Consider the following 115343-nt stretch of genomic DNA (forward strand, 5'->3'; position numbering starts at 1 on the left):
CCGTCGGCGGGCTCGCCCGGGCACGCCGCGCCGCGCCGGGGCTGTCGTCGCGCTACGAGGCGCCCGGGCGCGCACCCGCCAGCGACTGGGACCAGCTCACCGCCGGCGAGGACCCGACCGATGTCGGTCCGGGCGGGCGCGAGTGACACAATGACGCTCGAACCACCCACTTCTGACGGAGGCATCCATGGCTGACCACCACGACGACGACCACCACGGCCACAGCCTCGCTGCCTGGGTCATGGTCGGGGTGGTGCTCCTCGGCTCGGCCGTGGTCTCCGTCGGCATCGTCATGTGGAGCCTCGCCGTCAGCATCATCGGGGTCGTCGTCATCGTCGCCGGCCTCGTCGCCGGCAAGGTCCTCGCCCTCGCGGGGCACGGTGTCGACGGCGCGGTCGCCCGCGCCGACGGCAACCTCTCCTGAGCCCGCGCGCATGACCACCGTGCTCGACGCCATCGTCGCCGGTGTGCGCGAGGACCTCGCCGTCCGCACCGAGGCCGTCAGCCAGCCCGACCTCGAGCGCCGCGTCGCCGACGTCCCGGCCGCCATCGACGCCGAAGAGCGCCTGCGCGCGCCCGGCCTCTCGCTCATCGCCGAGGTCAAGCGCGCCAGCCCGAGCAAGGGCGAGCTCGCCGAGATCGCCGACCCGGCGGCCCTCGCCGCGACCTATGCCTCCGCCGGCGCCACAGCGATCAGCGTGCTCACCGAGCAGCGCCGCTTCCGGGGCAGCCTCGACGACCTCGACAGCGTCCGCGCGGCCGTGCAGGTCCCGGTGCTGCGCAAGGACTTCATGGTGACGGACTACCAGCTCTGGGAGGCCCGCGCCCACGGCGCCGACATCATCCTGCTCATCGTCGCCTCGCTCACCGACGCCGAGCTCGTGCGGATGCACGGTCTCGCCCGCGAGCTCGGCATGACCGCGCTCGTCGAGGTCCACGACGAGGGCGAGACCCAGCGAGCCGTCGACGCCGGCGCTTCGGTCATCGGGGTCAACGCCCGCAACCTCAAGACCCTCGAGGTCCACCGCGACACCTTCTCGCGGCTCGCCCCGCTCATCCCGCCGGGCGTCGTCAAGGTCGCCGAGTCCGGGATCTCCGGAGCGGACGACGCGGCGATGTATGCCGCCCAGGGCGCCGACGCGGTCCTCGTCGGCGAGGCGCTCGTCAGCGGTCCCGACCCGGCCGCGGCGGTGCGCGACATCCTCGCGGCGGGTGCGGCGTGAGCGCCGGACGGTTCGGGGCCTTCGGCGGACGCTACGTCCCCGAGGCCCTCGTCCCCGCCCTCGAGCAGCTCGACGAGGAACGCCGCGCCGCGATGGCGGACCCGACCTTCCTCGCCGAGCTCGAGGAGCTCCACCGGACCTACACCGGTCGGCCCAGCATCATCACCGAGGTGCCCCGCTTCGCCGCCCACGCCGGGGGCGCGCGCATCATCCTCAAGCGCGAGGACCTCAACCACACGGGCTCGCACAAGATCAACAACGTCATCGCCCAGGCGCTGCTCACCAAGCGCATGGGCAAGACCCGCGTCATCGCCGAGACCGGCGCCGGCCAACACGGTGTCGCCACGGCCACTGCGGCCGCGCTCATGGGCCTCGAGTGCCGCGTCTACATGGGCAAGGTCGACACCGAGCGCCAGGCCCTCAACGTCGCCCGCATGCGCATGCTCGGCGCCGAGGTCGTCGCCGTCGAGCACGGCAGCGCGACCCTCAAGGACGCGATCAACGAGGCGCTGCGCGACTGGGTGACCAACGTCGAGCACACCCACTACCTCATCGGCACCGTCACCGGGCCGCACCCGTTCCCCGAGATGGTGCGCGACTTCCACCGGATCATCGGCGTCGAGGCCCGCGAGCAGGTGCTCGAGCTCACCGGCCGGCTGCCCGACGCGGTCGTCGCGTGCGTCGGCGGCGGGTCCAACGCCATGGGCATCTTCCACCGCTTCATCGAGGACGAGGGCGTGCGCCTCGTCGGCGTCGAGGCCGGGGGCGAGGGCCTCGAGGGCCGGCACGCGGCGCGGTTCGCGAGCGCGGTGCCCGGCGTCCTGCACGGCGCGATGAGCTACCTCATGCAGGACGAGGACGGCCAGACGATGGAGTCGCACTCGGTCTCGGCCGGGCTCGACTACCCGAGCGTCGGCCCGGAGCACGCCTTCCTGCGCGACTCCGGACGCGCGGACTACGTCTACGCCACCGACGAGCAGGCGATGGAGGCCTTCGCGCTGCTCTGCCGCACCGAGGGCATCATCCCGGCGATCGAGTCGGCCCACGCCCTCGCCGGTGCGCTCGTCCTCGGCCGCGAGCTCGGCCCCGACGGGATCATCCTCGTCAACCTCTCCGGGCGCGGCGACAAGGACATGCACACAGCGGCGGAGTGGTTCGGTCTCGTCGAGCAGGACCCCGACGCCGAGACGGTGCCCGAGGGCACGTCCGACGACCCGGGCGCGACCGGCGACGGACGGACCCAGCTGTGAGCGCCGGGCTCGGGGTCGCCGACGTCCTCGCCCGCTGCCGCGAGGAGGGGCGCGCCGCCCTCATCGGCTACCTCCCCGTCGGCTTCCCCGACGTCGAGGGCTCGATCCGCGCCATGGTCGCGATGGTCGAGTCCGGCGTCGACGTCGTCGAGGTCGGGCTGCCCTACTCCGACCCGCTCATGGACGGTCCCGTCATCCAGCACGCCGTCGAGACGGCGCTGGCGGGCGGCACCCACGTCGTCGACGGCTTCCGCGCGACGCGTGCGGTCCGCGACGCCGGCGCCCCCGCTCTCGTCATGAGCTACTGGAACCTCATCCTGCGTCGCGGCGTCGACCGGTATGCCGCGGAGCTGGCTGCCGCCGGCGGCGCCGGCCTCATCACCCCGGACCTCATCCCGGAGGAGGCCGAGGAGTGGATCGCGGCCAGCGAGCGCGAAGGCCTGGACCGGGTCTTCCTCGTCGCGCCGAGCTCGACGCCGGAGCGGCTCTCGAGGGTCACCGACTCCTGCCGCGGCTTCGTCTACGCCGCCTCCACGATGGGCGTGACGGGGGAGAGGTCGAGCGTCGGCTCGTCGGCCCGCGACCTCGTCGAGCGCACCCGCGCCGTGACCGACCTGCCGGTCTGCGTCGGGCTGGGGGTGTCCAACGGCGACCAGGCCGCCGAGCTCGCCGGCTATGCCGACGGCGTCATCGTCGGCACGGCGTTCGTCCGGGTGCTCTCCGGCGAGGGGGAACTCGGTGCCCGCCTCGACACGTTGCGCGAGCTGACGGCCGACCTGGCCCGGGGAGTGAGGGAAGGAGCGCGGTGAGCACGCGTGTCGCCGATGGTCTCGGGTCGATCGCCCGTCTCGTCCTCGGCGTCGTGTTCCTCGTCGCCGGTGGCCTCAAGGTCACCACTCCCGAGGCGTCCGCCAAGGCCACGCAGGCCTACCAGGTGCTCCCGCACGACCTCGCCGCCTACGTCGGCTACGCGCTGCCGATCGTCGAGGTGATCCTCGGCCTGCTGCTCCTGCTCGGCCTCTTCACCCGCGTCTCGGCCATCGTCAGCTCGCTGCTGCTCGTCGTCTTCATCGCCGGCATCGCACAGGCCTGGGCCCGTGGCCTCACCATCGACTGCGGCTGCTTCGGCGGGGGCGGGACGGTGGCCGCCGACGAGACCTCCTACCTGCCTCGCATCCTCGAGGATGTGGGCATGCTCGCGTGCGGGCTGTGGCTGTCGCGGCGCCCGTCGTCCCACCTGTCCCTCGACCGCGCGCTCTTCCGAGCCCACTGAGCCCGACCGACCCGACCGCCCCACCAGGAGAAGCAGCACCATGGCCCAGAAGTCCACACCGAAGAGCGCGCGCCAGGCGAAGATCGACGCGGTCCGCAAGGACGGGGGCGGCGGGGTCAACCGCATCGTCGTCGGCGCGGTCGTCGCCGTCGTCGCGATCATCGCCGTCGTCGGCGGCGTCGTCGTCGCCGAGCGCAACCAGCAGGACCGGGTCGGCACGAGCACCACCGTGCCCGCCGGCGCGTCCGGCATGGGCCAGGGCTTCGTCGCCAACGCCGACGTCACGCTGCAGCCGAACGCTCCGACGCTCGAGGTCTACGAGGACTTCCAGTGCCCGGCCTGCGCCCTGTTCGAGCAGGTCATGGGCGGCACGGTCGCCGACCTCGCCAAGGAGGGGAAGATCAAGCTCGTCTACCACCTCAAGACCTTCCTCGACGCCAACCTGCGCACCACCCACTCGCTGACGATGGGCAACGCCGCCATGTGCGCGGCCGACGCCGGCAAGTTCCAGGCCTTCCACGACGCGGTCTACGCCAACATGCCCGCCCAGGAGGGCCAGGGCTGGCCGACCGCCCAGGTCAGGGGCTTCGCCGAGGGCGCCGGCATCACCGGCGCGGCCCTCGACGCCTGGCAGACCTGCGTCGACGAGCGGAAGTACGGCACCTACGTCGAGTCCACCGAGGAGTCCTCGAGCAAGGCCGGCATCAACTCGACGCCGACCGTCGTCCTCGACGGCCAGAAGCTCGACTTCAACGCCGTGCCGGACCCCGCCGCCCTCAAGGCCGCCGTCGAAGCAGCCACGAAGTGACCGCACTCGTCCCGGCCGTCATCCCGAGCCCGACGGCCGGGGTCCTCCACCTCGGCCCGCTGCCCATCCGCGGCTACGCCCTGTGCATCCTCCTCGGCATCGTCGTGGCCGTCTGGCTCACCGACCGCAGGATGCGCACGCGCGGAGGTGAGCCGGGTCAGGTCCTCGACGTCGCGGCATACGCGGTCGTGGCCGGCATCCTCGGCGGCCGCCTCTACCACGTCATCACGACGCCCGACCCCTACTGGGGCGAGAACGGCCGCCCGCTCGACGCGCTCAAGATCTGGGAGGGGGGCCTCGGCATCTGGGGCGCCGTCGCGCTCGGCGCCCTCGGCGCCTGGATCGGGTGTCGCAGGGTCGGGGTGCGCTTCCTCGACTTCGCCGACGCCGCCGCGCCCGGTGTCGCCATCGCGCAGGGGATCGGGCGCTGGGGCAACTGGTTCAACAACGAGCTCTACGGCGGGCCCACCGACCTTCCGTGGGGGCTGACGATCCACGAGTGGGACAACGGGGCCGGTCGCGCCGTCCGCGACGCCTCCGGCGACCCCGTCGTCCTCGGCACGTTCCACCCGACGTTCCTCTACGAGTTCTTCTGGGTCATGCTCCTCGCGGCCGTGCTGCTCCTCGTCGACCGGCGGTTCTCGCTCGCGCGCGGCCAGCTCTTCGGCCTCTATGTCGCGGGCTACCCGATCGGCCGCATCATCATCGAGAAGATGCGCACCGACGAGGCCGAGCTCATCCTCGGCCAGCGGCTCAACGTCTGGACGAGCATCCTCGTCTTCCTCATCGGGGTGGCAGTCTTCGTGCACACGGGCCGCCGGGCCCGTTCGGAGGGTCGGGATGAGCCGGTCGACGCGGACCGCTCTGGCGACGTCGACCGGAACGGCCGGGAGAGCGACGCGGACACTTCCACCATGTGAGATTTGCCGCTCGCAGTGCAAGACGGTGTTGGGCTAGCATCCCTGTCACGTGGCCACCGCTGTCCGCGTCCGATGACCTCCCGTGCCCGGACACCTCGTGTCTCCGGACTCCCGACTCCCTGAGGACGGTGACCCGACGTGTCCCCGACGCGCTTCTCCGCCCACCCGGCCGACACCGGTCTCTACCGGCGCGCCCACGAGCACGACGCCTGCGGCGTCGCCATGGTCGCGACGATGCGCGGGACGGCCGGTCACGACATCGTCGAGCACGCGCTCACCGCGCTGCGCAACCTCGACCACCGCGGCGCCACCGGTGCGGACCCGCTCGTCGGCGACGGCGCCGGCATCCTCCTCCAGGTGCCGGACGCCTTCTTCCGGGCCGTCCTGGACACCGAGCTGCCCGAGGCCGGCGCCTACGCCGCCGGCATGGCCTACCTCCCGCTCGACGAGGCCGAGCGCACGCAGGCGGAGGAGCGCATCGCCCAGATCGCGACCGAGGAGGGCCTCGAGGTCCTCGCGTGGCGCGACGTGCCCGCCGCGCCCGAGCTCGTGGGCGAGATGGCGCGAGCCTGTATGCCGTTCTTCCGCCAGCTCTTCGTCGCCACTCCCGACCGGGCCACCACGGGTCTCGAGCTCGACCGGCTCGCGTTCTGCCTGCGCAAGCGCGCCGAGCGCGAGGTCGAGGTCTACTTCCCGTCGCTGTCCTCGCGGACCATCGTCTACAAGGGCATGCTGACCACCGGCCAGCTCGAGCCGTTCTTCCCCGACCTGTCGGACGAGCGGATGGCCTCCGAGCTCGCCCTCGTGCACTCGCGCTTCTCGACCAACACCTTCCCAAGCTGGCCGCTGGCACACCCCTACCGGCTCATGGCCCACAACGGCGAGATCAACACCGTCAAGGGCAACCGCAACTGGATGCGTGCCCGCGAGAGCCAGCTCGTCTCCGACGTCATCCCCGGCGACCTCGAGCGCATCTTCCCGACGTGCACCCCGGACGCGTCCGACTCGGCGAGCTTCGACGAGGTCCTCGAGCTCATCCACCTCGGTGGGCGCTCGCTCCCGCACGCCGTGCTCATGATGATCCCGGAGGCGTGGGAGAACCACGCCGACATGGACCCGGCCCGCCGCGCCTTCTACGAGTTCCACTCGACGTTCATGGAGCCGTGGGACGGCCCCGCGTGCGTCGCCTTCACCGACGGCACCCTCATCGGCGCCGTGCTCGACCGCAACGGCCTGCGCCCGGGCCGCTACTGGGTCACCGAGGACGGGCTCGTGGTCCTCGCCTCCGAGGCCGGTGTCCTCGACCTGCCGGCCGAGAGCGTCGTCAAGCGCGGCCGCCTCCAGCCCGGGCGGATGTTCCTCGTCGACACCGCCGCCGGCCGCATCGTCAGCGACGACGAGGTGAAGTCCGAGCTCGCCGCCGAGCACCCCTACGAGGAGTGGCTGCACGCCGGTCTCCTCACGCTCGACGAGCTCCCGGAGCGGGAGCACATCATCCACACCGCCGCCTCGGTGGCCCGCCGCCAGCGCACCTTCGGCTACACCGAGGAGGAGCTCAAGATCCTCCTCGCGCCGATGGCGCGCACCGGCGGCGAGGCGCTCGGCTCGATGGGCACCGACTCGCCCATCGCGGTCCTGTCCGACAAGCCGCGCCTGCTCTTCGACTACTTCACCCAGCTCTTCGCGCAGGTGACGAACCCGCCGCTCGACGCGATCCGCGAGGAGCTCGTCACCTCGCTCGGCACGGTCATCGGCCCCGAGGGCAACATGCTCGAGGCCTCGCCGGTGCACGCGCGCCAGGTCGTCCTGCCCTTCCCGGTCATCGACAACGACCAGCTCGCCAAGATCGTCCACATCAACGCCGACGGCGACCTGCCCGGCTACGCCACCCACGTCGTCCGGGGCACCTACCTCGTCGACGAGGGCGAGCCCGCCCTGCGCGCCCGCCTCGACGAGATCTGCCGCGAGGTGAGCGAGGCCATCGCGCGTGGAGCGCGCTTCGTCGTCCTCTCCGACCGCGACTCCGACCGCGACCACGCCCCGATCCCGTCGCTGCTGCTCACCTCGGCCGTGCACCACCACCTCATTCGTGAGAAGACCCGCAACATGGTCGGCCTCCTCGTCGAGGCCGGTGACGTCCGCGAGGTGCACCACGTCGCGCTCCTCGTCGGCTACGGCGCCGCGGCGATCAACCCCTACCTCGCGATGGAGACCGTCGAGGACATGGTCCGCACCGGCGCCATCACCGGCGTCACCGCGGAGGAGGCCGTCAAGAACCTCATCAAGGCGCTCGGCAAGGGCATCCTCAAGGTCATGTCCAAGATGGGCATCTCGACCGTCGCGTCCTACCGCGGCGCCCAGGTCTTCGAGGCGCTCGGCCTCTCGCAGGAGCTCGTCGACCAGTACTTCACCGGCACGGTCTCGCAGCTCGGCGGCATCGGCCTCGACGTCATCGCCGCGGAGACGGCGGCCCGGCACGACTCGGCCTACCCGACCGACGGCGTCATCCTGTCGCACCGCAAGCTGCGCGTCGGCGGCGAGTACCAGTGGCGCCGCGAGGGTGAGCCGCACCTCTTCGACCCCGACACCGTCTTCCGGCTCCAGCACGCCACGCGCCAGCGCCGCTACGACATCTTCAAGCAGTACACCGAGCGGATCGACAACCAGGCCGAGCGGCTCATGACCCTGCGCGGGCTCTTCGAGCTCGGGGGCAGCGCCCGTCGCGAGCCGATCCCGGTCGACGAGGTCGAGCCGGTGAGCGAGATCGTCAAGCGCTTCAACACCGGAGCGATGAGCTACGGCTCGATCAGCCAGGAGGCGCACGAGACCCTCGCGGTCGCGATGAACCGCCTCGGCGGGCGCTCCAACACCGGTGAGGGCGGCGAGGACCTCGAGCGGCTGCTCGACCCCGAGCGCCGCTCGGCCATCAAGCAGGTGGCCTCCGGCCGGTTCGGCGTGACGTCGGTCTACCTCACGAACTCCGACGACATCCAGATCAAGATGGCGCAGGGCGCCAAGCCCGGCGAGGGCGGCCAGCTCCCCGGGCCGAAGGTCTACCCGTGGGTGGCGCGCACGCGCCACAGCACCCCGGGCGTCGGCCTCATCAGCCCGCCGCCGCACCACGACATCTACTCGATCGAGGACCTCGCCCAGCTCATCCACGACCTCAAGAACGCGAACCCGTCGGCTCGCATCCACGTCAAGCTCGTCTCCGAGATCGGGGTGGGCACGGTCGCGGCCGGCGTCTCCAAGGCGCACGCCGACGTCGTCCTCATCTCGGGCCACGACGGCGGCACCGGCGCCTCGCCGCTCACGAGCCTCAAGCACGCGGGCGGCCCGTGGGAGCTCGGTCTCGCCGAGACCCAGCAGACACTCGTCCTCAACGGGCTGCGCGACCGGATCGTGGTCCAGGTCGACGGCCAGATCAAGACCGGCCGCGACGTGGTCATCGCCGCCCTCCTCGGCGCCGAGGAGTTCGGCTTCGCCACGGCGCCGCTCGTCGTGAGCGGCTGCATCCTCATGCGTGTCTGCCACCTCGACACCTGTCCGGTCGGCATCGCCACCCAGAACCCGGAGCTCCGCTCGCGCTACACCGGCAAGCCCGAGTTCGTCGAGACGTTCTTCGAGTACATCGCCGAGGAGGTGCGCGAGCACCTCGCCTCGCTCGGCTTCCGCAGCATCGAGGAGGCCATCGGCCAGATCAGCTCGCTCGACACGAGCAAGGCCGTCGCTCACTGGAAGGCCTCGGGCCTCGACCTCGCGCCGATCCTCGCCGAGGTCGAGAGCCCCGACGGCTCGGGCAAGCGCCACCGCATCGCCCAGGACCACGGCCTCGAGAAGGCGCTCGACCACCAGCTCATCGCGGTGGCCCGCGAGGCCATCGACGACGGCACCGCGGTCACCGGCGAGTTCGCCGTCCGCAACGTCAACCGCACCGTCGGCACGATGCTCGGCCACGAGGTCACCCGCGCCCACGCCTCCGGCCTGCCGGACGGCACGATCGACTTCACCCTGCGCGGCTCGGCGGGCCAGTCCTTCGGCGCGTTCGTGCCGAAGGGCATCACCCTGCGGCTCGTCGGCGACGCCAACGACTACGTCGGCAAGGGGCTGTCCGGCGGTCGCATCGTCGTCGCCCCCGACCCGTCGGCGCCGCTGACCGCCGAGGACAACGTCATCGCCGGCAACGTCATCGGCTACGGCGGGACCTCGGGCGAGATCTTCCTGCGCGGCCGGGTCGGCGAACGCTTCTGCGTCCGCAACTCCGGCATCACCGCGGTCGTCGAGGGCGTGGGCGACCACGGCCTCGAGTACATGACCGGCGGCACCGTCGTCATCCTCGGCTCGACCGGGCGCAACGTCGCGGCCGGCATGTCCGGTGGCGTCGCCTACGTCCTCGACCTCGACGAGGCCAAGGTCAACCGCGAGCTCGTCGACGTCTCGGGCCTGCGCGAGGCCGACGTCGACGTCGTCCGTGGGCTGCTCGAGAAGCACCGTGACCTCACCGGGTCGCCGGTGGCCGGGCGGCTCCTCGACGACTGGGCCGCGGCCCGCGACCGCTTCTCGCTCATCCTTCCCCGCGACTACCAGCGTGTCCTCGACGTGCGTGCCGCCGCCGAGGCCGAGGGCCTCGACCTCGACGGCACCGAGGTCTGGGACCGGATCATGGAGGCATCCCGTGGCTGACCCCCAAGGCTTTCTCAAGACCCGCGAGCGCGAGCTCCCGGCCCGCCGCCCCGTGCCCGTGCGGATTAAGGACTGGCGCGAGGTCTACGAGGAGCAGGAGCTCGGGCAGCTCCAGCGCCAGGCCGGCCGCTGCATGGACTGCGGCATCCCCTTCTGCCACAGCGGCTGCCCCCTCGGCAACCTCATCCCCGAGTGGAACGACCTCGCCTGGAAGGGCGACTGGCGCCAGGCGATCGAGCGTCTCCACGCGACGAACAACTTCCCGGAGTTCACCGGCCGGCTGTGCCCGGCACCGTGCGAGACCGCGTGCGTCCTCGGCATCAACCAGCCGGCCGTGACGATCAAGCAGGTCGAGGTGACGACGATCGAGAAGGCGTTCGCCGACGGTGGCGTCGTGCCTCGTCCGCCGGAGCGTCTCTCGGGCAAGACCGTCGCCGTCGTCGGCTCGGGTCCCGCCGGGCTCGCGGCCGCGCAGCAGCTCTCCCGCGCCGGCCACACCGTCGCGGTCTACGAGCGTGCCGACCGCCCCGGCGGCCTGCTCCGCTACGGCATCCCCGAGTTCAAGATGGAGAAGTCGGTCCTCGACCGCCGCCTCCAGCAGATGCAGTCCGAGGGCACCCGTTTCCGCAGCTCGGTCGACGTCGGCACCGACGTCACGTGGGAGCAGCTGCGCGCCCGCTACGACGCGGTCGTCATCGCGATGGGCGCCACCGTCCCGCGAGACCTCGAGGTCCCCGGCCGCGAGGCCGACGGCGTCCTCCAGGCGATGGACTTCCTCCCGCCCGCCAACCGCGTGGCCATCGGCGAGACCGTCGACGGCCAGGTGACCGCCGAGGGCAAGGACGTCATCGTCATCGGTGGTGGCGACACCGGCGCCGACTGCATCGGCACGTCGCATCGCCAGGGCGCCCGCTCGGTGACGAGCCTCGAGATCATGCCGCAGCCGGGGGAGCAGCGCGCCCCGGGCCAGCCGTGGCCGACCTACCCGATGACGTTCCGTGTCGCCTCCGCGCACGAGGAGGGCGGCGACCGCCTGTATGCCGTGAGCACCCAGGAGATTCTCTCGGACGACGAGGGTCGGGTGAGTGGGCTGCGGATCCACGAGGTGCGTCGTGGCGAGACCGGCTTCGAGCCCGTGGAGGGCACCGAGCGGGTCCTCCCGGCCCAGCTCGTCCTCCTCGCCATGGGCTTCCTCGGCCCCCAGACCGAGGCGCTCGTCGGCCAGCTCGGCGTCGAGCTCGACGAGCGGTCCAACGTGCGTCGGGGCTCCGACTACATGTCGAGCGTGCCCGGCGTCTTCGTCGCCGGCGACGCCGGACGAGGCCAGTCGCTCATCGTGTGGGCCATCGCCGAGGGCCGCGCCGCGGCGCACCACGTCGACGCCTGGCTGTCCGGCAAGCCGTCGCGGCTGCCCCGTCCGGTCAACCCCACCGACCGCCCTCTCACGGTGTGACCCGCGTCACCGCGTAAACGTTTGCCTCGATAGGCTTCGGGCCATGCGCCGCGCCAAGATCGTCTGCACCCTGGGTCCGTCCACGTCCAGCCCCGAACAGCTGCGAGAGCTCGTCCGTTCGGGGATGGACGTGGCCCGGTTCAACCTCTCCCACGGGGACCTCGCCGACCACGCCCGCGTCTACCTCGACGTGCGCCGGGCGAGCGACGAGACCGGGCACGCGGTCGGCATCCTCGCCGACCTCCAGGGCCCCAAGATCCGCACCGGCCGCTTCAAGGACGGCTCGGTCATGCTCGAGCAGGGCGCCCGCTTCACGATCACCAACCGTGACGTCGAGGGCACCCAGGAGGTCGTCGGGACGACGTATGCCGGCCTGCCCGCCGACGTGTCCCCGGGCGACACGATCCTCATCGACGACGGCAAGCTCAACCTCGTCGTCGTCGAGTCCGACGAGACCGACATCGTCTGCGAGGTCGTCGAGGGTGGGGTGCTGAGCAACAACAAGGGCATCAACGTCCCCGGCGCCGCGATGAGCGTGCCCGCGCTGTCCGAGAAGGACGAGGTCGACCTGCGCTGGGCGCTCGACCAGCGCGTCGACATGATCGCGCTGTCCTTCGTCCGCAGCGCCGCCGACATCGAGCCGGTGCACAGGATCATGGACGAGAAGGGCGTCCGCCTCCCCGTCATCGCCAAGATCGAGAAGCCGCAGGCCGTCGACAACCTCGACGAGATCGTGCGGGCCTTCGACGGCCTCATGGTCGCCCGCGGCGACCTCGGCGTCGAGATGCCGCTCGAGACGGTCCCGCTCGTCCAGAAGCGCGCCTGCGAGCTCGGCCGCCGCAACGCCAAGCCGGTCATCGTCGCCACCCAGGTGCTCGAGTCGATGATCAGCAACAGCCGTCCCACCCGCGCCGAGGCGTCCGACGCCGCCAACGCGGTCCTCGACGGCGCCGACGCGCTCATGCTCTCGGGCGAGACGAGTGTCGGTGCGCACCCGATGGAGGCCGTGGCGACGATGGCGCGGATCATCGAGAACACCGAGGAGCACGGCCTCGGCCGGATCCTCCCGCTCGACACCAAGCCCCGCACCAAGGGCGGTGCCGTCACCGCGGCGGCCGCCGAGATCGGGGAGCTGCTCGGGTGCCGCTACCTCATCACCTTCACCGTGAGCGGCGACTCCTCGCGCCGGCTCTCGCGCGTCCGCCCGCGGATCCCGATGCTCGCCTTCACGCCGCACCAGTGGACCCGCTCCCAGCTCGCCCTCACGTGGGGCGTCGAGACGTTCCTCACCGCTCCCGCCCGTCACACCGACCAGTTCGCGATGCAGGTCGACGAGGAGCTGCTCGCGTGCGGCAAGGTCTCCGAGGGCGACCTCGTCGTCATCGTCGCGGGCTCGCCGCCCGGCATCCCCGGCTCCACCAACGCCCTTCGCGTGCACCGCATCGGTGACGCGAAGAACCGGGTCGCGCCGGCATACGAGGACGAGCCGGCCGACGCCTGAGCCGGTCGGCGGCCGGGGCACCCCCCGGGGGTCGGTAGACTGCCACCACCCCCGGCCGGGGTGGTGGAATGGCAGACACGGGGCACTCAAAATGCTCTGCCCGCAAGGGCGTGCGGGTTCAAGTCCCGCCCTCGGCACCCCGGGTCCGGCCGTCCCCTAGGCTGCTCCCGTGAGCGACACGACAGCCGAGAGCCCCGCACCCGCCAAGCGCATCCTCGTCGCCGAGGACGAGGCGATCATCCGCCTCGACCTCGCCGAGATGCTCGGGGAGGCGGGCTACGACGTCGTCGGCCAGGCGAGCAACGGCGAGCAGGCCGTCGAGCTCGCGACCTCGCTCCGTCCCGACCTCGTCATCATGGACGTCAAGATGCCCGTCCTCGACGGCATCAGCGCGGCCGAGCAGATCGGCAAGGAGCGCATCTGCCCGGTCGTCATGCTCACGGCCTTCAGCCAGACCGAGCTCGTCGAGCGCGCCCGCGACGCCGGCGTCATGGCCTACATCGTCAAGCCGTTCACGGCGACCGACGTCGTGCCCGCCATCGACATCGCGCTGTCCCGCTGGGGCGAGCTCAAGACGCTCGAGAACGAGGTCGCCGACCTCGGCGAGCGGCTCGAGACGCGCAAGGCCGTCGACCGTGCCAAGGGCGTGCTCATGAGCAAGCTCAAGATCAGCGAGCCCGAAGCGTTCCGGTGGATCCAGAAGACCGCGATGGACCGGCGGATGGGCATGAAGGAGGTCGCGGACGCGGTCGTGGCCGGCATGGAGAAGGCCTGACCCCACGGACCGAGGAAGACCGCGTATGCCGGCCGGCCGGCATACGCACGCCTGTCACCTCAGGGCGACGACCACCTGCGTGAGGAGCGGGGCGACGACGAGTGCGGGGAGCATGTCCGCCACGGGCACGTCCTTGATGCGGAGCAGGCGCAGGCCGATGCCCGCGAGCATGAGCCCGCCCGTCGCGGTGAGGGCGAGGATGTGCGGCTCGGGCAGGACCGAGCCGAGGAGGACCCCGACGACGGTGAGCGTGCCCTGCACCACGGCGACGGACACGGCGGAGAGCAGGACCCCGACGCCGAACGACGACGCGAAGGCGAGGGCGGCGAATCCGTCGAGCACCGACTTGAGGAGCAGCTGGTCGATGCCGCGGCCGAGACCGTCCGAGAGCGAGCCCAGGATCGTCAGGGGCCCGACGCAGAAGAGGAGCGAGGCACTGAGCCAGCCCTCGATGAACTTCTCGCGCGCCGTCGTCACGTGACCCGAGGCGTCGGCGTCGTCGGTGTCGGCGAGCGCGGGGGACCGGCGCGCGAACCACGACTCGATCGTCCCGGCGAGCGACTCGAGACGGTCGCCGATGCGCAGCAGCGACCCGAGGATCGACCCGAGGAGGAGCGACCCGAGGACGATGAGCACGGGGGCGCCGGAGCCGGTGGCGTCCGAGAGGACGGTGTCGGTGACGCTCACCGCCGAGAGCCCGGCCATGAGCAGCGTCGTGAGGCCGAGGCAGTCGGTGACGACCGAGCGGGTGCGGTCGGGGAAGCGGTGGCCGATGGCCATGCCGGCGAGCGCGCCGACGACGACGGTGACGACGTTGACGGCTGTCCCGAGGCCGGGGAAGGAGGGATCCACGACCGGCACTCTACGATTCGTCGGACGAATTCCCGCCAAGGCCTTCCGCGCGGACCTACCGCCCCGTAATGTCGGGATGTCATTGCGCAGGGGGCTGTGCAGTCGAGGAGGCGCCAGTGGCGCGCAACATGGTCGAGGTGTCTGCCGTGCGCAGGGACGACCTCGACGACCTGGTGGGGCTCTGGCTGGCGGCCAAGGTCGACGCCGGTGTGCCCCTGGAGGTGGCGACGCGCTTCGCCAACGACGGTCGCTTCGTCGCCGCCCTCGAGCGCCCCGAGGTGTGTGCCCACGTGGCCCGCCTCGACGGCCGGCCCGTCGGCTACGTCATGACGTCGGAGAACCCCTTCGGCCTCAGCCCCGAGCCCGAGATCGCGGTCGAGCAGCTCTACGTCGACCCGTCGGCCCGCCGCCACGGTGTGGCCCGCTCGCTCCTCTGCGCCGTCGTCGGCCACGCCGAGCGCGCCGGTTCCGAGGTCATCGTGAGCAACGTGCCGACCCAGAGCCGCGAGGCGCACCGCTTCTTCGCCCGGCTGGGGTTCTCGTCGGTCATCGTCCGCCGCGTCGTCGGGACGGGGGCCCTGCGCCGCCGCCTCTCACCCCAGGGCGGGGTGGGTTCGGCGGTCGAGCACCTCATCCGCCGTCGGCGCTCGCTGCGCGCGGAGTCGCGCGCCAGCTGAAGCAGCACGACTTCTTGCCAGTTCCAGCGCTCCGTGGTCCTGACGGACCGGCCCGCTGGAACTGGCAAGAAGAGGTCAGGCGCCGGGAGGGGCCTCGCGGACGAGGCACGTGATCCGCGACGTGCAGACGCGTCGGCCGTCCTCGTCGGTGACGACGACCTCCCACGAGCACAGGGTGTTGCCGAGCGAGATCGGCGTGGCCACGCCGGTGACGAGGCCGCTGCGCGCGGCGCGGTGGTGGGTGGCGTTGATGTCGGTCCCGACGACGATGCGGTCGGGGCCGGCGTGGATGGCCGAGCCGATGGAGCCGAGCGTCTCCGCGAGAACGACCGACGCGCCGCCGTGGAGCAGTCCGTAGGGCTGGGTGTTGCCCTCGACGGGCATCGTCGCGACGAGCCGGTCAGGTGCCGCCTCGGTGACCTCGATGCCCATGCGGTGGAGGAGGGACGTCGGGTTGAGCGCCTTCATCTGCTCGACGAGGGCCATGACGTCCGGGTGCGCGCTGCTCATGAGTGGTCGCCTTCTCTGCTGTCGGGGGCTGGCCATAGGCTGCCACGTGTGAGTCGCCTCCTTCTCCTCGACGGTCATTCCCTTGCCTACCGCGCGTTCTTCGCGTTGCCGGTGGAGAACTTCTCGACGAGCACGGGCCAGCACACCAACGGCGTCTACGGGTTCACCTCGATGCTCATCAACGTCCTGCGTGACGAGGCGCCCACGCACGTGGCGGTCGCGTTCGACGTGTCCCGCCAGACGTTCCGCTCCGAGGAGTACGCCGACTACAAGGCGACCCGGTCGAGCACCCCGAGCGAGTTCCAGGGCCAGGTGGCGCTCGTGCGCGAGGTCCTCGACGCCCTGCGCATCAAGCACGTCGAGGTCGACGGCTTCGAGGCCGACGACGTCATTGCCACCCTCACGACGATGGCCGAGGCCGAGGGCATGGAGGTCGTCATCTGCACGGGCGACCGCGACGCCTTCCAGCTCGTCACCGACAAGGTCTCCCTCATCTACCCCGTCCGCGGCGTCTCGGACGTCTGGCGGATGGACCCCAAGGCCGTCGAGGAGAAGTACCTCGTGCCGCCGGAGCGCTACAGCGACCTCGCCGCCCTCGTCGGCGAGACGAGCGACAACCTCCCCGGCGTGCCGGGGGTCGGCCCCAAGACGGCCGCGAAGTGGCTCGGCCTCTACGGCGACCTCGCCGGAGTCGTCGCCCACGCCGACGAGATCAAGGGCAAGGCGGGGGAGTCGCTGCGTGAGCACCTCAGCGGCGTCCTGCGCAACCGGCGCCTCAACCAGCTCGTGCGAGACCTCACCCTGCCGGTGACGATCGCCGACCTCGAGCGCGCCACGTGGGACCGCGAGGAGGTCCACAAGGTCTTCGACGGCCTCGAGTTCCGCGTGCTGCGAGAGCGGCTCTTCGAGACCTTCGACGCCGCACCCGACGAGGCCGAGGGCGGATTCGACCTCGACGCGTCGGTGCTCACCTCCGCCGACGTCCAGGCCTGGCTCGACGAGCACGCCATCGGGTCCGAGCCGACCGGCGTCCACGTCGTCGGCTCCTGGGGCCGGGGGACCGGCGACGTCATCGCGATCGGTCTCGCCACCGCCGGCAACGCCGCGGCCTACGTCGACGTCGCCGAGCTCGACGAGACCGGCGAGAAGGCGCTCGCCGACTGGCTCGCCGACGCGTCCCGACCCAAGGTCCTCCACGACCTCAAGGGTCAGTCGCACGCGCTGGCCGCGCGCGGTATGCCGGTCCGTGGCGTTGCGATGGACACCGCCCTCGCGGCCTACCTGGTCAAGCCCGACCAGCGCAGCTTCGACCTCGCCGACCTCGTCGTCCGCCACCTCGGCCGCGAGCTCAAGGCGGAGGCCCCGGCCGGCGGTCAGGGGATGCTCGACCTCGGCACCGAGGACGAGGTCGTCGGCCAGGACGCCATGGTCCGCGCCCGCGCCGTGCTCGACCTCTCGGTGCCGCTGGCCGAGCAGCTCGAGTCCACCGGTGGCACCGAGCTCCTCCGCGACCTCGAGCTGCCGCTCGTCGAGATCCTCGCGTCGATGGAGCGCACCGGCATCGCGGTCGACAGCGACGCCCTGAGCGCGCTGGAGGCCGACTTCGCCGCCAAGGTGCGCGAGGCCCAGCTCGACGCCTACGACGCCATCGGCGGCGACGAGATCAACCTCGGCTCACCCAAGCAGCTCCAGACCGTGCTCTTCGAGACGCTCGGCCTGCCCAAGACGCGGCGGACCAAGACCGGCTACACGACCGACGCAGATGCGCTCAACGACCTCTTCGTCAAGACCGAGCACCCCTTCCTCGAGGCGCTGCTGCGCCACCGCGACGCCACGCGTCTGCGGATCACCGTCGAGGGCCTCATCAAGTCGGTGGCCGAGGACCAGCGGATCCACACGACCTACATCCAGACGATCGCCGCGACGGGGCGGCTGAGCTCGACAGACCCGAACCTTCAGAACGTCCCGATCCGCACCGAGGAAGGCCGTCGCATCCGCGACGTCTTCGTCGTCGGCGAGGGCTACGAGTCGCTCATGAGTGCCGACTACAGCCAGATCGAGATGCGGATCATGGCCCACCTCTCCGGCGACGAGGGCCTCATCGAGGCCTTCCGCACCGGCGAGGACCTGCACCGGTTCGTCGGGGCGCGGGTCTTCTCGGTCGCACCGGAGGACGTCACGACCGAGATGCGCGCCAAGGTCAAGGCGATGAGCTACGGCCTCGCCTACGGGCTGTCCGCCTTCGGCCTCTCGAAGCAGCTGACGATCTCGACCGGCGAGGCGCAGGGACTCATGGACGAGTACTTCGCCCGCTTCGGCGGGGTGCGCGACTACCTCCGCGAGGTCGTGGCCGAGGCGCGCGCCACCGGCTACACCGCGACCATGCTCGGCCGTCGCCGCTACCTGCCCGACCTCACGAGCGACAACCGACAGCGCCGTGAGGGTGCCGAGCGGATGGCGCTCAACGCCCCGATCCAGGGCTCGGCGGCCGACATCATCAAGCTCGCGATGATGGGTGTCGACAAGGCACTGCACGAGTCCGGCGCGAAGTCGCGCATGCTGCTCCAGGTCCACGACGAGCTCGTCCTCGAGATCGCCCAGGGCGAGCGAGAGGACGTCGAGGCCCTCGTGCGCCGCGAGATGGGCAACGCCATCGAGATGGACGTCCCGCTCGACGTCAGCGTCGGTCTCGGCCGCAGCTGGCACGACGCCGCGCACTGAGCCCTCGCGCGGCCCGAGCCACCTTCGTCGATCCGCGGTCGTGCCGCGCCGAGCGGTCGTAGTGTGCGCTCATCGGCTCCGGCGACCGCGAAGGGCGTTCGGCGCCATCGACCGGCGACCGGACGGAGCGCGCCATGCCGATCACGAGGGCGGTCAACGCCACCATCGGCGTCATCACGCTGGTCGCGAGCCTTCTCGCGTCGGTGGCGCGCTACGAGAGCGAGCGTGGCATCGTGCCGAGGCTGCTCCTCACGGCGGCGGTCTTCGGGTTCACCGCCGTGACGCTCGCGATGACGTGGCGCCGTCGACCGGACCCGGGCAGCGCGCCCATGAGCGCCGGGTTCGTCTGGCTCGTCCTGCTCGTCCTCACGACGATGGCCGTGTGGGACCTCATCCCCACCGACCGGCGCCCGATGGTCGGCCTCCTCCTCGCCCTCGTCGTCGGCGCCACGGTGGGCACGGCCGTCGCGCCACGTGTCGACCTCGGACCCGACGACGAGCGGTCCGGAGGGCGTGGCGTCAAGCGCTGGTGACCGGGGAGACGTCCGGACGCTCGGCCGTCGCGCGACGCGGCAGGCTCGCGAGGGTGCCGACCACGGCGACGACCACGGAGGCCGTGAGGAAGGTCGTCGCCACCTCACCCACGGTGGCGTTGCGCCAGCCCACCACGGCGACGGTCGCGAGACCGACCGCCGACCACACGAGGTAGCCGACGAGGTGACGCCCTCGGGCGGCGCCCCAGAAGACGAGGACCTGGGACAGCGCCCACGCGCCCCCGAGCGCCGTGAAGACGGGCACGAGCCCGGCGAGGTGCTCGTAGCCGACGCCGCCGACGATCCGCACGAGCGGCCCCGACAGCACGGCCGAGAAGGTCACCCCGACCGCGACGATGGCGCCGGTCCCCGCGAGAGCCAGCAGGAGGGGTCGTGCGCCCCGTGCCCGTGACATGCCCGCGTAGAGGACGGTGACGAGGAAGGCAGGTCCCCAGAAGGCGGCCTTCGCGAAGAGGCTGAGGACGGCATACGCGCCTGAGTCCTCACCGGGCAGGACGTGGCGGGCGACGGGGGTGTCGATGGTCGACGCGACGAGGAGCGCGGACGTGCCGGCCATACCGGCAAGGACGCGGCGCACCTGCGTGGGGACGGCCGGGTCGAGGCTGCGGCGGAGGTGGCCACGCACGAGGACCACCGCCCCGGCGGCGACGACCCATGCCGCCAGCGCGGTGAGGGCCATGACCCCGGTGACGCCCCAGCCGAGCCATGCGGCGACGGCACCGCCGGCGGTGCGCAGGATCGACACGACGGCATACAGCGTCCCGAGGGCGACGAAGCGCTCACCGCCCTGGAGCGTGCCCTGGACGGCCGAGGTGACGCAGGTCGGCACCATCGACGCCGCGACGAGCAGGACCGGGAGTGGGCCGTCGAGGTGGAGCAGGGGGGTGACGACCGGGGTGAGCACGAGGACGGCGCCGGTGACGACGAGGCCGACGACGGCGCCGGTGCGCAGCGCGGTCGCGTGGGCGTCCGGACGGTGGAGCGCGACCCGCCAGGCGCTGACGAGCTGTGTCGAGAGCGCGGCGACACCGGCGATGACGACGAGATTGAGCAGGGACGCGACCGCGCCGAGCTCGTCGGCGCCGAGCTCGCGGTTGAGGACGAGGAAGAGCGCGTAGCCGAAGACGTTGGCGACGAGCGTTCCCGCGCCGACGACACCCGCGCCCACGCCTCGCCGCCTCGGTGCGACGACCGGGGTCGGTGCCCCCGCGGGCTGCGGCGTCGCGTCGCTCACGGCTCCGTGACGGCAGGCTTGCGGACGACGTACATGAAGGACGTGTAGCGGGGTCCGGCCATGAACTCGCGCTCGACGTGGACCACCTCGGCACCCGCGGCGCGCAGAACCGCCTCGACCCTGGACCGCTTGAGCGGGTGGAACTCCATGACCTCGTCGTAGCCGTAGCGACGGCGGCGGTAGACGTTCTGCCACGAGTTCGGCAGGCGGCGCACGATGCCCTCGATGCTCCAGTCGCCGTGGCTGGGGACGGTGAACGCCGCGACGCCGCCGGGCCGCAGGACGCGGACGAACTCCTCGAGGTAGCCGGTCTTGAGCCCATTGGGGATGTGCTGGAGGACGATGATGCTCAGCACGAGGTCGAAGGTGTCGTCGTCGAAGAGCGAGAGGTCGCTCGACTCGTTGAGGTGGTAGGTCACGCGGTCGCCGGCGCGGTTGTGCCGGCGCGCGAGCTCGATCATCGACGCCGCGATGTCGACCCCGTCGACGCGCTCGAGGTGCCCGGCCAAGCCCTGGGTGAGCCGACCGGCGCCGCACCCGAAGTCCATCGCGCGGTCCATCGCCGCCGGCGTGGCTCCGACGCGGTCCAGCATCGCCATGACCTCGTCGACGGCCTCACGGCCCGTGGCGAAGAAGTCGTCCTCGTGACCTTCCCACCCGCCGCGGTGCCGCTCGGGGTAGGCAAGGATGGCCCAGAGGGGGTCGACCCTGCCGAGCCCGTCCCAGTTGCGTCGCAGGTCGTCGAGTTTCATCGGCAGTTACATTAGTACCCGCTGGTAGGCCTGACGATGGAGTGACGTGAAGAGCACACGGTCGCGCGACCCGGGGGCGCGTCTCGCATCGGTGCCCACCGAGACTCGGGTGCTCGCGCTCCTCGCCGTCGTCCTTGCCGTCGTCGTCTTCGCCAGCGACTTCGGCGTCCTCACGCCAGACACCAAGCCCGAGATCTTCCTCCAGCCCTCGCAGACGGCGGCTCGCTTCGCCTCGGCGTGGCTCGACACGCCCAACCTCGGCACGTCGAACTACAACACCGGCGTGGTCCCGGTGGCCGCTCTCTTCTCGCTCTTCGAGCTCGTCGGCGTCCCGGCGTGGGTCATCATGCGGCTCTGGCGGATCGCCCTGCTCGTCACCGCCGCGTGGGGTGCGCGGCTCGTCGTGCGAGAGCTCGTGTCCGGTGGCTCCGGCGGGCGCGCCGGGCGCGGTGGGCGCGGTGGCCGCGGCGTCGGCGGGGTCGCGCTCGGCGACTCCGCCCGCGCGGTGGCGGGGGTCGCAGCCGCCGTGGCCTACGCCGCCAACCCCTACGTCGTCGTCGGCGGCGGCACGACACCGACGCTGCTTCCCTACGCCCTCCTGCCGTGGCTCGTGCTCTGCTGGCTCCGTGGCTTCCGCGCCCCGTCCTGGCGCTGGGCGTGCGCCGCAGCCCTCGTCCTCGCCGGCATGAGCGGCCTCAACGCCGGCGTCGTGCCGCTGCTCCAGCTCGTCGTCCTCGTGCCCGTGCTCGTCCACGCCCTCGTCGTCGAGGGGCACCGGTTCGCCCCGGTCGCCTGGCTCGTCGTGCGCACCGGCCTCGTGTATGCCGTCCTCTCGGCCTACTGGGTCGTCCCCGCCATCTCGGCCCTCGGCGTCGGGACGGCGATCGCCGAGGCGACCGAGTCGACCGAGGCGATCAACACGGTCAACTCGTTCCCGGAGGTGCTGCGAGGCCTCGGGATGTGGACGCTCTACGGCGCCGACGCCGACGGTCCGTTCGACCCCGGCCGCCTCTCCTACGTCCTCGGTCCGGTCGTCATCCTGCTCACGTTCGCCGCACCCGTCCTCGCGGGGCTCGGCGTGCGGCTGTCGCGCTCGCCGGCGCGCCTCTTCGGTGCCACGAGCGTCCTCGTCGGCGCGCTCGTCATGGTCGGGACGTTCCCCAACGACGACAAGAGCGCATGGGGCCGGGCGGTCGGCGCCGCCCTCGAGAGCGTGCCCGGGCTCATCGCCTTCCGCACGACCAACAAGGCCGGCGCGGTGCTGGAGCTCGGGCTCGCCGTCCTCGTCGCTCTTGCCGCGGCAGCGATCGTGCCCTTGCTCTCCCACGTCACGGCCAGGTGGGTCGCCGGGTGGACCGCCGCGGCGCTCGTCGCGGGTGCGGTGGCCCCGGCGATGAGTGGAGACCTCTTCTGGGTGCGCATGGACGTGCCCTCCTACTGGGACGAGGCCGCCGACGCCGTCAACGCCCGTCCCGGGGACAGCCGCGTCCTCATGGTGCCGGGCACCGGTGTGCCGGCCTACTCGTGGGGCTACACCGGACCCGACGAGATCGGCCCCTCCCTCTTCCGTCGCCCCTTTGCCTTCCGCAGCGCGTCCCCGTCGGGTGGCGAGTACGCCGCCAACCTGCTTGCCGAGGTCGACCGCCGTCTCTACCAGGGGACGCTGCCGCAGGGTGCGGTCTCGACGCTCGCGGCCTACATCGGCGCCGGTGACGTCGTCGGCCGTTACGACGTCCGCGGGGTCGGGACGACGGGCGCCCGCGTCGAGCAGCAGCTCGCCGAGGACCCCGGCCTCGCACCCGGCGAGGCGTTCGGTCCGGCCGAGGTGGCGCACGGTGCCCAGGCCCCGGCCGTCGTCCGCCCGGTGGTCGGGGACCTGCCCCGCACGTCGGCGGCGGTGCGACCCGCCTCCGGCTCGCTCGTCGTCGACGGGGCGGGCACCGCGCTGCCCAGCCTGCAGTCCGCGGGGCTGCTCGAGGACCGCCCCGGGCTCCTGCTCGCCGGCGCTCTCACCGACGAGCAGCTCGCCGAGGCCCTGCGCGACGAGTCACGGGTCGTGCTCACGGACAGTAACGGCCGTCGGGAGTGGAGCAACCACGACCCCGCGGTCGCGGGCCCGCTGCTGCCCGGCTCGGTCGACCCGGAGGCGACCCGCGCCCTCTTCTCGACGGCGGACCAGACCGTCGCCGTCGTCCGCGGGAGCGCCCGCGTCGAGACTCGGGGGCAGGGGCTCCTCTTCGGCCCGCACGCCTTCGGCGACGTGACGCAGGCCTTCGACGGCGACCGCACGACCGGGTGGCGGTTCGGCAACTTCGGCACGGGCGTGGGCAACGCGGTGGTCATCACTCCGCGCAGTGCTCTCGCGATGCCCCTCGTCACGCTCGCCCCGATGCAGGGCGGGACCTCGCGCATCACCTCCGTGCGCCTCACCGCGGAGGTCGAGGGGGAGACGGTCACCAAGGACGTGTCCTTCACCGAGTGGAACACCTTCCCGGTGACGACCGAGGTGAGCGAGCGCCCGGTGTCCCGTCTGACCGTCGAGGTGACCGGCGTCGAGGGCGCGGGTGGCAGCCCCGTGGGCTTCTCCGAGATCGTGGTTCCCGGGGTGACGGTCGACCGTGCGGCCTCGCTGCCCACGCGGCTCCCGCGCAGGTTGGCCGCGGCCGCGGACGCCGCCGGGGTCGACCTCGCCGAGGTCCCGATCGACGTCATCCTCCGGCGCAGCACCGGTGACGCAGACGGCCTCACGACCGAGGAGCCCCGTCTCGAGCGCGAGTTCACCCTGCCCGACGAGCGACGCTTCGAGGCGACGGGCACGGTCCGGCTCTCGGGCGGTGTCACCGACGCCGAGATCGACGAGTTCGCCGGGCTGTCCGACGACGTCGTGGCGCAGTCGAGTTCGCGGATCTTCGGGAACCCGAACGCCCGCGCCGCCATGGCCTTCGACGACGACGGCGGCGACCCGGACCTGTCCTCGGCGTGGGTTCCCAACGAGCCGGTCGTGGGGGAGTGGATCTCGCTCGACTTCCCGAAGCGTCGGCTCTCGTCCTTCACCTTCACCCAGGACTCGGCCAGTCATGCCACGAAGGCCCTCGTCTCGGTCGACGACGGCGAGCCGATCGAGGTCTCGCTCGAGAAGGGAACCTCGCGGATCACGCTTCCCGAGACGGTCGAGGCAGGCCGGGTGCGCATCCTGCTCACGGAGCGCACGGGCGTCGGGTTCGTCCGCGTCACCGACATCGGCCTGCCGCGCAAGGACACCGCACCCTCACCTCCCGAGGGCTGCGTCCAGGTCGGCACCGTCGACGGTCGCCCGCTCGAGGCCGACCTGCGCGAGGGCTTCCCCTACCTGTTGGACGGCAAGGCCGTCCCGTTCGAGGCGTGCGGCGCAGGTCTGGCCCTCGGGGAGGGGCGGCACCGGCTGGCGGGCATCCCCGCACTCGCGATCGACGACCTCCGGCTGAGCTCGGCGGGCACGCCACCGGCGCAGGTCGCGGCCCCGACCTTCGAGGTCGTCCGGCACGGCTCCGCGTCGATGGACCTCCGGCTCACCTCGGGGTGCTCCCCCTGCCTCGTCTCTTCGGGCCAGTCGTTCGACGACCGGTGGACCGCCTCGGTCCGGGGCGAGGACCTCGGCGCACCGCTCGTCGTCGACGGCTTCGCCGCCGGGTGGCGGGTCAACGCCGCCCCGGGCGACGTCGTCTCGATCTCGTTCGCACCCTCGCGCGTCGCGCTCGCAGCGTGGCTCGTGAGCGGTGCGGCGCTCCTCGGCTGCCTCGCGGTCCTGCTCCTCGGGTCGCGGCCGAGGTCCGACGGGCCGAGGGCGGGGACCGCGCGGGCCCGTCGACGAAGGAGGGCGACCCGATGACGACGACGACGCCCCGGCCGACCCCGGGACGCTCCGCCGCGAGGCGAGCCTCGCCGTGGGAGGCGCCACTGTGGCTGCTCGCCGGCGCCGCCGTCTGGGCCACCGTCGGCTGGGTCGCCGCCGTGGCGGCCGTCCTGCTGCTCGTCGCAGACCGGCTCGTGTGGCCCGGCCGCCGCATCCTCGCCACGGCAGCGGCCGCGCTGGTCGTGGCGGTGCCGGTCGTGTGGTTCCTCGGGTCCTCGCTGCCGCTCTTCCCGCCGTCCGTGCGTCTCAACGACAACCTGCTCGCCCACCAGCTCGGTGGGCTCGCCGTCTGGACCCTCTTCCTCGCCGCCTGCGTCGAGGTCGTCCCCCGAGAAAGTGACATCGCATGAACCCGTCCGACTCCCCGCAGGTGTGGGTCCTGAGGCTCGTCCGCGTCGCAGCTGCGGCGCTGCTCGGAGCCGCGATCCTCGTCTGGGTCACCCCGGTGAACTCGCTCGGCCGCAACCTCGTGCCCGTGGGCTGCGGGTCGCCGGCCACGCCGACGACCGACGAGCTCGCGGACTTCGTCTGCCGTGACTTCATCGGCGGTGCCAAGGTCGTCGCCGTGTGCCTCGCGGTCGCCGCGGGGGTGCTGCTCCTCCTGAGCGAGCTCGTCCTGCCCCGGCTGCGTGGCGCCGCATGGCTGCCCGGCACGGCGATCGCGGCGCTCGTCGCGGTGCCGGCGATCACCCTCGCGGTGGGTTCGCTCTTCGCGATCATCGCCGGCTCGGGCGCCGACGGCACGCTCATCCGGTGCGGCACTCCGCTGGCGCCGGCGAACGACGTCATCTCGAAGAGCCTCTGCGGCCAGCTCGCCGACCGCGACAAGACGCTCGCGATCGGGGTCATGGCGCTGTCGGTCCTCGCGATGGTCGGCGCCGGCTACGTCTCGGCCGCCATCGGCCCCCGTCGGTCGAGGACCGAGGACGACGTCGAGGCGGTCCCGTCCGCGACCGATGCGACCGCGACCGGTGCGACCGCGAGCGGGGAGCCAGCGCCGGAACGGGACGGGACGGCATACGCTCCGACCGGCGACCCGACGACGCCGGGTGCGCCGGCGGAGCCCCCGCATGGGTCCGGCGGCCCGACCACGATCCACGGCAGGCACGAGAAGGACGGCTCATGAGCTTCGAGGAGTACTACCGGGGCAACGTCACCTACATCTCGCGTGTCGACCCGCGCCTCGCTCGGATCATCGAGCTCGTCACCGGGCTGCGACCGCGCTCGCTGCTCGACATCGGCTGCGGCCGTGGGTTCCTCCTCGACCGGCTGGCCGACGCGGGGCTCACCGGGCTCACGGGGATGGACGTCTACGACGACGTCGAGAGCGACCGGTTCGGCTACGCCCGCGGGGACGTGACGCAGCGCCTGCCCTTCGAGGACGCCTCGTTCGAGTGCGTCGTCGCGGGGGAGATCATCGAGCACGTGCCCGACCCCGACCACTTCCTGCGCGAGATCCGCCGGGTCCTGGTCCCCGGCGGCACCCTCGTCGTCTCGACGCCCAACATGGTCTCGTGGGCCAACCGCGTCCTCGTCCCCTTCGGCGTGCAGCCGCTCGGGACGGAGACGAGCAGCGAGGTCGCCCTCGGCCGCCGGCACCGCGTCCTCGGGCAGGGCAACCAGGTCCAGGGCCACCTCAAGGTCTTCACCTTCCGGGCGCTCACCGAGATCCTCGAGCGCTATGGCTACACGGTGCGCCGGCGCGAGGGGGTCCCCGCCTTCTTCCCGAAGCCGATCGACCGCTTCGACCGGTTCGTGTCGCGCACGGCCCTGCCGCTCGCCTCGGGGTTGCTCTACGTCGCCACCGCACCGGAGGGGGAGTGGCCGACCCCGCCTGCGGGCAGGCGGCACGAGGGCTGCTGAGCTGCCGCCGACGACCGGCGTCCGCCGACGAGCCGCGTCCGTCAGCGCTGGCTGAGCGGGACGCCCTTGCTCCACGCGATGGCCGGCCGCTCGACGAAGTGGTAGGTGAGGGCGCCGAGCGGGATGGCCACGGCGAGGAGGATCCCCAGCCAGATGACGAGCCCGCCCACACCGGGCTGGATCGACAGCTCGTTGGCGATGAGCAGCATCGCGGGCATGTGCCAGAGGTAGATGCCGTAGGACCAGCGACCCGTGGCGACGAGCCAGCGCATCGAGAAGAAGCGGTTGAGGATCGAGTCGTCCTTGCCGACGGCCACCCCGACGAGCAGCACGAGCGCGAGCAGCGTGCAGGCCGCGGTCCGGATCGTCACCTCGGTGAACGTCGCCGGCTGGAAGGTCCACGGTCCGCCCAGCTGCGAGTTGCCGACGAGGCCGAGGACGACAGCGACGACGACGACGAGCCACTGGTGCGAGGCGAACCAGCGCAGCGACCGCATGCTCCCGAGGCCGTGGTGCTCGACGATCATGAGGTGCGCGACGAGGGCGCCGAGCATGAAGCAGATGATGAACGCCGGCAGCCAGAGCGGGAAGGTGATCATCTGTCCGAAGTCCTCGACCCGGAAGAAGATGTGGTACCTCCACGCCGCCGCCACGAGGAAGGCCACGACGACCGCGGCGATCATGGGCCGGACGGGGTGCGACAGCCCGCGCACCCGTGACGCGGTCGCGACGGCGACGGCGATGAGCGGCACTGCGACGTACCACGAGAGCTCGGTCCCGAGGCTCCACGTGTGCTCCATGCCGTGGCGCAGCCCGTCGGAGCTGAACGTGTTCGTCAGGGTGAGGGCGCGGAACCAGCCGTCGGCCTCGAGGGGCCGAGAGCCGGGCAGGACGAGGGCGGTGACGACGAGGACGACGAGGTAGGCCGGGAAGATGCGCCACACGCGCCGCCGCGCGAAGGTCGACACCGACGGCTTGTCGGAGACGCCGACGATCCATCGCGACCACGGCTGGATGAGCAGGAAGCCGGAGAGGACGAAGAGCGCGATCGGGCCGTAGCCGTGGAGGCCGAGCCAGGGGAAGGTCGTGAGCCCGGACCCGTGGACGAGGACGACGATGAGCGCCGCGAACCCGCGGAGCCCGGTGAGTCCGTCGACGTGGCCGGCTGCCCCGGAGCGCCGCCGACCGGCGCGGGTCCCGGAGGATGCGTCGGCGAGGATCTCGGGACTCGTGGCGGCCACGGGCGCCATTCAAACATGCACGACGGTGGCTCGTCCTGCCTCTAGGCTTCGTCGTCATGACCTCGCGCCGGTGGGACGTGCCGTCCCCGCGCGTGGTGGTGCCGGTGGTCGTGGCGGTGGTCCAGGCGCTGCTCGTCCTCGGTCCCGCGCTCGGCGGTGGCGTGGCCGTCACGCACGACATGGCGTGGTCGCCCGACCCGCGCTGGACGCCGTTCGTCCTCGGGCTCGACACCCCCGCCCCGCGCGCCGTGCCCAGCGACGCCGTCGTCGTCCTCCTCGGCAAGGTCGTCGGGGCCTCGCTCGCCCAGCACCTCGTGCTCCTCACGATCCTCGTCGGGCTCGCGCTCGGGACCTGCGCGCTGCTCGACGAGCTCCTGCCGCGCGTGGGTGTCGCAGGGCTCGTCGCCGCCGCCGTCGCCGCCGTCTGGAACCCCTTCGTCTCCGAGCGCCTCGCGGTCGGCCAGTGGGCCGTCGTCCTCGGTCTCGCCGCGCTGCCGTGGGGGATGCGCGCGGCCCTGCGCGTGGTCCGGCACGGCACGAGCCCGTATGCCGTCGCGCCCGCCCTCGTGTGCGCGGCCGTCGGCGGTGGCAACTCCCTTCTCCTCGTCGGCGGAACGGTGCTGGCCGTGCTCGTGTCGGGTGCGGTGGTGGTTCGGTCCCGCAGGGTCCTCGCCGCCGCTGGGGCCGCGGTCGTCATGTGCCTCGGGCTGGCCGCCGCGTGGGCGCTGCCGGCGCTGACGGCGTCGCCGGTGGCGGACACGGCCGGGGTGCGGGCCTTCGCCCCCGTCGCCGACGGTCCGCTCGGTGTCGTCGTGTCGCTCCTCGGTGGCGGCGGGTTCTGGAACACCGGCGCGCACCCCGAACCCCGTGCCCAGGTCCTCATCGCCCTCACCTCCGCGCTGCTCGCCACCGCGGGGGTCGCCGCCGCAGTGGTCGTGGGGTGGCGTGGCCGTGGCCGGCCGGGGGTGCTGCTCGCGGTCCCGGTCGTCGTCTGCTGGGCGCTGCTCCTGCTCAGCCTCGGCGGTCCGGCCGAGGGTGTGTGGGAGGCCGTCGTGACACGGCTGCCCGGCGGCGGCCTGCTCCGCGACAGCCAGAAGCTTCTCGCCGTCTGGGTCGTCCTTGCCGCGACCGGGCTCGGTGTCCTCACCGACCGCGCGGTGCGGCTCGTGCCGGCCGGGCTCGTCGGACCCGTGCTCGGGCTCCTCGTCGGGCTCCCGCTCGTCCTCTCGCCGCAGCTCGTCTGGGGGATCGGGGGTCGCCTCGACGCCGTGACCGTGCCCGACGACTACCGGGCCGGCCTCTCCGAGGTCTCGACCCTGCCGCCCGGAGACGTGGGGCTCCTGCCCTGGAGCCAGTACCGCCGCTACGCGTGGAACGACAGCCGGGTCTCGCTCACCCTCGCCCCCCGGATGGTCGACCGGGTCGTCCTCTTCGACGACTCGCTCCCGCTCCGCTCGGGCACGGTGGCGGGGGAGAGCCCGCGGGCGGCGGCCGTCTCGGAGCGCATCCGTGACGGGGTCGCTCCCGTGCAGGCGCTCGCGGTCGAGGGTGTCCGCTATGTCGCCGCAGAGCTCGGCGGAGCGCAGGACGTCGACACGCAGGCGCTGCGCGCGTCGGGGCGGGTCGTCGTCGACCGGCCGTCGCTCCTCGTCGTCGACACCGGCTCGACGACGGGACCGGGGGTGCCGGAGGCGACGGAGCCCAGCGGCGCCGTCCTCGTGGGCTGGGGCGTGACGCTTCTCACGGCCCTGCTACTCGTGGCACGCCGCGCCGCGCCCGAGATCGCCAGGAAGTTACCGACCGGTCTGCTACGCTCGCGCCCATGACGCCTGCTCTCGCTGCGATCGGATCGGTCATCACCGGCGCGGTCCTCGCCCTCTTCACCATCATCGGTGGAGTCTCGGCCATCTCGCCCGACGCCAACGCGCCCGCCAAGAGCGAGGCTGTCGTCATCTACGACGCCCCGTGACGCGGCTCGGCCTCGCGCCGACATCCTGAAGCCCCGATGCGGACCGCCGCACGGGGCTTCTTCGCGCGCCCGTGCGCCGCGGAGCCGGCGCGTGAGGCCGGCGAGGGCTCGCACGGCTCGGGTCAGGCGCGGTGCTCGTCGACCGTGCGCCGGAGCAGCTGCTCCCACCGGTCGACCGTCTCGTCCCAGTGGAACTGGCGCACCCAGGTCGCGACCTCGGCGCTCATCCGTGCCCGTAGCTCGTCGTCGTCGAGGAGTGAGCGCATCGCCGCGGTGAACTCCTCCTGGCCGCCGTCGACGAGCAGGCCGGTGCGGTCGTGGACGATCGAGTCGGTCGGACCGCCCGCCTCGGCGAACGCGACCGTCGGAGTGCCGTGGACCCCGGCCTCGACGACGACGAGGCCCCAGCCCTCCTTGAGGCTGGGCATGACGTGCACCCACGCCCGGGCGAGCAGGTCGTGCTTCTCCGCCTCGGACACGTGGCCGTGGAAGGTCACGTGCTTCTCGATGCCGAGGTCGCGGGCCTCCTGCTCGAGGTGGGGGAGCGACCAGCCAGACCCGACGACGTCGAGGGTGATGTCGGGGTGCTCGTGGGCGAACTCGGCGACCGCCCGCATGGCGATCTCGACCCGCTTCTGCGGCACGAGGCGGCCGAGGACGACGACTGACGGGTTGAGCGAGCGGGGCGTGTCGTCGAGGGGTACGGCGTCGGTGCCGTTGTGGATGACCTCGATGCGCTCGGCGTCGATGCCGAGGCCCACGAGCTCGCGCCGGGTCGAGTCGCTCACCGCGACATAGGGCGTGCGGCGGTAGACGACCGGGGCGAGCCTCGACTCCAGCCACCAGCCGGCGTGGCTCAGGCGCGGTCCGAAGAGCACCGGCCACTGCTCCTTGTGCACGTGGTGGACGAGGTTGACGACGGGGCGGCGCGAGGTGAGCGGGCTGAGGTAGGGCACGCCGTTCTGCACATCGATGACGACGTCGACGTCGTAGCGCCGGACGAGGTGCGCGACCACCGAGCGCGCATAGATGTCGAAGCGCCCGCCGCGGCGGATGTAGTGGATGCCATCGACGACCTCGTCCGGCAGCCCGCCGGGGTAGCCGGCGGTCCGGAAGATGACGTGGTGACCCTTCGCCGCCAGGCCCCGGGCGACGGTGACGAGGTACTTCTCGGCTCCGCCGGCCTCGGGGTGGTCCATGTCGCGCCAGTTGAGCATGAGGATGCTCAGGGTCACGGGTCTCACCTCGATCTCAGCCGTCCAACGCGGGTCATGGGTCACAGCGGACACCCGACCGGGGATGGTTAGATTCCCGTCATGCGACGCGCGCCGACCAAAAGGTACCGGACAGTAGCCAGGTCGGTGAACCTCTTCCGCTCGTTCCTCGTGGAGCAGACGGACCCAGAACGGTTCTACACCGACGTCGCCGACGACACCATCACCCTCATCACCCGTCACGAGCCGCTCGAGGGCCGGACGGTGCTCGACGTGGGGGCGGGGCAGGAGCAGTTCGGCCGCCGCTTCGTCGAGCGCGGTGCCCGCTACGTCGCGGTCGACCTCGAGCGCGAGTCGCTCAACCCGGGCCCCGGCAACGGCGCCGTCGTCGGGCGCGGCGAGAACCTGCCCTTCCCCGACGGGTTCGCCGACATCGTCATGTCCAACAACGTCATGGAGCACGTGACGCAGCCGGGCATCCTCGCCGACGAGATGCTCCGCGTCACCCGCCCCGGCGGCCTCGTCTTCATCTCCTACACCGCGTGGGCCTCGCCGTGGGGCGGCCACGAGACCTCGCCGTGGCACCTGCTCGGCGGTGACTTCGCGCGGCGTCGCTACGAACGCGTCCACGGACGCCCGCCCAAGAACCGCTTCGGCGAGACGATGCACGCAGCCACCGTCGCAGGGGGCCTCAACTGGGCCCGGCGGCAGACCGGCGCGCACCTCGTCGAGGCCGCACCGCGCTACCACCCCGACTGGGCCGACCCGCTGCTCATGGTCCCCGGGCTGCGTGAGGTGCTCAGCTGGAACCTCATGCTCGTGCTCCGGCGCACGTGAGGTGGCGCCGCCTCCCTGACCCCGCCACCGCAGCGGGCCTGCTCGTCGTCTGGGCCGTGGCGTGGTCGGTGACCCCCGGCCGCATCGCCGAGGACACGAAGAACGACCTCTACGTCGACCCGTGGGGCTTCCTCGCGCGGTCGCTGCACCTCTGGGACCCACAGGTCACGTGGGGTGGCCTGTCGAACCAGGGCTACGGCTACCTCTTCCCCATGGGGCCCTTCTTCGCCCTCGGGTCCGAGGTGGCGCCCGTCTGGGTCGTCCAGCGGCTCTGGTGGACGGTGCTGCTCACCGCCGGCTTCGTCGGCGCGCTCGGGCTGCTCCGCGCCCTCGGTGTCGGGACGCCGCGCACCCGCATCGTCGGTGCGCTGGCCTACGTCCTCGCGCCCCGTGTGGTGTCGTCGGTCGCCGGGCTCAGCGCGGAGATCCAGCCACAGCTGCTCGCGCCCCTCGTGCTCTGGCCGCTCGTCGCCGCGTCCCGGGGCCGCCTGTCGCCGGTGCGGGCCGCGTCGCTGAGTGGGGTGGCCGCCCTGTGCTGCGGCGGCGTCAACGCCACGGCGACGCTGTGCGCGCTCGTGCCCGCCGGCCTCTGGCTCGTCACCCGACGACGGTGGTGGACCTCTCGGCTCACGTGGTCGTGGGCCGTCGCGGTCGTCGCCGCGACGGCGTGGTGGCTCGGGCCGCTGCTCGTCATGTCGCGCTACTCGCCCCCGTTCCTCGACTGGATCGAGGACGCGCGGGCGGTGATGCGCCCGGTCGGGATGCTCGACGTCGTCCGCGGCACGACGCACTGGCTGGGTCATGTCCTCACGCCCGGGGGTGCGTGGTGGCCCGCGGGTCACGAGCTCGTGACGAGCCGGAGCCTCATCGTCCTCACCTCCGCCGTGGCGGCGGTCGGCCTCGCCGGTCTCGCGCTTGCACACGTGCCCGAGCGCAGGTGGCTGTGGACCAGCCTCGTGCTCGGCGGGCTGCTGCTCACGGTGGCGCACTCGGGCCCGCTCGCCTCCCCACTCGTCGGTGCTGCCCAGTCAGCGCTCGACGGCCCGCTCGCGCCGCTGCGCAACATCCACAAGGTCGACCTCCTCGTGCGGCTTCCGCTGGTGGTGGGGCTGACCCACGTCCTCGGCCTCCTCACCGACTGGCGACCCCGCGCCGGCTGGCACCGGCAGCTCGCGCTCGGCGCGGCGGTCGTCACCGTCGTCGGGGCCGCGGCGCCGGCCTTCACCGGCGCCATCGCCGTCCGGGGCACCTTCGAGCGGATGCCGCAGCACTGGGTCGACACGGGTCGCTGGCTCGACGCGCACCGTGGCGAGGGCCAGGCGCTCGTCGTCCCCGCCGCGAACTTCGGCGAGTACCAGTGGGGGCGGACGATCGACGAACCCATCCGTCCGCTCACCGATGCCGCGTATGCCGTCCGCGACGCCGTGCCGCTCGCACCTGCGGGGACGATCCGCCTCCTCGACGAGGTCGAGCGGCGGCTCCAGACCGGTCGGCCGCTCGAGGGCGGCGTCGAGGTCCTGGGACGGGCCGGGGTGAAGCACCTCGTCGTCCGCAACGACCTCGCGACGAACGAGTCCGGCCAGCCGCCGGTCACCTTCGCCCGCTCGTCGGTCCGCACCACGGCCGGGGTGACGCTCGCCAAGGGCTTCGGGCCGACCTTCCTCGACGCCACCGGTGAGCGGGTCTTCCCGGTCGAGGTCTACGACCTGCCGACGCAGGCCTCCGCCCCGCTCGAGCTCTGGGACGCGTCCGACACGGTGGCCGCCTCGGGTGGCAGCGAGGACCTCGTCCGGCTGGCCGATGCCGGGCTTCTCACCGGTCCCGTCCTCTTCGACGGCGACCGCAGCACCGGCGCCCCGGCTCCGGCGAGCCGCGTCGACACCGACGGGCTGCGACTGCGGGAGCGGTGGTTCGGGGCACCCCGCGGCCAGGACCTCACCCCCACGCTGACCGCGGCCCGGGGGCGTGACGTCCCCGACTACCTGCCGTGGACGGACCGGTCGCTGCAGTCGTCGGTGACCTACACCGGCATCGCCGACGTCCGGGCCTCGTCGTCGATCGCCGAGGACCTCGGGTTCGCCGGCCTCCGTCCCGCACGCCGCCCGTTCGCCGCGCTCGACGGGAACCCGGCCACCGGGTGGGCGGCCATGTGGGACGAGCGCCCGACGCTCACCGTCGACCTGCCCGAGCCGGTGTCCTTCGACCACGTCGTGCTCACCGGGCTCGGGCCCGTGAGCAGCCTCGGTGACAGTGTCCGCCGGCCGACGAAGGTGCGCGTCAGCGCCGATGAAGCCCACGTCGTCGCCACCCTGGGCGACGGCCCGCAGCGGGTGGCCCTGCCGGACGGGCCGCACTCCCGTGTCCGCGTCGAGATCCTCGAGACCGAGGAGGACGCACCCGGGCGGGTCGTCACCGGCCTCGCCGAGCTGGCCGTCCCGGGTGTCATGCCGCGCGAGGTCGTGGACCTGCCGGACCCCCCGGAGGGCGCGGGTACGTCGAGCGGCTCGTCGGCCGTCGTCCTCGGGTCGGGCCTGCCGGGACGGGACGGCTGCACGAGCACGGGCCAGGAGTTCGTCTGCCTCTCCGGTCAGTCGGCCGATCCCGAGCAGACAGGCGCCCTCGTCCGCTCCGTCCCCGGGGAGCGCCCGGGGGAGTGGGACGTCTCGGGCACGCTGGCCCCGCGTGGGCCGGACGCGGCGCCGGCCCTCACGTCCTCACCGGGTGTCGTCGTCACGACGAGCAGCGTGCGCACCGACGCGCCGCAGGCACGGCCCGACGCCCTCGTCGACGGCGACGACCGCACCGCCTGGAGCCCCGCCTTCGACGACGAGACCCCCGAGGTGCGACTGGAGTTCGACCGGCCGGTGACCGTGTCGACGGTCCGCCTCCAGGCGCGACGCGACTGGGCCGAGCGGGCCGCCCCCGCCGTCGTGCTCGACATCGGCGGCAAGGAGGTCACCCGTCGCGTCCAGCGCGGGGGCGTCGTCGAGATCCCGCCGACGACGGGCACCTCGCTCCGGCTCACCTTCGTGCGTGTCCCGACCACCGACGAGGACGCGCTGCCCAACGCGGCCCTCGAGCTCGAGGCCGTCGACCTCGCGGGCACGACGTTCCGCGCGCCACGTGACGTCGTCGAGGCCGCCTGCGGGTCCGGTCCCCGCCTCGTCGTCGACGGGACCGAGGTGCCGACCCGCGCCTCGCTCACCCGCGACGAGCTCTTCGGTCTCGGCTCCGGGACGTGGCGCGCGTGCCGGCCCGTGCGGTTCGACGGTGGCGAACGGCACGAGGTCGAGGTGGGGGCCTGGCAGGGGATGACACCTCGGTCGGCGGTCCTCCGGTCGGGCACCTCCGCCGCACCCAGCGCCGCCGTACCGACGTCCGTCCCGACGTCGCCGTCCGGCTCGGGCTGGACCGCGGAGGTCGCTGCCTCCGACGTGGCGCGGCTCCTCGTCCTCGACCAGAACGCGAACGCGGGGTGGGCCGCACGGCTCGGGGGAACCGAGCTGCGACCCCAGGTCGTCGACGGTCGGCGGCAGGGCTTCGTCGTGCCGTCCGGTGCGTCGGGGGAGCTGACGGTCTCCTTCGGACCCGACGGCGCCTACCGGGCGCTGCTGCTGCTCGGGCTCGTGCTGGCGGCTGGGCTCGTCGCCACGGCCCTCGTCGGCCTGCGCCGGACGGGACAGGTCGCCACGATCGCGGTCCCGTCCGACGAGTCGCGTCGCCCGCTGCTGCCCAGCGCACGGCCGAGCGGCTTCGCCGTGGTCGGCGTCGCCGCGGTCCTCGTGGGGGCGGTCGTGGCCGGACCGGCGGGTGCGAGTGCCGCGCTCGCGGGAGCGATGGCGGCGATCGTCCTCGGTCGCCGGGGTCACCGTCGGGCGCAGCGCAGGCGAGCCGCGTCCGTCACCGTCGGAGCCGGGGTCCTCGCCTGCGGCACCGCCCAGGCGGCAGTGTCACCCGGGAGCCTGGGTCCGCCGCTCCTCGAGGGGGCGCTGCGGGTCGTGCTCGTCGCGCTCGTCGCGCTCGCGGCGCTGGCGCCGGTGGGCGAGCAGCCGCGACGTGAGGCGTGAACCGGGCACCTCGACGAGCTGGTGGCTGAGGAACCCGAGCAGGAGGCTGACCGGCAGGCCCACGGCCAGGAGGGGCAGGAGACCGCCGCGGAAGAACTCGGCCCCCGTCACGGCATACACGGCCGTGAGGACCGGGAGGTGCCAGAGGAAGACGCCGTAGCTCACCACGCCGAGCCACCGTGCGGTGGGACGGGAGAGCATCCGCGAGAGGCCGGACGGTGGGCCGAGGGTGAGCGGCACGAGGAGCCCGGCCGCGACGACGGTGGCGAGCCCGGTCCGCAGGAGCAGTGCGACGCCGTGCGCCGGGTCGAGGGTGAGCGATCCGGCCAAGGGCGTCGTCGAGGCGAGGTAGGCGGCGGCCGCGACGGCGAGGCAGCCGACCGGGTCGCGGGCGAGCCGCGTGAGCCCCCTGGCAACGGGGTGTCCCGGCACGCGCAGAGCCTCCGCGCACACCATCCCGAGGAGGAAGTGCGGGGCCCGCCACGGGAGCCAGCGCTCGAGGAGCAGGTCCTCGCCGAACTCGGCGGGGCCGGTGAGGAGCGGGAGCAGCGAGGTGACGACCAGCGCCGCGACGAGGACGGTGAGCGGCTGGGAGGGTCGGCCACGGCGCAGGCGCTCGAGGAGGACGACGGCGAGGGGCAGCACGGCATAGAAGCTGATCTCGGTCGCGATGCTCCACGACTGGCCGAACGACGCGATGACCGCGTCGGGGACGTAGATGTGCAGCCCGAGGGCGTGGAGCACGGTGTCCCCGACGTCCGGCCGGGTGGCGACGACGACGGCGGCGAGGGCGAGCCAGTAGGCGGGGACGACGCGGGCGAAGCGTCGCGCCGCGTAACCGAGCGCGTCCACGCGTCCGGTGTGCTCGAGGTGGTGGGCCAGTCCCCGGTGGAGGAGGAACCCCGAGAGCGCGAAGAAGATCGAGACCCCGAAGTCGCCGCGTGCGAGCAGGTGCCCGACGAGCCCACCCGTGGTGCCGACACCGGTGAGGAAGGACGCGTGCGTGAGCACGACGAGAGCTGCCGCGACCCCGCGCAGGCCGTCGAGTGCGGGCAGCACCTCGAGGCGCGCGGGCACGTGCGCTGAGGCAGGCGCGCCGGTGCTCATGAGAGCGAAGCGTAGGCGAGTGACGCGTCACACCCGACGTGCCGGTGGAAGTGCGTACCGACTGGTAGTGTCCCCCCGAACATGCTCCCCACACTTGAGACAAAGGTGTCCCACTGATGCGCAGAATCATCGGTCTGGTGCTGATGGGCCTTGCCGGCTTCCTCCTCACCACGGCGCTGCTGGCGCTGGTCTACGTGCCCGGCCAGGTGAAGAAGACCCCGCTCGACACGGACTCCTACACGCGTCTCACGGGTCAGGCCTCCGCGCTGCCCTCCGGTGAGGGCGCGCCGGTCAAGGCCCTGAGCCACACGGTCGCCGACGGCGCCAAGTCCGACGGCGACGTCGTCGTCTTCGACACCTTCACCTGCCTCATCACCAACGAGGACGGGAACTCGCCCGACTGCGTCGACGACACCGACCCGGACAAGCGCCTCGTCACCGCCTCGACCGACCGCTTCGCGACGGACCGCAAGACCGGTCTGTCAGTGAACGACGAGAAGTACATCGGCGACGCCACGCCGCACGAAGGCCTCGTCAACAAGTTCCCGTTCGGGGTGGAGAAGAAGACCTACCCGTTCTGGGACGGCCTGCTCAAGCGCGCCGTCGAGGCGAACTTCGAGGGCGAGGAGAAGGTCAACGGCTGGAACACCTACAAGTTCGTCGTCGACGTCGTCGACGAGCCGGCCGAGATCTCCAACGGCATCCAGGGCACCTACTCGTCGCTCAAGACGATGTGGATCGACCCGCGCACCGGCGCCATCCAGAAGCAGACCGAGCAGCAGAAGCGCGTCCTCGAGAGCGGCACGACGGTCCTCGACCTCGACTTCGGCTTCACCGAGGAGACCATCAAGGCCAACATCGAGGACGCCAAGGCCAACGACAGCAAGCTCGGCCTCGTCGAGAAGCTCCCGCTCATCGCGGGCATCCTCGGCCTCATCGCCGCCGCCGTCGGGTTCTTCCTCTGGAACGGCGCCCGCGGCGCCGAAGGTGGCGACCTGCGCACCCGCCGTGACGGCGACGGCGGCACTCCCGCCTACGCCGGTCGCGACGATCTCGATGTCTTCGGCGACCAGGGCGACGACGCCGAGACCCGGCGCCGCGTCGACCTGCGCAAGTAGGCGGACGCCGAGGTCGCAGACCCGGACGACGCACGCTGGAGGCCCCGCGGACCGAGACGGTCCGCGGGGCCTCCCGCACCGTGCGGGGTCAGGCGGGGCGGCGGCAGACGAAGATCGCCGTGCCCGGCAGGACCGCGCCGCGGGTCGGCGACCAGCCGCCCCACGTCTCCGTGTTGTCTGCCGGCCACTCGGGCTCGACGACGTCCTCGAGCACCATCCCCGCGGCGACCACCTCGCGGACCCTGTCGCCCATCGTCCGGTGGTGCTCGACGTAGGTCGCGCGCCCCGACCCGTCGGACTCGACGTAGGGCGTCCGGTCGAAGTAGCTGAGCCGCGCGACGAGCCCCGCCTGCGTGGGGTCGTCGGGGAAGGCCCACCGGACCGGGTGCGTTGTCGAGAAGACGAACCGCCCGCCGGGGCGCAGGACCCGTGCCACCTCGGCCATGACGGCCGCGCTGTCCGCGACGAACGGCACGACCCCGTATGCCGTGAAGACCGTGTCGAAGACCGCGTCACCGAAGGGGAGGGCGAGGGCGTCGCACTGCAGCAGCGGGGGAGCGACGCCGGTGCGGGCGCTCACCTCCGCGCCCACCCGGAGCATGCCGATCGACAGGTCGGTGGCGACGACGGAGACGTCGGACGTGCGCCGCAGCCACCGCGCCCCCTGACCGGCTCCGGCCCCGATCTCGAGGATCCGCTGGCCGGGCCCGGCGCCGAGCAGCCGGAGGTCCTCCTCGGTCCAGCCCTCGGGACCCCAGACGAGGTCGTCGTCGCCGAGGAAGGCGCCGTGCTCGGCGTAGTAGTCGGTCGCCTCGCCGTCCCACCAGGCCCGGTTGGCTGCCTGCGTCTCGCCGGTCCCGGCGGTGCGCCGCCCGACGTCCTCGCTCACCGGCATACCCCGCTTTGACCGTGCACAGACAGGGTCGGTAGGCTGGACGAGCATTCGTGTGCGTTCTCGCATGCCCTCCGGGGCCCGAAGGCGCGACGAATACCCAGTTCCACCCCATCGAATCCACTGTCCACATCGGAGTTCCTACTACATGACTGCCAGCACGGTCGACAAGACCGCCCCTCAGATCGCCATCAACGACATCGGCTCTGAGGAAGACCTTCTCGCCGCCATCGACGCGACGATCAAGCACTTCAACGACGGCGACATCGTCGAAGGCCGCATCGTCAAGGTCGACCGCGACGAGGTTCTGCTCGACATCGGCTACAAGACCGAGGGCGTCATCCCCTCGCGTGAGCTGTCCATCAAGCACGACATCGACCCCAACGAGGTCGTCGCCGTCGGCGACGAGGTCGAGGCCCTCGTCCTCCAGAAGGAGGACAAGGAAGGCCGCCTGATCCTCTCCAAGAAGCGGGCTCAGTACGAGCGCGCCTGGGGCACGATCGAGAAGGTCAAGGAGGAGGACGGCGTCGTCACCGGCACCGTCATCGAGGTCGTCAAGGGTGGTCTCATCCTCGACATCGGCCTGCGTGGCTTCCTTCCCGCGTCCCTCGTCGAGATGCGCCGCGTCCGCGACCTCCAGCCCTACGTCGGCAAGGAGATCGAGGCCAAGATCATCGAGCTCGACAAGAACCGCAACAACGTGGTCCTGTCGCGCCGTGCGTGGCTCGAGCAGACGCAGTCCGAGGTGCGCACGACGTTCCTCAAGGAGCTCCAGAAGGGCCAGGTCCGCTCGGGCGTCGTGTCCTCCATCGTCAACTTCGGTGCGTTCGTGGACCTCGGCGGCGTCGACGGTCTCGTCCACGTCTCGGAGCTGTCCTGGAAGCACATCGACCACCCGTCCGAGGTCGTCGAGGTCGGCGACGAGGTCACCGTCGAGGTGCTCGACGTCGACATGGACCGCGAGCGTGTCTCCCTGTCGCTCAAGGCGACGCAGGAGGACCCGTGGCAGCACTTCGCCCGGACCCACGCCATCGGCCAGGTCGTCCCCGGCAAGGTCACCAAGCTCGTCCCGTTCGGTGCGTTCGTGCGCGTCGAGGACGGCATCGAGGGCCTCGTCCACATCTCCGAGCTGGCCGAGCGCCACGTGGAGCTGCCGGAGCAGGTCGTCACCGTCGGCGCCGACATCTTCGTCAAGGTCATCGACATCGACCTCGAGCGTCGCCGCATCTCGCTCTCGCTCAAGCAGGCCAACGAGGACGGCGCCGGGCTCACCGAGTTCGACCCGACCCTCTACGGCATGGCTGCCGAGTACGACGAGCAGGGCAACTACAAGTACCCCGAGGGCTTCGACGCCGAGACCAACGAGTGGCTCGAGGGCTACGAGAAGCAGCGTGAGACCTGGGAGAAGCAGTACGCCGAGGCCCACGCCCGCTGGGAGGCCCACCGCACGCAGGTCGAGGAGGCCGCCAAGGCCGACGCCGAGGCCGCCGCGGGTGGCGACACCGCCACCTCCTACAGCAGCGACTCCTCCTCGTCGTCCTCCGACGACGAGGGCGACGCCCGCCCGGCCGCTCCGGCCAACGAGGGCACCCTCGCCTCCGACGAGGCCCTCGCCGCGCTGCGCGAGAAGCTCACCGGCAACTGAGCCGACCGGCATACGCGCGTATGCCGTGACGCAACGTTCGAAGGCCCGGTTCCCCCTCGCGGGGAGCCGGGCCTTCGGCCTGTCTGCGGCGCGGCGAAGAGGTTCTCGGCGACACTCAACCGATCCGGGGCCCTTCTCGTAGGGATGGGTGTCAGCGGGACACGACGGAGGGGAAGCACATCATGGGGACAGCAGGAACGCGACTGCGACGGATGACGGTGACGACGGTCCTGGCCGTCGCGGCGCTCTCGACGACGGCATGCAGCGGTGCGGGGTCGACTGACCTCTCGGCCACGCCGGACAGCGGCGCCTCGGCCTCGCCGGCGGCTGCTTCGACCACGTCCACGGCTGCCGGGGGCACGACCGGGCGCACCACCGTGGCGTCCCCCGCCGCGACGGCGGCCCCGACCGCCACGGCGCCACCCGCTCCGTCCGCGGTGAGGCTGCTCCATGACGGGGCTCCGCCCGAGCCGGGGATCGAGGAGAACACCCCGTGGCGGCCGACCGCGGTGAGGGTGACCGTGTGCTGGCAGGACGTGCCACTGACCGGTGCCCAGGAGCACCGGGCGGTGACGGCACTGGTCGACATGGAGCGCTGGTCCGAGGGCCTGGTGGTGTTCGCGACCGCCGAGCAGGCGGTGCGGTTCGTCGAGGTGGCCCGGATCTCGGTGACCGAGTGCGCCGCGGGTGACGGCTCACCGTGGCAGGGGCGCCAGCAGCGCCTCGATGGCGCGTGGGGCGAGGGTGTCGCGATCTCGTACGGCTCCGCACCAGCACCGTCCCAGTCGCCGAGCGCGCCCATGGGGGAGACCACGGTCGTCCTGGCCCGCGTCGGTCGGGCAGTCACCTACGCGCAGCGCGGGAGCCACGGCATTCTCGGCGAGACGGTGAACGCCCGCGGCGTCGCCGAGCTTCGGCCGGCGCTCGACCACGTCGCTCCGCAGCTGTGCCGCTACACCCGGGCCGGTTGCTGATGGCCCGGTCGCTCGATGCGGACGCCGAGTTCACGGCCTTCGTCGAGGGGGCGCAGCCACGGCTGTCGCGAGTGGCGGTGCTGCTCACGGGCAACCGGAGCAGCGCCGAGGACCTCGTGCAGGAGGCGCTCATCAGGACGTACGTCAACTGGGGGAAGGTGAGGCCGGAGGGCGCGTACTCGTACACGCGCCGGATCCTCGTCAACCTCAACACCGACCGGTGGCGCCGACGCCACCTCGAGGCCGTCCCGGGTGACCTGGCCGACGACAGGGCGAGTGCGTCCGCGGCGCGGGCCTACGCCACCGTCGACCACCGTGACGACATCGTCTTCGAGCTCGCCGGTCTGACCGCGAGGGAGCGGTCGATCGTCGTCATGCGCTACTACCTCGACCTGACCGAGCGCCAGGTCGCCGACGAGCTGGACATCTCCGTCGGCACCGTGAAGTCCACGTGTTCCCGGGCGCTCGCGCGCCTCGGGTCGCAGCGCGTGGGAGAAGGAAGGTTGTCATGAGCCCCATCAGCGAGGACGAGCTCCGGGCCCGCCTGCGGAGCGTCGAGCCGTCGCCGGCCGCGCCCGGGCTGGCCGACCACATCATTGGGCAGGGCAGGTCTCGGCAGCTGCGCCGTCGCTGGCTGACCGCGCTCGCCACCGCCGCGGCTGTCGCCGTCATCGGCGTCGGGGTCGTGGCGGTCGGGGACCAGCTCGGTCCGGACGACGCCCTCCCGGCGTCGCCCAGCCCGACGCCGACGAGCGCGCAGCCCACCCCGACGGTGGCCCCGACTGGCACGCCCACTGTGACGACGACGGTGTCACCGGACCCGTCGTCGACAGCCTCATCCACGTCGGGTCCCACCAGTGCGAGCGCCGAGCCCACGTCCACGCCCTCCCGGACGTCTGCGCCGGCTCCCGTGCGGCTGCTCCACGACGGTCGTGCAGGCTGGAGTCCCGGCGAGCTCGAGATCTCGCTGTGCGTCGGCGATGCGAGGGTCTTCCCCGCGCCGCGGGGGACGACCGAGATGAGGGTCATCAGGGCCGACTTCGTGGCGGGCGCCAACATGAGCGAAGGTCTCGTCGTCTTCTCGTCGTCCGCGGAGGCCGTGGCCTACTTGGCAGATGTGCGCCGGATCGCTCGTGGGTGCACCGACGAGTCCTCGGGCGACACCAAGGTTGTCGTCGACCGCGTCGACGGTCCCTGGGGTGAGGGTCTGTCGATCGCTTCGGCCCCACGCCAGTCCTACGACGGCACGCCTCGCTGGACCGGGCTGGGTGTGACGGTGTTCGCCCGGGTCGGCGCGGGCGTGACCTTCGGGCAGTACGCCAGCAAGGCGGAGCTCACGGACGAGGCGGTGGCCTCGGACATCGCACAGCTCCGACCCGCGCTGGAGCACGTCGCCCCCCAGCTCTGCCGCTATACCCAGGCCGGCTGCTGAGGCCCGCACGCGGGTCGGGCAGCGTGCCAGAGTGGACGCATGGCACGCACCATCGCGACGAACGACCGGGTCGACCTCGACGAGCTGCTCGACTTCGTCCGGTCTCGGCACCACATGGTGCTCATGACGACCCGACGGGACGGACGGCCGCAGGCGTCGCCGGTCACCGGGGGAGTCGACGAGCAGGGACGGATCGTCATCTCGACCTACCCCGAGCGCGCCAAGACCGCCAACGCCCGCCGCGACCCGCGGGTGACCGTCCTCGTGCTCTCCGACGACTTCGGTGGCGCCTGGGTGCAGGTCGACGGGGACTGCGAGGTTCTCGACATGCCGGAGGCGGTCGACGCCCTCGTCGACTACTACCGCTGCATCTCCGGGGAGCACCCCGACTGGGACGAGTACAGGCAGGCGATGCGCGAGCAGGGCAAGTCGCTGCTCCGAGTCACTCCGACCCGCTGGGGTCCGGTGGCGACCGGCGGCTTCCCCGCGCGGCTGGCGGACTCCTAGGACGTGCGCGAGGCCGCGGTCCTCGCCGATGCCTGAGCCCGCGTCAACCGCGTGACCGTCGCGGCGAGCGTCGGGTGCTCGACGTCCGAGGCCGTTGCCCAGTAGGCGCGTCGCAGCCACGACGTGCGCGGGTCCTCGTCGACGACTCCGTCGTCGCAGCCGAGGTAGCGACCACCGCCGAGCCGCACCATGAGCGCGCCCGCTGCGACGTCCCACGAGTTGGTGTGGAGGTCGAAGGTCGCGTCGGCGCGGCCGGTGGCGACGTGGGCCAGGCCGAGCGCGCCACTGCCGAGCGTGCGCACGGCGCCGTAGGCGCGAACGAGGCGGCCGCTCTCGACGAGAGCGTCGTCGCCGTTCGCCTCGAGGTCGACGCCGCGGGGGAACGTGCCGATGACGAGGCTGTCGAGCTCCCGGTCGAGTCGTCGGGGACCGGCGGGGGTGCCGTTGACGGTCACCCCGGTGAGGTCCGCGGCATACACCTCCCCGAGGGCGGGGGCGGCGACGACGCCGGCGACGACCTCCCCGTCGACGGCCGCGCCGATCGAGACGCACCAGTGGGCGAGTCCGTGGCTGAAGTTCACCGTGCCGTCGATCGGGTCGACGTGCCACGTGACGCGGCCGGCCCCGCTGCGGCCCCCCTCCTCGCCGACGAACGCGCTGCCCGGCTCGGCGGCGAGCAGCCCATTCCGCAGGATCCGCTCCGACGCGAGGTCGTGCTCGGTGACGAGGTCGTGCGGACCGCCCTTGTGCTCGACCGCCATCGGCTTCCGGAAGGCGGACATGAGGTATGCCGTCGCCTCGGCCGCGACGTGTTCCGCCACCTCGCGGAGGCGGATCGACTCGTCGGTGCCCACCAGGCCGGATGTCACTGCGTCTCGCCACCGACCGGCATGAGCCAGGCGCGCCCCTCCTCGAAGCCGACGTCGAGGAAGTCGCCGGCACCGAAGGTCTCGTGCGCGTGCGGGTCGGCGACCGAGACGACGAGGTTGCCCGCCTCGGTCTCGATGTCGTACTCGATCGACTCGCCGTAGAACATCGACGACAGCACCCGGCCGACGGAGCCGCCGACCGAGCGGGAGTCGGTGGGGGAGAGGCGCACCGACTCCGGACGGACGAGCAGGGTCACCGGCTCGTCGACGTCGACCCCGGGGTGCTTGGGCACGGTCCACCGCTTGCCCAGCACGCCGACCTCTGCGCGGCCGTCCTCGACGGCGTGCACGTCGACATCGAGGAAGTTGGCGCGACCGATGAAGTCGGCGACGAAGACCGTCGCCGGATGCCGGTAGATCTCCTGAGGCGTGTCGACCTGTTCGATGACGCCGACGTTCATGACGACGATGCGGTCCGACATCGTCATCGCCTCGTCCTGGTCGTGGGTGACGAAGACCGCGGTGATCCCCAGGCGGCGCTGCAGCCGGCGGATCTCTCCCCGCATCTGCACCCGCAGCTTGGCATCGAGGTTCGACAGCGGCTCGTCGAAGAGCAGCACCTTGGGCCGCATGACGAGGGCACGGGCGAGGGCCACGCGCTGCTGCTGGCCACCCGACATCTGGTGCGGTGCCCGGTCGCGGTAGGGCCCGAGGTTCATCGACGTCAGGGCGGTCTCGACCTCCTCGGCGACGCGCGCAGACGGCATCTTCTTGAGCTTGAGGCCGTAGGCCACGTTGTCGAAGACGGTGAGGTGCGGGAAGAGGGCGTAGGACTGGAAGACCATCGCCATCGGCCGCTTGTTGGGGGCGACCTTGTTGAGCAGCTCGTCGTCGAGGCGGATCTCGCCCGCAGTGGGCGTCTCGAACCCGGCGATCATCCGTAGGGTTGTCGTCTTGCCGCACCCCGACGGGCCGAGCAGGGTGATGAACTCGCCGGGCTCGATGTCGAGGTCGACGTCGCGCACCGCCGGGGTGGCGTTCTTGTCCTCGCCGTAGACCTTGCGCAGGCCGCGCAGGCTGACGCGTCCGGGGGTGGATGTCGCCAGGCTGTCCGGCGCGGTCCCGAGGCTGTCGTCGGCAAGGGTGGTGTCGTGTGTCATGGCACTCTCCGAGGTGGCGGTCATCGGCGTTGGATGCCGCGGATCGAGGGGTGGAGCATCGCGAGGTTGAGCAGCCCGATGAAGCCGAGCACGATGACGATGAGGATCGCGCAGTAGGCGAACGCGTTGCCGAAGCGACCGGCGTCGACCTCGGCGAGGATCTGGCTCGTCATGATCTTGGTCTGCGGCGTCGTGATGAAGACGATCGGTGAGAGGGTCGTCATCGACCGGGCGAAGGCATAGGTGAGGCCCGACAGGAGAGCGGGCCGGATGAGCGGCAGCGTGACCTTGCGGAACGTCGTGAAGCTGCTCGCGCCCAGGCTGGTCGACGCCTCGTCGATGGCCGGGTTGATCTGCTGGAGCGCGGAGATGCCGGCGCGCTGTCCCGAGGGCAGGGAGCGCGCGACGAAGACCATGACGATCGCCATGGCGCCGCCGAGGATCGCGGACCCGCCGGCCACCGCGGGGAACCACTGCCTTCCGGCGAAGATCGTCGGGGTGTTGAAGGCGATGGCATAGCCGATGCCGATGACGGTGCCCGGAACCGAGAGCCCGAGCATGCCGACGAAGTCCATGAGACCCGACGTGCGCTTGAGCTTGCTCACGACGAGCCAGGCGATGAGCATGCCGAGAAGACCGGCGATGGGGGTCGCGATGAGCGCGAGGATCGTCGTCGTGAACATCGCGTCCGAGCCGATGCCGGCGAGGACGAACCGGTAGTGAGCGAGCGTGAAGTCGTTGTTGACACCGAAGATCTTGACGAACCCACCGAAGATGACCGTCGCATACATGAGGACGACGAGCCCGGCAACGAGCACGGCGAGCGACAGGATCGGCACGCGCAGCGCCGGTGCAGTGATGAGCTCCGGTGTGCCCGAAGGCTTCCCGGTCACCGTGACGACGTTCTTGCGACTCACCCAGTAGCGCTGGACGAGGAAGACGCTGAGCGCCGGGACGAGGAGGACGAGCGAGTATGCCGCGCCGCCGGCGACGTTGTACTCACCCGTCACCGCCAGGTAGGCCCGCGAGGCGAGGACGGTGTAGTCGCCGCCGAGCACGAGCGGGTTGGCGAGGTCGGCGATCGACTCGACGAAGAGCAGGAGGAACGAGCCCGCGATACCGGGCACGAGCATGGGCAGCGTCACCGACGTGAAGATCTTGAGCTTGCTCGCGCCGAGGTTGGCCGCGGCCTCGTCGAGGCTGGGGTCGAGGCTCTCGAGCATCCCCTTGAGGTTCATGTAGGCCACGGGGAAGAACGACAGGGTGAGGACGAAGACGAGGCCCTTGAGCCCGTAGATGTCGATCTCGAGCCCGAAGAGCTTGTTGCTCACGATCCCGTTGCGCCCGAACATGGTGATCGCGGCCGTGGCGACGGCGAACGGCGGCGAGACGATCGGCATGAGCGAGATGAGGTGCAGGACCTTCTTGCCCCGGAACTTCAGCCGCACCTGGGCGTAGGCCATGACGAACCCGACGAACGTGCCGAGGAGGGCCACGACGACGCCGAGCTGGACGGTGTTCCACAGGATCCGTCGGTTGACCGGGTTGGTGAGCATCGAGCTGACGATCTCCCACCCCTCCGGGGAGAACGCCACCGTGAGGATGCGCAGCAGGGGGAGCCCGACGATGACGAAGAGGAGGACCGAGACCACCGTCACGAGGGTGACGAGGGTGAGGTCCCGCCCGGAGCGGCGGCGGCGGGGTCGGGGCGGGCTCGCGCCCACCCCGACCGGGTCCGCGGCCGCGGGCAGCAGCGTGGCGGTCATGGTGAGGCCGTCACTCCTTGGGAGCGGGCGCGACCTCGGCGTCGAACTTCGCGGTGAGGGCCTTCTTCTTCTCACCGGCAGCGACCGAGTCGTACTCGACGAGGGTGATCTCGTCGAGCTTGACCATGTCCTCGGTGATCTTGGCGTCGGGGTTGGTCGGGATCTGGAAGCTGCCGACCGTCGGGCCGATGTCCTGGTGCTCGGCCGTGAGGGTCCAGTCGATGAACTTCTTCGCGTTCTCGGCGTTGGGGCCGCCCTTGACCATCGACACGGCACCGATCTCGTAGCCGGTGCCCTCGCTCGGGAAGGTGACCTCGAGCATGTCGAAGCCCTCCTTCTGGTACTTCACGCAGTCGTGGCTGAAGATCACGCCAACGGCGACCTCGCCGCGGCCGGCCATCTGGCCCGGAGCGGATCCGCTCTTGGAGTACTGCAGGACGTTCTGGTGGAGCTTGCCGAGGTAGTCGAAGGTCTTGGCCTCGTCCATGCCGTTGAGCACCATCTGCGTCCACACGGCGGTGTAGGACGTGCCCGACGTCGACGGGTGGGCGATGGCGACCTGCTTCTTGAGCTTGGGGTCGAGCAGCTCCTGCCACGACTTCGGAGCGCTGGCACCGGTCTTGGCGAGCTGGTCCTTGTTGGAGCAGAAGCCGAGGACGCCGACGTAGGTGCCGGTCCACTTGCCGTCCGCGTCCTTGTACTTCGCCGGGATCTTCTCGGCGTTCGGGCTCTTGTAGGCCTCGATGAGGCCGGCGTTGAAGGCCGCGACGTGTCCGTCGGACGGTCCGCCGTAGAGGACGTCGAACTCGGGCTTGCTCTTCGCGGCGTCGAGTCGGGCGACGCCCTCGCCCGAGCTCATGCGGACGAACGAGGTCTTGATGCCGGACGCCTTGGTGAAGGCCGCGGCCATCGCCTGGCACTGCTCCTCCTGCGGCGTGCACGCGACGACGACCTCGCCGGTGCCCTTGATCGACCCGGAGTCGGAGCTGCTGCTGCTCGACGGGTCGGAGCTCGAGGGCTCCTCGACGGCGCACGCGGCGAGGAGCGCGGTCAGCCCCAGGGGGAGCGCCAGGAAAGCGGCGGAGGTGCGGGAACGGGACATGGCGTTGACTCCTTTGTCAATGGCCGGCCGTGACGCCACGGCCTGCTGCGCGCCGACACTAGGCCGACCGACCTGCGCCGACGGTCACGACACGGGTCCCGAACGGTCACCATCCTGTGACCGAAGACCCGTCAGCCGTCGTCCGACCCCGGTCCGGCGGAGTAGCGGTAGCCGACCCCGCGCACGCTCGTGATGCACCCGCGCGCCGCCGGGTCGACGGCCTCGAGCTTGAGGCGCAGGCGGTAGACCGCCGTCTTGAGCAGCTCTCGACCCCCGAGCGGCTGGGCGTCGCCCCACCCGAGGAGCAGCAGCTGGCGGAAGGGCAGGTCCTCGTCGGGATGGGTGACGAGCGCGGCCAGCAGGCGGTACTCGTGCGGGGTGAGGTCGGCCCGCTTCCCCCTGACGTATGCCGTCGCGCTGCGCAGGTCGAGCGTCACCGGACCGGACTGGGCGACGGCCCCCTCCCGCAGGGGAGACCTCCGCACGAGGCCGGCGGCCCGCAGCGCGAGCTCACGCGGGTGGAACGGCTTGGTGACGTAGTCGGAGGCGCCCGCCTCGAGCCCGGCGATGCGCTGCGACGTCTCGCCGAGGGCGGTGAGGAGAATGACAGGCACCGCCTTCGTCGACGTGATCCGGCGGCACAGCTCGATGCCCGACATGCCGGGCAGCATGACGTCGAGGACGACGAGGTCGACCTGCTGCTCGGAGACGATGCTCCACGCAGTCTCGGCCGTCCCGGCCGTGACCGTCTCGAAGTCCTGGGTCTCGAGGGCGAAGGTGATGATGTCACGCATCGCCGGCTCGTCCTCGACGACGAGGGCCCGCCACACCGGCGCGCTCACGGGCGCCCCTTGTGCTCGCCGGCGGGGAAGGCGACGAGCATCGTCGTCCCGTGCTGGGCGATCGTGTCGACGAGGATCCGGCCCCCGTGGAGCTCCGCGATGTGCGCGGAGATGTAGAGCCCCAGACCCGTCCCCTCACCGATGGGGGCGCTGCTCGAGAACCGGGCGAAGAGCCGCGAGCGCTCCTCCTCGCTCATGCCGCGGCCCTCGTCGCTGATGGCGAGGATGACGTTGCCGTCGGCGGTGTGGCCCCGCACGACGACGGCGTTGTCGACGCGGTCGTCGTGGCGCAGCGCGTTGGCGACGAGGTTGCTCACGAGCTGCTGGATGAGCTGCGGGTCGAGGTGGACCCGGGTCGGGGGGCCGGGGGCGTCGAGGGCGATGGCGCGGTGGCTGTGCACCTGCCGCAGCTCGCGCACGACCGAGCGCAGGTAGGCCCGCAGCTCCACCTGGCGCAGGTGGACCTCGAAGAGCCCGGCCTCGATCCGGGCGTGGGTGAGCATGTCCTCGGCGAGCTCGATGACGTGGTCGGCGCTGCCCGAGATCGTGTCGACGAACTTCGCCTGGGTCGTCGTCAGGGGACCCGGCGTCTGCTCCGCCAAGAGGTCCGCGGACCCCTTGATGAGCGCCAGCGGGGTGCGCACCTCGTGGCTCAGCACCGACACCTGGTCCGCACGCCGCAGGGCCACGCCCTGCAGCCGCGCGATCTCGTGACCGCTGCGCCGCAGCGCCGCCCGCAGCCGCACGACCCACCACGCGAGCGCGAGCGCCACGAGCCCCGTCACGACGAGACCCGCCCCGAGGGCCGAGATCATGAGGGCGACCCTACGACGCCGGGTACGTTGACTCCATGCTGCGCGTGGGCCTCACCGGCGGGATCGGCTCCGGCAAGTCGACGGTCGCCCGGACGCTGGCCGACCTCGGGGCGGTCGTCGTGGACGCCGACGCCGTGGCCCGCGAGGTCGTCGAACCCGGCATGCCGGCCCTCACCGCGATCCGCGAGCGCTTCGGCGACGACGTCTTCGGGAGGGACGGAGCCCTCGACCGACCCGCCCTCGGGCGCGTCGTCTTCGGCGATCCCGCTGCCCTGGCCGACCTCGAGGCGATCACCCACCCGGCCATCTGGAGGCGGACCGCCCAGCTGCTCGAGCAGGCGCCCAACGACGCCGTGCTCGTCCACGACATGCCGCTCATCGTCGAGAAGTCGATGGGCGCCGACTACCACCTCGTCGTCGTCGTGGGCGCCACCGAGGAGGAGCGCCTTGCGCGTCTCGTCCGGGACCGTGGCATGGACGAGCAGGACGCGCGTTCGCGCATCGCCGCACAGGCCGACGACGACGCGCGGCGCGCCGCAGCCGACGTGTGGCTCGACAACCACGGCACGCCGGAGCAGCTCGGCGTGCAGGTGCGGCGGCTCTGGGCCGAGCGGTTCGAGCCGTTCAACGCCAACCTGCTGCACGGCATACGGGCTCGTCGACCTGACGCGCTCACGATCAGCGAGCCGCGCGAGGAGTGGACCGCGCAGGCGGCGCGGCTCGTCGCGCGGGTCGAGAAGGCGCTGGGGGAGCGGGCGGTGACCGTCGAGCACATCGGCTCGACGTCGGTGCCCGGCCTGCCGGCCAAGGACGTCATCGACCTCCAGGTGGGGGTCGCGTCCCTCGACGACGCCGACGAGCAGGCGTTCGTCGACGCCCTCGCGCGGTGCGGCTTCCCGCGGGTCGGCGAGGTTTCTCACGACAACGGCAAGGACGGGCAGGACTGGCCCAAGCGGTTCCACGCCAGCGCTGACCCCGGCCGCATGGCCCACGTCCACGTGCGCGAGGTCGGCAGCCCCGGCTACTCGTGGGCGCGGCGGTTCCGTGACTGGCTGCGAGTCGACGAGGCGGCCCGCTCCGAGTACGCCGCCCTCAAGATGCGCCTGCTGGCCCAGGGGCTCACCCCGTCGGAGTACGCCGACGCCAAGGAGCCGTGGTTCGACTCGGTGCACGAGCGCGTCCGGGGCCACGCGGCTCACTCGCCGGGGTAGCGCACCCCTACCTGCGACCGGACCTCGTCGAGGACCTCCATGATGCGCAGGGTCTCGGCGGCGGGCAGGAGCGGGCTCTCCGTCAATCCGGCGTCGATGCACCGCGCGGCCTCGCAGACCTCGAAGTGGAGGCCGTGCTCGCGGCGCTCGGGTTCCCACGACAGCTCGGTCCCGGCGTCGCGCGACACGAACCTCACGCGCGACGGCGCGTACCAGCGGTTCTGGGGGTCGTCGGGGTCGCCGAGCTCGAGCCGGCCCTCGGTCCCGTTGATGCTCGCGGTGGTGGGCGTGCGCGAGGTCATCGTCGCGTGGAGCAGACCATGCCCGCCGTTGCGGCCGGTCACGAGGATCGTCTCCTCGGCGTCGACGCCCTCATCGGTGAGGCGGCCGCTCGCCGTGACCGACTCGATGCCGCCGAGCGCGAACGACGCGAACGACGTGGGATAGATGCCGAGGTCGAGCAGCGCACCACCCGCGAGGGCCGGGTCGGAGAGCCGCTGCGGGCCGTTGGGGAAGAGCGGCTGGCCGTGGTCGGCGAAGACGTTCTCGACCTCGCCGAGCAGTCCCTGCTCGAGGCACTGGCGGACGACGTCGACGCCCGGGAGGAAGCGGGTCCACATCGCCTCCAGGGCCAGCAGCCCCTTGTCAGCGGCGGCGAAGAGGACCTCGCGGGCCTCGGCAGCGTTGCGGGTGAACGCCTTCTCGACGAGGACCGGCTTCCCCGCCCCGAGGGCGAGCAGCGACTGCGCGTGGTGCTCGGAGTGCGGGGTCGCGACGTAGACCGCGTCCACGGCGGGGTCCGCGACGAGCTCCTCGTAGGACCCGTATGCCGTGTGCACCCCGAAGTCGTCCGCGAACGCCTGCGCACGCGACAGGTCGCGCGAGGCGACGGCCTGCAGGACCTGACCGGTCTCGTCCCGGAGCGCGGCCGCCATCTCACGGGCGATGTAACCGGGTCCGAGGACGCCCCAGCGCAGGCTGGGCGCGGAACGGGGGTCGGGGGTGCGGGGCTCGGGGAGCGCGGTGAGGGTCACCGACTCATCCTCCCGCACCTCGTGCCTGCGTCCGCAAGTGTGGTGGGTATGCCGGCATCTCGCCGGACGCTGCGGGTGAGGCTCTGTCGGTGGCACGGCATACCGTGTGGGTATGCGTCCCACCACCGACCTCAAGCGCACGGTCGCGCCGTTCAAGGTCGTCTCCGAGTTCGAGCCGGCCGGTGACCAGCCGGCCGCGATCAAGGACCTCGCCGAGCGCGTCAACCGCGGCGAGCAGAACGTCGTGCTCCTCGGCGCCACCGGCACCGGCAAGTCGGCGACGACGGCGTGGCTCGTCGAGCAGGTGCAGCGGCCGACGCTCGTCATGGCGCCCAACAAGACCCTCGCGGCGCAGCTCGCCAACGAGTTCCGTGAGCTGCTTCCGCACAACGCCGTCGAGTACTTCGTCAGCTACTACGACTACTACCAGCCCGAGGCCTACGTCCCGCAGACGGACACCTACATCGAGAAGGACTCCTCGATCAACGACGAGGTCGAGCGGCTGCGGCACTCGGCGACCAACTCGCTGCTCACCCGCCGCGACGTCATCGTCGTCGCGTCCGTGTCGTGCATCTACGGCCTCGGCACGCCGCAGGAGTACGTCGACAAGATGGTGCAGCTGCGCATCGGCGACGAGCTCGACCGCGACGAGCTGCTGCGGCGGTTCGTCCAGATGCAGTACACGCGCAACGACCTCGCCTTCACCCGCGGCACCTTCCGCGTGCGCGGGGACACCGTCGAGATCATCCCCATGTACGAGGAGCTCGCGGTCCGCATCGAGTTCTTCGGCGACGAGGTCGACAAGATCTACACGCTGCACCCGCTCACCGGCGAGGTCGTGCGTGAGGAGACGGAGATGTACGTCTTCCCCGCGTCGCACTACGTCGCCGGCACCGAGCGGATGGAGCGTGCCATCGCGGGCATCGAGCACGAGCTCGAGGAGCAGCTCAGGACGTTCGAGAGCCAGGGCAAGATGCTCGAGGCCCAGCGACTGCGCATGCGCACGACCTACGACATCGAGATGATGCGGCAGGTCGGCTCGTGCTCCGGCATCGAGAACTACTCGATGCACCTCGACGGCCGCACCCCCGGCTCGGCGCCCAACTGCCTCCTCGACTACTTCCCCGAGGACTTCCTGCTCGTCCTCGACGAGTCGCACGTCACCGTGCCGCAGATCGGGGCGATGTACGAGGGCGACATGTCGCGCAAGCGCACCCTCGTGGACCACGGGTTCCGTCTGCCGTCGGCGATGGACAACCGCCCGCTCAAGTGGGAGGAGTTCCTCGAGCGCATCGGGCAGACCGTCTACCTCTCCGCGACACCGGGCAACTACGAGCTCGCCCAGGCAGACGGCGTCGTCGAGCAGATCATCCGCCCGACGGGTCTCGTCGACCCCGAGATCGTGCTCAAGCCGACGAAGGGGCAGATCGACGACCTGCTCCACGAGATCAACGAGCGGGCCGCCAGGGACGAGCGCGTCCTCGTCACGACGCTGACGAAGAAGATGGCCGAGGACCTCACCGACTACCTGCTCGACAAGGGGGTGCGGGTCCGCTACCTCCACTCCGACATCGACACCCTCCGCCGCGTCGAGCTGCTCCGCGAGCTGCGGATGGGTGAGTACGACGTCCTCGTCGGCATCAACCTGCTCCGTGAGGGACTGGACCTGCCCGAGGTGTCGCTCGTCTCGATCCTCGACGCCGACAAGGAGGGCTTCCTCCGCTCGGCCCGCTCCCTCATCCAGACGATCGGCCGTGCCGCGCGCAACGTGTCGGGCCAGGTCCACATGTACGCCGACAAGATCACCCCGTCGATGGCCGAGGCCGTCGACGAGACCTCGCGCCGCCGTGAGAAGCAGATCGCCTACAACACCGAGCGGGGGATCGACCCGCAGCCGCTGCGCAAGAAGATCGCCGACATCACCGACATGCTCGAGCGCGAGGACGCCGACACCGAGGCCCTGCTCGGGTCCGGACGGTCGCGGTCGCGCGGGAAGTCCGACGGGGGTCGTGGCGGTCGGGGGGCGCTGGCCGCCGACGCCGTCACGGTCGGCACGGACCGGCTCGCGGGCATGGCGGCGGGCGACCTCGCCAACCTCATCCAGGAGCTGACGACCCAGATGCACCAGGCTGCGGCCGACCTGCACTTCGAGCTCGCTGCCCGACTGCGTGACGAGCTGGGCGACCTCAAGAAGGAGCTCCGGCAGATGAGCGAGGCGACACGATGACATCGAGGAACACGACCGGTGCGCCCGTCCGCGGCCGGGACAGCGGGTGACCCCTGAGGAGCTGGGCGCCTACGCCCTGGCCAAGCCGGGGGCGTGGGCCGACCAGCCGTGGGAGGGCGACGACGTCGCCAAGGTCGGCGACAAGATCTTCGCGTTCCTCGGGTCGGAGGGGGTCGGGGTCAAGCTCGGCACCCGGGCCGAGGCCGACGAGTGGCTGGCCGAGTTCCCCGACGACGCGGCCGTCATGGCCTACATCGGCCGGCACGGCTGGAACACCCTCGCCATCGGGGGGACGATCCCCGACGAGGCCCTGCGCGAGGCGGTCGACACGTCCTACGCCCTCGTCGTCGCGAAGCTGCCGCGCAGTCAGCGACCCGAGAGCTCGTCGAGCAGCTCGAGCTGACGCGTCCACGCCGGGGACTCGACGTCGATGACGACGAAGTGGTCGCCGTCGACGAGCTCGACGGAGGCGTCGGCGCCCGTCGCGGTGGCCGCCTCGACGTACTCACGTGACTGCGTCGGCGGGACGATGTCGTCGCCCCTGCCGTGGACGCACCGCACCGGCACGTCGAGAGGCACCTGTTGCCGTGGGTCGAAGGCCGCGTCCTCCGTGGTGGGGGCGCGACCGAGGAGCGCCTGCACCGCGCCCGACCCGAGGTCGTCGCGGTGGGCGGCGACGAGGTCGAGGACCCCGGCCTGCGACAGTGCCCCCGTGACGCGGACGCGCGCGTCCTGCCACCCGGCATACCGCTGGCGTCCTGCAGCCCACACCGCGAGGTGCCCACCGGCCGAGTGCCCGAGGGTGAGCACGGTCGAGGTGTCGAGGCCCTCGACGCCGGCGAGCCGCTCGATGGCGGCGTGCACGTCGTCGAACGTCGCCGGGGCGCCGCCACCGATGCCGACCCGGCGGTACTCGACGTTCCACGCCGTCCAGCCCTGCTCGGCGAGCGAGCGGGCGAGGGGACGGCCGAGCTCGAGGTCGTACTCCGCCTTCCAGAAGCCGCCGTGGATGACGACGACGACGCCCTTGCTCGCGCCGCTGGGCCGGGTCAGCTCGGCGAACTGCGACGGGTCGTCCCCATAGGTGATGCGCACGGGTCTCGAGTCCTCCTCTGGTGACGGCGGTGACTGCTGCGAGCACGCGACGAGGGGGAGCGAAGCCATCCCGAGCAGGAGGCCGCGACGCGTGAGCACGCTCGCAGCCTAGGTCGAGAGTGCTCGACACGCCGCCGAGCACCCACCACCCCCAGCGTGTTCTGCACTCTCGACCTCGTGCCCACCGTCCGTGGTCGAGTTGCGGCTCGACTCTCGATGCGTGCGAGAATCGTCCGAGCGGAGGGGAGTATCCCCAGCGCGGACTCCTCGTCATCACGGTCTCATCCAGGCCCGGGGATCCGGTCCAGCCCCACGGGCGGGAGAGACCTCCGGGACACGCACCCGACCCCCGGAAGGTTCCGCACTTGCACTCCCTCACCTCACTGGCGGCCGCGACGCCGTCGATGAACGTCGCCACGTGGCAGTGGTTCCTCACCATCGGCATCGCCGCCGCCGTGCTGCTCTTCGACGTCGTCATGATCGCGCGCAACCCGCACCGCCCGTCGACGAAGGAGCTCGTCCTCGCGCTCTCGTTCTACATCGGCGCCGCGGTCCTCTTCGGGATCTGGGTCTGGCTCAGCCACGGGAGCCAGCTGGCGGGCGAGTTCTATGCCGGCTGGCTGACCGAGTACTCCCTGTCGGTCGACAACCTCTTCATCTTCCTGCTCATCATGGCGAAGTTCGCCGTGCCCGAGAAGTTCCAGCAGACGGCCCTCATGTGGGGCATCATCATCGCGATCGTCCTGCGCGGCATCTTCATCTGGCTCGGCGCCGCGGCGATCAACAACTTCTCGTGGGTCTTCTACATCTTCGGCGCGTTCCTCATCTACACCGCGGTCAAGCTCGCGACCGAGGGCGAGAGCGACGACGAGGAGTACGAGGAGAACCGCTTCATGAAGTGGGTGGAGAAGACCCTGCCGTCCACCAAGGAGTGGACGAGCAAGATGGTCGTCAAGGAGAACGCGAAGCGCGTCGTCACGCCGCTCTTCATCGTCGTCCTCGCGCTCGGCACGACCGATCTGCTCTTCGCGCTCGACTCGATCCCGGCGATCTACGGCCTCACCAAGGAGCCCTACCTCGTCCTCACCGCGAACCTCTTCGCGCTCATGGGTCTGCGCCAGCTCTACTTCCTGCTCGGTGGCCTGCTCCAGAAGCTCGTCTACCTCAGCCTGGGCCTGTCGGTGCTGCTCGCCTTCATCGGCGTCAAGCTCATCCTCCACGCCCTGCACGAGAACGAGCTGCCGTTCATCAACGGCGGCGAGCACTTCGACGTGCCGGAGATCCCGATCGCGGTCTCGCTGGGCGCCATCGTCGTCATCCTCGGTGTCACCACGGTCGCCAGCCTCTGGAAGACCAAGCGTGACGAGAAGCAGGAGATCAACGCCTGACCCGTGGCACGGCATACGCCGCGTGCAGTGCGCTAGGACCCCGTCGACTCGGCGGGGTCCTTGCGCGCTCCGAGGCCGAGGACGATCGCGGACGCGAGCACGACGAGAGCCATGCCGGCGAGCTGCCAGCCGTGGAGCACCTGCCCGAGGACGACGAGCCCGGCGAGAGCGGCGACGGCAGGCTCGAGGCTGAGCAGGATCCCGAAGACCTGGGCGGTGAGCCGCCGCAGCGCGACGAGCTCGAGCGAGTAGGGCAGCACCGACGACAGCACGGCGATGCCGAGGCCGCGGGCGAGCACACTCGCGTCCCACTCCGGCACCGAGGCGAGCCCGAAGGGCAGCGTGACGAGGGTCGCGACGACCATCGCGAGCGCGAGGCCCTCGAGCTTGTCGAACTCGGCGCCGGTGCGCCCGCTGAAGATGATGTATGCCGCCCAGCACGCTCCCGCGGTCGCGGCCAGTCCCAGCCCGGTCCAGTCGAGGTCGGCGAACGGCACCGACAGCGCCTCGGAGATGAGGAGGACGCCGGCGCCCGCGGCGAGCACCGCGACGAGGTCGACGACACGACGTGACAGGGAGGCAGCGAGCAGCAGCGGGCCGAGGAACTCGATCGTCACGGCGACACCGATCGGCAGGTGGGCGAGCGACCCGTAGAACGTGAAGTTCATGAGCCCGAGCGCAAGCCCGAAGCCGACGACGGTGAGCCAGGCGCGCCGTGAGTGGCCGCGGAAGCGGGGGCGGGCGATGGCGAGGAGGATGACGGTCGCGAAGAGCAGGCGCATGACGACCGAGCCCCCGGCCCCGATCTCGGGCACGAGCGTCGCGGCGAGCGCGCCACCGAACTGGACCGAGACGACGCCGGCGAGGACGAGCAGGGGTGCGGGAACCGAGCTGAGGCGCGACACCCCGTCAGGCTAGGACCGGCAGCTCGACGGTCCCGCTCACGCCACTCCGTGAGACGGAGGTGCGGGCGGTGCCAGCAGAGCCCGGATCGCCGCGTGGCGTTCGAGGAAGGCGCGCTCGTCGTAGCGCTTGCGACGCAGCCATCCGGTGACCTCGTCGTTGCACTTGCTCGCGTTGCACGGTCCGCAGGCAGGGGCGATGTTGTCCAGGGTGTAGCGGCCGCCCCGCGAAAGGGGCAGGACGCAGTCGCGCTGGAGCGGACGGTCGGTGGCGCCGCAGTAGGCGCAGCCACCCCACGCCTCACGCAGCGCCGCCCACTGGTCGCCGCTGAGGTCGTGCTCGACCGCGTCCAGGCGCCGCTTGCGCCGACGGGCTGCCACGGCTCTCCGACTCCGCCTCATCGCCACGTCGTCAGCGTAGTTCGGGCGTCACCACCGGCGTCCGCGCCACTCCGGGCCCGGGTGCCGGCCCGCGTCGGGGGTGCCTCGGGCTCATTCCGTCACGTGGCCGCGTCGGGCATGCTGGAGCGAGAGGCGACAGGCCTCGCACAAGCCACACACCCGAGAGGAGTTGAGCACGCGATGAACGAGGACGACCGCGACGACGAGGGGCTTGGTGACGTGGAGGCGCACGAGGCGAACGAACGCCTCGACCGTCTCGCCGGCAGCATCGCCGACCGGATCAACCTGCTCGAGGTCCGCGTGGGCGCGCTGGAGCTGCAGGTCCGCACGTCCGACCAACGGATGAGCCTGCTCGAGGAGACCCTCCGCCAGCACGAGATCGAGGTGCCTTAGCGGGACTACCAGCCGCGCTCGCGCCACTCGTCGAGGTGCGGGCGCTCGGCGCCGAGCGTCGTGTCACCGCCGTGCCCGGGGTAGACCCACGTGGAGTCGTCGTAGACGTCGAAGACCCGCGTCGTGACGTCCTCGATGAGGCTGTCGAAGCTCTGCCCCTCGTTCTTCGTGTTGCCGACGCCGCCCGGGAAGAGCGAGTCGCCGGTGAAGAGGTGGGTGTGGCCCTCGGGGTCGGCGTAGGCCAGGGCGACCGAGCCCGGCGTGTGGCCGCGCAGGTGCACGACGCCGAGCCGCACGTCACCGACCGTGACCGTGTCGCCGTGCTGCAGCCGCACGTCCGGACGCACCGGAAGGGCGTCGGCGTCGTCGGCGCCGGCGTAGGTGCGCGGGTGGAAGGCGTCGACGAGGTCGCGCAGCGCGCGCACGTGGTCCCAGTGCTGGTGGGTCGTCACGACGTGGTCGAGGCTCCCGCTGCCCTCGCGGACGAGGGCTCCGAGGCGCGAGGCGTCGTCGGCGGCGTCGACGAGCAGCTGCTCGCCGGTGGTCCGGCAGGTGAGGAGGTAGGCGTTGTTCGACATCTCCGACACGGCGAGCTTGCGGATGACGAGGTGCGCGAGCTCGCGGACCTGTGCGGGTCCGCCGGGGGAGACGTCGCCGTCGTATGCCGTCACGTCACAGTCCCGCGGTCAGCTCGGGGAGCGCCTCGGCGCGCACTCCGCTCGGGTCCTGACGGGCCAGCCAGGTGAGGATGCCGGCGCGCGAGCCGGTCACCGGAGGCACGCCGTCGGTGTCGTCGCCGACCCTCCACGTGTCACCCTCGTCGCTGCGCAGGACGAGGGGCGGGGCGCCCTCGACGCCCTGCTGCCGCTTGAGTTCGTTCTCGAGGAAGAGCACCTGGAGGTCGCCCTCGACGTCGTCGAAGCCGAACCCGAGGTCGAGGTCCACGTGGTGGTAGACGACCTCGCGCAGCCGCATGAAGGGGAGCATGCCGCCCTTAAAGGTCGGGCCGCCCGGCGTCCGCTCGAGCACGACGTCACGGTGCTCCGGCCCGAGCCGGCGCAGCGCCTCGGCGAGCGGGACGGCGCTCTGTTCGACCTCGCCGACGACGACCTCGGGGTCGCGGCCCACCCCGTCGTCGATCTCGCTGTCACGCCGCTCGGGGGACGCGTACATCGTCTCCCCGGTGCCGTCGACGGCAGCACCGACGAGGCGGACGAGGGCCTCGGCGTTGCGGGCGAGGTGGTTGAGGACGTGGTCGCGGGTCCACCCTTCGCACAGGCTGGGCGCGGACAGGTCGTCGCACGCACGGGCGTCGGAGACGAGGCGAGCGGTGTGCTCGTCGATGGCGGCGAGGAGGTCGGTCACGTTCGTCAGGCTACGCGCGCCCGCCACAGGGCGGGAGTGCCACGCCCGGCACCGGTGACGACCCACACCTCGGCACCGTGGACGACGACCGAGGTGGGCGGTCCCGGTGGACCGGTGGCTGTGGTCCACCTCGCGCCGGACCGCCGCAGGAGCGTCGTGCCCTCAGCCGTGGGTGCGGCGACGACGACGTCGTCGCCGAGAGGGACCGGCGACGGGACCGAGGCGTTCTCGGGAACCTCGACCGTCGGTGTCCCGGGCGGCTCCGCGGTCGTGCCGTCGGTGACCTCCCACATCGAGAGGCGCCCGTCCGTCGCCCCGGTGAGGAGGCACCGGTCGCGGGCGCAGACGGCGCCGTGGACCTCGGAGGTGCCCCGGTCGCCGCTGCGGGGCAGCTCGACCCGGGTCCAGGGTCCGCTCGGCCCCGGTGACGTCCACACGGCGGGCACGACCTCCACGGAGCCGGGAGCGAGCCTCGTGACCGAACCGCCAAGGAGCAGGCCGTCACCGCGGGCCGTGATGACGCGCGCGTCCACGAGTTCCCCGGGCGTGCTGCCGAGGGGGGTGCCGGTGGACGGGACCCGGGCCCACCGGTCCCCACTGCGCGTCCACGTGGCGACGTCCATCCCCGTCTGCTCGCTCTGCCAGGCGCCGAGCACGACCGGTGACGAGCCGGCATACGCGATGCCTGCGAGGTCCCCGGCGCCATAGCTGCCGAAGACGCCGAAGGGCTGCTCCTGCTCCGCGACGCCCGCGGCGGTGCCGGACCACGTCGTCCACCGGTAGTTGCCGTGCGCGCCGCCGCGGGCGCCGGCGATGGCGTCGATGCGCCCGCCGCGGGTCGCGACCTCGAGCCAGCGACCCTCGAAGGCGTAGGGCGAGCGCGGCGTCAGCGGCACCTCACGCAGGTCGTCCGGGCCGGGGCCGACGAGGAGGCGCGGGCGGGGCCGGGAGGGGGTGATGGCCCCGACGACGACGTCGTCTGCCGAGGTCGCGAGCGTGACGGGCTCGAGCCCGCCGGGGAGGGGGACCCGCTCCCACCGGAGCGTCGTCGGGGTCGTCGTGGGGGAGGCGGGCGGCTGCGGCGAGCCCGTCGAACCGGTCGTGCAGGCGCCGCACAGCACGGTCGACCCGGCGACGAGTCCGACGAGCACCGCGCGCACGCTCACAGGCGCCACTCTAGGTGCGCTGCGGGGCCGCATCCCGGCGCCGGACGGTGGCTGTCGGTGGGTCCACCTAGCATGGAGGACGTGACTTCTGCCGCGACCACCTCGCCTTCCCGACGCTCCGGGAGCGCCACCCACGACCGCCTCGTCGTGCGTGGCGCGCGTGAGCACAACCTCAAGGACGTGTCCGTCGACCTTCCTCGGGACTCCCTCGTCGTCTTCACGGGGCTGTCCGGCTCGGGCAAGTCCTCGCTGGCGTTCGACACGATCTTCGCCGAGGGCCAGCGCCGCTACGTCGAGTCGCTCTCCGCCTACGCCCGGCAGTTCCTCGGGCAGATGGACAAGCCCGACGTCGACTTCATCGAGGGCCTGTCGCCGGCGGTGTCGATCGACCAGAAGTCGACCAACCGCAACCCGCGCTCGACGGTGGGCACGATCACCGAGGTCTACGACTACCTCCGTCTGCTCTTCGCCCGCGCCGGCCGGCCGCACTGCCCGACCTGCGGCGAGCCGATCACCCGCCAGAGCCCCCAGCAGATCGTCGACCGGCTGCTCGAGCTGCCCGAGCGCACCCGCTTCCAGGTGCTCGCGCCGGTCGTGCGCGCCCGCAAGGGTGAGTACGTCGACCTCTTCGCCGAGCTCCAGTCCAAGGGCTTCGCCCGGGCCCGTGTCGACGGCGAGGTCGTCTCGCTCACGGAGCCGCCCAAGCTCGAGAAGCAGGTCAAGCACAGCATCGACGTCGTCGTCGACCGCCTCGTGTCCAAGGGCGGCGACGCCTCGTCCAAGCGGCGTCTCACCGACTCGGTCGAGACCGCGCTCGGACTCGCCGGCGGCGTCGTCGTCATCGAGTTCGTCGACGTCACGACCGACGACGACCCGAGCGGCCTCCCGCGTGAGCGCCGCTACTCGGAGCGGATGGCCTGCCCCAACGACCACCCTCTGACGATGGACGAGGTCGAGCCCCGCTCCTTCTCGTTCAACTCCCCGTTCGGCGCCTGCCCGGTCTGCACCGGCATCGGCACCGAGCTCGAGGTCGACGCCGACCTCATCGTGCCCAACGACGAGCTGAGCCTGGCCGAGGGCGCCATCGCGCCGTGGGCGTCGGGCAGCGGCGCGTCCGAGTACTTCCAGCGCGTCCTGGGCGCCCTCGCCGAGGAGCTCAAGTTCAGCGTCGACGTGCCGTGGCGCGCCCTGCCGGAGCGGGCCCGCGAAGCCCTGCTCAACGGCCGCAACCATAAGGTGCACGTCAAGTACCGCAACAGGTTCGGCCGCGAGCGGTCCTACACCACCGGCTTCGAGGGGGCCATCCCGTTCGTCAAGCGTCGTCACGCCGAGACCGACTCGGACTGGAGCCGTGAGCGCTACGAGGGCTACATGCGTGAGGTGCCGTGCCCCTCCTGCCGCGGCAGCCGCCTCAAGCCGGAGTCGCTCGCCGTGCTCATCGGCGGTCACAGCATCGCCGACGTCTGCGCCCTGCCGATCTCCGACTCGGCGAAGTTCCTCGAGGACGTGGACTTCACGGTCCGTGAGCGCCAGATCGCCGAGCGGGTCATCAAGGAGATCAACGCCCGCCTCGGCTTCCTCCTCGACGTCGGGCTCGACTACCTCAGCCTCGACCGCCCGGCCGGCACGCTCTCCGGTGGTGAGGCCCAGCGCATCCGTCTCGCCACCCAGATCGGCTCCGGGCTCGTCGGCGTCCTCTATGTTCTCGACGAGCCGAGCATCGGGCTGCACCAGCGCGACAACCACCGCCTCATCGAGACCCTGACGCGGCTGCGCGACCTCGGCAACACGCTCATCGTCGTCGAGCACGACGAGGACACCATCGCGACCGCGGACTGGGTCGTCGACATCGGCCCGGGCGCCGGTGAGCACGGTGGCGAGGTCGTCCACAGCGGCACCGTCGCCGACCTGCTCACCCACGAGACCTCGCTCACCGGCAAGTACCTCTCCGGCCGCGAGGAGATCCCGGTGCCGGCGGAGCGCCGCCCGCAGACCCCGGGCCGCGAGGTCACCGTCGTCGGGGCGCGTGAGCACAACCTCCACGACGTGAGCGCGAGCTTCCCGCTCGGCAACCTCGTCGCCATCACCGGCGTCTCGGGATCGGGCAAGTCGACCCTCGTCAACGACATCCTCTACAACGTCCTCGCCAACAAGCTCAACGGCGCCCGCCACGTTCCGGGTCGCCACCGCACGGTCACCGGGCTCGAGCACCTCGACAAGGTCGTCCATGTCGACCAGGGGCCGATCGGTCGCACGCCACGGTCCAACCCGGCCACCTACACCGGCGTGTTCGACGCGATCCGCAAGCTCTTCGCGACGACGACCGAGGCCAAGATCCGCGGCTACCAGCCCGGAAGGTTCTCGTTCAACGTCAAGGGCGGCCGCTGCGACGCGTGCTCCGGCGACGGCACCATCAAGATCGAGATGAACTTCCTGCCCGACGTCTACGTCCCGTGCGAGGTGTGCCACGGCGCGCGCTACAACCGCGAGACGCTCGAGGTCCACTTCAAGGGCAAGACGATCGCCGACGTCCTCGACATGCCGATCGAGGAGGCCGCCGAGTTCTTCGCCGCGGTGCCCGCGATCGCCCGGCACATGACGACGCTCAACGAGGTGGGGCTCGGCTACGTCCGGCTCGGCCAGCCCGCGCCGACGCTTTCCGGTGGTGAGGCGCAGCGCGTCAAGCTCGCGACGGAGCTGCAGAAGCGCTCGACCGGCCGCACGATCTACGTCCTCGACGAGCCGACGACCGGTCTGCACTTCGAGGACATCCGCAAGCTGCTCGGCGTCCTCCAGGGTCTTGTCGACAAGGGCAACAGCGTCCTCGTCATCGAGCACAACCTCGACGTCATCAAGAGCGCCGACTGGATCGTCGACCTCGGCCCCGAGGGCGGCAACAAGGGCGGCACGATCGTCGCCACCGGCACGCCCGAGGAGGTCGCGGACAACCCCGACAGCCACACGGGCCGGTTCCTCGCGCCGGTCCTTGCCAAGACCTCGCGCACGACGACCCGCGGTTCGTCGTCGGGCACCAAGGGTGCAGGAGCCAGGACGGGGGCCAAGGCGACGTCCAAGACGACGGGCCCCACGACCACGAAGGCCGCTGCAGACAGGGCGCCGGCGAAGAAGCGGACGGCAGCGGCCCGCGCAGCCACAGCGGCCTCGACGACGGCGAGCACGGCGAAGCCCGCACGGTCGACCCGCAAGGCCACGGCTTCCCGATCCTCGCAGGGCGGGTCCGCGAAGCGGACGCCGCGCAAGAGCGCCTAGCCGGGCGGACGGCATACCCCCGTATGCCGGCACCCGTCCCGAAAAGCAGTCGAGAGTAGAAGAAGTCCCGCCCCACACGACGTGGGGCGGGACTTCTTCTACTCTCGACTGCCCGTGACGGGCGAGCCTGACCTCAGTCCTCGCCGAGGTAGGCCTTGCGGACCTCGTCGCTCTCGAGGAGCTCGGAGCCGGTGCCCGAGAGGACGATCTTGCCGACCTCGAGGACGTAGCCCTTCGTCGCCCGCTTGAGCGCGGCCTGGGCGTTCTGCTCGACGAGCAGGATCGTCGTGCCCTGCTCCTGGAGCGTCGTCACCGTTGACATGACCGTCTTCATCATGAGCGGGGACAGACCCATCGACGGCTCGTCGAGCATGAGCAGCTTGGGGCGGCTCATCATCGCGCGACCCATGGCGAGCATCTGCTGCTCACCACCGGAGAACGTGCCCGCCGCCTGCGACTTGCGCTCCCCGAGGATGGGGAAGAGGTCGTAGGCCGCCTGCAGGTCCTTGCGGATGTCACCGTCGCGCCGGGCGAACGCCCCGAGCAGGAGGTTCTGCTCGACCGTGAGCCGCGGGAAGATCCGGCGGCCCTCGGGGGAGTGGGCGAGGCCGAGCGCGACGATGTCGTGCGCCGGGGTCTCGTCGATCCGCTTGCCCTGGAAGCGGATCGAGCCGCCGGCCGGGCGGAGCAGGCCGGAGATGGTCCGCAGCGTCGTCGTCTTGCCCGCACCGTTGGTGCCGATGAGGGTGACGACCTCGCCCTCGTCGACGCTGAAGCTGATGCCCTTGACGGCCTTGATCTTGCCGTAGGCGACGACGAGGTCCTTGACCTCGAGCATGGGGCTCACTGCTGCTCCTCCTTGGTCGGGGCGGCCTCGGAGGCGGGTGCCGGCTCGTCGTCCTCGTCGACGTCCGAGCCACCGATGTAGGCCTCGATGACCCGCGGGTCGGACTGCACCTCACCGGGCGTGCCCTCGACGAGGACCTCACCCCGGACGAGGCAGAGAACCCGGTCGCAGAGGTTGAAGATGAACCGCATGTCGTGCTCGATGACGACGACCGCCAGTCCGCTGTCGCGGATCCGGAAGATGAGGTCGCTCGCCTGCTTGGTCTCCTGCGGGTTCATGCCGGCCGTGGGCTCGTCGAGGAGGATGAGCTTGGGGTCGGTGGCCAGCGCGCGGGCGATCTCGAGCCGCCGCTGGTCGCCGTAGGGCATGTTGCGTGCGAGGTTCTCGGCCGAGTCGCCGAGACCGACGAACTCGAGGAGCTCCTGGGCGCGGGCCCGGGTGGCCTCCTCCTCGCGACGGAACTTCGGTCCGCGCAGGATCGAGGTGAGCGCCATCGAGCTGGTGCGGCAGTAGCGGCCGACCATGACGTTCTCGAGGGCCGTCATGTTGGCGAAGAGCCGGATGTTCTGGAACGTCCGAGCCATGCCGGCCATGACGACCGCACGCGGCTTCGGGGGGATGACCTCGCCGAGGAGCCGCACCTCGCCCTCGGTGGGCTTGTAGAGACCCGTGAGGCAGTTGAAGAACGTCGTCTTGCCGGCGCCGTTGGGTCCGATGAGTCCGACGATCTCGCCGGGGTGGACGACCATGTCGACGTCCTTGACCGCGGTGAGACCACCGAAGCGCATCGTCACGCCGCGGGCCTCGAGGATCGTGCCGGACGCCGGGTCGGTCGTGACGACGGGCGTCGTGTCCGTGACGGTCATGCCTTGGCCTCCGCTTCCTCGAGGTGGACTTCTTCGATGCGTTGCGCGAGCTCCTCGTCGTCCTCGTGGAACTCGAGCTTGCGGCGCTGGCTGGCCACGAGGCCCTCCGGGCGGAACCGCATCATGAGGACGAGGACGAGACCGAAGATGAGCAGACGGTAGTCGGCCACGAAGCGCAGCTTCTCGGGGAGGAGCTTGAGGATCGTCGCACCGACGAGGACGCCGGCCACGGTGCCCATGCCGCCCAGGACGACGGCGGCGAGGAGGAACGCGGACTCGAGGAAGATGTACTGGTCAGGTGTCACCGAGACGTCGTGGTGGGCCTTGACCGTGCCGGCCATGCCGGCGAGGAAGGCACCACCGGCGAATGCGAACAGCTTGAGGCCGAAGACGTTGACGCCCATGGCCTCCGCCGCCTTCTCGTCCTCGCGGATCGCCACCCAGCCACGGCCGATGCGGCTGTTGTTGAGCCGGGTGAAGACGAGGATGATGATCGCCGCGATGACGAGCAGCAGGAAGTAGTAGTTCGCGAACCGGCCGAGCGTGATGCCCGCGATCGTGTGCGGCTGCCCGAAGTCGAACCCGAAGAAGTTGAGGTCGGGGATCGCCGGGATGCCGTTGGGACCGTTGGTGAGGACCGGGCCGTTGTTGCCGTCGAGGTTGCCCATCGTGAGGCGGAAGATCTCACCGAAGGCGAGCGTGACGATGGCGAGGTAGTCGCCGGACACGCGCAGCGTCGGTGAGCCGATGATGAGACCGAGGATCGCCGAGATGCAGGCGCCCAGGATGACGACGACGAGGAACGGCGGCTTCCAGTCGATGGTCGCGAACGCCGACGCCGAGAGGACCGCGCCGACGTAGGCGCCGGCGCCGAGGAAGGCGATGTAGCCGAGGTCGAGCAGGCCGGCGAGGCCGACGACGATGTTGAGGCCCAGCGCCGTGGCGGCGAAGATGAGGACCTGCGTCGCGATCGACATGTTCTCGTCGGAGCCGCCCTGCGTGAACGGGAAGAGGAACGCCACCGCGAACGCGCCGAGCATGAGCACCTGGCGGTTCTTCTGCGCGATGAGCCCGATCCACGTGAAGACGCCCGCCTTCGCGAGGGCGAACGCGATGAACCCGACGAAGACGAGGAAGAGCACGAAGCTCGCGCCGTCCTCGACGTCGAGCGCGTAGGCCGCCCCGAAGAGGACGAGGGCCATCAGCGCGATGATCGTGCAGATCTCGAGCCAGGACGACGTCTTGGCGAAGAGGGGGTCCTTGGACTGGCGCGAGACGAGCATGAGCCCGGACGCGGCGAGCAGGAGCGCGCCGACGAGCGAGATCCAGCCGCCGGGGTTGACGTTGATGAGGCCGCCGGACTGGTAGGCGATGGTGCCGAGGCACCCCACCATGTAGACGACGGCGCCGATGCCCAGGGCGCGGACGGATGCCGCGGTGTCGAGCCACTCGCCGAGCCACGACAACGGGCCGCGGTGGGCGAGGAGGAGGACGATCGCGACGAGGCCGAGGACGATCATGCAGATCTGCACGCCACCGGGCCAGAAGTTCACCGACAGGTCACCGAGGACGTCATCGGTGTAGCTCCACGAGAGGAAGGTGCCGGCGACGAGGACGAGGGCCCCGGCGAGGCCGAGTGGCCAGGCAGCCGAGCTGCCTCGTCCCGGGACGCGCTCGAGCCACGAGACCTTGACGATCTCGTCGTCGTGGTCGGAGTGCGCGGGTGCGACGGAGGTGGCCGGCGTGGGCGGGTTCGAGGGGGTCGAGGTGCTCATGCGCGGTCCACCACCCGAGCGCCGAGGAGGCCCTGGGGCCGGAAGACGAGCACGAGAATGAGGAGCACGAAGGCCCACACGTCCTTCCAGGCGGATCCACCGAACTGGCCGGGGATGAACTGGGTCGCCATCGACTCGGCGATCCCCAGGGTGAGGCCACCGACGATGGCGCCCTGGATGTTGCCGATGCCTCCGAGGACGGCGGCCGTGAAGGCCTTGAGTCCGGCGAGGAAGCCCATGCGGAAGTCGATGTTGGAGTTGAGCAGGCCCTGCGCGACGCCACCGATGGCGGCGAGTGCCGCACCGAGGGCGAAGGCGATGACGATGATCCGGTTGACGTTGATGCCCATGAGCTGGGCGGTGTCGGGATCCTGCGAGACGGCCTGCATGCCCTGCCCGAGCCGGGTGCGGTTGACGAAGAACCACAGCAGGGCTGCCGAGAGCACGAGCGCGCCGACGGTGAAGACCGCGGCCCGCTGGATGTTGAGGCCACCGAACGAGAGACCCGGCCCGGTGACGACCTGGATCTCGGGGAAGCTGAGCTTGCTCTTGGCGCCCGGGTAGAAGAGGCGCACGGCCTCCTGGAGGAACACCGAGATGCCGATGGCGGTGATGAGTGGGGCAAGGCGTGGCGCGCCACGCAGGGGCCGGTAGGCGATCCGCTCCATGACCACGGCGGTGAGCACGGACACGGCCACGGCGCCGAGCACCATGACCGGCAGGACCCAGAGGCCGGTCTGGCCCTTGAAGAGCACCGTCCACGTCGCCAGGGCGCCGAACGCCCCGATCATGAAGACCTCGCCGTGGGCGAAGTTGATGAGCTGCACGATGCCGTAGACGACGGTGTAGCCGACGGCGATCAGGGCGTACAGGGACCCGAGGGTCAACCCGTTCACGATTTGTTGAAGGAAGTCGGTCATCGTCGACCCGTCACCTCTCCTGGTTTGAGGGGGCTGGCACATTCAAGCAGGGGCGGACCTACGTCCGCCCCTGCTCGAATGAACTACGTCAGCTTTCGACCGTTGCCGGGTCAGCTCACGTTCTCGGACTTGACGGAGACGAACTTGCCGCCCTCGACCTTGTAGCCCGTGATGACCTTGACGAGGGTGTCACCGAACTCGTCGAACGACACCTTGCCGGTGACGCCGTCGAACGAGACCTTGCCGACCGCGTCGACCGTGGCCTGGCGGGCGCTCTTGACGTCCTTGGCGTCCTTCAGCGAGGTCTTGAGGGCCTCGATGATGGCGTTGGCGGCGTCGTAGGAGTAGCCACCGTAGGCAGCGGCCGGCTCGGCGTACTTCGCGGCCTCGTAGTCGGCGAGGAACTTCTTGCCGGCCTCGCTGTTCTCGGTCGGCTCACCGACGGAGGTGGCGAGGTCGCCGTTGGAGGTCGAGCCCGCGAGCTCGATGTACTTCGGGTCGAAGATGCCGTCGCCACCCATGAGCGGGACGTTGAGGCCACCGGCCTTCATCTGCTTGGACAGCGGACCGGCCTGCGGGTACTCACCGCCGTAGTAGACGGCGCCCGGCTTGGACGGGGCGACCTTCGAGACGACCGGCGCGTAGTTGGACTCGTCCGGGTTGATGGTCTCCGCCGCGACGACGGTGCCGCCGGCCTTCTTGTAGGCCTCGGTGAAGTACTGGACGAGACCCTGGCCGTAGGTCTTCTTGTCGTGGATCGTCGCGACCGTCTTGATGCCCTGGTCGATGAGGAACTTGGCCGCGAAGCCGCCCTGCGCGATGTCGGTGGTGCAGGTGCGGAAGAACGTCTTGTAGGGACGCGAGTTGCCGTCGGCGCCGCGGGTGAGGGCGGGGCCGGTGTTGGCGGGGGAGATCTGGGTGATGTTGGCGGCGGCGAAGACCGGCTGGGTCTGCTGGCTCACGCTCGAGTTGAGGTTGCCGACGACACCGATGACCTCGTCGTCCGAGGCGAGCTTGGTCGCGCCGTTCTTGCCGACGTCAGCCTTGCCCTCGTCGTCCACGGCCTCGACCTCGAGGGTCCAGCCGGGGATGGCCTTGCTGTCGTTGGCCTGCTTGACGGCCAGCTCGACCGAGTGCTGGATGCCCTTGCCGAGTGCCGACAGGTCGCCCGAGAGAGGCGCGATGACGCCGATCTTGGCGACCTTGGCGCTGCCGCCGGTGTCGCCGCCGGTGTCGTTGCTGTCCTCGCCGCGGGTGCCACACCCTGCGAGGGCGAGTGAAGCCACCAGCATCGAGGCGCCGACGGTCATGACGGAACGCTGAGCCACGTTTCCTCCTGGAAATTCTTCTCCCGCGGCCGATGGCCGAGGAGCTCGCGACGGGTGTGCGAGCACGGCGAACAATAACCACGGGACCCACCGATTCCACCGCACTTGGGCGAGATTGTGCCGAGTCGTTACCAACCTCGAAAGCACACAAATGTGTGCGATCTTCACAGGCGCACAACAGAATCCGTCGGCATACTGGCGCGATGGAGACGAATCTCGAAGGCCAGGACACCGCCCCCCGGACCACGACGACCCTGGGCTGCTGCGGTCGTCGCGACGCGATGAGGGCGGCCGGCATCGTGGCCGTCGCCGGCGTCGGTCTCACCGCCTGCGGCAGCGATGCCGACCAGGCCGTCGGTGACGCCGTGAGCGACGCCGCCTCGAGCGCCGCCGGCGCCGTGAAGGACCTCGCGAAGAAGGCCGACATCCCCGTCGGCGGCGGCAAGGTCTTCGACTCCGCCAAGGTCGTCATCACCCAGCCCACCGAGGGTGACTACAAGGCGTTCTCCGCCGTGTGCACGCACCAGGGCTGCACGGTGAGCGGCGTCGAGGGCGGCACCATCAACTGCGCCTGCCACGGCAGCACGTTCGACATCGCCACCGGCGAGGTCAAGGGCGGCCCCGCGACCAAGGCCCTTCCCGAGAAGAAGGTCACCGTCGGAGCCGACGGCATCAGCGTCACCTGAGCGGACGGCATACGGCCGGGCCCGTATGCCGTGCGCTCCCGTCGGTGGGGCGACTTAGGGTTGGGGCGTGGCCCATCCGTCGACCTACCGTCCCCGGCCGGGGGAGATTCCGACCGACCCGGGGGTCTACCGCTTCCGCGACAAGGACGGCCGCGTCATCTACGTCGGCAAGGCCAAGTCGCTGCGGTCCCGGCTCTCCTCCTACTTCCAGGACATCGGCCAGCTCCACCCGCGCACCGCGTCGATGGTGCTCGCGGGCGCGAGCGTCGAGTGGACCGTCGTCACGACCGAGGTCGAGGCCCTCCAGCTCGAGTACTCGTGGATCAAGGAGTTCGACCCGCGGTTCAACGTCAAGTACCGCGACGACAAGTCCTACCCCTACCTCGCGGTGACGATGGGTGAGGAGTTCCCCCGGGCGCAGGTCATGCGCGGCGCCAAGCGCAAGGGCACCCGCTACTTCGGCCCCTACGCGCACGCCTGGGCGATCCGCGAGACCCTCGACCAGGCGCTGCGCGTCTTCCCGATGCGCACGTGCTCCGCGGGCGTCTTCAAGCGCGCGAGCCAGGTCGGGCGCCCCTGCCTCCTCGGCTACATCGACAAGTGCTCCGCTCCGTGCGTCGGGCGCGTCGACGCCGAGCACCACCGCCGGATCGCGGAGGACTTCTGCGACTTCATGGCCGGCGAGAGCACGAAGTTCGTCAAGCGCCTCGAGCGCCAGATGAAGGCCGCCTCCGACGAGCTCGAGTTCGAGCAGGCCGCGCGGCTGCGCGACGACATCGGCGCCCTGCAGCGGGTGCTCGAGAAGTCGGCGGTCGTCTTCGGCGACGGCACCGACGCCGACGTCTTCGCCCTCGCCGACGACGAGCTCGAGGTCGCGGTCCAGGTCTTCCACGTCCGCGGCGGGCGCGTGCGCGGCCAGCGCGGCTGGGTCGCCGAGAAGGAGTTCGAGACCGTCCCCGAGGTCGTCGGTCACCTCCTCCAGCAGCTCTACGGCGGCGAGGAGGGCGAGGCCGTGCCGCGCGAGGTGCTCGTGCCGGTCCTGCCCGAGGACGACGAGAGCCTGGGGGAGTGGCTCTCGGGCCTGCGGGGCAGCCGGGTCGACCTGCGCGTCCCGCGCCGCGGGGACAAGCGCACGCTCATGGAGACGGTCGAGCGCAACGCCAGCCAGAGCCTCGCGCGCCACAAGGTCGCCCGCGCCGGCGACCTCACCGCGCGGTCGCAGGCCCTCCAGCAGCTCCAGGAGCTGCTCGAGCTGGACGAGTCGCCGCTGCGCATCGAGTGCTTCGACATCAGCCACGTCCAGGGCACCCAGGTCGTCGGGTCGATGGTCGTCTTCGAGGACGGGCTCCCGCGCAAGGGGGAGTACCGCCGGTTCATCGTCCGTGGGCAGGGCGACGGCGAGGACGGGGCGCCGGTGACCATCGACGACACCGCTGCCATGCACGAGGTGCTCACCCGTCGCTTCCGTCGCTACCTCAAGGACCGCAACGAGCCCCAGGGTCGTGACGAGGAGACCGGCCGCCCGACGCGGTTCGCCTACCCGCCGCAGCTCGTCGTCGTCGACGGGGGCCTGCCGCAGGTCAACGCGGCAGCGCGGGCCATCGAGGACCTCGGGATCGTCGACGTCTCGGTAGTCGGCCTCGCCAAGCGCCTCGAGGAGGTCTGGGTCCCGGGTCAGGACTTCCCCGTCGTCCTGCCGCGCACGAGCGAGGGCCTCTACCTCCTGCAGCGGCTGCGCGACGAGGCGCACCGGTTCGCCATCACCTTCCACCGCCAGCGACGCAGCAAGGCGATGACCAACTCCGCGCTCGATGGCATACCCGGCCTCGGCGAGGTCAAGCGCAAGGCGCTGCTCAAGCAGTTCGGCTCGGTGAAGCGGATCCGCGCAGCGAGCGCCGAGGACCTCTTGGAGGTTCCGGGAATCGGCCGTTCGCTGGCGGAGGTCATCCAACGCGAGTTGACTGGGGCACCCGCGGAACCGACCGTGAACCTCATGACCGGCGAGATCGTCGACGAGCACAGGGAGCGCAATGACTGAGGACGCCGCACAGGCCTCCGGAGCAGACTTCGTCATCGTCACGGGCATGAGCGGCGCGGGCCGCACGACGACGGCGAACGTCATGGAGGACCAGGGCTGGTACGTCGTCGACAACCTCCCCCCACAGCTCCTCGTCTCGATGGCCGAGCTCGGCAATGCGACGCGGGCGTCCGGTCATGAGATCAAGATCGCCGCCGTCGTTGACGTGCGCAGCAAGCAGTTCTTCACCGAGTTCGACACCGCCGTGCAGCGGCTGCGCGACATGGGATGGACGCCACAGCTCGTCTTCCTCGACGCGACCGACGAGGCCCTCGTGCGGCGGTTCGAGTCGGTGCGCCGCCCGCACCCGCTCCAGGGCGAGGGGCGGCTGCTCGACGGCATCCAGCAGGAGCGCGAGGTCCTGCGCGACCTGCGCTCGCGCGCCCAGATCGTCATCGACACGTCCGGTCTCAACGTCCACCAGCTCGCCCGCAAGGTCTCACCGCTCTTCGGGCAGAACCGTGGGCCGTCGCTGCGGCTCGCCCTGCTGTCCTTCGGGTTCAAGTACGGCGTCCCGCTCGACGCGGACTTCGTCTTCGACATGCGGTTCCTGCCCAACCCGTTCTGGGTTCCCGAGCTGCGCAACCTCGACGGGCGCGACCGTGCGGTGTCCGACCACGTCCTCGGGCAGACCGGTGCCCAGGAGTTCCTCGACCGTGTCGTCGCCCTCATGGAGCCGGTGACCCGCGGCTACCTCTCCGAGGGCCGGCGCTACGCCACCCTCGCGATCGGCTGCACCGGCGGCAAGCACCGTTCGGTCGCGATGACCGAGGCCCTCGCCGAGCGGCTGCGCACCGAGCGCATCGACACCTTCCTCGTCCACCGAGACCTGGGGCGCGAGTGAGCGGGCCCGTCGTCGCCGCGCTCGGTGGTGGACACGGGCTCGCGGCCTCGCTGGCCGCGCTGCGCTTCGTCACCGACGAGATCACCGCGATCGTCACGGTCGCCGACAACGGCGGATCCTCCGGCCGGTTGCGCGGGGAGTTCGGCGTCCTGCCCCCGGGCGACCTCCGCATGGCCCTCTCCGCACTCTGCGAGGAGACCGAGTGGGGCCACACGTGGCGCGACGTGCTCCAGCACCGCTTCGAGGGGACCGGACCGCTCGGCGGCCATGCCCTCGGCAACCTCCTCATCGTCGCCCTCTGGGAGCTGCACGACGACCCCGTCGCCGGGCTCGAGCTCGTCGGCCGCCTCCTCAACGCCCGCGGTCGAGTGCTGCCCATGGCCGCCGTGCCGCTCGACATCGAGGCCGACGTCCTCGGGGCCCGCAAGGAGTCGCCGGACGAGATGTCGGTCGTGCGCGGCCAGGCCCAGGTGGCCAAGACCCGTGGCGAGGTCCGCGCCGTGCGGCTGCTGCCCCCGGACCCGCCGGCCTACCCCGAGTCGGTGGCGGCGATCCGCTCGGCCGACTGGGTCATCCTCGGGCCGGGCTCGTGGTTCACGTCGGTGATGCCACACCTCCTCGTCCCGGACCTCGCCGAGGCGCTCGCCGTGACCCGGGCCAAGCGGCTGCTCGTCCTCAACCTCGAGATGGTGACGACCGAGACCGCGGGGTTCAGCGCGATCCACCACCTGCAGTCGTTCGCGGCCTACGCGCCGGACATCCAGCTCGACGCCGTCCTCGCCGACCCCTCGGTCGTCGACGACGAATCCGCTCTCGCGCAGGCGTGTCGTGAGCTCGGGGCCGAGCTGCACATCCACCGGGTGGGCATGTCGGAGTCACCGACCCAGCACGACCGTCTGCGGTTGGCGGCCGCCCTGCAGGACGTCCTTGGCTCTGGAAGCCGCCCCCGATGACGCGTGGCAGGATGAACGCCATGGCTATGACGGCGAAGGTGAAGGACGAGCTCAGCCGCCACGAGGTGACCAAGCCGTGCTGCCGCAAGGCCGAGGTCGCCGCCACGCTGAGGTTCGCCGGGGGCCTGCACATCATCGGGGGACGGATCGTCGTCGAGGCCGAGCTCGACACCGCGAACGCCGCGCGCCGGCTGCGGCGCGAGATCCACGAGCTCTACGGCCAGACGCCCGAGGTCCTCGTCCTCGCGGCCGGTGGCCTGCGCAAGGGCAGCCGCTACGTCGTGCGTGTCGTGCAGGATGGCGAGGCGCTGGCGCGGCAGACCGGGCTCATCGACGGTCGTGGCCGACCCGTGCGCGGGCTGCCGCCCAAGGTCGTCTCGGGGTCGGTCTGCGACGCCGAGGCCGCGTGGCGTGGCGCGTTCCTCGCTCACGGATCGCTCACCGAACCGGGTCGCTCGTCGGCTCTCGAGCTCACCTGTCCGGGCCCGGAGGCGGCCCTCGCCCTCGTCGGCGCCGCCCGCCGCCTCGGCATCTCGGCCAAGGCGCGCGAGGTGCGCGGCATCGACCGGGTCGTCATCCGTGATGGCGACGCCATCGGCGCGATGCTCACGCGTCTCGGCGCCCACGACGCCGTGCTCGCCTGGGAGGAGCGCCGGATGCGCCGCGAGGTGCGGGCCACGGCCAACCGCCTCGCCAACTTCGACGACGCCAACCTGCGCCGGTCCGCCCGTGCCGCGGTTGCCGCCGGGTCACGTGTCGGTCGCGCGCTCGAGATCCTCGGCGACGACATCCCCGACCACCTGCGAGAGGCGGGCCAGCTGCGCCTCCAGCACAAGCAGGCCTCTCTCGAGGAGCTCGGTCAGCTCGCTCAGCCCGCGATGACCAAGGACGCGGTCGCGGGCCGGATTCGGCGACTGCTCGCCATGGCCGACAAGCGGGCCGAGGACCTCGGCATCCCGGGCACCGACGCCAACCTCACCCCGGACATGCTCGACAGCTGAGTCCTCGACGTCCACGCCCGCCACGGGAGGCGAGCGGTCCGTCACTGGTGGGCGGACGGCATACGGGCACTGTCCTTCGCGGACGGCGCGGGGCCCACTGTTCCGCACTGCGGACCTCCGCGAAGGTGACCGGGGTCACACGACTAGGGTTGGGGACATCACCGGCGCCGTGGCTCCTCCGTGTGCGCCCCCACCCTCTTCGGAAGGCAGAACGCTCGTGACTGTCCGCGTTGGCATCAATGGCTTTGGCCGCATCGGCCGCAACTTCTACCGCGCCGTGATCGCGTCCGGCGCCGACATCGAGATCGTCGCCGTCAACGACCTCACCGACAACGCCACGCTGGCCCACCTGCTCAAGTACGACTCGATCCTCGGCCGCTTCGACGGTGACGTCACGTCGACCGAGGACGAGATCACCGCGGGTGGCAAGACCTTCAAGGCCTTCGCCGAGCGCGACCCCAAGAACCTCAAGTGGGGCGACCTCGGTGTCGACATCGTCGTCGAGTCGACCGGCTTCTTCACGGACGCAGAGGCGGCCAAGGCGCACCTCGACAACGGCGCCAAGAAGGTCATCATCTCGGCCCCGGCCAAGAACGAGGACGTCACCATCGTCATGGGCGTCAACGACGGCGACTACGACGCCGCGTCGCACCACATCATCTCCAACGCCTCGTGCACGACGAACTGCCTCGGCCCGATGGCCAAGGTCCTCAACGACGAGTTCGGCATCGTCAAGGGCCTCATGACGACGATCCACGCCTACACCCAGGACCAGAACCTCCAGGACGCGCCGCACAAGGACCTGCGCCGCGCCCGGGCCGCCGCGCTCAACATCGTCCCGACCTCGACGGGTGCCGCGAAGGCCATCGGCCTCGTCCTGCCCGAGCTCAAGGGCAAGCTCGACGGCTACGCCCTGCGCGTCCCCACCCCGACCGGCTCGGCGACCGACCTCACCTTCGAGGCCGGCCGCGAGACGACGGTCGAGGAGGTCAACGCCGCGATCAAGGCCGCCGCCGAGGGCCCGCTCAAGGGCGTCCTCGTCTACACCGAGGACCCGATCGTCTCCAAGGACATCGAGACCGACCCCGCGTCGTGCATCTTCGACGCCGGCCTCACCAAGGTCATCGGCAACCAGGTCAAGGTCGTCGGCTGGTACGACAACGAGTGGGGCTACTCCAACCGCCTCGTCGACCTCGTCACCCTCGTCGGCTCCTCGCTCTGAGCGTCTCCGGGGCCTGACAGCATGAAGTCGATCGCCGAGCTGGGCGACCTGCGGGGCAAGCGCGTCCTCGTCCGGTCCGACCTCAACGTCCCTCTCGAGGGCACCTCGATCACCGACGACGGTCGCATCCGTGCCTCCGTCCCGACGATCACGGCCCTCTCCGAGGCGGGCGCACGCGTCGTCGTGTGCGCCCACCTCGGGCGGCCCAAGGGCACCCCAGAGGAGAAGTACTCGCTCGCCCCCGTCGCCGCCCGCCTCGGCGAGCTGCTCGGGCGGGACGTGACCTTCGCGACCGACACCGTCGGCGAGAGCGCCCGTGCGGCGGTCGAGGCTGCCGGTGACGGTGACGTCGTGCTCCTCGAGAACCTCCGCTTCAACGCGGGGGAGACGGCCAAGAGCGCCGACGAACGCGCCGAGTTCGCGAGTCAGCTCGCCGGTCTCGCCGACGCGTTCGTCTCCGACGGGTTCGGCGTCGTCCATCGCGAGCAGGCGTCGGTCTTCGACGTCGCGCGCCTCCTGCCCTCGGCCGTGGGCGGTCTCGTCGAGACGGAGGTCGGCGTCCTCCGTCGCCTCACGACCGACCCCGAACGCCCGTATGCCGTCGTGCTGGGTGGCGCGAAGGTGTCCGACAAGCTCGCGGTCATCGACAACCTCATCCAGACGGCCGACCGGCTCCTCGTCGGGGGCGGCATGGTCTTCACCTTCCTCAAGGCCCAGGGGCACGAGGTCGGCACAAGCCTGCTCGAGGCCGACCAGGTCGACACGGTCAAGGGCTACCTCGACCAGGCGAAGCAGCGCGGCGTCGAGATCGTCCTGCCGGTCGACGTCGTCGCCGCCACCGAGTTCTCGGCCGACGCCGAGCACGAGGTCGTTGCCGTCGACGCCATCCCGGCCGACCGGATGGGCCTCGACATCGGCCCCGAGTCCTCGCGGCTCTTCGCCGAGAAGCTCGCCGACTGCCGCACCGTCTTCTGGAACGGCCCCATGGGTGCGTTCGAGATGGAGCCCTACGCCGCCGGCACGAAGGCGCTCGCCCAGGCCCTCGCCGACATCACCGCCGACGGCGCCCTCACCGTCGTCGGTGGCGGCGACTCGGCCGCGGCCGTGCGGCAGCTCGGGTTCTCCGACGACCAGTTCGGCCACATCTCCACCGGCGGGGGTGCCAGCCTCGAGTACCTCGAGGGCAAGGACCTCCCCGGCCTCACCGTCCTCGACGAAAGCTAGGTCCCCGACCCATGGCTCCTGCCCCCACCTCCCAGCGCGTCCCGCTCATGGCGGGCAACTGGAAGATGAACCTCGACCACCTCCAGGCGACGCACCTCGTGCAGAAGCTCGACTGGACCCTGCGCGACGCGAAGCACGACCACGGCGCGGTCGAGGTGGCGGTCCTCCCGCCGTTCACGGACCTGCGCAGCGTCCAGACGCTCGTCGACGGCGACCGCCTCGCCATCCGCTACGGAGGGCAGGACCTCTCGCAGCACGCGAGCGGCGCCTACACCGGTGAGGTAAGCGGGGCGTTCCTCGCCAAGCTCGGCTGCACCTACGTCGTCGTCGGCCACAGCGAGCGTCGCGAGTACCACGGCGAGTCCGACGAGGTCGTGCGCGCCAAGGTGGCGGCCGCCTACGAGCACGGGCTCACGCCGATCTTCTGCGTCGGCGAGGGCCTCGAGATCCGCCAGGCCGGCACCCACGTCGAGCACGTCCTCGCCCAGGTCCGCGCCGGCCTCGAGGGCCTGCCCGCCGACAGGGCGTCGAGCATCGTCATCGCCTACGAGCCCGTGTGGGCCATCGGCACCGGCGAGGTCGCGACGCCCGAGGACGCACAGGAGGTCTGCAGCGCGATCCGCACCGCGCTGGCCGAGCTCTACTCCGGCGACCTCGCCGACCGGGTCCGCATCCTCTACGGCGGCTCGGTCAAGTCCGGCAACGTCGCTGCGATCATGGCGCAGGAGGACGTCGACGGCGCGCTCGTCGGCGGGGCGTCGATCGACCCCGCCGAGTTCGCCGCGATCTGCCGCTTCCGCGACCATCTCCGGACGAGCTGAGGATCGTAGGTATCCTGTAGCCGCGCCCCACCGGGCGACGTTCTCTCACTACCGAAGGAGCACCGTGGACGCGGTACGCATCGGACTCCAGGTCCTCCTGGTCCTGGGTGGGCTCTTCCTCACCCTTCTCATCCTGCTGCACAAGGGCAAGGGTGGTGGCCTCTCGGACATGTTCGGTGGCGGTATGTCGACCTCGCTCGGCGGCTCCTCCGTCGCGGAGCGCAACCTCGACCGCATCACGATCGCGATCGCGGTCGTCTGGTTCACCTGCGTCGTCGCCCTCGGCGTCCTCGACCGGTTCACCTCCTGAGCTGACCCGGTAGGGTCCGACCCGAAAGTAGGCCTGATGTCGATGTCTGGTGGGAACGCGATTCGCGGCAGCCGAGTCGGCGCCGGCCCCATGGGGGAAGCGGAGCGCGGCGAGGCGGCACCCCGTCTCCACGTGTCGTTCTGGTGCTCCAACGGTCACGAGACCCGGCCGAGCTTCGCGCAGGAGCCCGACCTCGAGATCCCGGAGACGTGGGACTGCCCGCGCTGCGGCTTCCCCGCCGGGCAGGACAAGGACAACCCGCCGGCCCCGAGCAAGGTCGAGCCCTACAAGACGCACCTCGCCTACGTGAAGGAGCGCCGCTCCGACCAGGACGGCGAGGCGATCCTCGACGAGGCCCTCGGCGCCCTGCGCGACCGCGGCCTCATCCAGTAGTCCAGTAGCAGCCGGCCGCAGAACCGCTGCACTCGGTGCTGTTCGGCTCACCTCGCCTACACCCCGGCCCTCTGTCGCCGAGCACCTGACCCCGAGCGAGCCAGAGGTTCGCCAAGGGCTCACCTGTGCGTGGCTCGCTCGCACATCTCTGGCTCGCTCGGGCCTGTCGCCGAGCGGCGCAGAGCGTGGCGACCGGCGCACGCAGGGCTGCGCCGGTGGTCAGCCCGTGCGCCGGTGACGGCCAGCGCAGGGCGGGCCGACCCGCAGAGGCGCGCCGACGGCATACCCGGGGTTGTTCGGTGCCGTGAGGCTCAGAGCCGCTGGGCGGCGTCCGCATCGACGAGCCAGAGCGTGCGCTCCTCGCCGGTGACCTGGGCTGCCGAGCTCACGTCCAGCGTGGCGCCGGTCGTGCCGTTGACGACGGCCTCGGCCTTGTCGGCACCGGCGACGACGAACCACACCTGCCGCGAGCGACGCAACGCCTCGAAGGTGAGGCTGACGCGGTCCGGCGGCGGCTTGGGGGAGTCGTGCACGGCGACGGCGATGGCGTCGGTGGTCTGCTGCGCCGGGTGGCCGGGGAAGAGCGAGGCGACGTGTCCGTCCGGGCCCACCCCGAGGATCATGATGTCGAAGGCGCCTGCACCGCTTGACCGCACGGTCTCCGCGTATGCCGTCGCGCTCGCCTCCGCGCTCTCGGAGGCGTCCGGACCGGGCACCCGGTGGACGTGGGCGGGGTCGAGGGCGAGCGAGGCGAGCCCGGCATCGTCGTTCTGGACGTCGTTGCGGTCCGGGTCGCCGGCCGGGAGGTAGCGCTCGTCGCCCCACCACAGCTCGACCCGGGACCAGTCGACCGCGTGACGGGCAGGAAGGGCGGCCACCGACCGCCAGATGTCCGACCCGAGCGACCCACCCGTGAGCGAGAGGTGGGCGACGCCGCGCGCCGCCTGGGCGTCGACGACTGCGGTGACGAGCCGTGCGGCGATGGCGTCGCTCAGCTCCTGTTTGCCGGGATGGACGACCACCTCGACGTCGGTCGCGGGGTGCGGGCTCGCTGTCGTCATGCTGGATCCTTCGGTCAGGTGCGCTCGGACCGCTTCTTGCGGACCTTCTCGAGCTTGGTCGCGGCGGCCTTCTCGACCTGCTCGGGGTCGTCGGCCTTCTCGGGCATCGGTGCGGCCTCGACCATCGCCGAGCTCGCGCTCGTCGCCGCCTCGCGCTTGAGCCGCGCCGCGTCCTCGCGGGCCTCGGCCACGGAAGGAGTGATCCCCTGGCGCTGGGCCTGGGTCGAGGTGCGCCGCGAGTGGCTCACCTCGGCCAGCCCGTCCCGGAGCGCGTCGGCGTAGGGCTCGTCGGGGTCGAGTCGGCGGAGCTCGTCGGCGAGGCACTCGGCGTCGCTGCGCGGCGGGAGCGCGATGCTGCGTTCCGGGGTGCCGGGCTGGGACAGCGTCGCCGAGGTGCCGTTCTGGGGGCGGACGAGGTCGAGCGGGCCGCTCGAACGGTCGAGGCGGACGCTGATGATCCCGCTGCCCGCCCGGGACGGGACGAGCGTGACCGGACAGCGCAGCCGCTTGGCCAGCCACCCAGCGAGCAGCTCGGCCGACGGGGAGTCGGACCCGCCCGTGACGGTCACCGAGGTCACCGGCTCGAAGGGCGCCTGGTCGAGGGCCGCGGTGAGCAGCGCCCGCCAGAGCGTGATGCGCGACCACGACAGGTCGGTGTCGCCGGGGGAGTAGCACCGCGCGAGGCGGGTGAGCGCCGACCTCGGGGATCCCTTGGTCCGCGACACGTCGGTGACGCGTCGCTGGGCCATCGCGCCGATGGGGTCGGCGCCCGGGTCCTTGGGCGGGTCGGTCGGCCACCAGGCCACGATCGGTGCGTCGGCGAGGAGGAGCGGTGTGACGACGGCCCGGCCGTGGGCCGCCAGCGGGCCGAAGAGCCGCAGCACGACGACCTCGCTCGCCCCGGCGTCGCCGCCGATGCGGATCTGGGCGTCGAGCCTGGCGGATCCGCGGCGGTTGGCCGTGACGACGACGATGATCCGGCAGGGGTGCTGGCGGCTCGCGTCGTTGGCGGTCTCGATCGCGTCATCGGCCTCGCTCTCGTCGACGACGACGACGAGGGTGAGGACACGAGTGAGCGCCATCGACCCGGTGTCGGACCGCAGGCGCACGAGCTTCTTCGACACGTCCTGCGTCGTGGTGCTCGGGAGGTCGACGATCACCGGGGTCCCCAATCAGTATCGGAGAGGGGTCCCACGCTCTGCGTGGGCGGGACGAGTGCGGGTCCCACGCTCCGCGTGGGCGAACTTATTGGGGTGGTGGTCACGGGAGCCTCCATTCGCGGCCGTCGCGGCGCATGAGCTCGTCGGCGCTCTGCGGACCCCACGTGCCCGAGGGGTACTGGTCGATCCGGGTGCTGTGCTTGGCCCAGAACTCCTCGATCGGGTCCAGGATCTCCCAGGAGAGCTCGACCTCCTCGTGGCGTGGGAAGAGTGGCGGCTCACCGAGGAGCACGTCGAGGATGAGGCGCTCATAGGCCTCCGGCGAGCTCTCGGTGAACGCGCGGCCGTAGCCGAAGTCCATCGTCACGTCGCGCACCTCCATCTGCGCGCCCGGGACCTTGGCGCCGAAGCGCATCGTCACGCCCTCGTCGGGCTGGACCCGGATGACGACGGCGTTCTGGCCGAGCTCCTCGGTCGCGGTGTGCGCGAAGGGAAGGTGCGGCGCACGCTTGAACACGACCGCGATCTCGGTGACGCGCTTGCCGAGGCGCTTGCCGGTCCGGAGGTAGAAGGGGACACCCGCCCAGCGACGAGTGTCGACCTCGAGCTTCACCGCGGCATACGTCTCGGTCGTGGAGCGCGAGGTGACACCCTCCTCCTCGAGGTAGCCCCCGACCTCCTCGCCGCCCTGCCAGCCGCGGGCGTACTGGCCGCGGGCGGTGCCCTTGCCGAGGTCCTTCGGCAGACGGACGGCGCTGAGGACCTTCTCCTTCTCGCTGCGCAGGTGCTCGGCGTCGAAGGACACCGGCTCCTCCATCGCGGTGAGGGCGAGCAGCTGGAGCAGGTGGTTCTGGATGACGTCGCGCGCGGCGCCGATGCCGTCGTAGTAGCCCGCCCGGCCGCCGATGCCGATGTCCTCGGCCATGGTGATCTGGACGTGGTCGACGTAGTGGCTGTTCCAGACCGGCTCGAACATCTGGTTGGCGAAGCGGAGCGCGAGGAGGTTCTGGACGGTCTCCTTGCCGAGGTAGTGGTCGATCCTGAACACCGCGTCGGGTGGGAAGACGTCCGCGACGATTTCGTTGAGCTCACGCGCACTCTTGAGGTCGTGACCGAAGGGCTTCTCGATGACGACCCGGCGCCACGACCCCTCGGACGGCTGCGACAGGCCCGAGCGCTTGAGCTGCTCGCAGACCGTGGCGAAGAACCCCGGCGGGATCGAGAGGTAGAACGCGTGGTTGCCGCCGGTGCCGCGCTGCTCGTCGAGGTCCTTGACGGTCTCGGTGAGCAGGTCGAAGGCCTTCGGGTCGTCGAACGTGCCCGGCACGAAGCGGATGCCCTCGCTGAGGCTGCGCCACACGTCCTCGCGGAAGGGCGTGCGGGAGCGCTCCTTGACCGACTCGTAGACGATCTTGCCGAAGTCCTGGTCGGCCCAGTCGCGGCGTGCGAAGCCGATGAGCGAGAAGCCCGGCGGCAGCAGTCCACGGTTGGCGAGGTCGTAGATCGCCGGCATGAGCTTCTTGCGGGCGAGGTCCCCGGTGACGCCGAAGAGCACGAGGCTGCATGGTCCCGCGATGCGGGGGAGTCGCTTGTCGCGCGGGTCGCGCAGGGGGTTGTGCGTCGCTGTCACGCGAGCCGGGCTCATCAGGCTCCTGACGTCGAGAGGGCGGACCGGACCTGGCTCAGGCCGCGGTGGTGGTTGGTGAGGTGGAGCCGCAGGACGGGGCGCCCGTGCTCGGCGAGCACCTGGGCGTCGCCGCCGGCCTGCGCGGCGATGAAGTCACCGAACGTGAACTCGCGGCCCGGCACGGCGAGGTCCTCCTCCGGGTCGGCGGTGACCTGGATGAAGACACCGTTGGCGGGACCGCCCTTGTGGTACTGGCCGGTCGAGTGGAGGAAGCGTGGCCCCCAGCCGAAGGTCACCGGTCGGCCCGTGTGGTCGAAGAGCGTGCGCGCGACCTGCTCGAGGTCGGCGTCCTCCTCGCGGTCGAGGTAGGCCATGACGGCGACGTAGCCGCTCGTGTCGTCGAGCTGCTCCAGGAGCGCGCTCACCGCGCCGGGCAGGGTGTGCGCGTCGCCGAGCCAGTCCCCACCGAGTGCGCGGACCTCGACGGAGCCGTCGACGAACGCCGGCTCCTCGGCGCTCGAGCCGGCCTGGTCGAGGAGACCGCGGGCGGCCTTCTTGGCGCTCTCGACGTCGGGCTGGTCGAACGGGTTGATGCCGAGCAGCCGTCCGGCGACCGCCGTCGCGACCTCCCAGAGCAGCAGCTGGGCGCCGAGCGTGCCCGCGACCGTGATGAGCGAGCCGCTCTCGGCTGCCTTGTCCTCCCGCGTCTCGTCGGCCGGGCCCGGCTGCTCCGCCGCGATCGAGTCGGGGTGGCGTGGGGGCTGGTCGGCGAGTGTCTCGACGTCGTCGTCCTCGGTGGATGCGACGAGACGGACGACGTTGGCGTCCTCGTAGGTGTGGTCCGGGGCCTCGCCGTCGGCGACGACGGGCAGGATGCCGGTGCCGTCCTTGCCGGTCGACTCGGCGATGAGCTGTTCGGCCCATGCGCCGAACCCGACGTTCTCGGTGCCGGCGTCGACGAGGACGAGCTTGTCGCGCAGCGGCTTGGTGCCGCCCATCGCGGCGCCGAGGCGGAGGGCGGGGTTGCCCTCGTCGTCGGCGGCGAGCAGGTCCGCGACGGCCTCGGCGTCGTCGAGCAGGGCGCCGATGTCGGCGCCGGCGAGACCGGAGGGCACGAGCCCGAAGGCGGTGAGGGCGGAGTAGCGACCGCCGACGTCGGGATCGGCGTTGATGACGCGGTAGCCGGCACCACGGGCCTCGGCGTCGAGCGGGCTGCCCGGGTCCGTGACGACGACGATCCGCCGCGTGGCGTCGATGCCCGCGTCGGCGAACGCCGCCTCGAAGGCACGGCGCTGGGAGTCGGTCTCGACCGTGGAGCCGGACTTCGACGAGACGACGACGGCGGTCCGGTCGAGGTGGGTCGTCACCGCGCGCCGCACGACGTCGGGCGACGACGAGTCGAGGACGACGATGTCGACACCCGCCGTGGCGCAGATGACCTCGGGCGCGAGTGACGAGCCGCCCATGCCGCAGAGGACGATGCGCGAGACGCCGTCCTCGCGGAGCTCCTCGCGCAGCGCGGCGATCTCCCCGAGCAACGGGCGCGAGGACCGGGGGAGCCCGACCCACGAGAGCCGCTTGCCTGCCTCCTCCTCGGCCGCCTTGCCCCAGAGAGTGGCGTCCTGGGCGAAGATGCGGCTGGCGACCTCGTCCTGGACGAGGGTGGGGACGTGCGCGGTGATGGCGTCCGCCGCGGCCCCTCGGGCGCTGACCTCGAGGCTGCTCATCGCGCGGCCTTGTCGAGCTCGGTCTGCACTCCTGCGAGCAGCTCCTCCCAGGACTTCTCGAACTTGTCGACGCCCTCGCGCTCGAGCTGTGCGGTGACGTCGGAGTAGGAGATCCCGAGCCGCTCGAGCGCGTCGAGCACCTCGCTGGACTCCTCGTAGGTGCCCTCGATCGTGTTGCCCGTGATCTCGCCGTGGTCCTTGACCGCGTCGAGCGTCTTCTCGGGCATGGTGTTGACCGTGCCGGGGGCGACGAGCTCGGTGACGTACATCGTGTCGGGGTATGCCGGGTCCTTGACTCCCGTGGACGCCCACAGCGGCCGCTGGGGCTTGGCCCCGTCGTCCTCGAGGCTCTTCCAGCGCGGGGTCGAGAAGACCTCCTCGTAGGCCTGGTAGGCCAGCCGGGCGTTGGCGATGGCTGCCTTGCCCTTGAGGCCCTTGGCGGCCTCGGCGTGCTCACCCTCGACGGCATCGAGCCGCTTGTCGACCTCGGTGTCGACGCGGGAGACGAAGAACGAGGCCACCGAGGCGATCGTCGTGATGTCCTTGCCCGCCTCCCGAGCCTGCTCGAGGCCCGTGAGGAAGGCGTTCATCACGGCGCGGTAGCGGTCCAGGCTGAAGATGAGCGTGACGTTGACCGAGATGCCCTCGCCGATGACACGGGTGATGGCGGGGAGTCCCTCGACGGTGGCCGGGATCTTGACGAGGACGTTGGGGCGGTCGACGAGGTCGCGCAGGTGCTTGGCCTGCTCGACGGTGGCCGCGGTGTCGGCGGCCAGCCGCGGGTCGACCTCGATCGAGACACGGCCGTCGAGCCCGTCGGTCGCCTCGAAGACGGGCAGGAGGACGTCGCAGGCGTCCCGGACGTCCTGGGTCGTCATCGCCGTGACGGCATCGTCGAGCGACGAGCCGTCGGCGGCGAGCTGGGCGACCTGCTCGCTGTAGCTCTCGCCGTCGGACAGGGCGACCTGGAAGATCGACGGGTTCGTCGTCACCCCGACGACGCCCTTCGTGTCGATGACCTCCTGGAGGTTGCCCGACGTGAGCCGCTCACGGCTGAGGTCGTCGAGCCAGATGGACACGCCGTTGTCGGCGAGGGCCTTGAGGGGGGTGCTGTCGGACATACGACTCACTTCCCAGCCTTGGCCGCGCTCTTGCGGGCAGGCTTCTTCGTGGTGGGGACGTCGGTACCGGTGTCCTTGCTGCGGCGGGGTGCGGTCTCGAGCGGGTCGGAGACGCCGCCCGAGGCCTTCGCCGCCTTGATCGAGTCCTTGGCCGCCTTGACGACCGCCTCGGGGGTGAAGCCGAACTCGGTGAAGAGGGTCTTGGCGTCGGCCGAGGCACCGAAGTGCTCGATGCTGATCGAGCGGCCGGCGTCGCCGACGACCTCGCGCCAGCCCTGGGCCACGCCGGCCTCGACGCTCACGCGGGCGCGGACGGCCGGGGGGAGCACCTTGTCGCGGTAGCTCTTGGACTGCTCCTCGAACCACTCGCGGCACGGCATGGAGACGACGCGCGTGCGCACCCCGGACTTCTCGAGGGCGAGGCGGGCGTCGAGCGCGACCGAGACCTCGGAGCCGGTGGCGACGAGGATGACCTCGGGCGCCTGCTTGCCGTCGTCTCCGCCGTCGACGAGGACGTAGCCGCCCTTGGCGACGTTGCTCGCCTTGGCGTGCGTCGACCGGTCGATCGTGGGCAGCGGCTGGCGGCTCAGGGCGAGGGCGGCCGGACGGGCGTTGCGCAGGACGGCTCCCCAGGCGGCCGACGTCTCGTTGGCGTCGGCGGGCCGGACGACGTCGAGACCCGGCATGGCGCGCAGTGACGCGAGGTGCTCGATCGGCTGGTGGGTCGGACCGTCCTCGCCGAGGCCGATCGAGTCGTGGGTCCAGACGAAGGTCACGGGCAGCTGCTGGATCGCGGCGAGGCGCACGGCCGGGCGCATGTAGTCGGAGAAGACGAGGAAGGTGCCGCCGTAGGGTCGGGTGAGACCCTCGAGCGCGATCCCGTTGAGGATCATGCCCATCCCGTTCTCGCGGATGCCGAAGTGCAGCGTGCGGCCGTAGGGGCCGCCCTTCCACTCGGAGGTCTGCTTGCCCTTGGGGATGAAGGACGGCTCGCCCGCCATCGTCGTGTTGTTGGACTCGGCGAGGTCGGCGGAGCCACCCCACAGCTCCGGCATGACCGGGGCGAGTGCGGCGAGGACCTTGCCGGAGGCGGCGCGGGACGCGATCCCCTTCTCGTCGGCGGGGAAGATCGGCAGGGCGGCGTCGAGGCCCTCGGGCAGGTCGCCCGCGACGAGCCGGTCGAGCAGCGCGGCGGCGTCCTTGTTGGCACGGCGCCAGGCCGAGTAGCCCTTGTTCCACTCCTTATGGGCGGCTTTGCCGCGCGCCTTGACCTTGCGGGCGTGGGCCAGGACGTCCTTGTCGACCTCGAAGGTCTTCTTCGGGTCGAAGCCGAGGAGCTCCTTGAGGGCCGCGATCTCCTCGTCACCGAGGGCCGAGCCGTGCGACTTGCCGGTGCCCTTCTTCGTGGGGGCGGGCCAGGCGATGACGGTGTGCAGCCGGATGAGCGTCGGGCGCGACGACTTCTTGCTCGCGTTGAGTGCGGTGAGGAGGGAGTCGACGTCCTCGACGTAGTCGGCGGTGCCGGCCGGGTCGTTGCTGCGGCGCCAGTCGATGTCGACGACCTCCCAGCCGTAGGACTCGTAGCGCTTCGCGACGTCCTCGGAGAACGAGATGTCGGTGTCGTCCTCGATCGAGATCTGGTTGGCGTCGTAGACGACGGTGAGGTTGCCGAGCTCCTGGTGGCCGGCGAGCGAGCTCGCCTCCGAGGCCACGCCCTCCATGAGGTCACCGTCGGAGGCCATGACCCACACGTGGTGGTCGAAGGGGCTCTGCCCCGCCTTGGCGTCGGGGTCGAGCAGGCCACGCTGGCGGCGCTGGGCCATCGCCATGCCGACGGCGGAGGCAAGGCCGGACCCGAGCGGTCCGGTCGTGATCTCGACGCCGGGCGTGTGGTGCACCTCGGGGTGCCCCGGGGTGAGCGAGCCCCACGTGCGCAGCGACTTGAGGTCCTTGAGCTCGAGGCCGTAGCCGGAGAGGTAGAGCTGGATGTACTGGGTGAGGCTCGAGTGCCCGCACGAGAGGACGAACCGGTCGCGGCCGAGCCACGTCGGGTCGGACGGGTCGTGCGTCATGACGTTCTGGAAGAGCAGGTATGCCGCGGGGGCCAGGCTCATGGCGGTTCCGGGGTGGCCGTTGCCGACCTTCTGGACCGCGTCGGCCGCGAGGACGCGGACCGTGTCGACCGCACGGACGTCGAGGTCGTTCCACTTCGCCTTGCGCGCGGTCGGGCGCGCCAGGTCACCCGATCGCTGGGCCTTGGCGGTGGTGGCGCGGCGGGTGCGTGACCCGCCTGCCTTCGTCGTGGTGGTGGTCACGTGAAGCCTCTCTGACGTCGCGGCACTGTGATGCAGGTCAAACGGTCGATCCCACCCTAGACCGCGCCCCGGCGCAACGGACGACCGTGTCTCGCCGCATGACCGGCCACCGTTAGACTCGCTGTGACCAGCCGCTCCAGAGCACACCAGAAGGACGCCGTGGGAACCGCCCCGACCACCACCGCCACGTCGGCCCGTCCGACGTCGGGCTGGAAGCGGACGGTCGGCAGCTACGTGTCCCTGACCAAGCCGCGAATCATCGAGCTGCTGCTCGTGACGACGGTTCCGGTGATGTTCCTCGCCGAGCGCGGCGTCCCGGACCTCTGGCTCGTCGTGGCCACCCTCGTCGGCGGGACGCTGAGCGCGGGTGCGGCCAACACGTTCAACTGCGTCTACGACCGCGACATCGACGCGCTCATGGACCGGACCCGCAACCGCCCGATGGTCACCGGCGAGATCTCACCCCGGGCTGGAGTCGCCTTCGGCCTCGTCCTCACGGTCCTGTCGACCGCGTGGTTCCTCGTGTTCGTCAACGTCGCTTCGGCGCTGCTGTCCCTCGCCGCCATCGTCCTCTACGCGTGGCTCTACACGATGGTGCTCAAGCGCCGCACGCCGCAGAACATCGTCTGGGGCGGCGTCGCCGGGTGCATGCCGACGCTCATCGGCTGGTCCGCCGTGACCGGGACCGTCGGCTGGCCGGCGGTCATCCTCTTCCTCGTCATCTTCTTCTGGACCCCGCCGCACTACTGGCCGCTCTCGATGGCGTTCAAGGACGACTACGCCAACGCGCACGTGCCGATGCTGCCGGTCGAGCGCGGAGCCGTCGCCGTCGCGCGCCAGATCGTCGCCTACAGCTGGGTCATGGTCGCTGTGTCCCTCGCGCTCGTCCCGGTCGCCGACATGGGATGGATCTACCTCGCCGCGGCGATCGCGAGCGGTGTCGTCTTCGTGGGCGAGGCGCACCGGCTGCTGCGCCTGGCAAGGCAGGGTGCCGCCACCAAGGTGCTCAAGCCGATGCGCCTCTTCCACTTCTCGATCACCTACGTGACGCTGCTCTTCCTCGCGGTCGCGGTCGACCCGCTGGTCCACCTCTCCATCGGCTGACCGGGCAGCTCCCGGCCGTTGCGGAACGGGCCGACGAAGACCGCCAGCGAGCACACCGCGTGCATGGCCGCCATGAGCAGGATCGTCTCGCGCACCCCGATCCACGTGCCCAGCCCACCGGCGACGAGCCCCGCGAGCGGCATCGTGCCGAAGTTGAGGACGGCCGACGTGGCGGTGGTGCGCCCGAGCAGCTCGGCGGGGACGTAGCGCATCTGGAACGACCGGCGCACGACGTTGGCGCCGACGACGCCCATGCCCACGAGGACCGACCCCACGCCGACGAGTGCGGCACCGAGCCCGGGACGGGCGAGGCCGATGAGGATGGCCGGAGAGCCGCCGAGGACCTGGAGCCAGCGCAGGGCACCGGCGTTGCCGAGCCACGCCGTCGTCCGGGTCGCCACCGTCGCGCCGAGGAGGCCGCCGACGGCTCCCACGGCCATGACGAGACCCACCGACCCGGGTTCGAGCCCGAGGTCCCGGACGAGGAAGAGGACGAGCAGCGCGCCGTAGCCGGTGAGGGCGAAGTTGCTCGCACCGCCGGTGAGCGCGAAGTAGCGCAGGAACCGGTCACCGGCCACGATCGAGACGCCTTCGCGGACGAGCGCCACCATCGGCCGTCGCGGCGGCTGGTCGGGGGACGGTCCGAGCTCCTCGGGACGCATCCTCGCCAGGCACAGGAACGAGGCGAGGTAGCCGACGACGTCGAGGACGACGGCATACGCGGCCGAGAGGACCTGGACGAGGAGCCCGCCGACACCGGGACCGCCGATCTGCATCGCGGACTCGGTCCCGAAGAGGCGCGCGTTCGCGCGCTCGAGGTCGCCGTCCGCGACCACGCGGGGCAGGAATGCGGTGTATGCCGTCCTGAAGAAGACCGCGGTACACCCGACTCCCAGCGCGGCCAGGACGAGGTGGGGGAGGGTGAGCATGCCGATCGCCCAGGCGAGGGGGACGGTGCCGACGGCTGCGGCCGCGGCGAGGTCCGCCGCCATCATGACGCGACGCGGGTCGGAGCGGTCGACCCAGGCGCCGGCGAACAGACCGAGGACAAGCCACGGCAGCCAGATCGCGCCGGCGAGCAGGCCCATCCAGAAGGGGCCGGCGTCGAACTCGGTGACCGCGATGAGCGGGAAGACGACGGTCGTCGTCATCGACCCGAGGACGCTGATGCCCTCGCCGGCCCAGAGGAGACGGAAGTTCCGGTTGTCCCGCAGCGCGGGAGGTGCGGCGATCACGGCTGCGCCGGGAAGCCGCGAGAGAAGACGAAGACGGACTCACGTTCGACGCCGTCGTCGGGGACCTCGCGGCGGCTCCACCGCACGAGCACCTCGATGATCTCCTCCGCCATCTCGCGCATCTCGGCAGGGCTGAGCCGCATCCAGTTCTGCGTCGCGAACGCGGCGTCGTCCCACTCGGGGACGGTGGCGGCGTTGGCGTTCCACTCCTGGACCCGCTCGAACTGGCGCTGGAGCGCGAGCGCCTCGGCGGCGTAGGCAGCGGTGACGGCCGCGGTGTCCGAGGCGAAGTCGGCACGCGACCAGCGGGTGCCGGGGTCGACGAGGCGCCACCAGCGCTCCCGGCGGTCCTTCGCGAGCTCGGGCGCCTCCTCGACGAGACCGGCCTCGGCGAGCACCTTGAGGTGGTGGCTCGCCGAGCCCACGGCCTGCCCCGTCCGCGCCGCGAGGCCGGAGGCGGTCGAGGGCCCGTCGACCTTGAGCGCGTCCATCATGCGGGAACGGAAGGGGTTGGCCATGGCGGAGAGGGCCTTGGCGTCGGTGATCGTGCGGACGCCGTGCGGTGGAGAGGGTTCGGGTCTCTGGGGTCGCTCGTCGGGGGTCATACCGGCGACGATAGACCCACAAGAATCGTTGTGCAACTACTCTTGTGGAATCTCTCGAAGCGCGACGAGGCCGGCCACGAGGGCGACGACGAGGAGCGAGGCGCCGAGCATGTGGGCGAGGACGAGGGCCTCGGGAAGGTCGGTGAGGTACTGCACGTAGCCGACGAGGCCCTGCGCCAGCGTGACGAGGAGGACGGTGCGCCAGGTGGCGGCCACCCGGACCGGGGCGGACGAGAGCCGCGTCGCGAGCCAGACCGCCACGACGAGGCCGACGAAGAGCATGACGGCGTCGGCGTGCAGCCACGAGATGGTCCGCGGGTCGAAGCCGAAGCGGGCCGGCGCGTCGGCGTCGCCGGAGTGGGGTCCGGACCCGGTGACGACCGTGCCGAGGGTGAGGACGACGGCTGCGACGCCGCACGTCACCAGGGCGACCGCGCGGACGAGTTCCGGCACGAGGGGCGTGGGCGTCCCATCGGGTTCGTCGCGGCAGAACCAGAGATAGGCCGCCGCCGCGACGAGGCCGGCCGAGACGAGGAAGTGGGCGGCCACGGTGACGGGGTGGAGCTCGGTGAGGACGGTGACGCCGCCGAGGAGGGCCTGCACCGCCACGCCGACGAGCACGGTGACCGCGGCGACCTTGAGCCGGCGCACGGGCGTCCACTTCCACACGGCCCACACGGCGAGGACCGCCACGATGGCGAGGGCGCCGGTGAGGGTGCGGTTGCCGAACTCGATGACCTTGTGGATGCCCTCCTCCTGCTCGCGCACCGGCACGTAGGAGCCGGGGACGCACTCGGGCCACGTCGGGCACCCGAGCCCGCTGCCGGTGAGGCGGACGAGGCCTCCGGTCAGGATGATCCCCACCTGGGCCACGAGGTTGGCGAGCAGGATGTGACGGTGGACCCGGGGTACGTGCGTGCTCACCCCCGCAGGGTAGGCGAGCCGCCTGCGGACGGCTGCGCCCGGTGGGCCGGATGTGGTTGAGGGATCGGCGGTGTCGCCCGTTGACCGAATCTTGACCGGCACTTGACCGGCGGTGTGCCCCGACCGGACAAAGTCCGGACTTGGCAAAGGATTGGTCAGTTTCGTTGACGGCGAATCGGGTTCGCCGGTTGTGTTCGGACGGCGCCGAAGCCCGTGGCACACCCGCGGCCGCACCGGAGGGGGACGACGCTTTCACCGTGGCAGCACGGCACCACGTGCTGCCCGAACGAGAAGAGGCACGACGTGATTCGACGTACCACCGGAGCCATGGCGGTTACCGCCGCCCTGGCCCTTCCCCTGGCGCTGCCCGTGGCGGGCGCCCTCGGCCTCACGGCCGGTCCGAGCGCGGCACCCGCCGCAGCCGCCAAGGCCGACCCGGCGCGCGACCACGCCGCGCTGGGCCTGTCGAAGGACGAGAAGCTCGTCGTCCGCTCGGTCGTCACCGACCCCGACGGCACGCAGCACGTCCGCTACGACCGCACCTTCAAGGGCCTGCGCGTCATCGGTGGCGACCTCGTCGTCGAGAACTCGTCACGGGGCGCCAAGCAGGGTGCGCACTTCAACGCGTCCGGCCGCGCGGCCGTGGCCTCCACGACGCCGCGCAAGAGCGAGGCCGAGGCCCGCAGTGTGGCCTCGCAGAAGGCCCAGCGCACCGCCAAGAGCACCGTGGAGGACAGCGAGCTCGTCGTCTGGGCCGGCGGCGACACCCCGCGCCTCGCCTGGGAGGTCGTTACCGAGGGCATCAAGGCCGACCAGACCCCGAGCCGCCTGCACACCCTCGTCGACGCCGACAACGGCGCGGTCCTCCACTCGTGGGACGAGGTCAAGAAGGGCACCGGCAACTCGCAGTACTCCGGACAGGTGACGCTCAACTCGATCCAGTCGGGCAGCACGTGGCAGCTCAGGGACTCGATCGGCAACTACACGACCGACCTCAACGGGGGGACGTCCGGGACGGGCACGCAGTTCACCGACGCCGACAACATCTGGGGCAGCGGTTCGACGACCTCGCGCCAGACCGCGGGCGTCGACGCCCAGTACGGCGCGGAGAAGACCTACGCCTACTACAACTCGGTCCTCGGCCGCGCCGGCATCTGGAACAACGGCACCGGCGCCCGCAGCCGCGTCCACTACGGCAACGCCTACGTCAACGCCTTCTGGGACGGCACCCAGATGACGTACGGCGACGGGGCCGGCAACGCCCGGCCGCTCACGTCCATCGACGTCGCCGCGCACGAGATGAGCCACGGCGTCACCGAGAACACCGCCAACCTCAACTACAGCGGCGACGCCGGCGGTCTCAACGAGGCGACCTCCGACATCTTCGGCACGGCGGTCGAGTTCTACGCCAACAACACCACCGACGTCGGCGACTACCTCATCGGCGAAAAGATCAACATCAACGGCAACGGCACCCCGCTGCGCTACATGGACAAGCCGAGCAAGGACGGCCAGAGCCCCGACTGCTGGTCGACGAACACCAAGAACCTCGACCCGCACTACTCCTCGGGCGCGCTCAACCACTGGTTCTACATGGCGGCCGAGGGCTCGGGTGCCAAGACGATCAACGGCGTGAGCTACAACAGCGCCACCTGTGGCGGCGCACCGGCCGTGACCGGCGCGGGCCGCACCAACGTCGAGAAGGTCTGGTACCGCACCCTCTCGACGAAGCTCACCTCGGGCAGCACGTATGCCGTGGCGCGCAACGGCGCCATCGCCTCCGCCAAGGAGCTCTACGGCGCGACCAGCCAGACCTGCAGGAGCGTCGAGGCCGCGTTCAACGCCATCTCGGTCCCGGCCGGCACCGAGAGGTGCGACGGTGGCTCGACGCCCACGCCGACCCCGACGCCGACGACCCCGCCGTCGGGCAACCTGCTCGGCAACCCGGGCTTCGAGTCCGGGGCGACGGTCTGGACCGGCACGGCCGGCCCGATCACGAACAACACCGGTCGCCCGGCGCGCACCGGCACGTGGAAGGCCTGGCTCGGTGGCAACGGCTCGACCTCGACCGAGACGATCACACAGAGCGTGGCCATCCCGTCGACCGTCACGAGCGCGACGCTCTCGTTCTGGCTGCGCACCGACACCGCCGAGAGCGGCAGCACGGCCTACGACTCGATGCGCGTCCAGGTCGTCGACGGCGCGACGACGTCGACGCTGGCGACCTACACGAACGTCGGGACGAACGCGACCTACACCCAGAAGTCGTTCAACGTCACGGCATACAAGGGCAAGACGATCTCGGTGAAGTTCCTCATGAACGAGGACTCCTCGCTGCAGACGTCCTTCGTCGTCGACGACACGGCACTCGCCACCAGCTGACGGCACACGTGGGCCGGCGTCCTCGGACGTCGGCCCACGTCGCTGTCCCGACCCCGAAGGACACCTGATGGCGAAGACCACCCTGCTCGGCGTGCACCTGGCGGCGCTCGCGCTCGGCGTCGCCGTGACCGGAGCCGCGACCGCGGCACCGAGCGCGGCCACGACCACCACGACCAGCACGACCACCACCGCCGCGGCCGCCGGCCCGGACCTCTCGGTGACCAACACCCAGGCCCACCTCACCCAGCTCCAGTCGATCGCCAACGCCAACGGCGGCAACCGCGGCACCGGCCGTCCCGGCTACGCCGCGTCGGTCAGCTGGGTCAAGGGCAAGCTCGACGCGGCGGGCTGGACGACGACGGTCCAGAGCTTCTCGACGTCGTCCGGCACCTCCTCGAACCTCATCGCGGAGTGGCCGGCGGGTGACCCCAACCATGTCGTCATGCTCGGCGGCCACCTCGACAGCGTCGCCAACGGTGCCGGCATCAACGACAACGGCTCCGGCAGCGCCGGCGTCCTCGAGGCTGCCCTTGCGTATGCCGCGAGCGGCCAGACCGCGAAGAACCGGGTGCGCGTGGCGTTCTGGGGAGCCGAGGAGCTCGGGCTGCTCGGCTCGAAGCACTACATGAGCACGCTGCCCACGGCCGACAAGGACAGGATCGAGGCCTACCTCAACGTCGACATGATCGGCTCGCCCAACCCGGGCTACTTCGTCTACAACGACAACCCGGCCGGCAACGGCGCGCGCGACGAGCTCACGAGCTGGTACGCGTCCAAGGGGATCCCGTGGGAGTACATCGACGTGCAGGGTCGCAGCGACCACGCCGCCTTCCGCTCCTACGGCATCCCCACGGCCGGCATCTTCAGCGGTGCCGAGTCGCTCAAGACGTCGAGCCAGGCGCAGAAGTGGGGCGGCACCGCGGGGCGGGCGTTCGACCCGTGCTACCACTCCTCGTGCGACACGACGTCGAACATCAACGTCACCGCGCTCGACCGTGGCGTCGACGTCATCGGCCACATGCTGTGGCTGTATGCCGCGAAGGACTTCGGCACGGCGCCGCAGCCGGGTGGCAACCTGCTCCAGAACCCGGGCTTCGAGTCAGGTGCGGTGAGCTGGACCGGCACCGCTGGGCCGATCACGAACAACAGCGGTCGCCCGGCGCGCACCGGCACGTGGAAGGCCTGGCTCGGCGGCAACGGCTCGACGTCGACCGAGACGGTGCAGCAGTCGGTCGCCATCCCGTCGACGGCGACCTCGGCGACCCTGTCGTTCTGGCTCCGCTCGGACACGGCAGAGACCGGGAGCACGGTCTACGACACGATGCGCGTCCAGGTCGTCGACGGCTCGACGACCTCCACGCTGGCGACGTACTCCAACGTCGGGACGAGCACGACCTGGAGCCAGAAGACGTTCGACGTCACGGCATACAGGGGCAAGACGGCCACGGTGAGGTTCCTCCTCAGCGAGGACTCCTCGCTGCAGACGTCCTTCGTCGTCGACGACACCTCGCTCGCCACGAGCTGAGGCCACGAACGGCGATGGGCCGGCACACCTCCGGGTGCCGGCCCATCGTCCTGCCCGGGGGCGGTGCGGAGTCAGTCGGACCAGCGGAACCAGCGCGCCGCAGCCGCGCCCGAGCCGACCGTCCACGCAGCGAGCACGAGCCACTGGGTCAGCGGCCACCCGCCCTCGACGAGCGAGAGGCGCAGGCCGTCGCCCAGGGCTCCGGAGGGCAGCAGCCTCGCGAGCGACGTGAGGGCGTCGGGCAGGCGGTCGGTCGGGAGGAGGACACCGAGTCCGAGGAGGAGGACCCACACGAGGTTCGCGAGCGCGAGCACGCCCTCGGCGCGCACGGTGCCGGCGAGCAGCATGGCAAGGGCAAGGAATGCCGCCGCCCCGAGGACGACCGTGACGACCGCGGGGACCACGCCGACGAGCTCCGGTCGCCACCCGAGGAAGGCGGCCATCGACCCGAGGGCGACGACCTGGAGCGTGATGACCGCGCCGACGGCTCCGAGCTTGCCGACGAGGAGCCCCTCGCGTCCGAGCGGGCTCACCCCGAGGAAGCGCAGGACGCCGTGCCGCCGGTCGAAGCCGGTGGCGATGGCCTGTCCGGTGAACGCGGTCGAGACGACGGCGAGGGCGAGGACACCCGCGGTCGCGAGGTCGATGCGACGGCCGGGTCCGAGGTCGGGCACGTCGGTGAGCGAGAGCGCGAGCAGGGCCAGGGCGGGCAGGACGAGGGCCACGAGGAGCTGCTCGCCGTGACGGAGGATCGTCGCGGTCTCGAAGGCGGCCTGCGCGAGCCAGCGCCGCCCGGCGGAGGCGGGCGCGGCCGGACCGGTGGGACGCGCCGGGCTCGGCCGGGCGGTCACCGGCGGCCACCCGAGGTGAGGGCGAAGTAGCGCTCCTCGAGCGGACGGCCGTCACGCACCTCGTCGAGCGAGCCCTCGGCGACGACCCGACCGCGGCTCATGATGACGACGTGGTCGGCCAGCCGCTCGGCCTCCTCGAACGAGTGCGTCGTGACGACGACGGCCGCCTCGCCGGCGGTCTCGCGGACGAGGTCCCAGACCTCGAGGCGCGCGTGCGGGTCCAGTCCTGCGGTCGGCTCGTCGAGGAAGGCGACCTCGGGGCGTCCGACGAGGGCGGCGGCGAGCGCCACCCGCTGGCGCTCGCCCCCCGAGAGCCGGCGGATCGACCGGTCGGCGACGCGACCGAGGTCGAGGCGCTCGACGAGCCCGGCGACGTCGGCGGGGGAGGCGTGGAGCCGGGCGACGTGGTCGAGCAGCCGCCGGGCGCTCGTCGTCACCGGGAGCCCGCCGTCCTGGAGCATGACCCCGACGCGCGCCCGGTGCTCGGCGGGTGCGCGCCACGGGTCCGACCCGAGCACCCGGGCCGTGCCGGCAGTCGGTCGCTGCAGGCCCTCGAGGCACTCCATCGTCGTCGTCTTGCCGGCGCCGTTGGGTCCGAGGACCGCCGTCACCGCGCCCGACCGGGCGCTCCAGCTCGCGTCGTCGACGGCGCGCACCGCGCCGATGTCGCGGCGCAGACCGACGACCTCGACTGCAGACACGGCGCACATCCTAGGCTGGGGCTCTCCCGACCCAAGGAGTCCCATGGTCACCATCGACCGCGAGGCCGCCCCGGCCACCGCCGTCGCTGCCGTTCCCGCCCTCGTCGCCGCGCTTGCGGGACGCCGTGGGACCGCACTCGCCCTCGCGGCCCTCCCGGCCGCGGTCGCGCTCTTCTTCCGTGACCCCGACCGGACCCCCGACCGCCCCGTGGCGGGCGCCCCCGACGACGTCGACTCGGTCCTCTCGCCCGCGGACGGCAAGGTCATGTATGCCGGCCCCGGCCAGGAGGGCGTCGCCCCGGAGGGGGAGTGGCAGCAGGTGAGCATCTTCCTGTCCGCGTTCGACGTGCACATCAACCGCGCCCCCTACGGCGGCCGGCTCCGTGAGGTGACCTACCGGCCCGGGAAGTGGCTCGCGGCATACAGCCACGAGAGCGCCCACCTCAACGAGCGCACCGACCTCGTCGTCGACCGTGAGGTCGACGGCGTGACGCGCACCGTCCACTTCCGCCAGATCGTCGGCCTCATGGCCCGGCGGGTCGTCACGCGGGTCGCCGCGGGCGACGAGATCGCGACCGGCCAGCGGATCGGACTCATGAAGTTCGGGTCGCGGATGGACGTCTTCGTCCCCACCGACGCCGAGCTGCTCGTCGAGGCAGGTGCCCGCGTCGTCGCCGGTGAGACGGTCATCGCCCGATGGCCCTCCGGTCCACGGGCATGAGCGACGACGGCTCAGGGCGCAAGCGGCGCTTCGACCGCTGGCGCCTCGTCTCGCCGACCGGTGCCGAGGTCGTCTCGCTGCGCCAGCTGAGCAAGCGTGAGCGGCTGCGGGTCACCGCGCCGACGATCTTCACGATCATCAACATGATGGCCGGCCTGTCCTCGGTCCTGCTCGCCTTCCGCGGCCAGTTCACCGTGGCGGCGATCCTCATCGCGGTGTCGATCATCATGGACATCGCCGACGGTGGCGTCGCTCGACTCGTCGGCGCCACGTCCCCCTTCGGTCTGCAGATGGACTCGCTGGCCGACCTCATCGCGTTCGGCTTCGCCCCGGCGGTGCTCGTGCACACGTGGGCGCTGCCGGACTACCCCGTCCTCTCCTGGCTCGCCGCCTTCTTCTGGCTGGCGTGTGCGGCGTTCCGGCTCGCGCGGTTCAACGTCACGGTCGACCCGACGGCCGACAAGCGCTACTTCGTCGGCCTCCCCAGCCCGGCGGCGGCGTCCGTCGTCATGGCGACGATCTTCGCCCTCAACCAGCCGGACGCCGGGGGCTACGACACCTCGCTCATCGTCCCCGTGCTCGTGAGCTTCGTCCCGGCGGTGCTCATGGTGACGTCGATCCGGTTCCGGTCCTTCCGCAACCTGCTCGCACCGTCGACCCCCCAGGCCTGGGTCGTCACGGGCGTCGTCGTCGTCGCCGTCGTCGTCGGTCTCGTCCTGAACCCGGGACTGACGGGGCTCGTCATCGCCTACGGCTACGTCCTCCAGGCTCCGCTGGGGGTGCTCACCGCCCCGATCCGGGAGCGCCTCTTCGGGAGCGACGCGGTCGCACCGCGGCGCCAGCGGATGCCTTCGGTCTTCCTCCCCGACACCGACACCGGCGACGACCCCGTCTGAGCGCTGCGTCGCCGTCGGTCAGTGGTGGGTCGGCTCCAGAAGGGTCCGCATCACCCCCAACGACCACGGGAGTGGACAGAGCGACTGATCCGAGCTCGGTTCCGGGAGCAGAATCGAGGGGTGGAGACCCAGCCCACGCCACTGGGCGACGAGCACATGGTGACCTTCACCCCGTGCTCGTTCGGCCGCATGTTCTCGCCGGACTGCTCGCGGGTGAGACCTACGCCCAGATCGCCGCACGCCTCTTCATCACCGACAAGACCGTGAGCACCCATGTGTCGCACGTGCTGCGCAAGACCGGCACGTCGAGCCGGGTCGAGCTCGCCGACTTCGTGAGGCGCGGGCAGGACGGCAGGTCCGGCGCCGAGGGTGGCGCGGCGACGACCGGGCCGACATCTCAGGGGGTCGGGGAGGCCTTCTCAGGGGAGTAGCCGGATGTGGGTGGGCAGGACCCAACCGCACGGTGGAGGTGCTCGACCACTCACCTCCGGAGGACTCCCATGAATGTCCGCACTTCGGTTGCCGGTCGTGTGACGACGGTGCTCTGCACCGCGACCACCGCCCTCCTCCCGCTCTGCTCGGCCGCACAGCACAGTGCCGCTCACGACGACGGGTCACCTCGCGCCATCGTCCGGTCCGTCGACGCCCTGACGCCGCGATGTCCCCTCGCTCGGGTTGGCGAGACCTACGTCCGGTGTGACGACCTCACCGAGAACGGGGTCCGCGCCTCCTCGCGTGTGCCGGGGTGATGGGCTCAGGCAGACGTGGCGCACACTAAGGCTCACCTTTGTTTCCCTCTGTCACGGCATTTACGTAACATTGTCGTTGTGAATATCCCGGTCGGCACCGTGGTGCCCCACACGCTCGAGTCGCGCACGCGCGACCGGGTGCTGCGGGTCATCGGGGAGCGCGGCCCGGTGACGGCCACCGCGCTGGCCGACGAGCTGGGGCTCACGGTCCCGGCAGTGCGCCGCCACCTCGACAACCTCGGCGAGTCGCGCCTCATCGAGGAGCGCGAGGCGACGAGCTCGACGAGCCGCGGTCGCGGTCGTCCCGCGCGGGCCTACGTCCTCAGCGAGGGCGGCCACCAGTCGCTCGACTCCGACTACGACCACCTCGCCACCGAGGCGCTCCGGTTCCTCTCGACCGAGGCGGGTGATGACGCGGTCCGCCGCTTCGCCGAGTCCCGCGTCGGTTCCCTCGAGGAGCGGTATGCCGTCGAGCTGGCCGCCGCCGGGCCCGACACCGAGGCGCGGGTCCAGGCCCTCGTCGCCGCGCTGACGCGCGACGGCTTCGCCGCCTCCGCCCGCCCCGTCGGTGACCCCAAGGCCACCGCAAGAGGCAGCGCGACCGGGCTGTCCGGCATACAGCTGTGCCAGGGGCACTGCCCCGTCCAGCACGTCGCCCGGGAATTTCCCCAGTTCTGTGACGCTGAAACCGACGCGTTCTCGCGGCTGCTCGGCGTCCACGTCCAACGTCTCGCCACCCTGGCGCAGGGCGATCACGTGTGCACGACGTTCGTCCCCACCAAGCCTGAGCCTTCAACAGAAAGGTCTTCGCGATGAGCACCATCGAGGAGCTGAACCCGGGTCTGAAGGACCTGGGCCGCTACGAGTACGGCTGGGCCGACAGCGACAGCGCCGGCTCGACCGCCCGCCGTGGGCTCAACGAGGAGGTCGTCCTCGACATCTCGCGGCGCAAGAACGAGCCGCAGTGGATGGAGGACCTGCGCCTGAAGTCGCTGCGCCTCTTCGGCAAGAAGCCGATGCCGACGTGGGGGAGCGACCTCACCGGCATCGACTTCCAGAACATCAAGTACTTCGTGAAGTCGACCGAGAAGCAGGCCACCTCCTGGGAGGACCTGCCCGAGGACATCAAGGCGACCTACGACCGGCTGGGCATCCCCGAGGCCGAGAAGCAGCGTCTCGTCGCCGGTGTCGCCGCGCAGTACGAGTCCGAGGTCGTCTACCACCAGATCCGCGAGGACCTGGAGGAGAAGGGCGTCATCTTCGTCGACACCGACACGGGCCTGCGCGAGCACGAGGACCTCTTCCGCGAGTACTTCGCGTCGGTCATCCCGGCCGGTGACAACAAGTTCGCCTCGCTCAACACCGCCGTGTGGTCGGGTGGCTCGTTCATCTACGTCCCGCCGGGCGTCCACGTCGACATCCCGCTCCAGGCCTACTTCCGGATCAACACCGAGAACATGGGCCAGTTCGAGCGGACGCTCATCATCGCCGACGAGGGCTCCTACGTGCACTACGTCGAGGGCTGCACCGCGCCGATCTACCAGTCTGACTCGCTGCACTCCGCCGTCGTCGAGATCGTCGTCAAGAAGAACGCCCGCGTGCGCTACACGACGATCCAGAACTGGTCCAACAACGTCTACAACCTCGTCACCAAGCGCGCGACCTGCGCCGAGGGCGCGACGATGGAGTGGATCGACGGCAACATCGGCTCCAAGGTGACGATGAAGTACCCCGCCGTCTTCCTCATGGGCGAGCACGCCAAGGGCGAGACGCTCTCCGTCGCCTTCGCCGGCGAGGGCCAGCACCAGGACGCCGGCTCCAAGATGGTCCACGCCGCCCCCAACACGAGCTCGACGATCGTCTCGAAGTCGGTCGCGCGTGGCGGTGGCCGCACGTCCTACCGCGGCCTCGTCCAAATCATGGAGGGCGCGCACGGCTCGAGGTCGAGCGTCGTCTGCGACGCGCTGCTCGTCGACACGATCAGCCGCTCCGACACCTACCCCTACGTCGACATCCGCGAGGACGACGTGACGATGGGCCACGAGGCCACGGTCTCCAAGGTGTCCGAGGACCAGATGTTCTACCTCATGTCCCGAGGCATGTCCGAGACCGAGGCGATGGCGATGATCGTGCGCGGCTTCGTCGAGCCGATCGCCAAGGAGCTCCCGATGGAGTACGCCCTCGAGCTCAACCGCCTCATCGAGCTCCAGATGGAAGGAGCAGTTGGCTAAATGAGCCTTCTGGCCCAGAAGAACCCCGCAGCGGAGGCGCACACCGACTCCGCCGCCGCCTTCGTTCCCGACCAGTCCCGCGCCGAGCGGACGACCTCGTATGCCGTGTCGGACTTCCCGGTCCCGTCCGGCCGCGAGGAGGAGTGGCGCTTCACCCCCGTCGACCGCCTCCAGTCGCTCTTCCGCGACGAGGCGACCGGCGCGTGCCTCGAGTGGACCGAGACGCTGCCCGACGGCGTGACCCTCTCGACGATGTCCCTGCAGGACTGGCAGGCGAGTGGTGCTCCCGCCCCGGCGGACCGCGCCGCCGTCGTCGCCGCGGCCCACAGCGGGGGCGTCGGCCTCGTCGACATCCCGGCCGAGGCCGAGCTCGCCGAGCCGGTTCGGATCCGGCTCACCGGTGCCGAGCGCCAAGTCGTCCACGGCCACCTCATGGTGCGCGTCGGCCGCTTCGCCCGCGCCACCGTGATCCTCGAGCACGCCGGCCTCTCCGACTACAGCGAGATGCTCACCGTGCTCGCCGGTGACGGCTCCGAGGTCACGCTCGTCACCGTGCAGGAGTGGGACGACGAGAGCCTCCACCTCGGCCAGCACGACGTCGTCGTCGGTCGCGACGCCAAGGTCCGCCACATCGCGGTGACCCTCGGCGGCGGCATCGTCCGGCTCAACACCAACGCCTCGTATGCCGGTCCCGGCGGCTCCTTCGAGGGTCTCGGCGTCTACTTCGCCGACGCCGGCCAGCACCAGGAGCACCGCCTCTTCGTCGACCACGAGGCGCCGCACTGCCACTCGAACGTCGAGTACAAGGGCGCTCTCCAGGGCGAGACGGCCCACACGGTCTGGGTCGGCGACGTCCTCATCCGCGCTGCTGCGGAGGGCACCGACACCTACGAGCTCAACCGCAACCTCATCCTCACCGACGGCGCCCGCGCCGACTCCGTGCCCAACCTCGAGATCGAGACCGGCGAGATCGCCGGCGCGGGTCACGCCTCGGCCACGGGTCGCTTCGACGACCAGCAGCTCTTCTACCTGCAGGCGCGTGGCATCGACGAGGACACCGCCCGTCGCCTCGTCGTGCGCGGCTTCTTCGCCTCGATCGTCGGCCGCATCGGTGTCCCCGAGGTCGAGGAGCACCTCATGGAGGCCATCGGCCGCGAGCTGGAGGGCGCCGCGTGAGCGAGGTTCAGGAGACCGCCGCCGACTTCGTGCGCGTCTGCGCGCTCGACGAGCTCCCGACCGTTGGGGCGGCGGCAGCCGACATCGGCGGCCGGGTCGTCTCGATCGTGCGGACCGCGGACGGCGACGTCCACGCGGTCGACGACACGTGCACGCACGCCAACGTGTCCCTGTCCGAGGGCGAGCTCGACGGCTGCACCCTCGAGTGCTGGCTGCACGGGTCGCGGTTCGACCTGCGCACCGGCGACCCGTCCGGCCCGCCGGCCACCACCCCCATCGCCGTCCACACCGTCAAGATCGAGGGTGACGACGTCTACGTCGCCCTGAACGACAACAAGAACTGAGAACTCACCATGAGCACCCTTGAGATCAAGGACCTTCACGTCACCGTCGACACCGAGCAGGGCACCAAGGAGATCCTCCGCGGCGTCACGCTCACCATCAACTCCGGTGAGACCCACGCGATCATGGGCCCTAACGGGTCGGGCAAGTCCACCCTCGCCTACTCGATCGCCGGCCACCCCAAGTACACGGTCACGAGCGGCACCGTCACCCTCGACGGCGAGGACGTCCTCGAGATGAGCGTCGACGAGCGCGCCCGCGCCGGCGTCTTCCTCGCGATGCAGTACCCCGTCGAGGTCCCCGGCGTCACGGTGAGCAACTTCCTGCGCACCGCCAAGACCGCCGTCGACGGCGAGGCCCCCAAGCTGCGCACCTGGGTCAAGGACGTCAAGCAGGCGATGAGCGACCTCCGCATGGACCCCGCGTTCGCGGAGCGCGGCGTCAACGAGGGCTTCTCCGGCGGAGAGAAGAAGCGCCACGAGATCCTCCAGATGGAGCTGCTCAAGCCGAAGATCGCCGTCCTCGACGAGACCGACTCCGGCCTCGACGTCGACGCGCTGCGCGTCGTCTCCGAGGGCGTCAACCGGGCCAAGGAGTCCACCGGCGCCGGCGTCCTCCTCATCACGCACTACACGCGGATCCTGCGCTACATCAAGCCCGACTTCGTCCACGTCTTCGTCGATGGCCGGATCGCCGAGGAGGGTGGCCCCGAGCTGGCCGACCGCCTCGAGGCCGAGGGCTACGACCGGTTCCTGCCCGGCGCCGCCCCGGCCGACGCGACCCCCGCGAACGCCTGATCGGACATGACATGACAGCGCAGCCGTTCACCACCGAGGAGGTCGCCCGGATCCGGGCCGACTTCCCGATCCTCGCGCGCACCGTGCGCGACGGTGCGCCGCTCGTCTACCTCGACTCCGGCGCGACCTCGCACAAGCCGGTCGCCGTCCTCGACGCCGAGCGCGACTTCTACGAGCGCCTCAACTCGGCGCCGCACCGCGGGGCGCACGCGCTCTCGGAGGAGGCCACGGCGGCATACGAGGGGGCTCGCGAGCGGATCGCGGCCTTCATCGGCGCCCAGGCCCAGGACGTCGTCTTCACCAAGAACGCGACGGAGGCGCTCAACCTCGCCGCCTACGCGTTCTCCAACAGCCCGCACCCCGGCATCCCCGGGAGCGAGCGGTTCGCGCTCGGAGAGGGCGACGAGGTGCTCGTCACCGAGATGGAGCACCACGCCAACCTCGTGCCGTGGCAGGAGCTGTGCCGCCGCACCGGTGCGACCCTGCGCTGGGTCCCCGTCACCGACGAGGGCCGGCTCGACCTGTCGGGGCTCGACGAGCTGCTCACCGAGCGGACCAGGGTCGTCGCGTTCGTCCACGCGTCCAACGTCCTCGGCACGGTCAACCCGGCCGCCGAGATCGTCGCGCGCGCCCGTGAGGTCGGCGCCCTCGTCGTCCTCGACGCGTGCCAGTCGGTGCCGCACCTCGGCGTCGACGTCACCGAGCTCGACGTCGACCTCCTCGCCTTCTCGGGCCACAAGATGTTCGGCCCGAGCGGCATCGGCGTGCTCTGGGGCCGTCGTGAGCTGCTCGAGGCGATGCCGCCGTTCCTCACCGGTGGGTCGATGATCGAGACCGTGCGGATGGAGGGCAGCACCTACGCCCCGCCGCCGCAGCGCTTCGAGGCCGGTGTGCCGATGACCGCGCAGGCCATCGGCCTCGCCGCCGCCGTCGACTACATCGACGGCATCGGCGGAGTCGACCGCATCCACGCCCACGAGCTCGCCCTCACCGAGCGGCTGCTCGCAGGTCTCGCGGCCCGGCCGTGGGTCACCGTCGTCGGCCCGTCCGACCTCGAGTCGCGAGGCGGCACGGTCGCGTTCGTCGTCGACGGCGTGCACGCGCACGACGTCGGTCAGGTCCTCGACGGCTCGGGCGTCGCCGTCCGCGTCGGCCACCACTGCGCCTGGCCGCTCCACCGCCGCTTCAAGGTGGCGGCGACGACGCGGGCGAGCTTCGCGGCATACAACACGGTCGACGAGGTCGACGCGCTCCTCGAGGCGCTCGACCGCGTGCCGCAGATCTTCGGGATGGCCGGCTGATGGACCTCTACCAGGAGCTCATCCTCGAGCACAGCAAGCGACCCCAGCACGCGGGCCTGCGCGACCCGTTCGAGGCCGAGGTGCACCACGTCAACCCGACGTGCGGCGACGAGGTGACGATGCGGGTCCACGTCGAGGACACCCCCGAGGGCCCCGTCGTCCGCGACGTGTCCTACGACGCCCTCGGCTGCTCGATCAGCATGGCGTCGACGTCGATCCTCGCCGAGGAGACCATCGGCCACCCGCTCGCCGAGGCGCTGCAGACCTACGAGGCCATGAAGGCCATGCTCACCTCCAAGGGTGAGGACCCCGGCGACGAGGAGGTCATCGGCGACGGCGTCGCCCTGGCCGGCGTCGCCAGGTACCCCGCACGGGTCAAGTGCGCCCTCCTCGGATGGATGGCGTTCACCGATGCGTTGCACCAGAGTGGTCGCGAGACGACCGCGCCCGAGACCGAGGAAGGAACGTCATGAGCGAGACCACCGCACCGGCCAACGTGGCCGACGTCGAGGAGGCCATGCGCGACGTCGTCGACCCCGAGCTGGGCATCAACGTCGTCGACCTCGGCCTCGTCTACGGCATCACCGTCGACGGCCAGAACCACGCCGTCATCGACATGACCCTGACGTCGGCGGCCTGCCCGCTCACGGACGTCATCGAGGACCAGACCGCGCAGTCCCTCGAGGGCCTCGTGTCGTCCTACCGCGTCAACTGGGTCTGGATGCCGCCGTGGGGCCCCGACAAGATCACCGACGACGGTCGCGAGCAGCTGCGCGCCCTCGGCTTCAACATCTGACGCCTTGACGCGAGTCGTCGAGGTCGCGCCCGAGCGGTATGCCGCGTGGCGCGAGCGCTTCGACACCGCCAACCCCGACGGCCCCCAGCGGGTCGTCGGGGTCTCGCGTCTGCAGGCCCGTCACCTCGCCGTCGTGCTCGTCAGGCGCGGTGGGTATGCCGTGGCGCACGTCGACGGGACGGCTCTCGTCGCGCACAAGGTCGGCACCCGCCACGTGCAGTCGCGCACGGCCGCCGGCGGGTGGTCGCAGCAGCGGTTCGCCCGGCGACGCGGGAACCAGGCCGACGAGCTGGTGCGAGCGGTCGTGGAGCACACCCTGAGAGTCGTGCCGGACGGCATACCGGAGGCCCTGGTCGTGGGGGGAGACAGGGCGCTCGTGCGCGAGGTCCTGGCCGACCCGCGGCTGGCGTGGCTGCGGACGCTGCCGCGCAGGGAGTTCCACGACATCGGCGACCCGCGACGCGCGGTGCTCGACGACGTCGTGCGTCGGGCGGTCGCGGTTCAGGTCACCATCGACGACGGCCCGGCGACATGATGGGGGCATGGCCTCCTACACCGTGAACCGCAAGGCGGTGCGCCACTGCCGAGACCTCATCGGGGCGGGCAAGGTCGTGCTCGACAGCGACTGGGGAAGGGTGCAGCCCGACGCGGACACGCAGAACGCCTTCCTCGAGGAGCACGACTGGCCCGACTACGCCGCCTGGCACCTCGGGCTCACCGAGGGGGCCAACGACGAGACCAAGGCGCGGCACGCGTTCGTCTTCGGCGACTTCGACAAGGTGCACCGCAGCGCGCTCATCGCCTGCGTCTACCGCGCCTCGGAGTGGCGGCACAAGAAGGTCGAGCTCGCCGCGCACCGGCTCCTCCAGGAGCTCGACAAGAAGTACCCCGTGGGGGAGTAGACAGGCGCTCAGCGGCGTGGCGAGCCGAGCCGCAGCTCGTTGCGGAAGCGCCAGAGCACACCCAGCTTGGCCAGCGGGCCCGGCCTCCTCGCCATCGTGCGGAAGAGCTCCTCGGTCCGCTCGGCCGGCCTGACCGTCCATGAGGCGCGGCACGGGTCGGAGCCGGCGTTCCACATGCGGTGCGCCGTGCGAGGTGGGATGTCGAGCGCGTCACCGGCGGCCAGGACCCGTTGGTCGCCGTCGAGGACGACCGTGAGCTCGCCCTCGAGCACGTCGAAGTGCTCGTGCTGGGTCGGGTGCCAGTGGGTCGGGGGAGGGGTGCCCGGCTGCCACACGCACTCGAGCTCGAGCGCATCGGGGGTGGAGGAGAGGACGGTGAGGGTCTGCCGCGGGCCGAGGCGGATCGTGCGGTGGGCGTCCGCCGGCTCGGTCATGGCCTTAGCTGACGCGGTCGACGTTGAAGGTGTTGCACTGGTTGAGGTCGCCGGTCTTGTAGCCCTGGAGGAACCAGCGCTGGCGGGCCTCAGCGCTGCCGTGGGTCCACGACTCGGGATTGACCTGTCCCTGGGTCTTCTCCTGGATCCGGTCGTCTCCGACGGCGGCCGCGGCCGACAGCGCGCTCTTGATGTCGGTCTCGGTGAGCTGCTTGAGGTAGGGCTTGCCGCTGGGGCCGTTGGTCGTCGAGGCGCTCTTGGCCCAGACCCCTGCGAGGCAGTCGGCCATGAGCTCGATCCGGACGCCGCCGCTGTTGGGGCCCTGCGGGTCCTGCTGCGCGCGCCCGAGGAGACCGAGCTGGTCCTGGAGGGCGTGGCCGTACTCGTGGGCGACGACGTACTCCTGAGCGAGGGCGCCCTCGTCGGCGCCGAACTGCTCACTGAGGATCGAGAAGAAGTCGGCGTCGATGTAGACCTTCTGGTCGAGCGGGCAGTAGAAGGGCCCGACCTGGTTGCTCGCCGTGCCGCACCGCGACTGGGTCGAACCGGTGTAGAGGACGGTCTTCGTCGGCTGCCACTGCTTCTGGTAGCGAGGGAGCTCCTCGGTCCAGAACGCCTGCACCGAGTTGACCGTGCCGATGACCCGGCACTGGACATCGGCGTTGGCGTCGGCGCCGGTCTTGCACTTCTCGAAGTCCTCGCCGCTGGCCGAGGTGCCGTCGACCTGCTGGTCGCTGCTGCCGCCGCCTCCACCGGTGGGGAGGTCCGAAGGGTTGATGCCGAAGATCAGGGCGATGATGAGCATGATGATCCCGCCGATCCCACCTCCGACGACGACGCCTCCGGGTGCGCCGCCACCGCCTCCCGACTCCACCTGCGAGGTGTCGAGACCGACGTCGTCGTTGAAGCTCATCCAGGCCTCCCAGCTGTGGCGTTTTCCGTGCGGAGCACGGCGCCACCTAGACTAAACGGCGAAGGGCCCGCGGTGGGTGAGCGGAGTGCCCTCATCCACCACCCCGACGAAGGACTCCTGTGCTCACTGCTGCCTCCATCGAGCTGCGCGCCGGGTCCCGTCTCCTCGTCGACGGCGCGACCTTCCGCGTCGCCGCGGGTGACCGGATCGGCCTCGTGGGACGCAACGGCGCGGGCAAGACCACCCTCACCAAGGTGCTCGCCGGCGTCGGGCAGCCGGCTGCGGGGAGCGTGACGAGCACCGGAGAGGTGGGCTACCTCCCGCAGGACCCGCGCACCGGTGACCTCCACGTCACCGCCCGCGACCGCATCCTCTCCGCGCGGGGGCTCGACCGCATCGTGCGCGAGCTGCGTGCCGCCGAGAAGGCCATGGGCGAGGAGAGCGGCGAGCGGCTCGAGCGTGCGATGCGCCGCTATGCGCGACTCGACGCCGAGTTCCAGGCCGCAGGAGGCTATGCCGCGGAGTCCGAGGCCGCGTCGATCGCATCTGCTCTCTCGCTCGAGGAGCGTCATCTCGAGCAGACCCTCGAGACCCTCTCGGGTGGCCAGCGCCGCCGCATCGAGCTGTCGCGCATCCTCTTCTCGGGGGCCGAGACCCTGCTCCTCGACGAGCCGACCAACCACCTCGACGCCGACTCGATCGTCTGGCTGCGAGAGCACCTCAGGAGCTACAAGGGCGGGCTCATCGTCATCTCGCACGACGTCGACCTGCTCGACGCCGTCGTCAACAAGGTCTTCCACCTCGACGCCAACCGCGCCGAGCTCGACATCTACAACCTCGGCTGGAAGGCCTACCTCCAGCAGCGCGAGACCGACGAGCGCCGGCGCAAGCGCGAGCGGCTCAACGCCGAGAAGAAGGCCTCGGTCCTCATGGCGCAGGCCGACAAGATGCGCGCCAAGGCGACGAAGACCGTCGCCGCGCAGAACATGGCGAGGCGCGCCGAGCGGCTGCTCTCCGGCCTGGAGGGAGAGCGGGTGCAGGACCGCGTGGCCAAGCTGCGCTTCCCCGACCCGTCGCCGTGCGGGCGCACGCCGCTGCGAGCCAGCAGTCTCTCGCGGTCCTACGGCTCGCTCGAGATCTTCACCGACGTCGACCTCGCCATCGACCGCGGCTCGCGGGTCGTCGTCCTCGGACTCAACGGCGCGGGCAAGACCACGCTGCTGCGCATGCTTGCCGGCGTCGACGCCCCGGACACCGGCCAGGTCGAGCCCGGGCACGGCCTCAAGATCGGCTACTACGCCCAGGAGCACGAGAACCTCGACGTCGACCGCACCGTCCTCGACAACATGAAGTCGGCCGCGCCAGACCTCGGCGAGACCGAGGTCCGCAAGGTGCTCGGGTCCTTCCTTTTCAGCGGCGACGACGTCGACAAGCCGGCCGGGGTGCTCTCCGGTGGCGAGAAGACGCGGCTCTCGCTCGCGCTGCTCGTCGTGTCGTCGGCCAACGTCCTCCTCCTCGACGAGCCGACCAACAACCTCGACCCGGCCTCGCGCGAGGAGATCCTCGGTGCGCTCCGCACCTACAAGGGCGCCGTCGTCCTCGTGACGCACGACGAGGGGGCCGTCGACGCACTCGAGCCGGAGCGCATCCTGCTCCTGCCAGACGGGGTCGAGGACCTCTGGGGACCGGACTACAAGGACCTTGTCACCCTGGCCTGAGAGGCTTGGGCCGAGTGTCGGAGGAATCCGCCGCGAGCCGTCGCGGTTTGACCTCACGTGCACCTGAGGATCGAGGATCGACACATGGGACGAGCTGACACCTCGGCGGTCGTGGCATGAGCATGGCCGGCTGGCAGGCGATCCACAGCCTGAGCAAGGACGCGAGCGTGCGCTCCAAGGAGCTCGCGCCGGGCACCGCCCGACGCGTCCTGTCCTACGCACGCCCCTACCGCGGGCTCATCGCCGGCTTCCTCGCCCTGGTCGTCGTCGACGCGATGCTCGTCGTCGCCACGCCGCTGCTCCTCAAGAGCCTCATCGACGACGGCATCTATCCCAAGGACTCCGGCCTCGTCGTCCGTCTCTCCGTCCTCGTCGGCGTCATCGCCGTCGTCGGAGCGGGGGTGACGCTCGTGTCGCGCTGGCTGTCGGCGCGGATCGGTGAGGGGCTCATCGTCGACCTGCGCACCCAGGTCTTCGGGCACGTCATGCGCCAGCCGATCGCGTTCTTCACCCGTGCCCAGACCGGTGCTCTCGTGTCACGCCTCAACAACGACGTCATCGGCGCCCAGCAGGCGTTCACGTCGGTCCTGTCGAGCGTCGTGAGCAACGCCGTGTCGCTCGCGCTCATCATCGGCGCGATGCTCGTCCTCTCGTGGCAGCTCACCCTCGCCTCGCTCGTCCTCGTGCCTCTCTTCCTCCTGCCGGCACGGAGGATGGGCCGGCGCCTCGCAGGCCTCGCCCACGAGCAGATGGGCCTCAACGCCGACCTCGGCACGCGCATGACCGAGCGCTTCAACGTCGCCGGCGCGCTGCTGGTCAAGATCTACGGCAACCCGGACGTCGAGGACAGCCAGTACGCCGACCGTGCCTCGCGGGTGCGCGACATCGGCGTCCGGATCGCGGTCAACAGGTCGGTGTTCTTCGTCGGGCTCACCCTGGTGGCGGCGCTGGCCACCGCGGTCGTCTACGGCTTCGGCGGGCTCATGGCGGTCGACGGCGCTCTCACCGTCGGCACCCTCCTGGCCCTCACCGCGCTGCTCGCCCGTCTCTACGGCCCGTTGACGACGATCTCGAACGCCCGGGTCGACGTGATGACAGCCCTCGTGTCATTCGAGCGCGTCTTCGAGGTGCTCGACCTCGAGCCGCTCGTCGCCGAGGCGCCCGGGGCCACGCCGGTCCCCGCGGGCCCGGTGCGCGTCGACCTCGACCACGTCGGTTTCGCCTACCCCCCGGCCGACGAGATCTCCCTCAGCTCCCTCGAGGCGACCGCGACCGGTGACCGAGAGGCCGGATCCGTCGTCCTCCACGACATCGACGCCACGATCGAGCCCGGGCAGCTCGTCGCCCTCGTCGGGCCGAGTGGCGCCGGCAAGTCGACGCTCACCTCGCTCGTCGCACGCCTCTACGACCCCACGAGCGGAGCCGTGCGCATCAACGGCGCCGACCTGCGCAGCGTGACGCTCGAGTCGCTGCGCGACGCGGTGAGCGTCGTGACCCAGGAGGCGCACCTCTTCCACGACACCATCCGAGCCAACCTCCTGTATGCCGCACCGTCGGCCACCGATGAGGAGCTCGAGGCGGCCCTGCGGGCCGCCCGCGTGTGGACCCTCGTGGAACGCCTGCCCGCGGGGCTGGACACCGTCGTCGGCGACCGGGGTCACCGCCTCAGCGGGGGAGAGAAGCAGCGCATCGCCATCGCCCGGCTGCTCCTCAGGGGGCCGCGGCTCGTCGTGCTCGACGAGGCGACCGCCCACCTCGACAGCGAGAGCGAGGTCGCCGTGCAGCGCGCCCTCGACGCGGCGCTCGAGGGACGGACCGCACTCGTCATCGCCCACCGCCTCTCGACCGTGCGTCACGCCGACGTCATCCTCGTCCTCGACGCCGGGCGGATCGTCGAACGTGGAACCCATGCGCAGCTGCTCGCCCGGGGTGGCCTCTACAGCGACCTCTACACCACCCAGTTTGCCGATGACACCCAGGTCAGCCCGCGGGTGGGCACGTAGTCAGCCCGGGGCGCCGGCGGGGATCCTTCCGGGTGAACTTCACGCACATCGCTCTCAACCGGTCGCGCGGCGGCGAACCATGAGTCCTGGGGGTGGTGCGGCTTGCACGACTCCACAGGACTTCCTTGGAGGACGCACATGTCACGTCAGAGCTTTCGTCGACTCGCAGGGGCAGCGTTCGGACTCGCGGTGATCGGCGGGTCGGGAGTGGCGTTCGCGGGGGCGGCCCACGCAGACCCCAACCCGAACGTCACCATCTGCCACGCGACGGGCAACCCGGACAAGTGGGTCGTGCTCACGATCGACGCCGCAGCGATCACCCAGCAGGGTCACGACACCCACCAGGACGACCGGGACGTCATCCCGCCCTTCGAGTACGTCGCCGAGAACACCGAGGAGACGGTGAGCTTCCCGGGCCAGAACTGGGACGACAACTGGGAGACGAACGGCGAGGGCGTGGCCGTCGGAACGGTGACCCAGGCTGACTGCCAGGTGGAGACGTCCACTCCCACGCCGACCCCGACGCCGACGGTCACCGTGACGCCGACGCCGACGGTCACCGTGACGCCGACGCCGACGGTCACCGTGACGCCGACGCCGACGCCGAGCGTCACCGTGACGCCCACGCCCAGCGTGCCCGTGACGCCCACCCCGAGCGGCCCGGTCGTCGAGACCGACCTCGTGGAGCAGGGTGGGTCCGCATCCGCCCTCCTCGGCGGAGGCGCTGCCCTCGTCCTTGCCGGTGCGGGAGCCGCCGCGGCGGTCCTCCGCCGCAGGGGTAGCCACGCCTGACACCCCGGCGCTCCGCCTGCGAGAGCTGGTGGCCATCACGTCCGGCGCGCTCTCCTCACCCGGTCTCGTCCGGGGAGGAGGGTGCGCCGGCTTCGGTCCTTTGCGTCGTCGTCGCCGACGCGATCGGCCCTCGGGCTCGGGGCCTCACGCCGACAGCGCCGCGGGCATAGTTCCTTCAGGCGGTCGGGATGGTCCTCCTGAGATCAATGACTAGTCCCTTGTAGGCAAGCTCGGTCAATCTCCCCCAGTGGTTACTGATGGGTCATCAGCATGGGTGCGGTGCACCGCCTGCACCTCACCTGACACCCGAGGGGACCACCACACATGACTCACGACGACGCACGGACGATCACCAGCACGGCCCTCGGGCTGGCTCTGGTCGGGGGTGTCGCCGCCTCCATCGCCCTGGCCTCAGTCGCGCAGGCGGATCCGCAGCCCAAGGTGACGATCTGTCACGCCACGGGAGCCGAGGACCACTGGGTCGTCATCACCGTCGACGCCGCGTCGATCCTCGACGGCAACGGGCAGGCGGGAAGCGGGCGCAACGTCATCCCGCCGTTCGTGCACACCGACAACAATGGTGGGAACCCGGTGTCGTACCCGGGCCTCAACTGGCAGGACAACTGGGAGGTCGACGCCCATGGGGCGGCCACCGGTTCCGTGAGCTCCGATGACTGCGTCGCGGGTGAATTCATGTCCGAGCCCTCCGCCACGCCGTCGCACACGCAGACCCCGACGCCGACGGCCACGCAGACCTCCACTCCCAGCCCGGAGGTCACCCCGACGGTCGAGCCCGGCCCCACCGAGACGAACGACCCCGACGACTCGGCGACGCCGACGCCGACGCCCACCCCCGACGTCACCGAGACGGCCACGGCGCCGGAGGTCACGGTGACGCCGACGCCCACTCCGGACGTCACCGAGACGACCACGGCGCCGGAGGTCACGGTGACGCTGACGCCCACCCCGGACGTCACCGAGACGACCACGGCTCCGGAGGTCACGGCGACGCCGAC

The 115343-nt window shown here is 71.3% G+C and carries 103 protein-coding genes and 1 tRNA gene (1 of these 104 running past the window's edge); 65 read left to right on the top strand and 39 right to left on the bottom strand.

Going from position 1 to position 115343, the window contains the following annotated elements; genetic code table 11:
* The first annotated feature begins 187 nt into the window (after positions 1-187).
* From N798_RS14095 to N798_RS14150, 12 genes are all read left to right on the top strand, one after another.
* On the top strand, positions 188-424 hold the full coding sequence (locus N798_RS14095; protein ID WP_035949553.1) for an HGxxPAAW family protein: 237 nt from the start codon (positions 188-190) through the stop codon (positions 422-424).
* A 10-nt stretch (positions 425-434) separates the two neighbouring features.
* Positions 435-1223, top strand: a complete 789-nt coding sequence (gene trpC, locus N798_RS14100; RefSeq protein ID WP_035949555.1) for an indole-3-glycerol phosphate synthase TrpC — start codon at positions 435-437, stop codon at positions 1221-1223.
* A complete protein-coding gene (trpB, locus tag N798_RS14105; RefSeq protein ID WP_035949557.1) occupies positions 1220-2473 on the top strand; it encodes a tryptophan synthase subunit beta in 1254 nt (417 codons plus the stop codon). Before trpC ends, trpB begins: the two co-directional genes overlap by 4 nt.
* The gene (gene trpA / locus N798_RS14110; RefSeq protein ID WP_035949558.1) at positions 2470-3282 is read left to right on the top strand and encodes a tryptophan synthase subunit alpha; all 813 of its coding nucleotides are present in this window, start codon (positions 2470-2472) and stop codon (positions 3280-3282) included. The genes trpB and trpA overlap by 4 nt, the downstream gene beginning before the upstream one ends.
* Positions 3279-3746 (top strand): MauE/DoxX family redox-associated membrane protein, encoded by a 468-nt coding sequence (locus N798_RS14115; RefSeq protein ID WP_035949561.1) that lies wholly within the window; start codon positions 3279-3281, stop codon positions 3744-3746. Before trpA ends, N798_RS14115 begins: the two co-directional genes overlap by 4 nt.
* A gap of 40 nt (positions 3747-3786) precedes the next feature.
* Entirely contained in the window at positions 3787-4554 is a 768-nt protein-coding gene (locus N798_RS14120) for a DsbA family protein (RefSeq protein ID WP_052117375.1), read from the top strand.
* Positions 4551-5474 (top strand): prolipoprotein diacylglyceryl transferase, encoded by a 924-nt coding sequence (lgt, locus tag N798_RS14125; protein WP_035949564.1) that lies wholly within the window; start codon positions 4551-4553, stop codon positions 5472-5474. The genes N798_RS14120 and lgt overlap by 4 nt, the downstream gene beginning before the upstream one ends.
* Positions 5475-5612: 138 nt before the next feature.
* A complete protein-coding gene (gene gltB, locus N798_RS14130; protein ID WP_035949567.1) occupies positions 5613-10157 on the top strand; it encodes a glutamate synthase large subunit in 4545 nt (1514 codons plus the stop codon).
* Positions 10150-11610: a glutamate synthase subunit beta gene (locus N798_RS14135; protein WP_035949569.1), complete on the top strand. Its 1461-nt coding sequence runs from the start codon at positions 10150-10152 to the stop codon at positions 11608-11610. The genes gltB and N798_RS14135 overlap by 8 nt, the downstream gene beginning before the upstream one ends.
* Before the next feature lie 43 nt (positions 11611-11653).
* The gene (pyk, locus tag N798_RS14140; RefSeq protein WP_035949571.1) at positions 11654-13111 is read left to right on the top strand and encodes a pyruvate kinase; all 1458 of its coding nucleotides are present in this window, start codon (positions 11654-11656) and stop codon (positions 13109-13111) included.
* 54 nt (positions 13112-13165) lie between these two features.
* Positions 13166-13248 (top strand) — tRNA-Leu (locus tag N798_RS14145).
* A 32-nt stretch (positions 13249-13280) separates the two neighbouring features.
* Entirely contained in the window at positions 13281-13886 is a 606-nt protein-coding gene (locus N798_RS14150) for an ANTAR domain-containing response regulator (RefSeq protein ID WP_035949574.1), read from the top strand.
* A 54-nt stretch (positions 13887-13940) separates the two neighbouring features.
* Here the strand turns inward: N798_RS14150 and N798_RS14155 are convergent, their stop codons facing one another.
* On the bottom strand, positions 13941-14738 hold the full coding sequence (locus tag N798_RS14155; RefSeq protein ID WP_035949758.1) for a DUF554 domain-containing protein: 798 nt from the start codon (positions 14736-14738) through the stop codon (positions 13941-13943).
* A gap of 116 nt (positions 14739-14854) precedes the next feature.
* Here N798_RS14155 and N798_RS14160 point away from each other — a divergent pair, with 116 nt between their 5' ends.
* Positions 14855-15415, top strand: a complete 561-nt coding sequence (locus tag N798_RS14160) for a GNAT family N-acetyltransferase (RefSeq protein WP_052117376.1) — start codon at positions 14855-14857, stop codon at positions 15413-15415.
* A gap of 75 nt (positions 15416-15490) precedes the next feature.
* Here the strand turns inward: N798_RS14160 and N798_RS14165 are convergent, their stop codons facing one another.
* Positions 15491-15901 carry a hotdog fold thioesterase gene (locus N798_RS14165; RefSeq protein ID WP_371870447.1) on the bottom strand — a complete coding sequence of 137 codons (411 nt, stop codon included), beginning with the start codon at positions 15899-15901 and terminating at the stop codon, positions 15491-15493.
* 72 nt (positions 15902-15973) lie between these two features.
* On the opposite strand from N798_RS14165, the gene polA reads away from it, so the two are divergent.
* The gene (gene polA / locus N798_RS14170; RefSeq protein ID WP_035949578.1) at positions 15974-18646 is read left to right on the top strand and encodes a DNA polymerase I; all 2673 of its coding nucleotides are present in this window, start codon (positions 15974-15976) and stop codon (positions 18644-18646) included.
* A 134-nt stretch (positions 18647-18780) separates the two neighbouring features.
* The gene (locus N798_RS14175) at positions 18781-19179 is read left to right on the top strand and encodes a hypothetical protein (protein ID WP_035949581.1); all 399 of its coding nucleotides are present in this window, start codon (positions 18781-18783) and stop codon (positions 19177-19179) included.
* On the opposite strand, the gene N798_RS14180 is transcribed toward N798_RS14175, so the two are convergent.
* Together N798_RS14180 and N798_RS14185 are read right to left on the bottom strand one after the other, a co-directional pair.
* A complete protein-coding gene (locus tag N798_RS14180; protein ID WP_156971751.1) occupies positions 19166-20368 on the bottom strand; it encodes an MATE family efflux transporter in 1203 nt (400 codons plus the stop codon). The two genes, N798_RS14175 and N798_RS14180, sit on opposite strands and share 14 nt — an antisense overlap.
* Before the next feature lie 62 nt (positions 20369-20430).
* Positions 20431-21186 carry a class I SAM-dependent methyltransferase gene (locus N798_RS14185; RefSeq protein WP_052117377.1) on the bottom strand — a complete coding sequence of 252 codons (756 nt, stop codon included), beginning with the start codon at positions 21184-21186 and terminating at the stop codon, positions 20431-20433.
* A gap of 46 nt (positions 21187-21232) precedes the next feature.
* Between N798_RS14185 and N798_RS14190 the strand changes: the two genes are divergently transcribed.
* From N798_RS14190 to N798_RS18465, 4 genes are read left to right on the top strand one after another with little or no spacing between them, the layout of a single operon-like run.
* Positions 21233-25054: an alpha-(1->3)-arabinofuranosyltransferase domain-containing protein gene (locus tag N798_RS14190; protein ID WP_035949585.1), complete on the top strand. Its 3822-nt coding sequence runs from the start codon at positions 21233-21235 to the stop codon at positions 25052-25054.
* On the top strand, positions 25051-25428 hold the full coding sequence (locus N798_RS14195; protein ID WP_035949589.1) for a hypothetical protein: 378 nt from the start codon (positions 25051-25053) through the stop codon (positions 25426-25428). Before N798_RS14190 ends, N798_RS14195 begins: the two co-directional genes overlap by 4 nt.
* Positions 25425-26204: a hypothetical protein gene (locus N798_RS18460; RefSeq protein WP_035949591.1), complete on the top strand. Its 780-nt coding sequence runs from the start codon at positions 25425-25427 to the stop codon at positions 26202-26204. Before N798_RS14195 ends, N798_RS18460 begins: the two co-directional genes overlap by 4 nt.
* Positions 26201-26941 (top strand): class I SAM-dependent methyltransferase, encoded by a 741-nt coding sequence (locus N798_RS18465; RefSeq protein WP_052117378.1) that lies wholly within the window; start codon positions 26201-26203, stop codon positions 26939-26941. The genes N798_RS18460 and N798_RS18465 overlap by 4 nt, the downstream gene beginning before the upstream one ends.
* A 41-nt stretch (positions 26942-26982) precedes the next feature.
* On the opposite strand, the gene N798_RS14210 is transcribed toward N798_RS18465, so the two are convergent.
* Positions 26983-28182 carry an acyltransferase family protein gene (locus N798_RS14210; RefSeq protein ID WP_188450336.1) on the bottom strand — a complete coding sequence of 400 codons (1200 nt, stop codon included), beginning with the start codon at positions 28180-28182 and terminating at the stop codon, positions 26983-26985.
* Positions 28183-28238: 56 nt separating this feature from the next.
* Here N798_RS14210 and N798_RS14215 point away from each other — a divergent pair, with 56 nt between their 5' ends.
* Together N798_RS14215 and N798_RS18195 are read left to right on the top strand one after the other, a co-directional pair.
* Entirely contained in the window at positions 28239-30008 is a 1770-nt protein-coding gene (locus N798_RS14215) for a hypothetical protein (protein WP_035949596.1), read from the top strand.
* Entirely contained in the window at positions 30005-30151 is a 147-nt protein-coding gene (locus tag N798_RS18195; protein WP_156971752.1) for a hypothetical protein, read from the top strand. Before N798_RS14215 ends, N798_RS18195 begins: the two co-directional genes overlap by 4 nt.
* Before the next feature lie 122 nt (positions 30152-30273).
* Here the strand turns inward: N798_RS18195 and N798_RS14220 are convergent, their stop codons facing one another.
* Entirely contained in the window at positions 30274-31386 is a 1113-nt protein-coding gene (locus N798_RS14220) for a glycosyltransferase family 4 protein (RefSeq protein WP_229708277.1), read from the bottom strand.
* Positions 31387-31512: 126 nt separating this feature from the next.
* Between N798_RS14220 and N798_RS14225 the strand changes: the two genes are divergently transcribed.
* Entirely contained in the window at positions 31513-32202 is a 690-nt protein-coding gene (locus N798_RS14225; RefSeq protein WP_229708273.1) for a class I SAM-dependent methyltransferase, read from the top strand.
* Positions 32199-36269: an alpha-(1->3)-arabinofuranosyltransferase domain-containing protein gene (locus N798_RS14230; protein ID WP_035949601.1), complete on the top strand. Its 4071-nt coding sequence runs from the start codon at positions 32199-32201 to the stop codon at positions 36267-36269. Before N798_RS14225 ends, N798_RS14230 begins: the two co-directional genes overlap by 4 nt.
* On the opposite strand, the gene N798_RS17885 is transcribed toward N798_RS14230, so the two are convergent.
* Positions 36153-37376 carry an acyltransferase family protein gene (locus tag N798_RS17885; RefSeq protein WP_084100745.1) on the bottom strand — a complete coding sequence of 408 codons (1224 nt, stop codon included), beginning with the start codon at positions 37374-37376 and terminating at the stop codon, positions 36153-36155. The two genes, N798_RS14230 and N798_RS17885, sit on opposite strands and share 117 nt — an antisense overlap.
* A 116-nt stretch (positions 37377-37492) precedes the next feature.
* On the opposite strand from N798_RS17885, the gene N798_RS14235 reads away from it, so the two are divergent.
* The gene (locus tag N798_RS14235) at positions 37493-38494 is read left to right on the top strand and encodes a PorA family protein (RefSeq protein ID WP_035949603.1); all 1002 of its coding nucleotides are present in this window, start codon (positions 37493-37495) and stop codon (positions 38492-38494) included.
* An 88-nt stretch (positions 38495-38582) separates the two neighbouring features.
* On the opposite strand, the gene N798_RS14240 is transcribed toward N798_RS14235, so the two are convergent.
* Entirely contained in the window at positions 38583-39389 is an 807-nt protein-coding gene (locus N798_RS14240; RefSeq protein ID WP_035949605.1) for a class I SAM-dependent methyltransferase, read from the bottom strand.
* Positions 39390-39534: 145 nt separating this feature from the next.
* Here N798_RS14240 and rpsA point away from each other — a divergent pair, with 145 nt between their 5' ends.
* The 5 genes from rpsA to N798_RS14270 all read left to right on the top strand — a co-directional run bounded on the left by rpsA (position 39535) and on the right by N798_RS14270 (position 43944).
* Positions 39535-41031, top strand: a complete 1497-nt coding sequence (rpsA, locus tag N798_RS14245; RefSeq protein ID WP_035949606.1) for a 30S ribosomal protein S1 — start codon at positions 39535-39537, stop codon at positions 41029-41031.
* 212 nt (positions 41032-41243) lie between these two features.
* Positions 41244-42005 carry a hypothetical protein gene (locus N798_RS18200; protein WP_156971753.1) on the top strand — a complete coding sequence of 254 codons (762 nt, stop codon included), beginning with the start codon at positions 41244-41246 and terminating at the stop codon, positions 42003-42005.
* Positions 42005-42517: a SigE family RNA polymerase sigma factor gene (locus N798_RS14260; RefSeq protein ID WP_035949613.1), complete on the top strand. Its 513-nt coding sequence runs from the start codon at positions 42005-42007 to the stop codon at positions 42515-42517. The genes N798_RS18200 and N798_RS14260 overlap by 1 nt, the downstream gene beginning before the upstream one ends.
* Complete coding sequence (locus N798_RS17550; RefSeq protein ID WP_052117379.1) at positions 42514-43437, top strand: hypothetical protein; 924 nt, start codon at positions 42514-42516, stop codon at positions 43435-43437. The genes N798_RS14260 and N798_RS17550 overlap by 4 nt, the downstream gene beginning before the upstream one ends.
* A 39-nt stretch (positions 43438-43476) precedes the next feature.
* Positions 43477-43944 (top strand): PPOX class F420-dependent oxidoreductase, encoded by a 468-nt coding sequence (locus N798_RS14270; protein ID WP_035949615.1) that lies wholly within the window; start codon positions 43477-43479, stop codon positions 43942-43944.
* Here the strand turns inward: N798_RS14270 and N798_RS14275 are convergent.
* From N798_RS14275 to N798_RS14300, 6 genes are all read right to left on the bottom strand, one after another.
* Positions 43941-44813 (bottom strand): inositol monophosphatase family protein, encoded by an 873-nt coding sequence (locus N798_RS14275; protein ID WP_052117380.1) that lies wholly within the window; start codon positions 44811-44813, stop codon positions 43941-43943. The two genes, N798_RS14270 and N798_RS14275, sit on opposite strands and share 4 nt — an antisense overlap.
* Positions 44810-45973 (bottom strand): ABC transporter ATP-binding protein, encoded by a 1164-nt coding sequence (locus N798_RS14280; RefSeq protein ID WP_052117381.1) that lies wholly within the window; start codon positions 45971-45973, stop codon positions 44810-44812. The genes N798_RS14275 and N798_RS14280 overlap by 4 nt, the downstream gene beginning before the upstream one ends.
* A 20-nt stretch (positions 45974-45993) precedes the next feature.
* Positions 45994-47739 (bottom strand): ABC transporter permease, encoded by a 1746-nt coding sequence (locus tag N798_RS14285; RefSeq protein WP_052117382.1) that lies wholly within the window; start codon positions 47737-47739, stop codon positions 45994-45996.
* Positions 47740-47749: 10 nt separating this feature from the next.
* Positions 47750-48841, bottom strand: a complete 1092-nt coding sequence (locus N798_RS14290) for an ABC transporter substrate-binding protein (protein WP_035949617.1) — start codon at positions 48839-48841, stop codon at positions 47750-47752.
* A gap of 131 nt (positions 48842-48972) precedes the next feature.
* Positions 48973-49683: a response regulator transcription factor gene (locus N798_RS14295; protein ID WP_035949620.1), complete on the bottom strand. Its 711-nt coding sequence runs from the start codon at positions 49681-49683 to the stop codon at positions 48973-48975.
* Positions 49680-50498 (bottom strand): sensor histidine kinase, encoded by an 819-nt coding sequence (locus tag N798_RS14300; RefSeq protein WP_035949623.1) that lies wholly within the window; start codon positions 50496-50498, stop codon positions 49680-49682. Before N798_RS14300 ends, N798_RS14295 begins: the two co-directional genes overlap by 4 nt.
* Positions 50499-50533: 35 nt before the next feature.
* Here N798_RS14300 and coaE point away from each other — a divergent pair, with 35 nt between their 5' ends.
* Entirely contained in the window at positions 50534-51709 is a 1176-nt protein-coding gene (coaE, locus tag N798_RS14305) for a dephospho-CoA kinase (RefSeq protein ID WP_035949625.1), read from the top strand.
* Here the strand turns inward: coaE and N798_RS14310 are convergent.
* Complete coding sequence (locus N798_RS14310; RefSeq protein ID WP_035949626.1) at positions 51694-52743, bottom strand: Gfo/Idh/MocA family protein; 1050 nt, start codon at positions 52741-52743, stop codon at positions 51694-51696. The genes coaE and N798_RS14310 overlap by 16 nt on opposite strands.
* 112 nt (positions 52744-52855) lie before the next feature.
* On the opposite strand from N798_RS14310, the gene uvrB reads away from it, so the two are divergent.
* Both uvrB and N798_RS14320 read left to right on the top strand, forming a co-directional pair.
* Positions 52856-54970 carry an excinuclease ABC subunit UvrB gene (gene uvrB / locus N798_RS14315; RefSeq protein WP_035949627.1) on the top strand — a complete coding sequence of 705 codons (2115 nt, stop codon included), beginning with the start codon at positions 52856-52858 and terminating at the stop codon, positions 54968-54970.
* Between the two features lie 46 nt (positions 54971-55016).
* Positions 55017-55373, top strand: a complete 357-nt coding sequence (locus tag N798_RS14320; protein WP_035949628.1) for an MmcQ/YjbR family DNA-binding protein — start codon at positions 55017-55019, stop codon at positions 55371-55373.
* Here the strand turns inward: N798_RS14320 and N798_RS14325 are convergent.
* A complete protein-coding gene (locus tag N798_RS14325; RefSeq protein WP_035949630.1) occupies positions 55337-56164 on the bottom strand; it encodes an alpha/beta hydrolase family protein in 828 nt (275 codons plus the stop codon). The genes N798_RS14320 and N798_RS14325 overlap by 37 nt on opposite strands.
* A 305-nt stretch (positions 56165-56469) precedes the next feature.
* Between N798_RS14325 and N798_RS14330 the strand changes: the two genes are divergently transcribed.
* Positions 56470-57453: a TerC family protein gene (locus tag N798_RS14330; protein ID WP_035949782.1), complete on the top strand. Its 984-nt coding sequence runs from the start codon at positions 56470-56472 to the stop codon at positions 57451-57453.
* 32 nt (positions 57454-57485) lie between these two features.
* Here the strand turns inward: N798_RS14330 and N798_RS14335 are convergent, their stop codons facing one another.
* Positions 57486-58358 (bottom strand): EamA family transporter, encoded by an 873-nt coding sequence (locus N798_RS14335; protein WP_035949632.1) that lies wholly within the window; start codon positions 58356-58358, stop codon positions 57486-57488.
* 36 nt (positions 58359-58394) lie between these two features.
* The gene (locus tag N798_RS14340; RefSeq protein ID WP_371870440.1) at positions 58395-58736 is read right to left on the bottom strand and encodes an HNH endonuclease; all 342 of its coding nucleotides are present in this window, start codon (positions 58734-58736) and stop codon (positions 58395-58397) included.
* Between the two features lie 201 nt (positions 58737-58937).
* Here N798_RS14340 and N798_RS14345 point away from each other — a divergent pair, with 201 nt between their 5' ends.
* Positions 58938-59150, top strand: coding sequence for a hypothetical protein (locus tag N798_RS14345; RefSeq protein ID WP_035949636.1), 213 nt, complete (start codon positions 58938-58940; stop codon positions 59148-59150).
* Between the two features lie 5 nt (positions 59151-59155).
* On the opposite strand, the gene N798_RS14350 is transcribed toward N798_RS14345, so the two are convergent.
* Genes N798_RS14350 through N798_RS18470 form a run of 3 tightly spaced genes read right to left on the bottom strand, consistent with a single transcriptional unit; the run spans position 59156 to position 61681 of the window.
* Positions 59156-59821 carry an MBL fold metallo-hydrolase gene (locus N798_RS14350; protein WP_035949638.1) on the bottom strand — a complete coding sequence of 222 codons (666 nt, stop codon included), beginning with the start codon at positions 59819-59821 and terminating at the stop codon, positions 59156-59158.
* 1 nt (position 59822) lies between these two features.
* Positions 59823-60515 carry a maleylpyruvate isomerase family mycothiol-dependent enzyme gene (locus N798_RS17555; protein ID WP_188450335.1) on the bottom strand — a complete coding sequence of 231 codons (693 nt, stop codon included), beginning with the start codon at positions 60513-60515 and terminating at the stop codon, positions 59823-59825.
* Between the two features lie 5 nt (positions 60516-60520).
* A complete protein-coding gene (locus N798_RS18470) occupies positions 60521-61681 on the bottom strand; it encodes a hypothetical protein (RefSeq protein WP_035949640.1) in 1161 nt (386 codons plus the stop codon).
* Positions 61682-61753: 72 nt separating this feature from the next.
* Between N798_RS18470 and uvrA the strand changes: the two genes are divergently transcribed.
* Positions 61754-64951 carry an excinuclease ABC subunit UvrA gene (gene uvrA / locus N798_RS14365; protein ID WP_035949641.1) on the top strand — a complete coding sequence of 1066 codons (3198 nt, stop codon included), beginning with the start codon at positions 61754-61756 and terminating at the stop codon, positions 64949-64951.
* Positions 64952-65084: 133 nt separating this feature from the next.
* Here uvrA and N798_RS14370 read toward each other — a convergent pair whose 3' ends face one another.
* From N798_RS14370 to N798_RS14390, 5 genes are all read right to left on the bottom strand, one after another.
* On the bottom strand, positions 65085-65789 hold the full coding sequence (locus N798_RS14370) for an ABC transporter ATP-binding protein (RefSeq protein WP_268234563.1): 705 nt from the start codon (positions 65787-65789) through the stop codon (positions 65085-65087).
* A 5-nt stretch (positions 65790-65794) separates the two neighbouring features.
* Positions 65795-66664 carry an ABC transporter ATP-binding protein gene (locus N798_RS14375; RefSeq protein WP_035949645.1) on the bottom strand — a complete coding sequence of 290 codons (870 nt, stop codon included), beginning with the start codon at positions 66662-66664 and terminating at the stop codon, positions 65795-65797.
* Positions 66661-68439 (bottom strand): branched-chain amino acid ABC transporter permease, encoded by a 1779-nt coding sequence (locus N798_RS14380; protein WP_084100756.1) that lies wholly within the window; start codon positions 68437-68439, stop codon positions 66661-66663. The genes N798_RS14375 and N798_RS14380 overlap by 4 nt, the downstream gene beginning before the upstream one ends.
* Entirely contained in the window at positions 68436-69359 is a 924-nt protein-coding gene (locus N798_RS14385) for a branched-chain amino acid ABC transporter permease (protein WP_035949648.1), read from the bottom strand. The genes N798_RS14380 and N798_RS14385 overlap by 4 nt, the downstream gene beginning before the upstream one ends.
* A gap of 110 nt (positions 69360-69469) precedes the next feature.
* Complete coding sequence (locus tag N798_RS14390) at positions 69470-70687, bottom strand: branched-chain amino acid ABC transporter substrate-binding protein (RefSeq protein WP_229708271.1); 1218 nt, start codon at positions 70685-70687, stop codon at positions 69470-69472.
* A gap of 203 nt (positions 70688-70890) precedes the next feature.
* Here N798_RS14390 and N798_RS14395 point away from each other — a divergent pair, with 203 nt between their 5' ends.
* The 10 genes from N798_RS14395 to N798_RS14440 all read left to right on the top strand — a co-directional run bounded on the left by N798_RS14395 (position 70891) and on the right by N798_RS14440 (position 80218).
* Entirely contained in the window at positions 70891-71373 is a 483-nt protein-coding gene (locus N798_RS14395) for a Rieske (2Fe-2S) protein (protein WP_052117385.1), read from the top strand.
* A 67-nt stretch (positions 71374-71440) separates the two neighbouring features.
* A complete protein-coding gene (uvrC, locus tag N798_RS14400) occupies positions 71441-73411 on the top strand; it encodes an excinuclease ABC subunit UvrC (protein ID WP_035949653.1) in 1971 nt (656 codons plus the stop codon).
* Complete coding sequence (rapZ, locus tag N798_RS14405; protein ID WP_035949655.1) at positions 73404-74294, top strand: RNase adapter RapZ; 891 nt, start codon at positions 73404-73406, stop codon at positions 74292-74294. The genes uvrC and rapZ overlap by 8 nt, the downstream gene beginning before the upstream one ends.
* Entirely contained in the window at positions 74291-75247 is a 957-nt protein-coding gene (locus tag N798_RS14410; RefSeq protein ID WP_035949658.1) for a gluconeogenesis factor YvcK family protein, read from the top strand. Before rapZ ends, N798_RS14410 begins: the two co-directional genes overlap by 4 nt.
* 20 nt (positions 75248-75267) lie before the next feature.
* Positions 75268-76248 (top strand): DNA-binding protein WhiA, encoded by a 981-nt coding sequence (whiA, locus tag N798_RS14415; RefSeq protein WP_035949794.1) that lies wholly within the window; start codon positions 75268-75270, stop codon positions 76246-76248.
* A gap of 217 nt (positions 76249-76465) precedes the next feature.
* Positions 76466-77470, top strand: coding sequence for a type I glyceraldehyde-3-phosphate dehydrogenase (gap, locus tag N798_RS14420; protein WP_035949662.1), 1005 nt, complete (start codon positions 76466-76468; stop codon positions 77468-77470).
* A gap of 21 nt (positions 77471-77491) precedes the next feature.
* Positions 77492-78694 carry a phosphoglycerate kinase gene (locus tag N798_RS14425; protein ID WP_035949663.1) on the top strand — a complete coding sequence of 401 codons (1203 nt, stop codon included), beginning with the start codon at positions 77492-77494 and terminating at the stop codon, positions 78692-78694.
* A gap of 11 nt (positions 78695-78705) precedes the next feature.
* The gene (gene tpiA, locus N798_RS14430; protein WP_035949665.1) at positions 78706-79515 is read left to right on the top strand and encodes a triose-phosphate isomerase; all 810 of its coding nucleotides are present in this window, start codon (positions 78706-78708) and stop codon (positions 79513-79515) included.
* Positions 79516-79579: 64 nt separating this feature from the next.
* Positions 79580-79825: a preprotein translocase subunit SecG gene (secG, locus tag N798_RS14435; protein ID WP_035949667.1), complete on the top strand. Its 246-nt coding sequence runs from the start codon at positions 79580-79582 to the stop codon at positions 79823-79825.
* Positions 79826-79867: 42 nt separating this feature from the next.
* On the top strand, positions 79868-80218 hold the full coding sequence (locus tag N798_RS14440) for an RNA polymerase-binding protein RbpA (protein ID WP_084100774.1): 351 nt from the start codon (positions 79868-79870) through the stop codon (positions 80216-80218).
* 311 nt (positions 80219-80529) lie between these two features.
* Here the strand turns inward: N798_RS14440 and pgl are convergent, their stop codons facing one another.
* The 6 genes from pgl to tkt form a co-directional block, all read right to left on the bottom strand.
* The gene (gene pgl, locus N798_RS14445; RefSeq protein WP_052117386.1) at positions 80530-81279 is read right to left on the bottom strand and encodes a 6-phosphogluconolactonase; all 750 of its coding nucleotides are present in this window, start codon (positions 81277-81279) and stop codon (positions 80530-80532) included.
* A gap of 14 nt (positions 81280-81293) precedes the next feature.
* Positions 81294-82439 (bottom strand): glucose-6-phosphate dehydrogenase assembly protein OpcA, encoded by a 1146-nt coding sequence (locus N798_RS14450; RefSeq protein WP_035949670.1) that lies wholly within the window; start codon positions 82437-82439, stop codon positions 81294-81296.
* A gap of 100 nt (positions 82440-82539) precedes the next feature.
* On the bottom strand, positions 82540-84084 hold the full coding sequence (gene zwf, locus N798_RS14455) for a glucose-6-phosphate dehydrogenase (protein WP_035949673.1): 1545 nt from the start codon (positions 84082-84084) through the stop codon (positions 82540-82542).
* Positions 84084-85793 (bottom strand): glucose-6-phosphate isomerase, encoded by a 1710-nt coding sequence (locus N798_RS14460; protein WP_035949675.1) that lies wholly within the window; start codon positions 85791-85793, stop codon positions 84084-84086. Before N798_RS14460 ends, zwf begins: the two co-directional genes overlap by 1 nt.
* On the bottom strand, positions 85790-86914 hold the full coding sequence (gene tal / locus N798_RS14465; RefSeq protein WP_035949677.1) for a transaldolase: 1125 nt from the start codon (positions 86912-86914) through the stop codon (positions 85790-85792). The genes N798_RS14460 and tal overlap by 4 nt, the downstream gene beginning before the upstream one ends.
* A 5-nt stretch (positions 86915-86919) precedes the next feature.
* Positions 86920-89229 carry a transketolase gene (gene tkt / locus N798_RS14470; protein WP_035949678.1) on the bottom strand — a complete coding sequence of 770 codons (2310 nt, stop codon included), beginning with the start codon at positions 89227-89229 and terminating at the stop codon, positions 86920-86922.
* A 159-nt stretch (positions 89230-89388) separates the two neighbouring features.
* Here tkt and N798_RS14475 point away from each other — a divergent pair, with 159 nt between their 5' ends.
* On the top strand, positions 89389-90333 hold the full coding sequence (locus N798_RS14475) for a heme o synthase (protein ID WP_035949682.1): 945 nt from the start codon (positions 89389-89391) through the stop codon (positions 90331-90333).
* On the opposite strand, the gene N798_RS14480 is transcribed toward N798_RS14475, so the two are convergent.
* From N798_RS14480 to N798_RS14490, 3 genes are read right to left on the bottom strand one after another with little or no spacing between them, the layout of a single operon-like run.
* Positions 90270-91568 (bottom strand): MFS transporter, encoded by a 1299-nt coding sequence (locus N798_RS14480; protein ID WP_052117387.1) that lies wholly within the window; start codon positions 91566-91568, stop codon positions 90270-90272. The genes N798_RS14475 and N798_RS14480 overlap by 64 nt on opposite strands.
* Positions 91565-92173 carry an ArsR/SmtB family transcription factor gene (locus tag N798_RS14485; protein ID WP_035949684.1) on the bottom strand — a complete coding sequence of 203 codons (609 nt, stop codon included), beginning with the start codon at positions 92171-92173 and terminating at the stop codon, positions 91565-91567. Before N798_RS14485 ends, N798_RS14480 begins: the two co-directional genes overlap by 4 nt.
* A 36-nt stretch (positions 92174-92209) precedes the next feature.
* Complete coding sequence (locus N798_RS14490; protein ID WP_035949686.1) at positions 92210-93097, bottom strand: COX15/CtaA family protein; 888 nt, start codon at positions 93095-93097, stop codon at positions 92210-92212.
* Positions 93098-93424: 327 nt separating this feature from the next.
* On the opposite strand from N798_RS14490, the gene N798_RS14495 reads away from it, so the two are divergent.
* Both N798_RS14495 and N798_RS14500 read left to right on the top strand, forming a co-directional pair.
* Positions 93425-95479 carry a M4 family metallopeptidase gene (locus tag N798_RS14495; protein WP_035949688.1) on the top strand — a complete coding sequence of 685 codons (2055 nt, stop codon included), beginning with the start codon at positions 93425-93427 and terminating at the stop codon, positions 95477-95479.
* Between the two features lie 67 nt (positions 95480-95546).
* Complete coding sequence (locus N798_RS14500; protein ID WP_035949689.1) at positions 95547-97004, top strand: M20/M25/M40 family metallo-hydrolase; 1458 nt, start codon at positions 95547-95549, stop codon at positions 97002-97004.
* A 71-nt stretch (positions 97005-97075) separates the two neighbouring features.
* Here N798_RS14500 and N798_RS14505 read toward each other — a convergent pair whose 3' ends face one another.
* Together N798_RS14505 and N798_RS14510 are read right to left on the bottom strand one after the other, a co-directional pair.
* Entirely contained in the window at positions 97076-97855 is a 780-nt protein-coding gene (locus tag N798_RS14505) for an ABC transporter permease (protein ID WP_035949691.1), read from the bottom strand.
* Positions 97852-98565 carry an ABC transporter ATP-binding protein gene (locus N798_RS14510; protein WP_035949693.1) on the bottom strand — a complete coding sequence of 238 codons (714 nt, stop codon included), beginning with the start codon at positions 98563-98565 and terminating at the stop codon, positions 97852-97854. The genes N798_RS14505 and N798_RS14510 overlap by 4 nt, the downstream gene beginning before the upstream one ends.
* 34 nt (positions 98566-98599) lie before the next feature.
* Between N798_RS14510 and N798_RS14515 the strand changes: the two genes are divergently transcribed.
* From N798_RS14515 to N798_RS14580, 13 genes are all read left to right on the top strand, one after another.
* Positions 98600-99277, top strand: coding sequence for a phosphatidylserine decarboxylase (locus N798_RS14515; RefSeq protein ID WP_035949696.1), 678 nt, complete (start codon positions 98600-98602; stop codon positions 99275-99277).
* Positions 99274-100173, top strand: coding sequence for a CDP-diacylglycerol--serine O-phosphatidyltransferase (gene pssA / locus N798_RS14520; protein ID WP_052117397.1), 900 nt, complete (start codon positions 99274-99276; stop codon positions 100171-100173). The genes N798_RS14515 and pssA overlap by 4 nt, the downstream gene beginning before the upstream one ends.
* Positions 100174-100346: 173 nt before the next feature.
* On the top strand, positions 100347-100604 hold the full coding sequence (locus N798_RS18765) for a response regulator transcription factor (RefSeq protein WP_035949697.1): 258 nt from the start codon (positions 100347-100349) through the stop codon (positions 100602-100604).
* Positions 100605-101000: 396 nt separating this feature from the next.
* Positions 101001-101738 (top strand): helix-turn-helix transcriptional regulator, encoded by a 738-nt coding sequence (locus N798_RS14535; protein WP_188450334.1) that lies wholly within the window; start codon positions 101001-101003, stop codon positions 101736-101738.
* Positions 101735-103153, top strand: coding sequence for a Fe-S cluster assembly protein SufB (sufB, locus tag N798_RS14540; protein WP_035949701.1), 1419 nt, complete (start codon positions 101735-101737; stop codon positions 103151-103153). Before N798_RS14535 ends, sufB begins: the two co-directional genes overlap by 4 nt.
* The gene (gene sufD / locus N798_RS14545; RefSeq protein WP_035949702.1) at positions 103154-104329 is read left to right on the top strand and encodes a Fe-S cluster assembly protein SufD; all 1176 of its coding nucleotides are present in this window, start codon (positions 103154-103156) and stop codon (positions 104327-104329) included.
* Entirely contained in the window at positions 104326-104673 is a 348-nt protein-coding gene (locus N798_RS14550; protein ID WP_035949704.1) for a non-heme iron oxygenase ferredoxin subunit, read from the top strand. The genes sufD and N798_RS14550 overlap by 4 nt, the downstream gene beginning before the upstream one ends.
* A gap of 9 nt (positions 104674-104682) precedes the next feature.
* Positions 104683-105468, top strand: a complete 786-nt coding sequence (gene sufC / locus N798_RS14555) for a Fe-S cluster assembly ATPase SufC (RefSeq protein ID WP_035949706.1) — start codon at positions 104683-104685, stop codon at positions 105466-105468.
* Positions 105469-105479: 11 nt separating this feature from the next.
* On the top strand, positions 105480-106769 hold the full coding sequence (locus N798_RS14560; RefSeq protein WP_035949710.1) for a cysteine desulfurase: 1290 nt from the start codon (positions 105480-105482) through the stop codon (positions 106767-106769).
* Positions 106769-107242, top strand: coding sequence for a Fe-S cluster assembly sulfur transfer protein SufU (gene sufU, locus N798_RS14565; RefSeq protein WP_035949713.1), 474 nt, complete (start codon positions 106769-106771; stop codon positions 107240-107242). The genes N798_RS14560 and sufU overlap by 1 nt, the downstream gene beginning before the upstream one ends.
* Complete coding sequence (locus N798_RS14570) at positions 107239-107565, top strand: metal-sulfur cluster assembly factor (protein ID WP_035949715.1); 327 nt, start codon at positions 107239-107241, stop codon at positions 107563-107565. Before sufU ends, N798_RS14570 begins: the two co-directional genes overlap by 4 nt.
* 4 nt (positions 107566-107569) lie before the next feature.
* On the top strand, positions 107570-108100 hold the full coding sequence (locus N798_RS14575; protein WP_035949717.1) for an acVLRF1 family peptidyl-tRNA hydrolase: 531 nt from the start codon (positions 107570-107572) through the stop codon (positions 108098-108100).
* A gap of 7 nt (positions 108101-108107) precedes the next feature.
* Positions 108108-108467 (top strand): hypothetical protein, encoded by a 360-nt coding sequence (locus tag N798_RS14580; RefSeq protein ID WP_035949719.1) that lies wholly within the window; start codon positions 108108-108110, stop codon positions 108465-108467.
* Between the two features lie 8 nt (positions 108468-108475).
* Here N798_RS14580 and N798_RS17560 read toward each other — a convergent pair whose 3' ends face one another.
* Both N798_RS17560 and ypfJ read right to left on the bottom strand, forming a co-directional pair.
* On the bottom strand, positions 108476-108901 hold the full coding sequence (locus N798_RS17560; protein WP_052117388.1) for a cupin domain-containing protein: 426 nt from the start codon (positions 108899-108901) through the stop codon (positions 108476-108478).
* Between the two features lie 4 nt (positions 108902-108905).
* Positions 108906-109814: a KPN_02809 family neutral zinc metallopeptidase gene (gene ypfJ, locus N798_RS14590; protein WP_035949720.1), complete on the bottom strand. Its 909-nt coding sequence runs from the start codon at positions 109812-109814 to the stop codon at positions 108906-108908.
* Between the two features lie 119 nt (positions 109815-109933).
* Between ypfJ and N798_RS14595 the strand changes: the two genes are divergently transcribed.
* The 4 genes from N798_RS14595 to N798_RS18895 form a co-directional block, all read left to right on the top strand.
* Complete coding sequence (locus N798_RS14595; protein WP_035949722.1) at positions 109934-111532, top strand: ABC-F family ATP-binding cassette domain-containing protein; 1599 nt, start codon at positions 109934-109936, stop codon at positions 111530-111532.
* 116 nt (positions 111533-111648) lie between these two features.
* A complete protein-coding gene (locus N798_RS14600) occupies positions 111649-113535 on the top strand; it encodes an ABC transporter ATP-binding protein (RefSeq protein WP_035949723.1) in 1887 nt (628 codons plus the stop codon).
* Positions 113536-113673: 138 nt separating this feature from the next.
* Positions 113674-114327: a hypothetical protein gene (locus tag N798_RS18205; protein WP_156971754.1), complete on the top strand. Its 654-nt coding sequence runs from the start codon at positions 113674-113676 to the stop codon at positions 114325-114327.
* Between the two features lie 324 nt (positions 114328-114651).
* Positions 114652-115343 carry the 5' portion of a hypothetical protein gene (locus tag N798_RS18895; RefSeq protein ID WP_035949727.1) on the top strand. The gene runs 241 nt beyond the window's last position, so the window shows 692 of its 933 coding nt (coding positions 1-692); its start codon is at positions 114652-114654; its stop codon lies off the right edge, out of view.

It is taken from the genome of Knoellia flava TL1 (assembly GCF_000768675.1).
Taxonomy (GTDB): domain Bacteria; phylum Actinomycetota; class Actinomycetes; order Actinomycetales; family Dermatophilaceae; genus Knoellia; species Knoellia flava.

What these genes read in the sequence shown, in the direction of transcription:
- N798_RS14095 (WP_035949553.1), top strand. Translation starts at nt 188, where the DNA reads ATGGCTGACCACCACGACGACGACCACCACGGCCACAGCCTCGCTGCC.
- trpC (WP_035949555.1), top strand. Translation starts at nt 435, where the DNA reads ATGACCACCGTGCTCGACGCCATCGTCGCCGGTGTGCGCGAGGACCTC.
- N798_RS14120 (WP_052117375.1), top strand. Translation starts at nt 3,787, where the DNA reads ATGGCCCAGAAGTCCACACCGAAGAGCGCGCGCCAGGCGAAGATCGAC.
- pyk (WP_035949571.1), top strand. Translation starts at nt 11,654, where the DNA reads ATGCGCCGCGCCAAGATCGTCTGCACCCTGGGTCCGTCCACGTCCAGC.
- N798_RS14165 (WP_371870447.1), bottom strand. Translation starts at nt 15,901, where the DNA reads ATGGCCCTCGTCGAGCAGATGAAGGCGCTCAACCCGACGTCCCTCCTC.
- N798_RS14175 (WP_035949581.1), top strand. Translation starts at nt 18,781, where the DNA reads ATGCCGATCACGAGGGCGGTCAACGCCACCATCGGCGTCATCACGCTG.
- N798_RS14185 (WP_052117377.1), bottom strand. Translation starts at nt 21,186, where the DNA reads ATGAAACTCGACGACCTGCGACGCAACTGGGACGGGCTCGGCAGGGTC.
- N798_RS14195 (WP_035949589.1), top strand. Translation starts at nt 25,051, where the DNA reads ATGACGACGACGACGCCCCGGCCGACCCCGGGACGCTCCGCCGCGAGG.
- N798_RS18460 (WP_035949591.1), top strand. Translation starts at nt 25,425, where the DNA reads ATGAACCCGTCCGACTCCCCGCAGGTGTGGGTCCTGAGGCTCGTCCGC.
- N798_RS18465 (WP_052117378.1), top strand. Translation starts at nt 26,201, where the DNA reads ATGAGCTTCGAGGAGTACTACCGGGGCAACGTCACCTACATCTCGCGT.
- N798_RS14215 (WP_035949596.1), top strand. Translation starts at nt 28,239, where the DNA reads ATGACCTCGCGCCGGTGGGACGTGCCGTCCCCGCGCGTGGTGGTGCCG.
- N798_RS18195 (WP_156971752.1), top strand. Translation starts at nt 30,005, where the DNA reads ATGACGCCTGCTCTCGCTGCGATCGGATCGGTCATCACCGGCGCGGTC.
- N798_RS17885 (WP_084100745.1), bottom strand. Translation starts at nt 37,376, where the DNA reads ATGAGCACCGGCGCGCCTGCCTCAGCGCACGTGCCCGCGCGCCTCGAG.
- N798_RS14235 (WP_035949603.1), top strand. Translation starts at nt 37,493, where the DNA reads ATGCGCAGAATCATCGGTCTGGTGCTGATGGGCCTTGCCGGCTTCCTC.
- N798_RS14240 (WP_035949605.1), bottom strand. Translation starts at nt 39,389, where the DNA reads ATGCCGGTGAGCGAGGACGTCGGGCGGCGCACCGCCGGGACCGGCGAG.
- rpsA (WP_035949606.1), top strand. Translation starts at nt 39,535, where the DNA reads ATGACTGCCAGCACGGTCGACAAGACCGCCCCTCAGATCGCCATCAAC.
- N798_RS18200 (WP_156971753.1), top strand. Translation starts at nt 41,244, where the DNA reads ATGACGGTGACGACGGTCCTGGCCGTCGCGGCGCTCTCGACGACGGCA.
- N798_RS14260 (WP_035949613.1), top strand. Translation starts at nt 42,005, where the DNA reads ATGGCCCGGTCGCTCGATGCGGACGCCGAGTTCACGGCCTTCGTCGAG.
- N798_RS17550 (WP_052117379.1), top strand. Translation starts at nt 42,514, where the DNA reads ATGAGCCCCATCAGCGAGGACGAGCTCCGGGCCCGCCTGCGGAGCGTC.
- N798_RS14270 (WP_035949615.1), top strand. Translation starts at nt 43,477, where the DNA reads ATGGCACGCACCATCGCGACGAACGACCGGGTCGACCTCGACGAGCTG.
- N798_RS14280 (WP_052117381.1), bottom strand. Translation starts at nt 45,973, where the DNA reads ATGACACACGACACCACCCTTGCCGACGACAGCCTCGGGACCGCGCCG.
- N798_RS14285 (WP_052117382.1), bottom strand. Translation starts at nt 47,739, where the DNA reads ATGACCGCCACGCTGCTGCCCGCGGCCGCGGACCCGGTCGGGGTGGGC.
- N798_RS14290 (WP_035949617.1), bottom strand. Translation starts at nt 48,841, where the DNA reads ATGTCCCGTTCCCGCACCTCCGCCGCTTTCCTGGCGCTCCCCCTGGGG.
- N798_RS14300 (WP_035949623.1), bottom strand. Translation starts at nt 50,498, where the DNA reads ATGATCTCGGCCCTCGGGGCGGGTCTCGTCGTGACGGGGCTCGTGGCG.
- coaE (WP_035949625.1), top strand. Translation starts at nt 50,534, where the DNA reads ATGCTGCGCGTGGGCCTCACCGGCGGGATCGGCTCCGGCAAGTCGACG.
- uvrB (WP_035949627.1), top strand. Translation starts at nt 52,856, where the DNA reads ATGCGTCCCACCACCGACCTCAAGCGCACGGTCGCGCCGTTCAAGGTC.
- N798_RS14330 (WP_035949782.1), top strand. Translation starts at nt 56,470, where the DNA reads ATGAACGTCGCCACGTGGCAGTGGTTCCTCACCATCGGCATCGCCGCC.
- N798_RS14345 (WP_035949636.1), top strand. Translation starts at nt 58,938, where the DNA reads ATGAACGAGGACGACCGCGACGACGAGGGGCTTGGTGACGTGGAGGCG.
- uvrA (WP_035949641.1), top strand. Translation starts at nt 61,754, where the DNA reads ATGGAGGACGTGACTTCTGCCGCGACCACCTCGCCTTCCCGACGCTCC.
- N798_RS14370 (WP_268234563.1), bottom strand. Translation starts at nt 65,789, where the DNA reads ATGCTCGAGGTCAAGGACCTCGTCGTCGCCTACGGCAAGATCAAGGCC.
- N798_RS14375 (WP_035949645.1), bottom strand. Translation starts at nt 66,664, where the DNA reads ATGACCGTCACGGACACGACGCCCGTCGTCACGACCGACCCGGCGTCC.
- N798_RS14380 (WP_084100756.1), bottom strand. Translation starts at nt 68,439, where the DNA reads ATGAGCACCTCGACCCCCTCGAACCCGCCCACGCCGGCCACCTCCGTC.
- N798_RS14385 (WP_035949648.1), bottom strand. Translation starts at nt 69,359, where the DNA reads ATGACCGACTTCCTTCAACAAATCGTGAACGGGTTGACCCTCGGGTCC.
- N798_RS14395 (WP_052117385.1), top strand. Translation starts at nt 70,891, where the DNA reads ATGGAGACGAATCTCGAAGGCCAGGACACCGCCCCCCGGACCACGACG.
- rapZ (WP_035949655.1), top strand. Translation starts at nt 73,404, where the DNA reads ATGACTGAGGACGCCGCACAGGCCTCCGGAGCAGACTTCGTCATCGTC.
- whiA (WP_035949794.1), top strand. Translation starts at nt 75,268, where the DNA reads ATGGCTATGACGGCGAAGGTGAAGGACGAGCTCAGCCGCCACGAGGTG.
- N798_RS14425 (WP_035949663.1), top strand. Translation starts at nt 77,492, where the DNA reads ATGAAGTCGATCGCCGAGCTGGGCGACCTGCGGGGCAAGCGCGTCCTC.
- tpiA (WP_035949665.1), top strand. Translation starts at nt 78,706, where the DNA reads ATGGCTCCTGCCCCCACCTCCCAGCGCGTCCCGCTCATGGCGGGCAAC.
- N798_RS14440 (WP_084100774.1), top strand. Translation starts at nt 79,868, where the DNA reads ATGTCTGGTGGGAACGCGATTCGCGGCAGCCGAGTCGGCGCCGGCCCC.
- pgl (WP_052117386.1), bottom strand. Translation starts at nt 81,279, where the DNA reads ATGACGACAGCGAGCCCGCACCCCGCGACCGACGTCGAGGTGGTCGTC.
- zwf (WP_035949673.1), bottom strand. Translation starts at nt 84,084, where the DNA reads ATGAGCCCGGCTCGCGTGACAGCGACGCACAACCCCCTGCGCGACCCG.
- N798_RS14460 (WP_035949675.1), bottom strand. Translation starts at nt 85,793, where the DNA reads ATGAGCAGCCTCGAGGTCAGCGCCCGAGGGGCCGCGGCGGACGCCATC.
- tal (WP_035949677.1), bottom strand. Translation starts at nt 86,914, where the DNA reads ATGTCCGACAGCACCCCCCTCAAGGCCCTCGCCGACAACGGCGTGTCC.
- N798_RS14485 (WP_035949684.1), bottom strand. Translation starts at nt 92,173, where the DNA reads ATGACCCCCGACGAGCGACCCCAGAGACCCGAACCCTCTCCACCGCAC.
- N798_RS14495 (WP_035949688.1), top strand. Translation starts at nt 93,425, where the DNA reads ATGGCGGTTACCGCCGCCCTGGCCCTTCCCCTGGCGCTGCCCGTGGCG.
- N798_RS14500 (WP_035949689.1), top strand. Translation starts at nt 95,547, where the DNA reads ATGGCGAAGACCACCCTGCTCGGCGTGCACCTGGCGGCGCTCGCGCTC.
- N798_RS14510 (WP_035949693.1), bottom strand. Translation starts at nt 98,565, where the DNA reads ATGTGCGCCGTGTCTGCAGTCGAGGTCGTCGGTCTGCGCCGCGACATC.
- N798_RS14515 (WP_035949696.1), top strand. Translation starts at nt 98,600, where the DNA reads ATGGTCACCATCGACCGCGAGGCCGCCCCGGCCACCGCCGTCGCTGCC.
- pssA (WP_052117397.1), top strand. Translation starts at nt 99,274, where the DNA reads ATGAGCGACGACGGCTCAGGGCGCAAGCGGCGCTTCGACCGCTGGCGC.
- sufB (WP_035949701.1), top strand. Translation starts at nt 101,735, where the DNA reads ATGAGCACCATCGAGGAGCTGAACCCGGGTCTGAAGGACCTGGGCCGC.
- sufD (WP_035949702.1), top strand. Translation starts at nt 103,154, where the DNA reads ATGAGCCTTCTGGCCCAGAAGAACCCCGCAGCGGAGGCGCACACCGAC.
- sufC (WP_035949706.1), top strand. Translation starts at nt 104,683, where the DNA reads ATGAGCACCCTTGAGATCAAGGACCTTCACGTCACCGTCGACACCGAG.
- N798_RS14560 (WP_035949710.1), top strand. Translation starts at nt 105,480, where the DNA reads ATGACAGCGCAGCCGTTCACCACCGAGGAGGTCGCCCGGATCCGGGCC.
- sufU (WP_035949713.1), top strand. Translation starts at nt 106,769, where the DNA reads ATGGACCTCTACCAGGAGCTCATCCTCGAGCACAGCAAGCGACCCCAG.
- N798_RS14570 (WP_035949715.1), top strand. Translation starts at nt 107,239, where the DNA reads ATGAGCGAGACCACCGCACCGGCCAACGTGGCCGACGTCGAGGAGGCC.
- N798_RS14580 (WP_035949719.1), top strand. Translation starts at nt 108,108, where the DNA reads ATGGCCTCCTACACCGTGAACCGCAAGGCGGTGCGCCACTGCCGAGAC.
- N798_RS17560 (WP_052117388.1), bottom strand. Translation starts at nt 108,901, where the DNA reads ATGACCGAGCCGGCGGACGCCCACCGCACGATCCGCCTCGGCCCGCGG.
- ypfJ (WP_035949720.1), bottom strand. Translation starts at nt 109,814, where the DNA reads ATGAGCTTCAACGACGACGTCGGTCTCGACACCTCGCAGGTGGAGTCG.
- N798_RS14600 (WP_035949723.1), top strand. Translation starts at nt 111,649, where the DNA reads ATGAGCATGGCCGGCTGGCAGGCGATCCACAGCCTGAGCAAGGACGCG.
- N798_RS18205 (WP_156971754.1), top strand. Translation starts at nt 113,674, where the DNA reads ATGTCACGTCAGAGCTTTCGTCGACTCGCAGGGGCAGCGTTCGGACTC.